105 protein-coding genes, 9 tRNA genes, 1 rRNA gene, 11 pseudogenes and 1 riboswitch (2 of these 127 only partly in view) are annotated in these 115,343 nt (G+C 39.3%); of the genes and pseudogenes, 86 read left to right on the forward strand and 40 right to left on the reverse strand.

All coding sequences use genetic code 11. The features are described 5' to 3' along the window. The 3 genes from AAHT65_RS09450 to AAHT65_RS09460 all read left to right on the forward strand — a co-directional run. Positions 1 to 397, forward strand: the 3' portion of a protein-coding gene (locus tag AAHT65_RS09450; RefSeq protein WP_061669614.1) for an ABC transporter permease. The gene continues 371 nt to the left of window position 1, outside the view; only the last 397 of its 768 coding nucleotides appear in the window; its start codon lies beyond the left edge, outside the window; the stop codon is at positions 395 to 397. Between the two features lie 98 nt (positions 398 to 495). After that, complete coding sequence (locus AAHT65_RS09455; protein ID WP_003328120.1) at positions 496 to 831, forward strand: hypothetical protein; 336 nt, start codon at positions 496 to 498, stop codon at positions 829 to 831. A 126-nt stretch (positions 832 to 957) separates the two neighbouring features. Then, the gene (locus tag AAHT65_RS09460; protein ID WP_343311409.1) at positions 958 to 2,106 is read left to right on the forward strand and encodes an acyl-CoA dehydrogenase family protein; all 1,149 of its coding nucleotides are present in this window, start codon (positions 958 to 960) and stop codon (positions 2,104 to 2,106) included. A 40-nt stretch (positions 2,107 to 2,146) separates the two neighbouring features. Here AAHT65_RS09460 and fbpB read toward each other — a convergent pair whose 3' ends face one another. Further along, positions 2,147 to 2,293, reverse strand: a complete 147-nt coding sequence (gene fbpB, locus AAHT65_RS09465) for a Fur-regulated basic protein FbpB (protein WP_088116546.1) — start codon at positions 2,291 to 2,293, stop codon at positions 2,147 to 2,149. Next, positions 2,275 to 2,454, reverse strand: a complete 180-nt coding sequence (locus tag AAHT65_RS09470; protein ID WP_061669616.1) for a Fur-regulated basic protein FbpA — start codon at positions 2,452 to 2,454, stop codon at positions 2,275 to 2,277. The genes fbpB and AAHT65_RS09470 overlap by 19 nt, the downstream gene beginning before the upstream one ends. A gap of 286 nt (positions 2,455 to 2,740) precedes the next feature. Here AAHT65_RS09470 and AAHT65_RS09475 point away from each other — a divergent pair, with 286 nt between their 5' ends. Continuing rightward, positions 2,741 to 3,613, forward strand: coding sequence for a cation diffusion facilitator family transporter (locus AAHT65_RS09475; protein ID WP_088116547.1), 873 nt, complete (start codon positions 2,741 to 2,743; stop codon positions 3,611 to 3,613). 14 nt (positions 3,614 to 3,627) lie between these two features. Here the strand turns inward: AAHT65_RS09475 and AAHT65_RS09480 are convergent, their stop codons facing one another. Next, positions 3,628 to 3,948, reverse strand: coding sequence for a thioredoxin family protein (locus tag AAHT65_RS09480; protein WP_003328128.1), 321 nt, complete (start codon positions 3,946 to 3,948; stop codon positions 3,628 to 3,630). Positions 3,949 to 4,101: 153 nt separating this feature from the next. Between AAHT65_RS09480 and AAHT65_RS09485 the strand changes: the two genes are divergently transcribed. The 6 genes from AAHT65_RS09485 to AAHT65_RS09510 all read left to right on the forward strand — a co-directional run bounded on the left by AAHT65_RS09485 (position 4,102) and on the right by AAHT65_RS09510 (position 10,887). Then, a complete protein-coding gene (locus tag AAHT65_RS09485; RefSeq protein WP_003328130.1) occupies positions 4,102 to 5,187 on the forward strand; it encodes a D-alanine--D-alanine ligase in 1,086 nt (361 codons plus the stop codon). An 81-nt stretch (positions 5,188 to 5,268) separates the two neighbouring features. After that, positions 5,269 to 6,636, forward strand: coding sequence for a UDP-N-acetylmuramoyl-tripeptide--D-alanyl-D-alanine ligase (locus AAHT65_RS09490; protein ID WP_088116548.1), 1,368 nt, complete (start codon positions 5,269 to 5,271; stop codon positions 6,634 to 6,636). A 180-nt stretch (positions 6,637 to 6,816) separates the two neighbouring features. After that, positions 6,817 to 7,167 (forward strand): n-acetylglutamate synthase, encoded by a 351-nt coding sequence (locus tag AAHT65_RS09495; protein WP_425524850.1) that lies wholly within the window; start codon positions 6,817 to 6,819, stop codon positions 7,165 to 7,167. 164 nt (positions 7,168 to 7,331) lie between these two features. Continuing rightward, entirely contained in the window at positions 7,332 to 8,825 is a 1,494-nt protein-coding gene (gene cshA, locus AAHT65_RS09500; RefSeq protein WP_010789634.1) for a degradosome RNA helicase CshA, read from the forward strand. A 117-nt stretch (positions 8,826 to 8,942) separates the two neighbouring features. Beyond that, on the forward strand, positions 8,943 to 9,422 hold the full coding sequence (locus AAHT65_RS09505) for a PH domain-containing protein (RefSeq protein ID WP_003328134.1): 480 nt from the start codon (positions 8,943 to 8,945) through the stop codon (positions 9,420 to 9,422). Further along, positions 9,412 to 10,887: a PH domain-containing protein gene (locus AAHT65_RS09510; RefSeq protein ID WP_327852469.1), complete on the forward strand. Its 1,476-nt coding sequence runs from the start codon at positions 9,412 to 9,414 to the stop codon at positions 10,885 to 10,887. Before AAHT65_RS09505 ends, AAHT65_RS09510 begins: the two co-directional genes overlap by 11 nt. On the opposite strand, the gene AAHT65_RS09515 is transcribed toward AAHT65_RS09510, so the two are convergent. Further along, positions 10,884 to 11,483, reverse strand: a complete 600-nt coding sequence (locus tag AAHT65_RS09515) for a rhomboid family intramembrane serine protease (RefSeq protein WP_106034462.1) — start codon at positions 11,481 to 11,483, stop codon at positions 10,884 to 10,886. The genes AAHT65_RS09510 and AAHT65_RS09515 overlap by 4 nt on opposite strands. A 98-nt stretch (positions 11,484 to 11,581) precedes the next feature. On the opposite strand from AAHT65_RS09515, the gene acpS reads away from it, so the two are divergent. From acpS to AAHT65_RS09585, 14 genes are all read left to right on the forward strand, one after another. Continuing rightward, entirely contained in the window at positions 11,582 to 11,947 is a 366-nt protein-coding gene (gene acpS, locus AAHT65_RS09520; RefSeq protein WP_088116552.1) for a holo-ACP synthase, read from the forward strand. Between the two features lie 167 nt (positions 11,948 to 12,114). Next, complete coding sequence (locus AAHT65_RS09525; RefSeq protein ID WP_094231401.1) at positions 12,115 to 13,131, forward strand: LolA family protein; 1,017 nt, start codon at positions 12,115 to 12,117, stop codon at positions 13,129 to 13,131. Between the two features lie 167 nt (positions 13,132 to 13,298). Continuing rightward, positions 13,299 to 14,468 carry an alanine racemase gene (gene alr, locus AAHT65_RS09530; protein ID WP_343311411.1) on the forward strand — a complete coding sequence of 390 codons (1,170 nt, stop codon included), beginning with the start codon at positions 13,299 to 13,301 and terminating at the stop codon, positions 14,466 to 14,468. Between the two features lie 118 nt (positions 14,469 to 14,586). Beyond that, positions 14,587 to 14,868, forward strand: coding sequence for a type II toxin-antitoxin system antitoxin EndoAI (gene endB / locus AAHT65_RS09535; RefSeq protein WP_214917186.1), 282 nt, complete (start codon positions 14,587 to 14,589; stop codon positions 14,866 to 14,868). A gap of 4 nt (positions 14,869 to 14,872) precedes the next feature. Beyond that, positions 14,873 to 15,223, forward strand: coding sequence for a type II toxin-antitoxin system endoribonuclease NdoA (gene ndoA / locus AAHT65_RS09540; RefSeq protein WP_003156187.1), 351 nt, complete (start codon positions 14,873 to 14,875; stop codon positions 15,221 to 15,223). Between the two features lie 115 nt (positions 15,224 to 15,338). Next, a complete protein-coding gene (locus AAHT65_RS09545; protein ID WP_106272957.1) occupies positions 15,339 to 16,157 on the forward strand; it encodes an RsbT co-antagonist protein RsbRA in 819 nt (272 codons plus the stop codon). 4 nt (positions 16,158 to 16,161) lie between these two features. Further along, entirely contained in the window at positions 16,162 to 16,527 is a 366-nt protein-coding gene (rsbS, locus tag AAHT65_RS09550; protein WP_010789626.1) for an RsbT antagonist protein RsbS, read from the forward strand. 2 nt (positions 16,528 to 16,529) lie between these two features. After that, positions 16,530 to 16,931: a serine/threonine-protein kinase RsbT gene (gene rsbT, locus AAHT65_RS09555; protein WP_003328144.1), complete on the forward strand. Its 402-nt coding sequence runs from the start codon at positions 16,530 to 16,532 to the stop codon at positions 16,929 to 16,931. Between the two features lie 11 nt (positions 16,932 to 16,942). Continuing rightward, positions 16,943 to 17,950 (forward strand): PP2C family protein-serine/threonine phosphatase, encoded by a 1,008-nt coding sequence (locus AAHT65_RS09560; RefSeq protein WP_088116555.1) that lies wholly within the window; start codon positions 16,943 to 16,945, stop codon positions 17,948 to 17,950. A 59-nt stretch (positions 17,951 to 18,009) separates the two neighbouring features. Continuing rightward, positions 18,010 to 18,339 carry an anti-sigma factor antagonist RsbV gene (rsbV, locus tag AAHT65_RS09565; protein ID WP_010789624.1) on the forward strand — a complete coding sequence of 110 codons (330 nt, stop codon included), beginning with the start codon at positions 18,010 to 18,012 and terminating at the stop codon, positions 18,337 to 18,339. Beyond that, positions 18,336 to 18,818, forward strand: a complete 483-nt coding sequence (gene rsbW, locus AAHT65_RS09570) for an anti-sigma B factor RsbW (RefSeq protein WP_003328147.1) — start codon at positions 18,336 to 18,338, stop codon at positions 18,816 to 18,818. The genes rsbV and rsbW overlap by 4 nt, the downstream gene beginning before the upstream one ends. Next, complete coding sequence (gene sigB / locus AAHT65_RS09575) at positions 18,784 to 19,572, forward strand: RNA polymerase sigma factor SigB (protein WP_003328149.1); 789 nt, start codon at positions 18,784 to 18,786, stop codon at positions 19,570 to 19,572. Before rsbW ends, sigB begins: the two co-directional genes overlap by 35 nt. Further along, positions 19,572 to 20,171: a PP2C family serine/threonine-protein phosphatase gene (locus AAHT65_RS09580; protein ID WP_003328150.1), complete on the forward strand. Its 600-nt coding sequence runs from the start codon at positions 19,572 to 19,574 to the stop codon at positions 20,169 to 20,171. Before sigB ends, AAHT65_RS09580 begins: the two co-directional genes overlap by 1 nt. Positions 20,172 to 20,248: 77 nt before the next feature. Then, positions 20,249 to 22,408, forward strand: a complete 2,160-nt coding sequence (locus AAHT65_RS09585) for a Tex family protein (RefSeq protein ID WP_343311412.1) — start codon at positions 20,249 to 20,251, stop codon at positions 22,406 to 22,408. Between the two features lie 9 nt (positions 22,409 to 22,417). On the opposite strand, the gene cmpA is transcribed toward AAHT65_RS09585, so the two are convergent. Continuing rightward, on the reverse strand, positions 22,418 to 22,531 hold the full coding sequence (gene cmpA, locus AAHT65_RS09590) for a cortex morphogenetic protein CmpA (protein ID WP_003225207.1): 114 nt from the start codon (positions 22,529 to 22,531) through the stop codon (positions 22,418 to 22,420). A 101-nt stretch (positions 22,532 to 22,632) separates the two neighbouring features. Between cmpA and AAHT65_RS09595 the strand changes: the two genes are divergently transcribed. The 12 genes and pseudogenes from AAHT65_RS09595 to AAHT65_RS09650 form a co-directional block, all read left to right on the forward strand. Further along, the gene (locus tag AAHT65_RS09595) at positions 22,633 to 23,091 is read left to right on the forward strand and encodes a SprT family protein (protein ID WP_343311413.1); all 459 of its coding nucleotides are present in this window, start codon (positions 22,633 to 22,635) and stop codon (positions 23,089 to 23,091) included. 121 nt (positions 23,092 to 23,212) lie between these two features. Further along, positions 23,213 to 23,287, forward strand: a tRNA-Asn gene (locus AAHT65_RS09600). 3 nt (positions 23,288 to 23,290) lie between these two features. Next, positions 23,291 to 23,381 (forward strand) — tRNA-Ser (locus AAHT65_RS09605). A 39-nt stretch (positions 23,382 to 23,420) separates the two neighbouring features. Further along, positions 23,421 to 23,492 (forward strand) — tRNA-Glu (locus tag AAHT65_RS09610). Positions 23,493 to 23,504: 12 nt separating this feature from the next. Next, positions 23,505 to 23,579, forward strand: a tRNA-Gln gene (locus tag AAHT65_RS09615). 21 nt (positions 23,580 to 23,600) lie between these two features. After that, positions 23,601 to 23,676 (forward strand) — tRNA-Lys (locus AAHT65_RS09620). A gap of 9 nt (positions 23,677 to 23,685) precedes the next feature. Then, positions 23,686 to 23,767, forward strand: a tRNA-Leu gene (locus AAHT65_RS09625). A gap of 23 nt (positions 23,768 to 23,790) precedes the next feature. Continuing rightward, positions 23,791 to 23,874, forward strand: a tRNA-Leu gene (locus tag AAHT65_RS09630). Positions 23,875 to 24,391: 517 nt separating this feature from the next. Next, the gene (locus tag AAHT65_RS09635) at positions 24,392 to 24,967 is read left to right on the forward strand and encodes a TetR/AcrR family transcriptional regulator (RefSeq protein WP_088116558.1); all 576 of its coding nucleotides are present in this window, start codon (positions 24,392 to 24,394) and stop codon (positions 24,965 to 24,967) included. 58 nt (positions 24,968 to 25,025) lie between these two features. Continuing rightward, a complete protein-coding gene (locus AAHT65_RS09640) occupies positions 25,026 to 25,775 on the forward strand; it encodes an SDR family NAD(P)-dependent oxidoreductase (protein WP_106034487.1) in 750 nt (249 codons plus the stop codon). Positions 25,776 to 26,029: 254 nt separating this feature from the next. Further along, positions 26,030 to 27,043, forward strand: a complete 1,014-nt coding sequence (locus AAHT65_RS09645) for an NADP-dependent oxidoreductase (protein WP_343311414.1) — start codon at positions 26,030 to 26,032, stop codon at positions 27,041 to 27,043. Positions 27,044 to 27,184: 141 nt separating this feature from the next. After that, a pseudogene (locus AAHT65_RS09650) lies at positions 27,185 to 27,340 on the forward strand (lipoprotein); the annotation flags it as partial. Positions 27,341 to 27,577: 237 nt separating this feature from the next. Here AAHT65_RS09650 and AAHT65_RS09655 read toward each other — a convergent pair. Next, a complete protein-coding gene (locus AAHT65_RS09655) occupies positions 27,578 to 28,123 on the reverse strand; it encodes a helix-turn-helix domain-containing protein (RefSeq protein WP_010787630.1) in 546 nt (181 codons plus the stop codon). 135 nt (positions 28,124 to 28,258) lie between these two features. On the opposite strand from AAHT65_RS09655, the gene AAHT65_RS09660 reads away from it, so the two are divergent. Further along, positions 28,259 to 29,599, forward strand: coding sequence for a D-serine ammonia-lyase (locus AAHT65_RS09660; RefSeq protein ID WP_343311415.1), 1,341 nt, complete (start codon positions 28,259 to 28,261; stop codon positions 29,597 to 29,599). A 566-nt stretch (positions 29,600 to 30,165) separates the two neighbouring features. On the opposite strand, the pseudogene AAHT65_RS09665 reads toward AAHT65_RS09660, so the two are convergent. The 6 genes and pseudogenes from AAHT65_RS09665 to AAHT65_RS09690 form a co-directional block, all read right to left on the reverse strand. Continuing rightward, positions 30,166 to 30,278: pseudogene (locus AAHT65_RS09665) on the reverse strand (tyrosine-type recombinase/integrase); the annotation flags it as partial. Positions 30,279 to 30,627: 349 nt separating this feature from the next. Then, positions 30,628 to 31,515 (reverse strand): LCP family protein, encoded by an 888-nt coding sequence (locus AAHT65_RS09670; protein WP_343311525.1) that lies wholly within the window; start codon positions 31,513 to 31,515, stop codon positions 30,628 to 30,630. 244 nt (positions 31,516 to 31,759) lie between these two features. After that, a complete protein-coding gene (locus AAHT65_RS09675) occupies positions 31,760 to 32,560 on the reverse strand; it encodes a polysaccharide deacetylase family protein (RefSeq protein ID WP_181279859.1) in 801 nt (266 codons plus the stop codon). Positions 32,561 to 32,929: 369 nt separating this feature from the next. Then, complete coding sequence (locus tag AAHT65_RS09680; protein WP_081250982.1) at positions 32,930 to 34,066, reverse strand: hypothetical protein; 1,137 nt, start codon at positions 34,064 to 34,066, stop codon at positions 32,930 to 32,932. Further along, positions 34,063 to 35,514 (reverse strand): HAMP domain-containing sensor histidine kinase, encoded by a 1,452-nt coding sequence (locus AAHT65_RS09685; RefSeq protein WP_094231437.1) that lies wholly within the window; start codon positions 35,512 to 35,514, stop codon positions 34,063 to 34,065. Before AAHT65_RS09685 ends, AAHT65_RS09680 begins: the two co-directional genes overlap by 4 nt. 3 nt (positions 35,515 to 35,517) lie before the next feature. After that, entirely contained in the window at positions 35,518 to 36,219 is a 702-nt protein-coding gene (locus AAHT65_RS09690) for a response regulator transcription factor (protein WP_063638866.1), read from the reverse strand. A gap of 648 nt (positions 36,220 to 36,867) precedes the next feature. Between AAHT65_RS09690 and AAHT65_RS09695 the strand changes: the two genes are divergently transcribed. After that, a complete protein-coding gene (locus tag AAHT65_RS09695) occupies positions 36,868 to 37,245 on the forward strand; it encodes a hypothetical protein (protein ID WP_343311416.1) in 378 nt (125 codons plus the stop codon). A gap of 62 nt (positions 37,246 to 37,307) precedes the next feature. Here AAHT65_RS09695 and AAHT65_RS09700 read toward each other — a convergent pair. Continuing rightward, positions 37,308 to 37,490: pseudogene (locus tag AAHT65_RS09700) on the reverse strand (LLM class flavin-dependent oxidoreductase); the annotation flags it as partial. Positions 37,491 to 37,736: 246 nt separating this feature from the next. Between AAHT65_RS09700 and lrpA the strand changes: the two are divergent. Then, on the forward strand, positions 37,737 to 38,147 hold the full coding sequence (gene lrpA, locus AAHT65_RS09705) for a transcriptional regulator LrpA (RefSeq protein ID WP_151291217.1): 411 nt from the start codon (positions 37,737 to 37,739) through the stop codon (positions 38,145 to 38,147). 135 nt (positions 38,148 to 38,282) lie between these two features. After that, positions 38,283 to 38,582 (forward strand): annotated as a pseudogene (locus AAHT65_RS09710) (isochorismatase family protein); the annotation flags it as partial. Between the two features lie 91 nt (positions 38,583 to 38,673). Here the strand turns inward: AAHT65_RS09710 and AAHT65_RS09715 are convergent. Then, positions 38,674 to 38,931, reverse strand: coding sequence for a hypothetical protein (locus AAHT65_RS09715; protein ID WP_155729123.1), 258 nt, complete (start codon positions 38,929 to 38,931; stop codon positions 38,674 to 38,676). A gap of 192 nt (positions 38,932 to 39,123) precedes the next feature. On the opposite strand from AAHT65_RS09715, the gene AAHT65_RS09720 reads away from it, so the two are divergent. Next, the gene (locus tag AAHT65_RS09720) at positions 39,124 to 39,888 is read left to right on the forward strand and encodes an MBL fold metallo-hydrolase (protein ID WP_151291215.1); all 765 of its coding nucleotides are present in this window, start codon (positions 39,124 to 39,126) and stop codon (positions 39,886 to 39,888) included. A 241-nt stretch (positions 39,889 to 40,129) separates the two neighbouring features. Further along, the gene (locus AAHT65_RS09725) at positions 40,130 to 41,440 is read left to right on the forward strand and encodes an MFS transporter (protein ID WP_343311417.1); all 1,311 of its coding nucleotides are present in this window, start codon (positions 40,130 to 40,132) and stop codon (positions 41,438 to 41,440) included. Positions 41,441 to 42,294: 854 nt separating this feature from the next. On the opposite strand, the gene AAHT65_RS09730 is transcribed toward AAHT65_RS09725, so the two are convergent. Next, positions 42,295 to 43,323 (reverse strand): fatty acid desaturase, encoded by a 1,029-nt coding sequence (locus AAHT65_RS09730; RefSeq protein WP_212064203.1) that lies wholly within the window; start codon positions 43,321 to 43,323, stop codon positions 42,295 to 42,297. 132 nt (positions 43,324 to 43,455) lie between these two features. Between AAHT65_RS09730 and AAHT65_RS09735 the strand changes: the two genes are divergently transcribed. Both AAHT65_RS09735 and cspC read left to right on the forward strand, forming a co-directional pair. Beyond that, positions 43,456 to 43,608, forward strand: a complete 153-nt coding sequence (locus AAHT65_RS09735) for a molecular chaperone TorD family protein (RefSeq protein WP_088116570.1) — start codon at positions 43,456 to 43,458, stop codon at positions 43,606 to 43,608. A 596-nt stretch (positions 43,609 to 44,204) separates the two neighbouring features. Beyond that, positions 44,205 to 44,408, forward strand: a complete 204-nt coding sequence (gene cspC / locus AAHT65_RS09740) for a cold shock protein CspC (RefSeq protein WP_003328189.1) — start codon at positions 44,205 to 44,207, stop codon at positions 44,406 to 44,408. Between the two features lie 873 nt (positions 44,409 to 45,281). Here cspC and AAHT65_RS09745 read toward each other — a convergent pair. Continuing rightward, on the reverse strand, positions 45,282 to 45,743 hold the full coding sequence (locus tag AAHT65_RS09745; protein ID WP_063638803.1) for a CarD family transcriptional regulator: 462 nt from the start codon (positions 45,741 to 45,743) through the stop codon (positions 45,282 to 45,284). A 270-nt stretch (positions 45,744 to 46,013) separates the two neighbouring features. Then, positions 46,014 to 46,343: an MmcQ/YjbR family DNA-binding protein gene (locus tag AAHT65_RS09750; protein ID WP_343311418.1), complete on the reverse strand. Its 330-nt coding sequence runs from the start codon at positions 46,341 to 46,343 to the stop codon at positions 46,014 to 46,016. Positions 46,344 to 46,449: 106 nt separating this feature from the next. On the opposite strand from AAHT65_RS09750, the pseudogene AAHT65_RS09755 reads away from it, so the two are divergent. Next, positions 46,450 to 46,699, forward strand: a pseudogene (locus tag AAHT65_RS09755) (tetratricopeptide repeat protein); the annotation flags it as partial. Between the two features lie 182 nt (positions 46,700 to 46,881). Next, positions 46,882 to 47,259 carry a hypothetical protein gene (locus AAHT65_RS09760; RefSeq protein WP_343311419.1) on the forward strand — a complete coding sequence of 126 codons (378 nt, stop codon included), beginning with the start codon at positions 46,882 to 46,884 and terminating at the stop codon, positions 47,257 to 47,259. A gap of 245 nt (positions 47,260 to 47,504) precedes the next feature. Here AAHT65_RS09760 and AAHT65_RS09765 read toward each other — a convergent pair whose 3' ends face one another. Next, positions 47,505 to 48,506 (reverse strand): zinc-dependent alcohol dehydrogenase family protein, encoded by a 1,002-nt coding sequence (locus AAHT65_RS09765; RefSeq protein WP_343311420.1) that lies wholly within the window; start codon positions 48,504 to 48,506, stop codon positions 47,505 to 47,507. A gap of 515 nt (positions 48,507 to 49,021) precedes the next feature. Further along, a complete protein-coding gene (locus AAHT65_RS09770) occupies positions 49,022 to 49,666 on the reverse strand; it encodes a YitT family protein (protein ID WP_343311421.1) in 645 nt (214 codons plus the stop codon). Positions 49,667 to 49,781: 115 nt separating this feature from the next. Here AAHT65_RS09770 and AAHT65_RS09775 point away from each other — a divergent pair, with 115 nt between their 5' ends. Next, positions 49,782 to 50,234, forward strand: coding sequence for a MarR family winged helix-turn-helix transcriptional regulator (locus tag AAHT65_RS09775; RefSeq protein WP_106034501.1), 453 nt, complete (start codon positions 49,782 to 49,784; stop codon positions 50,232 to 50,234). A 24-nt stretch (positions 50,235 to 50,258) separates the two neighbouring features. Beyond that, entirely contained in the window at positions 50,259 to 50,777 is a 519-nt protein-coding gene (locus AAHT65_RS09780; protein WP_343311422.1) for a GNAT family N-acetyltransferase, read from the forward strand. Between the two features lie 355 nt (positions 50,778 to 51,132). Here the strand turns inward: AAHT65_RS09780 and AAHT65_RS09785 are convergent, their stop codons facing one another. Continuing rightward, positions 51,133 to 52,023 carry a DMT family transporter gene (locus AAHT65_RS09785; RefSeq protein WP_343311423.1) on the reverse strand — a complete coding sequence of 297 codons (891 nt, stop codon included), beginning with the start codon at positions 52,021 to 52,023 and terminating at the stop codon, positions 51,133 to 51,135. Between the two features lie 373 nt (positions 52,024 to 52,396). Here AAHT65_RS09785 and AAHT65_RS09790 point away from each other — a divergent pair. Next, a pseudogene (locus AAHT65_RS09790) lies at positions 52,397 to 52,528 on the forward strand (lipoprotein); the annotation flags it as partial. Between the two features lie 119 nt (positions 52,529 to 52,647). Here AAHT65_RS09790 and AAHT65_RS09795 read toward each other — a convergent pair. Continuing rightward, on the reverse strand, positions 52,648 to 54,030 hold the full coding sequence (locus AAHT65_RS09795) for a PLP-dependent aminotransferase family protein (protein ID WP_094231448.1): 1,383 nt from the start codon (positions 54,028 to 54,030) through the stop codon (positions 52,648 to 52,650). Positions 54,031 to 54,146: 116 nt separating this feature from the next. Here AAHT65_RS09795 and AAHT65_RS09800 point away from each other — a divergent pair, with 116 nt between their 5' ends. Further along, on the forward strand, positions 54,147 to 54,923 hold the full coding sequence (locus tag AAHT65_RS09800; RefSeq protein WP_094231449.1) for a PhzF family phenazine biosynthesis protein: 777 nt from the start codon (positions 54,147 to 54,149) through the stop codon (positions 54,921 to 54,923). Positions 54,924 to 55,403: 480 nt separating this feature from the next. Here AAHT65_RS09800 and AAHT65_RS09805 read toward each other — a convergent pair whose 3' ends face one another. After that, the gene (locus tag AAHT65_RS09805) at positions 55,404 to 56,606 is read right to left on the reverse strand and encodes an MFS transporter (protein WP_094231450.1); all 1,203 of its coding nucleotides are present in this window, start codon (positions 56,604 to 56,606) and stop codon (positions 55,404 to 55,406) included. Positions 56,607 to 56,909: 303 nt separating this feature from the next. On the opposite strand from AAHT65_RS09805, the gene AAHT65_RS21625 reads away from it, so the two are divergent. Both AAHT65_RS21625 and AAHT65_RS09815 read left to right on the forward strand, forming a co-directional pair. Then, on the forward strand, positions 56,910 to 57,074 hold the full coding sequence (locus AAHT65_RS21625) for a hypothetical protein (protein ID WP_240515950.1): 165 nt from the start codon (positions 56,910 to 56,912) through the stop codon (positions 57,072 to 57,074). A gap of 334 nt (positions 57,075 to 57,408) precedes the next feature. Next, positions 57,409 to 57,637: pseudogene (locus AAHT65_RS09815) on the forward strand (EamA family transporter); the annotation flags it as partial. 326 nt (positions 57,638 to 57,963) lie between these two features. Here AAHT65_RS09815 and AAHT65_RS09820 read toward each other — a convergent pair. Further along, entirely contained in the window at positions 57,964 to 58,827 is an 864-nt protein-coding gene (locus tag AAHT65_RS09820; protein WP_088116577.1) for a DMT family transporter, read from the reverse strand. Positions 58,828 to 58,999: 172 nt separating this feature from the next. Here AAHT65_RS09820 and AAHT65_RS09825 point away from each other — a divergent pair, with 172 nt between their 5' ends. The 3 genes and pseudogenes from AAHT65_RS09825 to AAHT65_RS09835 all read left to right on the forward strand — a co-directional run. After that, a complete protein-coding gene (locus AAHT65_RS09825; RefSeq protein ID WP_088116578.1) occupies positions 59,000 to 60,391 on the forward strand; it encodes a PLP-dependent aminotransferase family protein in 1,392 nt (463 codons plus the stop codon). Positions 60,392 to 60,670: 279 nt separating this feature from the next. Beyond that, positions 60,671 to 61,543, forward strand: coding sequence for a YitT family protein (locus AAHT65_RS09830; RefSeq protein ID WP_003328210.1), 873 nt, complete (start codon positions 60,671 to 60,673; stop codon positions 61,541 to 61,543). 103 nt (positions 61,544 to 61,646) lie between these two features. After that, positions 61,647 to 61,718, forward strand: a pseudogene (locus AAHT65_RS09835) (NAD(P)H-dependent oxidoreductase); the annotation flags it as partial. A gap of 179 nt (positions 61,719 to 61,897) precedes the next feature. Here the strand turns inward: AAHT65_RS09835 and AAHT65_RS09840 are convergent. After that, the gene (locus AAHT65_RS09840) at positions 61,898 to 62,167 is read right to left on the reverse strand and encodes an ArsR/SmtB family transcription factor (RefSeq protein ID WP_151291208.1); all 270 of its coding nucleotides are present in this window, start codon (positions 62,165 to 62,167) and stop codon (positions 61,898 to 61,900) included. 149 nt (positions 62,168 to 62,316) lie between these two features. On the opposite strand from AAHT65_RS09840, the gene AAHT65_RS09845 reads away from it, so the two are divergent. The 4 genes from AAHT65_RS09845 to AAHT65_RS09860 all read left to right on the forward strand — a co-directional run bounded on the left by AAHT65_RS09845 (position 62,317) and on the right by AAHT65_RS09860 (position 65,528). Then, positions 62,317 to 62,664, forward strand: a complete 348-nt coding sequence (locus AAHT65_RS09845; protein WP_061669662.1) for an ArsR/SmtB family transcription factor — start codon at positions 62,317 to 62,319, stop codon at positions 62,662 to 62,664. An 11-nt stretch (positions 62,665 to 62,675) separates the two neighbouring features. After that, complete coding sequence (locus AAHT65_RS09850; protein WP_343311424.1) at positions 62,676 to 63,974, forward strand: arsenic transporter; 1,299 nt, start codon at positions 62,676 to 62,678, stop codon at positions 63,972 to 63,974. A 24-nt stretch (positions 63,975 to 63,998) separates the two neighbouring features. Then, complete coding sequence (gene arsC, locus AAHT65_RS09855) at positions 63,999 to 64,418, forward strand: arsenate reductase (thioredoxin) (RefSeq protein WP_343311425.1); 420 nt, start codon at positions 63,999 to 64,001, stop codon at positions 64,416 to 64,418. A gap of 468 nt (positions 64,419 to 64,886) precedes the next feature. Next, positions 64,887 to 65,528 (forward strand): hypothetical protein, encoded by a 642-nt coding sequence (locus AAHT65_RS09860; protein ID WP_343311426.1) that lies wholly within the window; start codon positions 64,887 to 64,889, stop codon positions 65,526 to 65,528. Positions 65,529 to 65,834: 306 nt separating this feature from the next. Here the strand turns inward: AAHT65_RS09860 and AAHT65_RS09865 are convergent, their stop codons facing one another. After that, positions 65,835 to 67,313, reverse strand: coding sequence for a sodium:solute symporter (locus tag AAHT65_RS09865; protein WP_343311427.1), 1,479 nt, complete (start codon positions 67,311 to 67,313; stop codon positions 65,835 to 65,837). Next, positions 67,310 to 67,510, reverse strand: a complete 201-nt coding sequence (locus AAHT65_RS09870) for a DUF3311 domain-containing protein (protein WP_035174964.1) — start codon at positions 67,508 to 67,510, stop codon at positions 67,310 to 67,312. The genes AAHT65_RS09865 and AAHT65_RS09870 overlap by 4 nt, the downstream gene beginning before the upstream one ends. A 668-nt stretch (positions 67,511 to 68,178) precedes the next feature. Between AAHT65_RS09870 and AAHT65_RS09875 the strand changes: the two genes are divergently transcribed. The 6 genes and pseudogenes from AAHT65_RS09875 to AAHT65_RS09900 all read left to right on the forward strand — a co-directional run. After that, positions 68,179 to 68,634 carry a MarR family transcriptional regulator gene (locus AAHT65_RS09875; RefSeq protein ID WP_010787656.1) on the forward strand — a complete coding sequence of 152 codons (456 nt, stop codon included), beginning with the start codon at positions 68,179 to 68,181 and terminating at the stop codon, positions 68,632 to 68,634. Further along, a complete protein-coding gene (locus AAHT65_RS09880; protein ID WP_343311428.1) occupies positions 68,631 to 71,288 on the forward strand; it encodes an MMPL family transporter in 2,658 nt (885 codons plus the stop codon). Before AAHT65_RS09875 ends, AAHT65_RS09880 begins: the two co-directional genes overlap by 4 nt. Positions 71,289 to 71,515: 227 nt before the next feature. Next, positions 71,516 to 73,468, forward strand: a complete 1,953-nt coding sequence (locus AAHT65_RS09885; protein ID WP_343311429.1) for a BglG family transcription antiterminator — start codon at positions 71,516 to 71,518, stop codon at positions 73,466 to 73,468. A gap of 148 nt (positions 73,469 to 73,616) precedes the next feature. Further along, positions 73,617 to 75,554, forward strand: a complete 1,938-nt coding sequence (locus AAHT65_RS09890; protein ID WP_088116588.1) for a PTS fructose transporter subunit IIABC — start codon at positions 73,617 to 73,619, stop codon at positions 75,552 to 75,554. Between the two features lie 14 nt (positions 75,555 to 75,568). After that, positions 75,569 to 76,516, forward strand: coding sequence for a mannose-6-phosphate isomerase, class I (manA, locus tag AAHT65_RS09895; protein WP_088116589.1), 948 nt, complete (start codon positions 75,569 to 75,571; stop codon positions 76,514 to 76,516). A 59-nt stretch (positions 76,517 to 76,575) separates the two neighbouring features. After that, positions 76,576 to 76,761: pseudogene (locus tag AAHT65_RS09900) on the forward strand (MaoC/PaaZ C-terminal domain-containing protein); the annotation flags it as partial. Positions 76,762 to 77,004: 243 nt separating this feature from the next. On the opposite strand, the gene AAHT65_RS09905 reads toward AAHT65_RS09900, so the two are convergent. Further along, positions 77,005 to 77,904, reverse strand: coding sequence for a DMT family transporter (locus AAHT65_RS09905; protein ID WP_343311430.1), 900 nt, complete (start codon positions 77,902 to 77,904; stop codon positions 77,005 to 77,007). 133 nt (positions 77,905 to 78,037) lie between these two features. Between AAHT65_RS09905 and AAHT65_RS09910 the strand changes: the two genes are divergently transcribed. Further along, the gene (locus AAHT65_RS09910; protein WP_343311431.1) at positions 78,038 to 79,486 is read left to right on the forward strand and encodes a PLP-dependent aminotransferase family protein; all 1,449 of its coding nucleotides are present in this window, start codon (positions 78,038 to 78,040) and stop codon (positions 79,484 to 79,486) included. Between the two features lie 218 nt (positions 79,487 to 79,704). Next, positions 79,705 to 80,478, forward strand: a complete 774-nt coding sequence (locus AAHT65_RS09915; RefSeq protein WP_315916486.1) for a GNAT family N-acetyltransferase — start codon at positions 79,705 to 79,707, stop codon at positions 80,476 to 80,478. 86 nt (positions 80,479 to 80,564) lie between these two features. Here the strand turns inward: AAHT65_RS09915 and AAHT65_RS09920 are convergent, their stop codons facing one another. After that, a complete protein-coding gene (locus AAHT65_RS09920; protein WP_343311432.1) occupies positions 80,565 to 81,326 on the reverse strand; it encodes an MBL fold metallo-hydrolase in 762 nt (253 codons plus the stop codon). Positions 81,327 to 81,621: 295 nt separating this feature from the next. On the opposite strand from AAHT65_RS09920, the gene AAHT65_RS09925 reads away from it, so the two are divergent. From AAHT65_RS09925 to AAHT65_RS09935, 3 genes and pseudogenes are all read left to right on the forward strand, one after another. Then, a complete protein-coding gene (locus AAHT65_RS09925; RefSeq protein WP_061572263.1) occupies positions 81,622 to 82,041 on the forward strand; it encodes an Lrp/AsnC family transcriptional regulator in 420 nt (139 codons plus the stop codon). Between the two features lie 76 nt (positions 82,042 to 82,117). Then, a pseudogene (locus AAHT65_RS09930) lies at positions 82,118 to 82,234 on the forward strand (methyltransferase); the annotation flags it as partial. A gap of 232 nt (positions 82,235 to 82,466) precedes the next feature. After that, a pseudogene (locus AAHT65_RS09935) lies at positions 82,467 to 82,550 on the forward strand (TetR/AcrR family transcriptional regulator); the annotation flags it as partial. Positions 82,551 to 82,590: 40 nt separating this feature from the next. Here the strand turns inward: AAHT65_RS09935 and abc-f are convergent. The 3 genes from abc-f to AAHT65_RS09950 form a co-directional block, all read right to left on the reverse strand. Continuing rightward, positions 82,591 to 84,225 (reverse strand): ribosomal protection-like ABC-F family protein, encoded by a 1,635-nt coding sequence (abc-f, locus tag AAHT65_RS09940; RefSeq protein WP_343311433.1) that lies wholly within the window; start codon positions 84,223 to 84,225, stop codon positions 82,591 to 82,593. A 1,078-nt stretch (positions 84,226 to 85,303) separates the two neighbouring features. Then, a complete protein-coding gene (locus AAHT65_RS09945; protein WP_088116596.1) occupies positions 85,304 to 85,735 on the reverse strand; it encodes a hypothetical protein in 432 nt (143 codons plus the stop codon). A gap of 252 nt (positions 85,736 to 85,987) precedes the next feature. Beyond that, positions 85,988 to 86,599: a DUF2306 domain-containing protein gene (locus tag AAHT65_RS09950; RefSeq protein WP_088118447.1), complete on the reverse strand. Its 612-nt coding sequence runs from the start codon at positions 86,597 to 86,599 to the stop codon at positions 85,988 to 85,990. 601 nt (positions 86,600 to 87,200) lie between these two features. On the opposite strand from AAHT65_RS09950, the gene blaOXA reads away from it, so the two are divergent. Then, on the forward strand, positions 87,201 to 88,016 hold the full coding sequence (gene blaOXA, locus AAHT65_RS09955) for a class D beta-lactamase (RefSeq protein ID WP_343311434.1): 816 nt from the start codon (positions 87,201 to 87,203) through the stop codon (positions 88,014 to 88,016). A gap of 68 nt (positions 88,017 to 88,084) precedes the next feature. On the opposite strand, the gene AAHT65_RS09960 is transcribed toward blaOXA, so the two are convergent. Beyond that, positions 88,085 to 88,555, reverse strand: a complete 471-nt coding sequence (locus tag AAHT65_RS09960; protein ID WP_088116598.1) for a DinB family protein — start codon at positions 88,553 to 88,555, stop codon at positions 88,085 to 88,087. A 171-nt stretch (positions 88,556 to 88,726) separates the two neighbouring features. On the opposite strand from AAHT65_RS09960, the gene AAHT65_RS09965 reads away from it, so the two are divergent. The 5 genes from AAHT65_RS09965 to AAHT65_RS09985 all read left to right on the forward strand — a co-directional run bounded on the left by AAHT65_RS09965 (position 88,727) and on the right by AAHT65_RS09985 (position 96,502). After that, positions 88,727 to 89,932 (forward strand): Bcr/CflA family efflux MFS transporter, encoded by a 1,206-nt coding sequence (locus AAHT65_RS09965; RefSeq protein ID WP_343311435.1) that lies wholly within the window; start codon positions 88,727 to 88,729, stop codon positions 89,930 to 89,932. Positions 89,933 to 90,822: 890 nt separating this feature from the next. After that, positions 90,823 to 91,938: a glycerol dehydrogenase gene (locus tag AAHT65_RS09970; RefSeq protein ID WP_253295120.1), complete on the forward strand. Its 1,116-nt coding sequence runs from the start codon at positions 90,823 to 90,825 to the stop codon at positions 91,936 to 91,938. A 206-nt stretch (positions 91,939 to 92,144) separates the two neighbouring features. After that, the gene (locus AAHT65_RS09975) at positions 92,145 to 93,410 is read left to right on the forward strand and encodes a glycoside hydrolase family 18 protein (RefSeq protein WP_094231470.1); all 1,266 of its coding nucleotides are present in this window, start codon (positions 92,145 to 92,147) and stop codon (positions 93,408 to 93,410) included. 275 nt (positions 93,411 to 93,685) lie between these two features. Continuing rightward, entirely contained in the window at positions 93,686 to 94,870 is a 1,185-nt protein-coding gene (locus AAHT65_RS09980; protein WP_343311436.1) for a macrolide family glycosyltransferase, read from the forward strand. Positions 94,871 to 95,254: 384 nt separating this feature from the next. Then, on the forward strand, positions 95,255 to 96,502 hold the full coding sequence (locus AAHT65_RS09985; RefSeq protein ID WP_343311437.1) for a BclA C-terminal domain-containing protein: 1,248 nt from the start codon (positions 95,255 to 95,257) through the stop codon (positions 96,500 to 96,502). Between the two features lie 421 nt (positions 96,503 to 96,923). On the opposite strand, the gene AAHT65_RS09990 is transcribed toward AAHT65_RS09985, so the two are convergent. Next, on the reverse strand, positions 96,924 to 97,631 hold the full coding sequence (locus tag AAHT65_RS09990) for a hypothetical protein (RefSeq protein ID WP_343311438.1): 708 nt from the start codon (positions 97,629 to 97,631) through the stop codon (positions 96,924 to 96,926). A 79-nt stretch (positions 97,632 to 97,710) separates the two neighbouring features. Further along, the gene (locus AAHT65_RS09995; protein ID WP_343311439.1) at positions 97,711 to 99,099 is read right to left on the reverse strand and encodes an alkaline phosphatase; all 1,389 of its coding nucleotides are present in this window, start codon (positions 99,097 to 99,099) and stop codon (positions 97,711 to 97,713) included. 302 nt (positions 99,100 to 99,401) lie between these two features. Here AAHT65_RS09995 and AAHT65_RS10000 point away from each other — a divergent pair, with 302 nt between their 5' ends. The 3 genes from AAHT65_RS10000 (at position 99,402) to opuFB (ending at position 103,233) form a co-directional block, all read left to right on the forward strand. Next, positions 99,402 to 99,917 carry a DUF3231 family protein gene (locus tag AAHT65_RS10000; protein ID WP_088116604.1) on the forward strand — a complete coding sequence of 172 codons (516 nt, stop codon included), beginning with the start codon at positions 99,402 to 99,404 and terminating at the stop codon, positions 99,915 to 99,917. 837 nt (positions 99,918 to 100,754) lie between these two features. Then, on the forward strand, positions 100,755 to 101,717 hold the full coding sequence (locus tag AAHT65_RS10005) for an ABC transporter ATP-binding protein (RefSeq protein ID WP_088116605.1): 963 nt from the start codon (positions 100,755 to 100,757) through the stop codon (positions 101,715 to 101,717). Next, complete coding sequence (opuFB, locus tag AAHT65_RS10010; protein WP_088116606.1) at positions 101,710 to 103,233, forward strand: osmoprotectant update ABC transporter permease/substrate-binding subunit OpuFB; 1,524 nt, start codon at positions 101,710 to 101,712, stop codon at positions 103,231 to 103,233. The genes AAHT65_RS10005 and opuFB overlap by 8 nt, the downstream gene beginning before the upstream one ends. Before the next feature lie 421 nt (positions 103,234 to 103,654). Here the strand turns inward: opuFB and AAHT65_RS10015 are convergent, their stop codons facing one another. Together AAHT65_RS10015 and AAHT65_RS10020 are read right to left on the reverse strand one after the other, a co-directional pair. Continuing rightward, positions 103,655 to 106,075 carry a peptidase G2 autoproteolytic cleavage domain-containing protein gene (locus AAHT65_RS10015; RefSeq protein WP_343311440.1) on the reverse strand — a complete coding sequence of 807 codons (2,421 nt, stop codon included), beginning with the start codon at positions 106,073 to 106,075 and terminating at the stop codon, positions 103,655 to 103,657. A 228-nt stretch (positions 106,076 to 106,303) separates the two neighbouring features. Continuing rightward, entirely contained in the window at positions 106,304 to 106,849 is a 546-nt protein-coding gene (locus AAHT65_RS10020) for a GNAT family N-acetyltransferase (protein ID WP_010787697.1), read from the reverse strand. Between the two features lie 166 nt (positions 106,850 to 107,015). On the opposite strand from AAHT65_RS10020, the gene AAHT65_RS10025 reads away from it, so the two are divergent. Continuing rightward, positions 107,016 to 107,471: a MarR family transcriptional regulator gene (locus AAHT65_RS10025; protein WP_004430706.1), complete on the forward strand. Its 456-nt coding sequence runs from the start codon at positions 107,016 to 107,018 to the stop codon at positions 107,469 to 107,471. A 19-nt stretch (positions 107,472 to 107,490) separates the two neighbouring features. Further along, positions 107,491 to 107,904: a nuclear transport factor 2 family protein gene (locus AAHT65_RS10030; protein WP_343311441.1), complete on the forward strand. Its 414-nt coding sequence runs from the start codon at positions 107,491 to 107,493 to the stop codon at positions 107,902 to 107,904. A gap of 62 nt (positions 107,905 to 107,966) precedes the next feature. Here the strand turns inward: AAHT65_RS10030 and AAHT65_RS10035 are convergent, their stop codons facing one another. Further along, positions 107,967 to 109,124, reverse strand: a complete 1,158-nt coding sequence (locus AAHT65_RS10035) for an MFS transporter (RefSeq protein WP_315916498.1) — start codon at positions 109,122 to 109,124, stop codon at positions 107,967 to 107,969. Positions 109,125 to 109,180: 56 nt separating this feature from the next. Beyond that, positions 109,181 to 109,280: riboswitch (purine riboswitch) on the reverse strand. 271 nt (positions 109,281 to 109,551) lie between these two features. On the opposite strand from AAHT65_RS10035, the gene AAHT65_RS10040 reads away from it, so the two are divergent. After that, the gene (locus tag AAHT65_RS10040) at positions 109,552 to 110,238 is read left to right on the forward strand and encodes a FadR/GntR family transcriptional regulator (RefSeq protein WP_088116612.1); all 687 of its coding nucleotides are present in this window, start codon (positions 109,552 to 109,554) and stop codon (positions 110,236 to 110,238) included. 2 nt (positions 110,239 to 110,240) lie between these two features. Continuing rightward, complete coding sequence (locus AAHT65_RS10045; RefSeq protein WP_088116613.1) at positions 110,241 to 111,470, forward strand: CynX/NimT family MFS transporter; 1,230 nt, start codon at positions 110,241 to 110,243, stop codon at positions 111,468 to 111,470. Positions 111,471 to 111,578: 108 nt separating this feature from the next. Here the strand turns inward: AAHT65_RS10045 and AAHT65_RS10050 are convergent, their stop codons facing one another. The 3 genes from AAHT65_RS10050 to AAHT65_RS10060 all read right to left on the reverse strand — a co-directional run bounded on the left by AAHT65_RS10050 (position 111,579) and on the right by AAHT65_RS10060 (position 113,518). Continuing rightward, positions 111,579 to 111,902 (reverse strand): AzlD domain-containing protein, encoded by a 324-nt coding sequence (locus AAHT65_RS10050; protein WP_063638852.1) that lies wholly within the window; start codon positions 111,900 to 111,902, stop codon positions 111,579 to 111,581. After that, positions 111,899 to 112,624, reverse strand: a complete 726-nt coding sequence (locus tag AAHT65_RS10055; protein WP_425524851.1) for an AzlC family ABC transporter permease — start codon at positions 112,622 to 112,624, stop codon at positions 111,899 to 111,901. Before AAHT65_RS10055 ends, AAHT65_RS10050 begins: the two co-directional genes overlap by 4 nt. An 84-nt stretch (positions 112,625 to 112,708) precedes the next feature. Further along, positions 112,709 to 113,518 carry a TrmB family transcriptional regulator gene (locus AAHT65_RS10060; RefSeq protein ID WP_010787704.1) on the reverse strand — a complete coding sequence of 270 codons (810 nt, stop codon included), beginning with the start codon at positions 113,516 to 113,518 and terminating at the stop codon, positions 112,709 to 112,711. An 857-nt stretch (positions 113,519 to 114,375) separates the two neighbouring features. On the opposite strand from AAHT65_RS10060, the gene AAHT65_RS10065 reads away from it, so the two are divergent. From AAHT65_RS10065 to AAHT65_RS10075, 3 genes are all read left to right on the forward strand, one after another. After that, positions 114,376 to 114,452, forward strand: a tRNA-Arg gene (locus AAHT65_RS10065). Between the two features lie 18 nt (positions 114,453 to 114,470). Next, a tRNA-Gly gene (locus AAHT65_RS10070) sits at positions 114,471 to 114,544 on the forward strand. A 165-nt stretch (positions 114,545 to 114,709) separates the two neighbouring features. Continuing rightward, a 16S ribosomal RNA gene (locus AAHT65_RS10075) occupies positions 114,710 to 115,343 on the forward strand; it runs 916 nt beyond the window's last position.

The raw sequence follows: 115,343 nt of genomic DNA on the forward strand, positions 1-115,343 counted from the left end.
CTTGGTCTTTTTTGGCACGTCGCTAAACTCAGAATCAGACACGCTCTTTTTCAATACATTAAAGCTGATCGGCACCAATTGGATTGAGGCTGTGGCGATGGCCTGCTTCGCCTTGTTATGCTCAGCCTTATTCCGCAACAGCTCCATGTCGGTTATTATTTCTTTTATCGTGTTATACGGAGCGAAATCGCTTGTCTCGATTATGGCTTTATTCGAGAACAGGTGGGGAAGCTTTTTGCTCTTTGCGAATACAGACTTCACCCAATACAGCAGCGGAGAAAAAACATGGTTTTCCGGAATGACGCCTTTATTTTCAATCGGAATTATTGTGATACATGTCGTATTCTTTTTAGCGGTCGCCTGGTGGAGCTTTTGCAAACGGGATGTTCGGGTCTAAAAAGTAAAGGAATGACATTTTTGTGAAAATGCTCACGATAATCAATATTATTTGTCGTTTTGATTTATAATAAAGGTATTGACGGAGGTGCTCTACTATTGAGAAACTTTATTACCGCTTTACCAATTGTATTATTGCTGGGCTTCTCATTTGTGTCATTTATGTTTCAGTTTGAACATCTGGTCTACTTCAGGCTTGCACTGGGATTGTTTTCACTCGTGGGTCTGTTCCTTATATACAAAATGAAGAAAGGTTTCCGTTACTTCATCATTTATCTGTATGCCAGCTGGATTGTGCTTGCTGCAGTTACCGCCTTCGAAGAACCGATATTCTCAAGCTTTTTCTTTGGCGGATTGGTGATGACGATGGGCTACCTGACCTATATGCTGATCTATCTCGGGATGAAACAGGACCGGGATGCACGGATCGTTTAACACGCTGTTCCTTTTGGAACGGCGTGTTTTTTTGTGCTGTCCGGAATGTTAACAGTTGCGGAATAACCGGTGAAAATCTATAATACTTATTAACTTTATCGGAATTGAATTTGGAGGGATTGCCTGATGTCATCTTTATTTATATACAATGAACAGCAGCGGCAATGGATAGAGAAAATAGGCCGGCTGGCAGATGAATTTCAAAAAACGGCAGCTTCTGATGACGAACACGGACGATTTCCTATCGAAAAAATCCAAGTCTTGCGTGATTCGGGATACACGGCCTTGACGGTGCCAAAATCACACGGCGGAACAGGAATATCGGTCTATGATATGCTGCTTTTCCAAGAACGTCTCGCCCGTGGGGATGCTCCTTGCGCCCTCAGCATCGGCTGGCATGTTAGCGTAATGGGAGAGCTTGGTGAGGGAAACAGCTGGGACGAAGACGTGTTTGCCTTTATCACAGAAGAAGTGAAACAGGGAGCAGTCATCAACAGAGCAGCGACAGAGGCAAAAACGGGCAGCCCGACTAGAGGCGGACGACCCGGCACAAATGCTGTGAAAAGAAATGGGAAATGGATTGTAAACGGAAGAAAGACCTTCACCACGATGTCTCAGGCTTTGGATTACTTCTTAGTCACGGCTTGGGTGGAAGAAAAAGAAACGGTCGGTGTCTTTCTGATTCATAAGGATGAAGCAGGCGTGTCTATTGAAGAGACATGGGATATGGCTGCGATGCGGGCGACAGGGAGCCATGACCTTGTCCTGAAACAAGTCACCCTTGATGAAAATAAGCTGGTGGAATCACTTTCGGGACCGCGAGGCAAAAAGCCGAACGGCTGGCTGCTCCATATCACGGCCGTCTATCTCGGAATCGCTCAGGCAGCGAGAGACTATGCGGTCCGCTTTGCCGCTGAGTATTCGCCGAACAGCCTGAATGGTCCGATTAAAGAGGTGCCCGCAGTGAAGAAACGCGTAGGTGAAATGGAGCTCGAATTGCTGAATGCCAGACACTTTCTGTTTCGGGCAGCCCAATTGTATGATGATCCGGAGCGCCGTCCTTATTTGAAAAGCGAACTTGGCGCGGCGAAACACATCGTGACAAACACAGCCATTTCTGTGGTAGATAAAGCCATGAGAATCGTCGGGGCAAAGAGCCTTGAACGAACGAATCCGCTGCAGCGCTATTACCGCGATGTTCGGGCCGGGCTGCATAACCCGCCGATGGACGATGCGGTCATACAAAAGTTAGCTTCAGAAGCATTTGACAAATAAAGAAAAGAGCCTGGGGTGCACTTCATCCCAGGCTCTTTTTTTATGTATTATTTTTCTCTTGAAGCTGTTTTTGATACTTACGGTCGATCCTGTCGTAAATGATGTTCATAAGCTCGGAACTGCGTATGATCGCTTCTTTATTTTCCTGAACGAGCTGCTCATAAGTCTTTACTTTGCGTTTTGGCATGATTCTGCACCCTTCTGGCATATTTTATATTCACTTTCTAATTCACCTAATGATAATTCATATAAATGACGCTCTGACTTTTTATATATACCGTTCTGAATCAGCATATGAATAAGCTGTTTTTTCCTTATTTCAATGGCATTTCTGATCTGAGGAGCCATAGTGTCATCAACCTCCAATCACACAAACGATATTGATAATCATTATCAATTAAGGTTAGTATACAATTTTTAAAAACATATGTAAAGGTGTCTGTCAACAAAATTTTGACAATTTGTTTACAGAGGGTATTTATTATGGCCGCTATTCGACAATCTCAAAGTTTCCCGGGCAATAATTTGACATATTTCTCTGCTTTAAAAATCCTGTCTAGACCGACAAGAATAGAAATTGCTTATTTTAAGCGTTTTTATCCATACTATGTTATAGAATGGAGGCTGATTTGCGGTGGATCGAACGGATAATTTAAAAAGAGGGGAAAAAGGGGCGATCATTAACATTGCGGCCTACATAATACTTGCTGTGATAAAGCTGGTCATCGGCACTCTATATCATTCCGAAGCGCTTCGTGCAGACGGATTAAACAACGGAACGGATATCGTTGCGTCGCTTGCGGTTTTGATCGGCCTGCGAATCTCCCAAAGGCCTGCCGACAGTGATCATCCATACGGCCATTATCGCGCTGAAACAATTTCCTCGCTTATTGCGTCTTTTATTATGATGGCTGTCGGAATTGAAGTCCTTATTGGGGGAGGAAAGTCAATTGTAAGCGGGACGACCGAAACACCGAGCATGATAGCCGCATGGACTGCTTTGGGAGGGGCTGCTGTGATGTACAGCATGTATATGTACAATAAACGGCTGGCCGCCAGTATTAAAAGCCAAGCGCTTTTGGCTGCGGCAAAAGACAGCAGATCAGACGCTTTCGTAAGTGCAGGAGCATTTGTAGGTGTCATATCCGCCCAGCTGCATCTGCCGTGGATTGATCCTGTGACGGCATTTATTATCGGGATCATCATCTGTAAGACCGCATGGGATATATTCAAAGAGGCATCCCACTCATTAACCGACGGATTTTATCTGAAGGATCTAGAGCCTTACAAACTGACCGTCAGCAAAGTGAAAACCGTGAACCGTTTAAAGGATGTAAGAGCGAGGTATCTCGGCAGCGCGGTCCATATTGAAATGGTGATTACAGTTGATCCGAAGTTGTCTGTGGAAGAAGGACATAACGTGGCTGATGAAGTAGAAAATGCAATAAAAAATGAACATGATGTCACTCATGTTCATGTTCATGTAGAGCCCGACGACATAAAATAAGCCTGTTTACCGAATTAGCTTATATGTTCAGATAAGAACTCAGTTACTTCCTCTGGTGATTTCGCATTTGCGCTGTGAAGGTGGCCTGTTTTTTCTCCGTTTTTGAAAACTAGCAGGCTTGGAATACCCATGACCTGATATGTTTCGGCAAGCTCCGGAAGCTCGTCTTTATTCAGTTCATACCAATCATTTTGATTATAGGCTTCCAAAATGTCGCCGATGAACATATTCATGCGTGTGCAATCAGGGCACCAGTCAGCGTAAAATTTGATAATGATTTCTTTATCAGATTGAATAAGTTCATTAAATTGTTCTTTTGTTGTGATTTTTTTCATATGTCACATCTCCTTTCAATGCCATTTTAATATAAAATAAAAAGGAATTACATACAAATGCTTTTACCTTCGTATCGGCCCAAAAATAATTAGATCATTTTCTTATGAAAATGATAAGATAGTAAAGATGAATTGTAGTGGGGGGAATATCCATTGAAAACAAGTCTAGGATTGGTGTACGGCGGCAAGTCAGCCGAGCATAACGTTTCGCTGCAGACAGCTTTGGCTGTAACAAAAGCGCTAAATACTGAGAAGTTTGATATACATCCGATTTATATTACTGAAGAAGGCGAGTGGCAAAGAGGGGCGCGTTTAACAGAGCCGGTCTCTAATGTGAAAATGCTCCAGCTCGAACAAAACGGGAGTTCTTTTTCCCCGGCAGCTTTGAATAAAGAAATGTTCCCGGGAGATTCTTCGAAAGAAAACGAAGCGATTGATGTCGTGTTTCCGCTATTGCACGGTCCAAATGGAGAAGACGGCACAATCCAAGGGCTGCTTGAACTATTAAATATTCCTTATGTCGGTAACGGAGTGCTTGCTTCTTCTGCGGGTATGGATAAAGTTGTGATGAAACACTTATTTGCCCAAGCAGGCCTTTCTCAGGCTAAGTATGCGGCTTTCCTTAAAAAAGATTGGAGCCGTTCTTCTGAGGAATGCTGTGAACAAGTTGAAAAGGAACTGGGCTATCCATGCTTTGTGAAACCGGCGAACCTGGGTTCAAGCGTCGGAATTAGCAAGTGCCGCAGCCGTGAAGAATTGGAAAAAGCGTTTGAGCTTGCGTTCCAATATGACCGCAAAGTAGTGGTGGAAGAAGGCGTCATCGGCCGGGAAATTGAAATCGGCGTTCTCGGAAATGATGAACCGAAATGCTCCGTTGTCGGAGAAATTGCACCTAAAACTGATTTCTATGATTATAAAGCGAAATACGAGGACGGGGACACTGACCTTATCATTCCGGCGGAAGTGACGGATGACCAATACGCTAAAATCAGTGACATGGCGATCAAAGCTTTCAAAGCAATTGACGGATCAGGCCTTGTCAGAGCGGACTTTTTCCTGACAGCTGACGGCGAAGTGCTGATCAATGAAGTCAACACGATGCCGGGCTTCACGCCATTCAGCATGTTCCCGCTTCTCTGGAAAGAAGCAGGCATTGAATACGCCGACTTAATTGAACAGCTTGTTGATCTGGCAAAGGAACGGCATGCAGAAAAACAATTGATTAAACATACATGTTAATGCACCAAGGACACTGCCAGTCATAAGGCAGTGTCTTTTCCCGTACTGAAGAAAAATTTAAAAGAAAGAGAGGTGCCTCAATTGATTAAGCGAACAGCAAAGAAAATCGCAGAAATGGTCAAAGGCACACTGACAGATCCCGCATATGAAAATATAGTGATTCAAGGAGTAGCAACTGACACGAGAAAGCTTGAAAAAAACCAGCTCTTCATTCCGCTGACAGGAGAGAATTTCAACGGGCATACATTTGTCGGGCAGGCATTTGAGAATGGCGTATCCGCTGTGCTTTGGAATAAATCTGAACCGAATCCGCCTCAAGATCAGGCTGTCATTCTTGTGGATGATACGCTGGCAGCGCTTCAGGAGCTCTCAAAAGCGTACTTACAAGAGCTCGGCACACGTGTCATCGGTGTAACAGGCAGCAACGGTAAAACAACGACAAAGGATATGCTCCACGCTGTGCTGCAAACGCAATTCCGTGTTCATAAAACAGAAGGAAACTTTAACAACCATATCGGCCTGCCGCTGACCGTTCTTTCTATGCCGGAAGATACTGAAGTCGCGGTCCTTGAAATGGGAATGAGCGGAAAAGGAGAAATCGACCTCCTTACTCGTCTTGCTAATCCGGAAGCTGCGGTAATAACCAACATCGGCGAATCGCATATGCAAGATTTAGGATCGAGGGAAGGCATTGCGGAAGCGAAGCTTGAAATTACCAATGGCCTTAAAAAAGAAGGCATCCTTATTTATATCGGGGATGAACCGCTCTTAAACAAGAGAAGCTACAGCTGCCGTACGAAAACCTTCGGAGCGGATGAAGGCAACGATTATCAGCTGGAGGACGTAAAACAAACGGAAGACGGCACACATTTCAGCATAAAAGGAATAGACAAGACATTCTTTATCCCGGTACTCGGAAAGCACAATGTGTTAAATGCAATCGCCGCCTTTGCCGCGGGTATTCACTTTGGAATCACGCCTGACAACGCTGCGAAAGGATTAAGCGGGCTGAAAGTAACCGGAATGAGACTGGAACTGCTGAAAAGCGAGAGCGGTGTTTCCATCATTAACGATGCTTATAACGCAAGTCCGACCTCTATGAAGGCTGCAATTGAGCTGATAGAAAGCATGGAAGGCTATGGCAAAAAAATGCTTGTGCTTGGAGATATGCTTGAACTCGGCGATCTTGAACAAGAATTCCATACAGAGTGTGGCGCCGTGATTAATCCGGCGGCGATTGACTATGTTTTTACGTACGGAAAGCTTGGCGCCTTCATCGCAGCGGGAGCGCACCGGCATTTTGACCAAGAGCGCGTCAGCCATTTCAATGATAAAACAGAATTGTTGCAAGCCGTTGCCGAAAAGGCTGAAAAAGGAGATTTAATCCTGTTTAAAGCATCCAGAGGTATGAAGCTTGAAGAAATCGTTAAAGATTTAATGAAGGGCTGAAAAAGGTTTAACCGTTCTCAACTTGGGTATTATAAAAACCAGAGAATTTCCTGAAGCTATAAAAGAAAAAACGCCGCACGCTTCATAAAATAAAATAAAAGTGCAGAAACTAATAATGGTTCACTTGAAATAAACCTGTCAGACCATCTGCGGCTGTGATACAATTTATGAAAAGGCGGGATGGAATTGATAAATTATGATGGGCGCATTTTTATTGGTGTTCATGTTTCTGAAGACGGTGAAGTGTCCGGCGAAACTGTCTTCCACTACAAGCAGGACGGCATTATTTTGTCGGGGACTTACGCCGGGGGCGGCATTATTTCAGGAGTTCTTGTAGGAACTGTGAAAAAAGATGACACGCTGTATTTCAGATACCATCATGTAAATGCTGGGGGCAAACTGGAAAGCGGTGAATGTGTTTCTTCTCCGCAGGTGGGTGAAGACGGCAGGGTCCGCCTTCATGAAGAATGGCAGATGATGGACGGACAAAAGAGCAAAGGAAGCTCCGTTGTCGAAGAAATCGAAAGCTGATCCATTTCTCCCCTTATTGAAAAACACATAGTGTAATGGTAAGATAAAACGTAAAGTAATTCGGGCTTTGTATACGTATGGATCCTGTCCTTTAGTATGAAGGGCAGTTTTTAGTGGTAAATCACGACATTACTGAAACAGCAATTAGAAGGAGTTTGAATAATTTGACTATAACGTTTCAAGATTTTCAATTAAGTTCTGATCTCATGAAAGCTATAAATCGCTTGGGATTCGAAGAAGCAACACCGATTCAGGCAGAAACGATTCCGCTCGGACTTCAGCATAAAGATGTCATTGGACAAGCGCAAACAGGTACAGGTAAGACAGCTGCGTTTGGTATACCCCTTGTTGAGAAAATTAACCCCGAGTCTCCTAATATCCAAGCAATTGTAATCGCGCCAACACGTGAATTAGCTATTCAAGTATCTGAAGAATTATATAAAATCGGACAAGATAAACGTGCGAAAGTTCTTCCTATTTACGGCGGACAGGATATTGGACGACAAATCCGTGCGTTAAAGAAAAACCCGCATATCATTGTCGGTACGCCGGGGCGTCTTCTTGACCACATCAACCGCCGCACACTGCGTCTGAACAACGTAAACACTGTTGTTATGGATGAAGCGGATGAAATGCTTAACATGGGATTCATCGAGGATATCGAATCTATTCTTTCCAATGTTCCTAGCGAGCATCAAACGCTGCTTTTCTCTGCTACAATGCCTGCGCCGATCAAACGGATCGCAGAACGCTTCATGACAAATCCGGAGCATGTAAAAGTAAAAGCAAAAGAAATGACGGTTTCAAACATCCAGCAGTTCTACTTGGAAGTGCATGAACGTAAAAAATTCGATACATTGACTCGTTTGCTTGACATCCAGTCTCCTGAACTTGCGATCGTTTTCGGCCGCACAAAACGCCGCGTTGACGAATTGACTGAAGCTTTGAACCTTCGCGGATACACGGCTGAAGGAATTCACGGCGACTTGACGCAAGCTAAACGTATGGTTGCGCTCCGTAAGTTTAAACAAGGTGCGATTGAAGTTCTTGTGGCGACTGACGTAGCTGCCCGCGGACTTGATATCTCAGGTGTAACTCACGTATATAACTTTGACGTGCCTCAAGATCCTGAAAGCTATGTTCACCGTATCGGAAGAACAGGCCGTGCAGGAAAAACAGGTATGGCGATGACATTTATCACACCGCGTGAAAAAGACATGCTTCGTGCAATTGAGCAAACAACGAAGCGTAAAATGGACCGCATGAAAGAGCCTACACTTGATGAAGCAATTGAAGGACAGCAGCAGGTTACTGTTGACCGCCTTCGCACGATCATCAGTGAAAACAACTTGAACTTCTACATGACTGCTGCAGCAGAGCTGTTAGAAGATCATGACGCAGTGACAGTTGTGGCAGCGGCAATTAAAATGTCCACGAAAGAGCCTGATGATACACCGGTTCGCCTTACAGACGAAGCACCGATGGTAGGCAAACGCCATAGAAACCACCGCTCTTCAAAAAGAAGAGATGGCGGCGGCGGACAAGGCGGCGGCTATCGCGGAAAATCAAAAAGCAACAGCCGTTCTTCCTATGATAAAAAACGTTCGTCTAACGACCGACGTCCTTCAGGGGAAAGACGCCAGAAAAAATCATATTAATAAAAAAAGAAGCGAATCCATTTAATGGATTCGCTTTTTTTGTATGCCGCAAAATGAAACTTTTCTTTGATAAAAACGTATTTGTATGTATGATAAAGAAAACGGGAGGTTGGTATTTTGAGAGGGCAGCCCAAAAATCAAATCAGTCCAAACGGATTAAAAGTTTGGAGATTTCAAGAAATCATTGTATCCGCTGTTTGTTTACTTATCGTTATAGCGGTTGCCGTACTAAGCTATTACTTTCACTGGCCATATTGGATAACCGGAGTGCTCGCTGTTTTGTTGGTTCTGGAATCAGTGCTCACCATTGTGTTTATTCCGAAAATCCGGCACAGAGTGTGGCGTTATGAAGTTCATGAAAATGAAATTGATATACAGTCAGGCATCTTTGTGGTTACGCGTGTCATTGTGCCGATGGTCAGGGTGCAGCATGTGGATACCTCACAAGGACCGCTTTTGAGGAAGTATAATCTGGCCACAGTCAAAATCTCCACAGCCGCCACCACTCATTCCATTCCTGCACTCGAAATGGAAGAAGCGGACCGGTTAAGAGATTCGATTTCGCGTTTGGCGAGGGTGACTGAAGATGATGTCTGAACCGAAACGCCTTCACCCGGCGGCGATGATCTTAAATTTATTCCATATCATCGTTCAAACGATAAAAAACATCATTCTTCCATTCTTTTTCGTGTTCGTCGTCAACTCTAACCATGCGATTCGTTTTTACGGGGGCATCGCGCTTGGTATTTTGTTTATTTGGCTCATAGCGGCCAGCATCATCAAATGGAGAAAATTCACCTACAGGATTGAAGCGGATGAAGTTAGAATAGAAGAAGGTTTGTTTTTTACGAAAAAGAGATACATATCCATGGAACGGATTCAATCTATGAATACGAGCGCCGGTCTGATACAGCAAATATTCAAATTGGTGAAGCTGCAAATTGAAACGGCCGGCGGAGGAAAAGACGCGGAAGCCGTATTATCGGCCATCTCTTTAGAAGAAGCAGAAAGAATCAAAAGAGCAGTCTTTACCCAAAAAGAAAAGATTAAGGACATGGGGGAAGAAGGCCCTGTAATGAAGGAAGACGAAGCGCCTGAAACCGAAAAAATCCATGCCCGCTACCAGATGGGTATAAAAGAGCTGCTCGCTGCAGCTTCGACTTCTGGCGGAATCGGTGTCATTATTTCAGCCGTCATTGCGCTTTTTTCGCAAATTGATGAATTTCTGCCGATGGATTGGTTTTATGATAAATTCTCTTTCCTGAAAAGTGCCAATATAGGCATGTATGCAGTTCTCATTTTTATCGGCTTATTTATCGCATGGCTCCTCAGTATTGCGGGGATGATGATAAAATACGCCAACTTCCAAATTGAAAAAAAAGAGCATGAGCTGGTCATTTCGCGGGGGATTATCGAAAAGCATCAAGTGACGATACCGCTCCGCAAAATCCAAGCGATTAAAATCAAAGAAAATATCATCAGAGAGCTTTTGGGCTTTGTGACCGTCACGATTGTCAGCGCGGGCGGCGGCGATAACGAAAAAGAAGGCGCTTCGACCATACTGTTTCCCGTCATCCAGAAAAAAAAGCTGGCGGGCATACTGAGAACGTTTACGCCGGAGTATACATTTGAAGCAAAAAGCCATCATCTGCCAAAGCGGGCATTAAGACGATATCTTTTCCGTTCAACGATATTTTCAATCGTGCTGATCATTCCGTTATGTATCTTTTTCCGGCCATGGGGATATTTTTCTCTTATCTTGCTGCCGATCGAATTAGTCTTTGGCTATTTAGCGTATAAGGACTCCTCTTGGCACATCAGCGGGGAAAAGCTTCAGCTCACCACAAGATTTGTCGGAAAAAACACGGCGATTATACTCAGAAGAAGAATGCAGATTTATAAAGTCAGCCAATCCTATTTCCAGACAAAAAAACAGCTCTCTACCATCTCAACTTCTGTTAAATCATCTAACAATATGGAAGAATTAACGGTAAAGGATATTGAAGCGGAGGACGCGCAGCACATTTTTCGATGGTATACGTACGAAAAAGCGGACGGTTAAAACCGCCGCTCTTTTTTTTGGACACATAAGAATGAAAGAACAAACCCGCCGACAAGCCCGAACAGGTGGGCCATAACATTAATATTTGAATTGATAAACGTCATGAGAACGGCCACAACGAGCAGTGTGATAATCATTTTCGAATTTTCCTGATCAATAAGTTCTTTTCGGTAAAGAACCATATACAGATAGACACCGAACAAGCCGAATATCGCGCCTGAAGCGCCCACATGCACGTAATCAAGCGATTCAGTGAAGTAGGTGCCGACATTTCCGATTATGCCTGATCCGACATATACAAGAAGAAAACGGGCTTTTCCAAGCAGCCGTTCTAAAGCGGGAGCAAATAAAAAGATGGACATCGAATTAAAAAGAAGGTGGGCAAATCCGGCATGCAGGAAAATAGGTGTAATCAGCCGCCACCATTCTCCGTTAGCCACCCCGAGGTTATAGCCTGTTACGGCATCTCCCCATAATATGACCGAATGAATGGGCAATTTGAAAAAAATCCACAAAACTGATTGAATGGCTAATATACAAGCAACGGCGGGATAAAGCCTGATAAATGTTTGGAAATTTTCAGTTCGTATAAACATCATGAGCCCCTTTGCCATCATTTTTGGTATTTATATAGTAACACGTTTATGAGATAAACCATTTAAATAGTACAGACTTTCAGGAGGGATCATCCCATATGATTCACGGTATTGGTATAGACATCGTTGAGCTTGATCGAATCGCTTCCTTGTGCCGCCGGCAGGAAAGATTCGCTGAACGGATTCTGACTGAATCAGAACAAGCCCAGTATGAATCGCTCTCAGCAAAGAGGAAAATTGAATTTCTCGCTGGCAGATTCGCCGCGAAAGAAGCATTCTCAAAAGCATTTGGAACAGGAATAGGCAAGCATCTCAGCTTTCAAGATATCGAAGTGAAAAAAGATACCCATGGCAAACCCTCTATCGTATGCGCGAAACTCAGTCAGGACAATGTTCACGTATCCATCACACATACGAAGGAATATGCGGCAGCGCAGGTTTTGATTGAAAGGTTGTCAAGCTAGTCTGCATATTCGTACGGTCCCTCTCATATATTTGATAATGCATTAAGGGAGACAAGTTGTTTGAGGCTTTTATGGTACGCAGCCGTTCTGTCTAAAAGAGTGTTCCAAGCGTACCGTTAAAGTCAAACAAGCGGTTTCTTCCTTTTACATCAATTGAGAAGAAGGGGTTGAAAAAGGTGAGAAAAAGCTTTGTTTTGCTTTTAACGGGACTGCTTGCTGTCCTTATTCTTTCTGCCTGCGGACAAAAGTCACAGGAAGATGTCGTAACTGGATTAGACAAAAAGGCGAAGGAATACACCTCATACAAAGCAAAAGCAAAAATGACCATCGAGACAGGAAGTGAACCGCAGGTATACAACGTGGAGATTTGGCACAAAAAACCTTCTTTATACCGGGTTTATTTAGAAAATCCGAAGAAAGATCAAAATCAGGTCATTTTACGAAATGACAACGGAGTATTTGTTCTCACGCCGTCTTTAAATAAGAGCTTCCGGTTCCAAAGCGACTGGCCGAACAACAGCAGCCAGGTTTACTTATTTGAATCACTTGTGAAGGATGTTCAAAATGATTCGGACGCTGTTTTCTCTTCAAAAGAATCAAAATACGTGTTTGAAACAAAAACAAACTATCAGCACAACAAAATGCTGCCGACACAAGAAATCACATTCAACAAAAAGGATATGAGCCCATCATCCGTAAAAGTGATGGACACAGACCGCAAAGTCATGGTGAAGGTTGAATTCAGCAACTTCGAATTCAATAAACAATTTGACAAAGAATCATTTGACGAAAAGAAAAATATGACCCTTTCCCAAATGGATGTTGCCACAAGCGCGAAGCCTTCAGACACATTTGCTGTAAAAACGCCGCTGGAACTGCCTCTGGGCGTGAAGAAGCTTGAAGAAAAAGATATTACAACTGAAGAAGGGCGCCGGATTGTCATGACCTACGGCGGAGAAAAATCATTCACCTTAATTCAGGAAAAAGCTCAAGTCGCTAAAGCTTCTACATCCGTTACATTGAACGGAGAGCCTGTTAATCTGGGGATGACAATCGGAGCTTTATCAGATACGTCCTTATCGTGGACACATGAAGGAGTCGATTACCTTCTGTCATCGAAAGACCTGACCCAGGAAGAGATGGTGACAGTTGCGAAAAGCATGCAAGGGCAATCATCAAAATAAACACCAAGAGGCCGATTCATCTTTGGCCTCTTTTTTCGTAAATACTAACAGCAAGCCGCTGAAATGGACGGATGCTCCTCAGTAAAAAAATTCCTTAAGTAGGGAGTTTCACTTTGTCCTTTGTTTTTAGTATGATATGAAGTGAATAAACACTAGGAAGTGTCCTGATGAACATAAAACCGTTTTACAGAGATACGTGGGCAGAAATTAACTTGTCTGCGATAGAAGAAAATGTAAGCAATATGAAAAAGCATATCGGTGACCGCGTTGAGCTAATGGCGGTAGTGAAGGCAAACGCCTACGGCCATGGTGATGCGGAAGTGGCCGAAGCGGCATTGTCCGCAGGTGCTTCATGCCTTGCTGTTGCCATTTTGGATGAAGCGATATCATTGCGAAAACGCGGCCTGGCCGCGCCTATTTTGGTGCTTGGAGCCGTTCCGCCGGAGTATGTGGAGATAGCGGCTGAATATGACGTTACGCTGACAGGCTACTCAGTCGAATGGATACAGGAAGCTGCCCGCCACATAAAAGAGACCCCCGTCCACTTTCATCTTAAAGTAGATACGGGAATGAACAGACTCGGCGTCAAAACAGAAGAAGAAGTCCAAAACGTGATGAAAATTCTGGAACGCAATCCCGGCTTACTATGCAAAGGCGTTTTTACTCATTTTGCAACAGCCGATGAAAAAGACAGAAGCTATTTCCTCATGCAGTTTGAACGATTTAAAGAGCTGATTGCTCCGCTTCCGTGGAAGCAGCTCATGGTTCACTGCGCAAATAGCGCCGCCGGTCTGCGTCTGAAAAAAGGCTTTTTTAACGCGGTCCGATTCGGAGTCGGCATGTACGGGCTTCGTCCGTCCGCTGAAATAACAAACGAGATTCCGTTCCGTCTGCACCAGGCATTCACCCTGAACTCCACTTTGACCCATGTGAAAAAAATACACAAAGGGGAGAGTGTCAGCTATGGCGCGACATATACGGCTGAGAAAGACCAATGGATCGGCACGGTGCCGGTCGGTTACGCGGACGGGTGGCTGCGAAAACTGCAAGGAACTGAGGTTCTCATAAACGGCAAAAGGCTCAAAATTGCAGGAAGAATCTGCATGGATCAATTTATGGTTGAACTGGATAAAGAGTATCCCCCGGGAACCAGAGTCACGTTGATCGGCAGACAAAAGGACGACTGCATAACCGTTGATGAAATCGCCAGCCGGCTGGAAACAATTAACTATGAAGTGACATGTACAATAAGTTCCCGCGTTCCCCGTATGTTTTTGGAAAATGGGAGTATAATGGAAGTAAGAAATCCTTTATTGCAGGAAAATGCAAGCAAATAGCCTCTGTTACAAAAAGAGAATCTATAAAACAGCTTTGCTTGATGTGTGAATAATGGTATGATTATCACTGGATGGATAAACGAGTCGTATCCGTAAGTTTGGTGGAGGTGTATGTTTTTTGTCTGAATCCAGCGCAACAACCGAATTGATGATTAGCTTGCCGGAAGCACTAGTAGCTGAATTGGATGGTGTAGCGATGCGGGAGAAACGAAGCAGAAACGAACTAATATCACAAGCAGTGAGAGCCTATGTCAGCGAACGCACAACTCGTCACAACCGTGATTTGATGAGACGCGGATATATGGAAATGGCGAAAATCAACCTGAATATTTCTTCTGAAGCTCATTTTGCTGAGTGCGAAGCAGAAACGACCGTTGAGCGCTTAGTCAGCGGAGGATAATCATTTGATTGTTAAACGCGGCGATGTTTATTTTGCTGATTTATCTCCTGTTGTTGGCTCAGAGCAAGGCGGAGTGCGCCCGGTTTTGGTGATTCAAAATGATATCGGAAATCGCTTTAGCCCAACTGCTATTGTTGCAGCCATAACAGCCCAAATACAGAAAGCGAAATTACCAACCCACGTCGAAATTGATGCGAAACGCTACGGTTTTGAAAGAGACTCCGTTATTTTGCTGGAACAAATTCGGACGATTGACAAGCAAAGATTAACGGATAAGATTACTCATCTGGATGATGAAATGATGGATAAGGTTGATGAAGCCTTACAAATTAGTTTGGCACTCATTGATTTTTAGTAATATTTTCTTGGTTGCTCATAAGGGGCAACTTTTTTTGTTTTCGAAAAAAATTAACGCTATAATAGATAAATAAAGATATAAAATGTTGCTTTTTGCCGGGAGGTACAATGAAATGCCGAATCAGACGATACATGGGTTCATTTCAGAGAATCAGAATGAACTGCTCGAACAGTGGACAAACACGTTAAAGAAACTAAGTGATCAAGAATCATATCAGCTGACTGATCAAGTGTACAAAAATATATGCAAAGATTATATAGAGATTCTTCTTTCTTCTTCAACAGCAACCATTGCTGAGGAACAAGTAAGCGAACTGGCGCTCAGAGCCGTTCAAATCGGTCTGTCCTTAAAGTTTTTAGCTACAGGCCTTTCGGAATTCTGGAAACATCTTTACAAGGAAATGAATGACGGCACTTTAACAGATCAAGAAAGTACGGAGTTAATCTGGCAGATTGAAAGTTTTTTCAATCCGATCAACACGGAAATCTTAAACCAATATTCAATCTCTTGGGAAAAAACCGTCTCCCTTCAAAAAATCGCGCTTCAAGAACTTTCTGCGCCGCTTATTCCGGTGTTTGAACATATCACGGTTATGCCGCTTGTCGGAACGATTGATACCGAACGCGCAAAAAGAATTATGGAAAACCTGCTGAATGGCGTGGTGAAACATCGCTCACAGGTTGTTTTAATCGACATTACGGGGGTTCCGGTTGTCGATACAATGGTTGCCCACCATATTATTCAGGCATCAGAAGCGGTAAGGCTTGTTGGAGCAAAATGCCTGCTGGCGGGAATTCGGCCGGAAATCGCTCAAACCATCGTCAATCTGGGAATAGATTTATCACAGATTATTACTAAGAATACCCTTCAAAAAGGAATTCAAACAGCATTGGAAATGACAAATCGAAAAATCGTTTCATTGGGGGAATAACATTTTGAGACATCCGAAAATCCCGATCCTGAAACTATACAATTGCTTATTAGTCTCCATTCAATGGGAGCTTGACGATCAAACCGCATTGCACTTTCAAGAGGATCTATTAAATAAAATCTATGAAACAGGCGCAAACGGAGTTGTTATTGATCTCACCTCAGTCGACATGATTGATTCGTTTATCGCGAAAGTACTGGGTGATGTGATTACAATGTCAAAATTAATGGGTGCCAAAGTTGTCTTAACAGGAATTCAGCCTGCTGTAGCCGTTACGCTGATTGAACTCGGCATAGCGCTTGAAGAAATTGAAACAGCGCTCGATTTAGAGCAAGGGCTTGAGACATTGAAGCGGGAATTGGGGGAATAGCTATGAACGACCAATCCTGTGTAAAGATCATGACAGAATGGGACATCGTGGCCGCGAGACAGCTTGGGCGAAACGTTGCGAAAGAATTAGGCTTCGGAACTGTTGACCAGGCAAGAATCACGACGGCTATTTCAGAGTTAGCAAGGAACATCTATTTATACGCCGGTAAAGGTCAAGTCTGCATCGAACAGGTAGCTGACAGAGGCAAAAAAGGACTTAAAATTATAGCGGAGGACACAGGACCCGGAATTGCCGATATCCGCAAAGTAATGGAAGACGGCTTTTCAACATCTGGCGGGCTTGGAGCGGGGCTTCCGGGCGTAAAGAGGCTGATGGATGATTTCAGCTTAAATTCCGTTGCGGGGCAAGGTACGGAGATACAAGCCATCAAATGGCTTCGGTAGGAGGTAAGAAAGTGGATTTCAAGGAGGTTATTGAGCAGCGGTATCATCAGCTGCTTAGTCGATATATAGCCGAATTAACAGAAACATCTTTATATCAAGCTCAAAAATTCAGCCGAAAAACAATCGAGCATCAAGTTCCTCCGGAAGAAATTATCAGTATTCACCGTAAAGTGTTAAAGGAACTGTATCCGGATCTGCCTGGAGATGTTTTTCATTCGCTGGATTTTTTAATAGAAGTCATGATAGGTTACGGGCTCGCATATCAGGAGCATCAAACCCTCAGAGGAATACAGCAGGAAATCAAATCGGAAATAGAAATCGCTGCGAACGTGCAGCAAACTCTTCTCGAAACAAAAATCCCGCAAGAAGAAGCTCTGGACATTGGCGCAATCAGTGTTCCTGCTAAACAAATGAGCGGAGATTATTATCATTTTGTCAGAGATAAGGAATCTATTAACATTGCAATTGCCGATGTCATCGGGAAAGGCATACCGGCCGCTTTATGTATGTCGATGATTAAGTATGCAATGGATTCTTTGCCTGAAACCGGAATCCACCCTTCACAAGTGCTTAAAAATCTCAATCGCGTAGTTGAGCAAAATGTTGATCCGAGTATGTTTATTACGATGTTTTACGCGAATTACAATATGAACAGCCATAAATTCACATATGCCTCGGCGGGGCATGAACCTGGTTTTTATTATTGTAAAAAAGAAAATAAATTCTATGATTTAACAGCCAAAGGTTTGGTTCTCGGCATCTCGCAGGATTTCGATTACGAAGAATATGAACAGCATCTGGATGAAGGAGATATGATCGTTTTATTTTCCGACGGCGTGACAGAATGCCGGTCAGAAGACGGTTTCTTGGAGCGTCTTGATATACAGAAGCTGATAGAGGAACATATGTATTGTCCTGCACAAGAGATGGTGCAAAATATTTACGAAAGCCTTCTTAAATTGCAGGATTTTCAGCTTCATGATGATTTTACGTTAATTGTTTTAACAAGAAAGGTTTAAAGAATAAAAAGCCCGGGTATTAGACCATTAGTAAAAAGGACACTTTTGAGGTGATAAAAATGAATTTAACGGTCAATGTTAAACAAAACGATAATGATATACAAGTACAAATCGCAGGAGAAATTGATGTGTATTCAGCTCCGTCACTTCGTGAAAAGCTGGTGCCTCTGGCAGAACAGGGAGCAGACATACACATCTGCCTGAAGGATGTCAGCTACATGGACAGCACGGGCCTTGGCGTATTTGTCGGCGTGTTTAAGACAGTCAAAAAAGAAGGCGGCTCGCTAAAGCTTGAAAACCTTTCTGAACGGCTGATCCGCCTGTTTGAGATCACGGGTCTGAAGGACATCATTGATATTTCTGCAAAGTCAGAAGGTGGGGTACAATGAAGAATACAGTAGATTATATAGAGATGAAAATACCGGCTGAACCGGAATACGTGGGAATTGTCAGACTTACGCTGTCGGGTGTGGCGAGCAGAATGGGCTATACGTACGATGACATCGAAGACCTTAAAATCGCAGTAAGCGAAGCCTGTACAAACGCGGTTCAGCATGCGTATAAAGAGGATAAAAACGGAGAAGTGTCAGTGAGATTCGGTGTATATGAAGACCGCTTAGAGGTCATTGTCGCAGATGAAGGAGACAGCTTTGATTTTGATCAGAAGCAGCAGGATCTAGGTCCTTACACACCTTCACACACCGTAGAACAACTATCAGAAGGAGGACTCGGCCTTTATTTAATGGAAACGCTGATGGATGAAGTCAGAGTGCAGAGTAACTCAGGCGTAACCGTGGCGATGACAAAGTATTTAAACGGGGAGCGAGTTGATCATGGCACAACCATCGAAAACTACGAAACTAACTAAGGATGAAGTTGATCGGCTTATAAACGAGTACCAAACCAATCAGGATGATTCGGCGCAGGAAACGCTTGTCCAAGTCTATACGAATCTTGTCGAAGTGCTGGCGAAGAAATATTCAAAAGGCAAAAGCTTTCATGAAGATCTTCGCCAAGTAGGCATGATCGGTCTTCTCGGTGCGATCAAAAGGTATGATCCGGTAGTCGGCAAATCATTTGAAGCTTTCGCGATTCCGACGATCATCGGAGAGATTAAACGTTTCCTCAGAGATAAGACGTGGAGTGTGCACGTTCCAAGGCGAATCAAGGAACTCGGACCCAGAATTAAAATGGCGGTAGACACACTGACCACAGAAACGCAAAGATCGCCAAAGGTCGAAGAGATTGCCGAATATCTCGATGTTTCCGAGGAAGAAGTACTGGAAACAATGGAAATGGGAAAAAGCTATCAGGCATTGTCTGTGGACCACAGCATTGAAGCGGATGCGGACGGAAGCACTGTAACCATTCTCGATATCGTCGGCTCACAGGAAGACGGATATGAACGCGTCAATCAGCAAATGATGCTGAAAAGTGTGCTCCATGTTCTTTCTGAACGTGAAAAACAGATTATCGATTTAACGTATATTCAAAATAAAAGCCAAAAAGAAACAGGGGACATTCTCGGTATATCTCAAATGCACGTCTCGCGTCTGCAGCGTAAAGCAGTAAAGAAACTCAGAGAGGCCTTGATTGAAGATCCCTCTATGGAGCTAATGTAATGATCCAGGTTGAAGAAAACCAACATATCCATACCCTTGTATATCAATTAAATAAAGAAGGCAAATCCATTTGCGGGGACAGTTTTTACATCAAAGCGGATGATCAGGAATTAGTGTGTGCGGTAGCTGACGGCCTTGGGAGCGGAACACTTGCGAATGAATCTTCATCAGCCATCAGAGATCTTGCTGAAAGCCATGCGGATGAAGATGTCGCAAGTATCATCGAACGCTGCAATCAAGCGATGAAGAACAAACGAGGAGCTACGGCCTCTATTTTAAAAGTTGATTTCGCAGCAAGGCAATTTACGTACTGCTCTGTCGGAAACGTGCGTTTTATTCTATACTCCCCATCAGGTGAATGCTTTTATCCTCTGCCTGTGTTAGGTTATTTATCAGGCAAGCCGCAGAAATACAAAACTCACACTTTTTCATATGAAAAGGGATCAAAATTTATCATTCATACAGATGGATTAAACGTTCCCGACATTCGCTCGTATTTAAAAAAAGGGCAGTCAATCGAAGAAATATCGAATTCTCTTAAAATATACACCACATCCAGAAATGACGACTTAACCTATATTTTAGGGCAGCTTTTATAATAAGCTGCTTTTTTTAGGTGTTTTTTTCTGATTTTGTTACACTAGAGTAAGAATGAATAAATGGAGGCTTTGGTTACATGGAAACGTTAGCCCTTTTAAAGAAACAAATTGCGAAAGAAACCGCACTGTCACAAAAGAATGTCGAAAGTGTCATTCAGCTCCTTGAGGATGGCAATACCGTTCCGTTTATCGCAAGGTACAGAAAAGAACAGACCGGTTCAATGGACGAGGTCCAAATCCAAACCATCTCAGAGCGCTGGCAGTATATACAAAATCTGAATCAGCGAAAAGAAGAAGTAATCAGACTGATAGCGGAGCAAGACAAGCTGACAGATGAACTGCGGCAAAAAATTGAACAATCGGTAAAGCTCCAGGAAGTAGAAGACCTTTACCGCCCCTATAAACAAAAACGGAAAACAAAGGCGACTGTCGCAAAAAGCAAAGGGCTTGAACCGCTTGCTGAATATATCCTTACCCTTCCGAAAGACGATCGTATCGCAGAAATCGCAGATCAATACATAAGTGAAGAAAAAGAAGTGCTTTCCAGAGAAGACGCGATTGAAGGCGCAAAACATATCATTGCTGAACAGCTGTCAGACGAACCGAGTTTCAGAAAATGGATTCGCCAGGAAACCTTCAAAAAAGGCACTCTGAAATCAACTGCCGGCAAATCGGTAGATGCGGATGAAAAAAATGTATACGAAATGTATTACGAATATGAGGAGCCAATTCCAAAAGTCGTTCCCCACAGAGTGCTGGCGGTCAACCGCGGTGAAAAAGAAGACATCTTGAAGGTATCCATCGAACCGCCGGCTGATGTGATTAAAGCCTATTTAGAAAAGCAAATCATCAAGCAGCGAACAACGCCTGTCAGAGACATTTTGCTTGATACGATCGAGGACAGCTACAAAAGACTGATTCAGCCTGCTATTGAACGTGAAATCAGAAAAGAGCTGTCAGAAAAAGCAGATGCGCAGGCCATTCATATTTTTTCAGAAAACCTTCGGAAGCTTCTTTTGCAGCCGCCGATGAAAGGGAAGATCGTGCTTGGGGTCGATCCGGCATTCCGAACAGGCTGTAAACTCGCAGTAGCAGACGAAACCGGAAAAGTATTGAAGATCGATGTCATTTATCCCCATGCTCCGGTTAAAAAGACAAAGGAAGCGCAGGACAAAGTGAAAGCGATCCTGGAGGACTATCAAGTTGAAGTCGTGGCAATAGGAAACGGAACAGCTTCCAGAGAAACAGAACAATTTATCGTTGATGTACTGAAGGATACGCCTAGAGACATTTATTATTTAATCGTTAACGAAGCTGGGGCAAGCGTCTATTCAGCATCTGAGCTGGCGAGAGAAGAATTCCCCGACCTTCAGGTGGAAGAACGCAGCGCGGTGTCAATCGCGCGCAGACTGCAGGACCCGCTTGCCGAACTTGTCAAAATCGACCCTAAATCAGTAGGGGTAGGCCAATATCAGCATGATGTCAGCCAGAAGAATCTAAATGACTCGCTGCGGTTTGTCGTCGAAACCGTCGTAAACCAAGTCGGAGTAAACGTTAATACAGCCTCGGCCGCACTTCTTCAATATGTAGCGGGATTATCTAAGTCTGTTGCCGGCAATGTTGTGAAAAAACGTGACGAACTCGGCAAATTCTCAACCCGCAAAGAATTAAAAGGCATCCCAAGGCTCGGCGCTAAAACCTACGAACAATGCATCGGATTTTTAAGAGTGCCGGATGGGACAGAACCTTTGGACAGAACCGGAATTCACCCGGAAAGCTATAAAGAAACAAAATCGCTTCTGAAAAAGCTTCAGCTGACGACAGACCAAATCGGGACGGCTGAATTAAAAGAAAAAATCAGCAAGCTGGACCTGACTGAAACTGCAAGAGAGCTTGAAATCGGAGAGATTACGCTGAAAGACATTTGTGAACAGCTGACCAGGCCGGAACGGGATCCTCGCGATGAGGTGCCTAAGCCTTTGCTTAAAACGGATGTACTTCAGCTTGAAGATCTAAAGGAAGGAATGGAATTGCAAGGCACTGTCCGCAACGTAGTAGACTTTGGAGCATTCGTTGATATCGGAGTGAAGCAGGACGGGCTTGTGCACATTTCAAAACTCAGCAATCAATTCGTCAAACACCCTCTCGACGTAGTATCAGTCGGAGATATTGTGACCGTGTGGGTGGATGGAGTAGACGCCCAAAAAGGCAGGGTATCACTGTCTATGGTAAAATAAAAGCACTGCTTACGAGCAGTGTTTTTTTCTATAAAAGTACCAGCATTGATTCAGCAGTTTGATTTGATAATTATCCTTTTCTAAAAATGCTTTTTGCATTTGTTTTTTCAGCCAATTGGGCATGGCTCATTCCTCCTCAGCTTTTTTTAAAAGAAGGGCGGGTTTTACACATTGTATGCGAGCGGAGAATTGTCCCGTTCAATGTTTTTAAGGAGAGGTGCACAATGGATAACAAAGAGCTCCAAAAGCTTACAGAGGACATATCTAAAACCTGTTTTGAAAAACCCTTCCGCCACCAGGCTGTTTTTAATGACAGGCTCAAAACAACCGGCGGAAGGTACCTTTTAACATCGCATAACATCGAAATCAACAGAAAATCGTTAATAGAACATGGGCGGGAGGAACTTGAGGGAATTATTAGGCACGAGCTCTGCCATTACCATCTTCATCTTGAAGGAAAAGGGTACAAGCACAGAGACAGAGATTTCAGAGAACTCCTTCAGAAAGTAGACGCGCCAAGGTTTTGCACTCCCTTACAAAAGAAAACTCAAACCAGAAAAACATATACGTATATATGTACGGCTTGCGGCCAACAGTATGTAAAGAAGCGTGCGATGAACCCTAAAAAATATGCCTGCGGAAAGTGCGGTGGGAAAATAAAAGAATTTATTAAAAAGGGTTGACTTACTTCATGATTCTATGTTAAATTATAAAAGCCGTCGCATTAGACGAAAGAGGGAATAAATGAAATGTTGCTTCTTGACACTTCATGTCGATCCTTTTATAATAAAGAAGTCTGATTATTCCACAGTAGCTCAGTGGTAGAGCTATCGGCTGTTAACCGATCGGTCGCAGGTTCGAGTCCTGCCTGTGGAGCCATACGGAGAAGTACTCAAGTGGCTGAAGAGGCGCCCCTGCTAAGGGTGTAGGTCGTGTAAGCGGCGCGAGGGTTCAAATCCCTCCTTCTCCGCCATTATATCTTTTGAAAAAGATGAAAAGTTCTCAACCAGACGGCCCGTTGGTCAAGCGGTTAAGACACCGCCCTTTCACGGCGGTAACACGGGTTCGAATCCCGTACGGGTCATTCACTTTCTGTTGGGCTATAGCCAAGCGGTAAGGCAACGGACTTTGACTCCGTCATGCGTTGGTTCGAATCCAGCTAGCCCAGCCATTTTTATTCATATCATACAGAGAGCCATTAGCTCAGTTGGTAGAGCATCTGACTTTTAATCAGAGGGTCGAAGGTTCGAGTCCTTCATGGCTCACCATTGTTTTTCGCGGGTGTGGCGGAATTGGCAGACGCGCTAGACTTAGGATCTAGTGTCTTATGACGTGGGGGTTCAAGTCCCTTCACCCGCATTTCTCTTTTAATTAAATAACGAGCGGTCGTGGCGGAATGGCAGACGCGCTAGGTTGAGGGCCTAGTGGGTGAATAACCCGTGGAGGTTCAAGTCCTCTCGGCCGCATCAATGATACCAAGGGTTTTGACGCCCTTGGTATTTTTTGTGTTTTAATTTTTATTGTTTACTGTCCATTTACCTAAAGCAAGTCATCTAAATTATCAGCTTTTGCCTTTTATTGATTTGAATATAGTGCCTAAAGAATCAATTATTGTCTTAAACAGAATTTCCTAGATGTTCTTTGTTATGTAATCATATGGCTTCGAGATCAGAGTTTTTACAGAGTACCTAATAATCTAATAGCAAACTTAGTTTATTTTAAAGTTCTTGCTGTTGAACATTAAAATAGAAACACATGAATAAGTTCTAAATTCTTTACTGTTCATTCTCAAATTGTTATACTAGGTGAACGTTAGATCTAACAGTTTTGTTTCTCTGTCCAAATGAGAATGATCATTCTTTAATTGGTATAGAATATATTGAGGGAGGGATGAATGATTTAAAGTTGTTGTGGCTATAGTGCATCAAACATTCACAATCCTTTCTCAGAAATAAGAGGCAATACATTCTAAGGAGGGATTACATGGCTAGAAATAAAGAATTTGATGAAAAAAAAGCATTAAGAAAAGCAATGGAGCTTTTCTGGGAACAGGGTTATGAAAAAACATCCATGCAAGACTTGGTGAACCATATGGGCGTTCACCGCAGAAGTATTTATGATACATTTGGCGACAAACATACTTTATTTATGCGAGCCTTAAGTCAGTATGTAGAAGTAATGGAAGTAAGAATGAAGAATGAAGTGAAAACAGAATTAACGGTTAAACAGGCTATACGAAAATTATTTGAAATGGTTATTTATCCAAAAGAAAACCAGCCAAAAGGGTGTTTAGCTGTTAATGCAGCTGTTGAATTATCCCTAATAGATGAAGAAGTTGCTAAGAAAATTACAGAGATTTTTATAAATGCGGAATCCTTATTATTTGATCTGCTCAAACATGGTCAAGAACAAGGAGAAATTCCTAAACACTATGACATCAAAGGGCTTTCTCAATTCATTCATAATTCACTCGTAGGAGTACGAGTATTAGCAAAAACGACAAATGATAAAGAAAAATTAGAAAACATTATTAATTTGACTTTGTCGGCACTAGACTGAATCTATTTTGTTATATGGATCAACTAATTAAAAAATATGTTTTCGAGGTGAGAATAATATGAAGTACACAGTTATTACAGGAGCAAGCTCAGGTATAGGATATGAGACAGCATTAGCGTTTGCTGCTCGCGGCAAAAACTTAATTATTGTAGCTAGAAGATTAGATAAATTAGAAGAGCTTAAATCAACAATTCAGAATATTAATCCTGATTTGGATGTTATTATTCGTACAAGTGACTTATCTGTCACAGCTCAGGCATACACACTGTATGACAATTTAAAGGAATATCAAATTGAGACTTGGATTAATAATGCCGGGCTTGGTGAATCTTCTTCTGTCACGGATCAGAATTTAGATAAAGTGGAAACCATGTTACGTGTCAACGTAGAATCCTTAACGATTCTTTCTACACTATTTGTACGTGATTATTCTGATGTAGAGGGAACTCAGTTAATTAACGTATCATCAGCACTCGGATATGCAATTGCTGTTGGCAGTATTACTTATTCTGCATCTAAATACTTTGTTAGTGCATTTACAGAAGGGCTTGCAAAAGAACTGGAACGCAAAGGTGCGAAAATGAAGGTGAAAGTTTTAGCACCAGCAATCACGGAAACAGAATTCATGAAGAATGCAACTGATACGAAAGAATTTGATTACAAAGCAAATATCCCGATGTACCACACAGTTGAGCAAATGGCGAGTTTTATGATGAAGATTTATGATAGTAATCAAGTAGTAGGAATTGTAGACGAAAACTATGAATTTCAATTAAGAGATCAAATCTATCCGATTCTAGAGATGTAATATTTCAAGTTATTAAACCTATATAACGATGCTCTATATCAATAACACTAGGAAGCTTAGAAACATTTATTTACAGTATCGGTTCTAAAAAATTTAATCATTTGAGAATGATTGTTCTAAAAAAACACTAATGTTTAGGTGGCGGGTTAATCATAAAATAGGAAGTCAGACTTCGCTTAAAGTAAGATTCCCCTCCACCTAAACAAAAGTAAAATCCTAATAAATGTAATATGATAGAGGGTGCTGATAAAAAAATGAAAACACTCATGAAAGCAGCTCAGATCACCAAGTACTCAAAAAATCTTTATGCCCAAATCAATGACATTCCAATTCCAGAAATCGCTGACAACGAAGTCTTGGTAAAGGTCAAAGCTGCGGCGGTCAATCCACTCGAAATGTTAATTATTACAGGCAGCGTGAAACTGATTCAAGATTATGAATTCCCATTAACGCTTGGTAATGAATTGACAGGAGTTATCGAAAAAGTCGGAAAAAATGTGACAGAATTTCACGTAGGAGATGCCATCTATACACGTCTCCCCCTCGAAAAAATTGGTGCTTTTGCGGAATATGCCGCAATTGACGCTGCCGCAATTGCACCCATGCCAAAAAATTTGTCTTACGTGGAAGCCGCTGCTGCACCACTGGCTGGACTCACAGCGTATCAAGGTCTGCATGAAGAACTTGAGGCGCAGTCAGGTAAATCTGTTTTCATTCCAGGTGGATCAGGCAGCTTTGGTCAAATGGCTGTACCAATCGCAAAGGCAATGGGCCTAAATGTCATTGTTAGTGGCAGCTCAGAAGCGCGCGAACGCACTTTGGAAATGGGCGCAGACCAATATTTGGATTATACAATAGAAAACTATGTTGACTTGTTGTCGAATGTGGATTACGTGATTGATACACTGGGACCTAAAGAATTTGACAGTGAATTGAGTATCATCAAACCGGGCGGAAGATTGCTCTCTCTCCGTACAGGACCAAATAAACGTTTCGGGAAAGACCGAAATTTCCCATTGTGGAAACAAATGTTATTTTCCCTTGCTGGTGCAAATTATGACCGCAAAGCTAAGAAACAAAACGTGGAATACCATTTTATTTTCGTTCGTTCTGACGGCGCACAACTTAAAGAGATTACAAAAATCATTGAAGAAAACAACATTGTTCCAGCAATTCATCCACCACTATTTACCATGGACAACGTAAATGAAGCGCTAGAACTAGTCGCAAATGGACGGCCAAAAGGGAAAGTGATCATTCATTTTTAAGGGGAAAATGATGAAAGCAATCAAAAAGGGAGATCGTTGATGTAAAGATTTTGAAAAGGCAATAAGTGTTCCAGACTGTGAGTTCTGTTGAATTAGAAATGGAAAAAAGTAAAAAACTAGATCAGATCATGTGCAAAATTTGAATTAACTACTTTTAAATACTATGAAAAACTTGGAGACGAGTATAAAGAAATGAGCGACATGCCTGGAAATGGTGAAAATGATCGTCTTGGCTTATTAAAGAAAACACTTGACTATGAAGAAGCCAAAGGTAAAGAAGCAAAGTTAGAGGAGTAAACCATGTTTTGCTCCTCTTTTTTTCTGTCTAAAAGGATTGCCATCATGATAGCGTCAAGTCAAAAAAAGTTTGCTGTAATTGCTTACTAGTTAATAAAAAAAGCCTTCATTGTAATGAAAGATTTAATAAGGTGATTCCATAATTGTTTTTCTTTTGTATATGGACTAAGCCATGTTGTTTTTTTTCTTGAATTTTTAGAAAATGATATTAAGGGAAAATTACCTTCCCCTGTTAGATTAAAAAATAGGTGGTGTAACCGAAAATAACACGACTGCAACTTGATCAAATGGATTTTCCCACATATGCCTAAAACTTGTTGGTATTTTCACGCTATCTCCAGCCTCTAGAGTATACTCATCTTCGTTTAAATACACTTTAATCTTCCCTTGTAATATATAAGCGATTTCCTCACTTTTATGTTCGAGAAGCTTCTCTGAAGAAGCAGAATTTGGTGGAACATTCATGATAACTGTTGCCAGATTTCCTTTAAAATCAGGTGATAATAGTTCATATGATAGATTATTGATAATCATTTTTTTCCTCTGATTTGGCTTTACTACTAAATTTGATGTCTCTGTGTCCTCAACAAAAAACATAAATGTGGGTATATTAAGGTTTTTAGCTAAAATTTTAAGAGTTTGAATAGAAGGATTTGCTAATCCTCTTTCGATTTGACTCAGCATAGAAGGCGTGATTTCAGATAGGTTTGCTAACTCTTTACTACTAAAACCTTTCGCTTTTCTGTACTTAGCTATTTTTTTACCAATATCTATGTTGTCCACAATTTTGCACTCCTCAAAAATTAAATTTAATTTAAGAAATTAAATGATAATTAACAATTTTAGTATTGTGTGTTAAACTATACTTAATTTATTTTAATTATAGTTTATATGAGGGTATTATCACAATGACATGAGGTGAAAAAAATGGACGAAAAATGTGTGTCTGATTTAAGAGATCAATTTCCTTTGCTACAGCAACTTACTGCTTTAGATGAAGTTTTTTGGGTTAATCCAAATATTGAAACATTTCAATCAGGAATTAAAAAGTGCACTATTTCCGAAAAAGATGTAAGAGATGCAGAAAAAAGATTAGAACGTTTCGCTCCTTATATTGTTAGTGCTTTTCCTGACACAAAATCAACAAATGGGATCATAGAATCTCCTTTAGTCAACATTCCTTCTATGAAAAAATCATTAGAGAGTGATTATCAAAAATCCTTAAGGGGAGAACTGCTGTTAAAATGCGATAGTCATCTGCCTATTTCAGGTTCTATCAAGGCTAGGGGAGGAATCTATGAAGTACTTAAGCATGCAGAAAAATTAGCTCTTCAACATAAATTGTTAACTCTAGAAGACGATTATTCTATTTTTGACAGCGATAGGTTTAGAGATTTTTTTTCGCGGTATTCAATTGTTGTAGGCTCCACTGGAAATTTAGGGCTTAGTATAGGCATCATGAGTGCAAAACTTGGATTCAATGTTACTGTACATATGTCCTCAGATGCAAAAGAGTGGAAAAAGGATTTGCTAAGAAGTAAAAATGTAAATGTAATAGAATATGAGGCTGACTACAGCAAGGCGGTAGAAGAAGGTCGAAAACAAGCAGCGGTTGATCCTAGTTGTTATTTTGTAGATGATGAAAATTCAAAAGATTTATTCCTAGGTTATTCAGTTGCTGCTTCTCGCTTGGACAAACAATTAAAAGAATTAAAGATAACTGTTGATGAAAATCATCCCTTATTTGTTTATCTTCCATGTGGGGTAGGTGGAGGTCCTGGGGGAGTAGCTTTTGGTTTAAAATTAATGTTCAGAGATCATGTTCATTGTTTCTTCGCTGAGCCAACGCATTCACCTAGTATGTTACTTGGTTTAATGACTGAACTGCATGATCAAATTTCTGTACAAGAAATCGGTATTGATAATAAAACTGATGCAGACGGACTTGCTGTAGGAAGACCTTCAAAATTTGCTGGGAAGATTATAGAGCCTTTTTTAAGTGGCAGTTACACTGTCAGCGATAAACATTTGTATAAATTACTAAAGCAACTGGCAGATACAGAGGATATTTATTTGGAACCTTCTGCATTGGCAGGTATGATAGGACCTATTAAATTGCATCAGAGTGGGATGGAATATTTACAAAAACATAATTTAAAAGAAAAATTAACTAATGGCACACATATAATATGGGCTACCGGTGGTAACATGGTGCCTTCAAACATAAAAGAAGAATACTATAAAAAAGGAGAACTTTAAAGAAATCCCCACAGTTTTTATGTTCTTCTTCAAGAAAAAAAGCGCCCTTCCATGTTGCTGATGACAGAGTAGGTGCTTAGTAAGTGAGAAAACTCAAACATGATCATAAGAGAAAAAACATACCAATGAATTTGGTATGTTTTTTTATTTATATAAATTTCTTTATTTGATATTAAGTTGTTAAGTTTTTCTTAATATAAATAATAAGCTTTCGAATAATAAATAAATTAAAGGAGCTATTAAAACAAAGAGAGAGTGAGATATAGCATATGGTAATAGCAAGTAAATTATTAGTTTGAATATTATTAAAGAGTATTTCTTGAATCTCCACATCTCACCTAATTTATCTGTGATGAAAGATAAGATAAGGCCAATCGTTAAATATCCAAGTAATATGTACAAGTAAATAGTGAAATAATACTGATAAGATATTAGAGGGATACTTTCCGGTGTATTTCTTAAAGCCAAATAAAAAATAAACAAAAATAAGACTGAAGAAATTAAAGTTAAAATGAGATGTTTATATAAGAACTTTTTCATTTTTTCACCTGCCTATTATATGATTCATCAATCGTTATTCTCACTGAGGCATGACCTAGGCGTTCCTTTATTGTAATATAGTCTCTTGGTTTATTAAAAGGGCGGCATGTGAATGTCGGAAATCATGCAATCTAATTGGGAAGATCATCAGGATTTTATTGACAATAATGGTGTTAAGTAGCACCTTAACGTTTAGTCACTTTGTAGGTGAGGACACTTTAAACGATGATTTTAAAATTGCTGAGATCGAGTTGTTGCATGATAACGGGGATTAAAACCTTTTTTAATTAAGTTGTTTACAACTCTTCATTAATGTTGAAAGAGTAGCTTCTTTAAGCTACTCTTTTGTTATGTTATTAAATTTTGATTCAGCAATTTCGTCTTCGAATAATTGGTAATTTCTCGATTTGCTATAAAAAATATTAATGTGTGAAATTTGGGAGCAGTATATCCTCTGGAACTACTATTTCAATCTTATACCGTCATTTTTAAGATTCTAGATTTAGTTGGTGGCGAAGTGTTTTCGATAAGTCTTTTCTAGTTTCATTTTTTACAACATGATACCATAAGTTATCTATTTTTTTATCATCACCTTTTACTTCTATCTGTTTAATATTATTAACGGCTTCTTTATAAGAACTTTGAATATCGATCATTTTATCCAGTGTTAAGTTCGTTTGAATATTTTTTTCTAATGAGGTTAAAATTCCTTGATAATTTTTTAATGATTTTAATTGTGCACCTTCATGAACAATTTGGTTAATGATTTCACGCTGCCGCTGCTGACGCCCAAAATCACCACGAGGATCTTCTTTTCTCATCCGTGCATATTTAAGAGCAACCTTTCCATCTATGTGCTGTTCCCCTTTAGGTATATGTACTCCTTCAAGGGTGAAAGGAAAATCATTATTCACTGTTATCCCGCCAATAGCATCCACAATATCTTTAAACCCCTCCATATTCAATTTGATATAATAATTGATTGGAATGTTTAAAAATTGTTCGACGGTCTGAACGGTGCCTTCAATTCCCTCATAAGTATATGCCGCGTTAATTTTAATATTGGTATTCTTCGATCGCATAAATACCCTGGTATCACGCGGGATACTTACCATTGTGGATTTTTTAGTCTCTGGATTAATAGTCAGTACAATCATGGAATCAGTGCGTCCCTTATCACTGGGGCGCTCATCTACTCCAAGCAAGAGAATTGATATGGGATCATGCCCAATAACAGCATCTTGCGACTTAGAATCCCTATGTAGAGGTTCATACATGTGATTGACTGATTTTGCTACGGTACGGTAAATACTGTAGTAACTCAGTCCTCCAATCGTTAACAATAGGGCTAGAATAAACAATATAATATTTTGCATTTTTAGTTTCCTTCTCCCGATTTTCACTGCATTATTCCTTCCTTATTAAGTTGAAAATTCAATTCAAATGTTTATACATTGTACCGTGATAATTAGTATATTCTCGTAGATTTAATGGAATTATGGTATACAGGTTCTTATAAACAAGCGTAACGGTTCTCTAATAAATATATCCCTTATCTTCCGCGATTTTTAAGCTAATAAAAGGTATCTTAATAATCGTTTTATAGATAAATCTTTATCTTCAATTGAATCTGAATTGTACCGGCTTTATTGAATCATCAATTGCTTTCATTTCGTAGCCGCTTTCTCGGAAATATTTTAATAATTCTCCTAAATATGCCGCAGTAGTCGGTTTTTCGTGCATTAACACAACAAGTGGTTCTTTCCCTACAAGATTGTTTACTTGCTGAATTGTATTTTTTATAAATTCTCCATGAGTGTACTTCCAGTCTTCTGAATCAACTGTCCAATCCCAGAGATTAAATTGGTTACGCTTAACAACTTCTCTAAATGGGCCAGTAATGTACGGCTTAGACCCGTAAGGTGCTCTTATCAAATGTGTGTTGACTTTGGTTGTTTCTTTGATAAAGTCAAGCGTATCGTTCATTTCTGTCGCAAAGCTATCAGGGGATTTATAGATTTCGGACACCTTATGCGTCACGCCGTGAGACCCAACAGAGTGACCGCTTTCTACCATTTTCTTAACGATATCTGGATTTTGCTCGATATTAGGTTTTAACATAAAAAATGTTCCTTTTGCATTGTATTTATGGAGTAAATTCATAATCTCCTCTGAAGCAGCAGGATGTGGTCCATCATCAAATGTTAAATAGACCACCTTTCCAATTTCAGGTGATGTTTTTTGTTCATCCTGTTTCTTTGCTGAATTTTTATTCTTTTCTTTTTGCATCTGCTCAGAAAGGGAGGCACTTTCTTTTATTGGTTCAAGCCTTGGACCAGCGAGTGTCTTCCAAGAAATACAAAATAAAGTAACACCCAGTATCATCAATATACCAAAAGCTATTTTCCCTATTTGTTTCATTTTACGGTATCTTCTTGGTGAATTTGACACCTTATTCAACTCCTTAATTTGTAGGTTATCAAACTAGTTTTTTCTTGAACTAGTAACATGGATAGTGAGTCAATTACTAACCAATTTTATGATCGAAGACAAAGTTCGATAAAAATGATGCTCTTTTAATATAAATTGAAGATATCGCAGAAGTTTGATCAACTTGTAAACAAAATGTCACAAAAAGAAGGGAAACTGTATCTTTTAAAGTGAAAACTAGCGGGGATTTTCATTTATAAGTGGAATAAGGAAATATTATCTTTTGCAGATACAATAAAAAACCTGATTTCTTATTTAATAGAAATCAGGTTTTAGTATAAAGCGGCTTTAAATCACGGATTATTTAAATGTTATGACATAAGAGTGATCGTCAAAAAATCGGGCTGATGAATTTTCCATGGAGAAATACTGGTTTTGTTCATAAACGAGCAGGTTGTTGCCATCTGGACTCCAATATATTCCTGATGGATTGGTGCCATGGTATATTGGTTCTGCGTACAGGATATTTTTTCCTTGCAGTTTTCCTGCATAAGTATTGTCCTTGTCATATAAAGAGTAAGCGATTTTCTTTCGATCATTTGATATCTTGAAAACAGCTACGTTTTCGAGTAGAACAGAAAGCTCACTGTTTCTGAGATCATATTCGTACAAGGTTTCTCCGGTACCTAAAAATACAAATTGGTCATTGTTTAACCACACAGGTTCGCCATAGCTATTCTGACGCTTGTTCCGAATAGTGATGCTATCACCACTAATGGTTCCCGTCATAATACGATATTGTTGCCCGTGTAACATGGTAAGCAGCAAACTACGTCCATCATCTGAAATTGAAACTGCTGTAAGCGACTCTTTCTCATCAGAATCCTTCAATGGATACGTTTTAAGCGTTCCGGATTCTATATCGAATATATTGACCGCAGTCTTGCCCTTTTTCGCAGCATCAATGGCAAGATAACAAATATATTTATTATTATTTGACCATGAAATATCCTGTACATAGACATCCTTGCTGGAAGCAAAGCTGGCTATTTTCTTTTTTTTATTATTCGTCAATGACAGCAGGTGTAATGATGTCTTATCCGATGACATCGTTAATCCGACGATACTCTTTCCGTCTGGAGACATCTTAAGGTTAGTAGTGTCGCTATCAAAGCTTTTCATAGTTTCAGGTTTTTCAAAGGGGAAGGAAAGACGCTGAAGATCATGGGCTTGATGTTCAGTTGTGTCATCTCCTTTGAAAAAACCAACTATGGAGTTCGATGAAGACCATCCGAGCAACTGGTCAGCTTTGGGGAGGCGATATATCTTCTTCACTTGAAAGGAGCCGGAATTCCGATCGTCATCAACATGACTCTCTTCCTTGTTTGGAATGATAATTGTTTCCGATTTCTTTCCCGCATTATAACTGAACACAAAAATGAGGAAAAGCAATAGTACCCCTGACAATATGATAAACTGTTTGTTCTTCATGATCATTTCTCAACCTTCATGTAAGCTAATTCAATAGTAATAATTGTATGGTTATCTTTGTAGAACATCTTAATTGTTCCCCCATGTTCGTCAACAATTGTTTTAACTATACTTAAACCCAATCCTACACTTCCTACTTCTGTAACCTTGTGGTTTATCGAATAAAAAGGCTGAAATACTTTTGTGTATTGGTTGTCATCGTATGGATCACTTGGATTTCTGAATATAAAAAAAACATGTTCTCCAACAACTTTAGCCTGAATAATAATATCTGAATTCGATAAACTGTATTTGATCGCGTTGTCAAGAAGATTAATAAAAAGTTGGCGCAGTCTATTCATTTGACCATAAACATAGAGGCCTTCTTCAATTTCACAGATGATCCTTTTTTTATATCGTTCTGCACGAAATTTGATAGATTCGCATACATCTTTCAAAATTGTTCCTGCATCAATTTTGTCGAAATTACGATCTTTAGATGTTTCTCGAGAAACTTCAAGAAGTTTTATGACCAAATTGTGCAGACGCCGGCTTTCTTCAACAATATGATTCATTCCTTTATCAAAAAACTTCTGATCCGATTCCCCTTTTTCTTTTATGATTTCTGCATATCCTTGAATAGAAGTCAAAGGTGTTTTCAGCTCATGGGTCATATTGTCAAAAAAACGTTTTTCCTGTTCGTTAAGTTCTTTTAACCTATCCCGGTCTTTTTCGATGGTTGAAATTTGATCTCTAATTCTGGTAATCATATCATTGAAATTAATAGTAAGCTGGCCAATTTCATCTTTTCTATGAAAGTGGAGATCCACATCCAACTTTCCTTTTTTGACTTCTGAGGTGACATCTGTCAGCTTGACGATTGGAATCGTGATGTGTCTGGAGAGTATATAAGAGAATAGGAACGCGCACACAAATATCGCGAGTGCGATATAAAATATAATGTTTAAAATCTCTCCACTTTGTTTGTAAAGCAGATTAAAATCTTTAGAAAAGCGTAATATCCCCACTTTTGACCCTTCAATGACAACTGGAAAAGAGAAAAACACCTGAGCTTTATTTCGATCATAGGTGATATGATAAGCATTCTTTCCGTTAATAGCTTTTCTAAGATCCTCATCATTTCCTTGGGAAAACACCATTTTATTAGAAGAAGACAACAAAGTGCCATCCACGGTATAAACACCTACATTGCTTCCTGTTGAATGAGTTAAACTATCAACTATTTCATCGGCCATATCGCCGAAATAAAGTTCATTGTTTTTATAATGATTGATTAAAAATGCTTGGTTTATATAAACTATACTGTTTTTTTTCAATTCTATTAAATCTGAGGTAACAATTTTTTCATTACTTGACCAAATGACACTTTTGACCGTTTGATTGAGCACGAGGAAAGAGAGAGAGAAAATCAGGAAAAAGCCAATGATGAATTTACCTTTTATGGTCCTTAACACTCTCTACTCCTCCTGCTTCTCAAATTTATATCCGATGCCAAACACTGTTTTAATCAAGTCACTAGCATCAAGCTTTTTACGGAGTCTCTGAATATGGGTATCTACCGTACGTGTATCCCCAGCAAAATCATATCCCCAGATGAATTCCAAAAGCTCTGAACGTGTAAAAATTTTCCCGCGATGGTCTATCAAAGTCTTAAGTAGATCAAATTCTTTAGGAGTCAAATCAACAGTTCTCCCGTCTTTTTTAACAATTCTTTCATCTGGAATGATCATAATATTTTTAAACTGAATATGCTCCTCTTCAGATGTTACTCGGTCATGTGCGTGGTTAGCTTGTTCAAGGCGCCTCAGTATCGTACGTATTCTAGCGATAACCTCGCGCAAATCAAATGGTTTTGTAATATAATCATCTGCCCCAAATTCCAATCCAAGTACTTTATCAGTGATATCTGACTTTGCGGTGATCATAAGTATAGGAATATTATAGCCATGGGTCACTTTTTTACAGATATCCAATCCGCTGCAATCGGGCAACATCCAATCGAGCAGCAGAAGATCAGGCTTGAATTGATCTAGTTTTTTCATCCCTAAAGCTCCGGTAGTCACAGTACACGTTTGAAAACCTTCTTGTGTAAGCCCGTATGAAAGTAGATCAGCTATTGCTTCATCATCTTCAATAATAAGTATTTTAGTTTCATCTATCATTTCATTCATTCCCTATTTCATGATTATATTTATCTACAATATCAATTTATTATAGCATCCCTTCAATAGAGTTTATTAATAACTTCAGATCATACAACAATTGTCAATGTGAATGAAAATTTTTCAAAAGGCTAAAGATAGCAAAACAGATATGGCAAGGCATTTACTTGGAGATTTTCGGGGAAGCATTGTGGGCAATAAAATGCTCATTTCCAAACCCAAAATGAGACTAAGCAAGCTGAGAAGTAGCTTGGTTTAAGCGTAGCAACAAAGGGGGGCAATTATTAACCATAATTCATACAAACGTATAGAAATGATGAAAAGTGAAGTTAGAAAGTGTAATGAAAATAAGCTTTCATTACAAGTGATATTGATTTTAAATGTTAAATTTATAGGGTAATTTCAACCAAAAAAGAGGCTACATTCTGTTTAAGCTGATAAGCCACTATTTATTTGGCATGCATTTAATCAGGTTATTTACTAACCTGTAAATTTATGTCTTAATAGTAAGTGATGATAAATATTACTTGATAGCTGCGATTTGACTGCATATTCTTTCAATGAATAATATAAAATGGTTATGGAAGCTGAAAAAAGGCAGGATACCCGTTTTTAGGTACATTTATAAAGAAAGGAGTCATAACGATGTTAAAAAGGTTTTTTCTGGTTTTACTTACACTGATTATGTCTATAGTTGTTATACTGGTGGCTGCTAAAGATTCCCCTGGAGATAATGTCATTTCATTTGATGAGCCTATGATCTTAATGATATCCATTGGGATAGTTGTATTTTTATTCATCCCTCCATTGGCCATGTCCTTTTTTGGTAACATGGTTGTAAGAATAATATCTGGAGTATATCAATGTTTTATCGTTTTAACTTTTCTGGGGATGATTCCAATTGGATTTCTTATTCCCAATGGCTTTTTGACAATTCTTGTTTCTGTTTTAGGAACTTTAGTCAGCATAATTAGTGTTGTAGTAACCTTATTAATTGATAGGAATAAAGAAGTTAAATCTTAATATAATAGTTGCTTTTATTGAAAAGCTTTATCCCTAATGTCGAGGAAAGAGGCCTTCCATTGAATTGATCCGGTTGCTGCACTTGCATAAGCGTCGTGATTATGATGCTCTGCAAACCAAATCCGTTTATAGCCCATATTATCTACAGCTTTAGCTAATAATACTGCAGAATCAATCCCTTGTTTCATTGTTTCTCCTTGTCTTAATGGAGCAACTGATAAAACAGATATATCAAATTTTTTCATAATTTCACCTCTAAAAAATAATGAACTTATAAAAAATCAATGGAAAAACCATTTTAAATGGTGTACATTCCTCTTTTGATTTGTATGCAAATAAATATATACTCTCTCAATCGATCAATACATAGGGAAAATAAAGTTATTTCACAATTTCACTTTATTTTTAAAGTTTTAAGCAAACATAAAAAAATTGTACAGCGAACAAACTATGTAAAATACATCTTATTTTTTCAGAAAGGATACAAGAAAATGATTGATGAAACAGATAAAAAAATACTCGATGAGCTGTCTAAAAATAGTCGCCTTACAATGAAAAAATTAGGGGAAAAAGTACATCTCACTGCACCAGCAACCGCATCAAGAGTAGTAAAGTTATTAGACAATGGCATAATAAAAGGATGTAGTATTGAAGTGAATCAAGTGAAATTAGGCTTCTCTATACATGCTTTTCTTAATATTTATATCGAAAAAATCCATCATCAACCTTATTTAGCTTTTATAGAAACACAAGATCACTATGTAATAAACAATTATAAAGTTAGTGGAGACGGTTGCTATTTGCTTGAATGTAAATTTCCCTCAAACGAGGTATTAGATCAATTTTTAAATGACTTAAACAAACATGCAAATTATAAAGTGTCGATTGTTATTGGAAAATAGTTAACTTTATAAAACGGAGATGTGTGGTCATATAATATGATATATATAAGCTCTAAAAAAGCCCTAGTTTGGATATGAGAAAATTACCAATCTAGGGCTTTTTTATACATAATTTCACATTTATACATTATGATAACAAGGATTGTAAAACATATGCCGAATAGCTTTTTCAATACAGATTTACATGAAAACCTACAAGAACAAGGGGTTAAAGAATTAATTGTTTGCGGTATGATGTCCCATATGTGTATTGATGCAACAGTTCGTTCTGTAGTTGAACATGGTTATGTATGCCAAGTGGTAGAAGATGCTTGTGCAACAACATTGCAAATTGAAGATAAAATCGTTCCTGCTGAGCATGTCCATTACGCATTTATGGCCGCATTAAATGGTGTCTATGCAACAGTGAAAACCACAGAGGCATTTTTAAAATAAAAGAATTTCCTTTGCGAACATAACGTCTTTCCTTCCACAAGAAAGATGATTCAACAACTTAAAAAAGGATGTTAGAAAAACCCTTTATTCATTATACTTTATTTTGTTTTTCGATATCATTATTCCCATCTGATAAAAGATCAAGATGTCCTGTTTTTGATCCATAGTAAGACCATGTACAGGAATTGTTTTTGCCATAAATATAGATATTGATGAAGGTATACATAAAGCACCTAATTGCTCGATTTACTTTAATGTTAGATCCCTCAATAACTTCATTCTCTTCTAATTTCTCTCCTCTAGCTGAAGCTGCTGACCATGTTAAATGTAGCTCTCCCAGATCTTTCATTGTAATTCGGCTATTATTACATAATTTCTCTATAATTTTTTATCGGTTTGATCTATTTGAATGTTAATTCCTTTCTAAAATAAAGTCAAAGAGTTAAAACACTTTATTTTATCTATGTATTTGAACACTGCTGATATTATACACTTAACTCTGTCGAACTAAAGACAAATAAAAAGAAAGTGAGTTGTAAATATGAATATTACACAAATTCGAAATGCAACAATTGTTGTAAAATATGCAAATAAAAAATTTTTAATAGATCCTATGTTAGCGGAGAAAGGTACGTACGCTACTTTCCCTGAAACGATCAGACAAGATCTATTTAATCCTTTGGTGAGTTTGCCAACATCAATTGATAACATTCTGGATGGCGTAGATGCAGTAATTGTTACTCATCTACACCTAGATCACTTTGATGATGTGGCAAAAAACGTATTGCCAAAAAACATCAAAATGTTTGTTCAAAATGAAGCAGATGCAAAAGAAGTAAAATCAAGTGGTTTCAAAAATGTAGAAGTACTACAACAAGACACTGTTTTTGAAGGGATCCAATTAGTAAAAACAAAAGGTGAACATGGTAGAGGAGAAGAGTTATTAAACTTAATGGGTGAAGTTTGTGGATTAGTATTCAAGCACCCAAGTGAAAAAGTTTTATATGTAGCTGGTGATACAGTTTGGTATGATGCTATCGAAGATGAGATTCATACACATCAACCAGAAATCATTGTGGTTAATGGTGGAGACAATCAAATATTAGAATTAGGTTCACTCATCATGGGAAAAGAAGACATCTATGAAGTTCACAAGGCTGCTCCTAATGCTAAGATTATATCTGTTCATATGGAAGCTGTTAACCATTGGACACTATCTAGAGAAGAATTAAAAAACTTTAGTAAAGAAAAAGGATTCTCAAGTAATATTTTAGTACCAGAAGATGGCGAGTCTTACACATTTTAATATGAACACCGACAAACAATATTGTCTTGTTCATATTTAAAAATAAGAAATAGAAGAAGCTCATAATTATAAAAACTAATCATGAGCTTCTTCTAATGACGAATATAAATAAATTTTAAATATATCGAAAATCCTAAATATATCAAAAATCCTAAATATATGGAATAACAAAAATGGAATTTCCAATGATGACAAAAAAACTTGAACAGCAACAGAGATATGTCGTTAGGAGGTAGAAATCATGATAATGACAAAAAAAGATACAAATATATCAACACAGCAGCCTGTTTGGTTACAAGGTTATATTGATTCACCAGAAAAACAAAACCAACTTTATAAAAAAACATTAAAAATCTTGATTTTTTCACAAATTTTTGGGGGAGCAGGACTTGGTGCTGGGATAACAGTTGGGGCGCTTCTTGCACAAGATATGATAGGATCGGAAAATGTAGCAGGAATTCCAACTGCCCTCTTTACTTTTGGATCTGCCGTAGCTGCCTTACTTATAGGAGCATCCTCACAGCATTTTGGTCGAAGAGCCGGACTTGCAGGTGGTTTCCTTATAGGTGGATTAGGTGCTATAGGTGTTATAATTGCGGCTTTAATCAACAGCGTTGCCCTATTATTTGTTTCCCTTCTTATTTATGGAGCAGGTATGGCTTCTAATCTTCAAGTTCGGTATGCTGGGACAGACCTTGCAAATGAGAAACAACGGGCAACTGCTGCAAGTATGGCCTTAGTTTCTACTACTTTAGGAGCTGTAGTAGGTCCTAACTTAGTTAATACAATGGGGGAATTTGCAAATTCAATTGGTGTTCCCAATTTAGCTGGTCCGTTTATCATGTCAGGAGCAGCCTTTATAATTGCTGGATTTATTCTCTTAATTTTTCTTCGTCCAGATCCGCTGTTTGTATCAACAGCTATTGCGAATGCTGAGAAAAAAGACGATAAAGTACAGATAGGGGGAAGTCTAAAAAATCCTGCTATAAACAAAAAAGGAATAATGGTAGGAGCTGTAATTATGATTTTAGCTCAACTAATTATGACAGCTATTATGACAATGACACCAGTTCACATGGGACATCACGGTCATGGTTTGAGCGAAGTGGGATTAGTTATAGGGCTCCATATTGCAGCGATGTATCTTCCTTCACCATTGACTGGTTTATTAGTAGATAAGTTTGGTCGCACTACTATGGCTATTGCTTCAGGTGCTACACTTCTTGCCGCTGGATTGGTGGCAGCTATTGCACCGGCAGACTCATTATCATTACTAATCCTAGCACTAGTATTACTAGGGGTAGGTTGGAACTTTGGTTTACTAACGGGAACTGCCCTCATTATAGATTCAACACATCCATCTCTACGTGCAAAAACACAAGGAACATTCGATGTCTTAGTAGCACTATCAGGAGCAGCGGGTGGAGCCTTGTCAGGAATGGTTGTTGCACATTCTAGCTATACAATACTATCAATTTCTGGAGCCGTTTTATCATTGTTACTTGTTCCTGTAGTTATTTGGTATTTTAGAGGAAATCAGATAAAAGCATAAGCTTATATAACTTTCCTATATATTTGAAGAACCTAAGTAGACATTACTTTAAGGTGGCAACGGAACCTCCTTTTTTTATTTATTATAGTAAGGAGTTGACATGGCATTAGTGGCATGTGTATAACTACACAATTATTTAGTTGTTCGTTTACAGTCTAAAAATAGTGCCCATTTTGTGCCCAAAAACGATGAAAATGAGTGTAATGAATGAATAATACTTGAAATAACAGGCTTTTTTTGTAACTGATGATAAGCATCCGCTTTATTGAGGGATTCGAACTAATAAAGAAGATACCAAACCATATTGGTATCTTTTTTGTTTTTGCTTTAGAGTTATTAAATTCCCTCTTAGGAGTACCGTGACGTGTCATCAGTGGCACGTGCAATACCATAAAAATATTCAGTGGTTTAATAACCTAAAAACAGTGCCCATTTTATTGAGGTACTTGAAGAATAAGGATACTAAATGAACAGGCAGGTATCTTTATCGTTTTAGCTCACCATTTTTTAACCATATTTCATACAAACGTATAGAAATGATGTAAATTGAAGTTAGAAAGTGTAATGAAAATAAGCTTTCATAACCAGTGATATGGTTTTACAATGTTGAGAACCTAGTGGGTGAATAACCCGTGGAGGTTCAAGTCCTCTCGGCCGCATCCCAATAATACCAAGGGTTTAATCACCTTTGGTATTTTTTTGCGGAAAATACGGCAACAAATGTACCGCATTGTGGAGTCTGCAAGTGTATTGGGCACTAAAAAGTGCTGACCTCTGCACAAAACCGTTGCGCGAGTCTGCACTTTTATTCTGCAAGATACACTGCCCCTTATCATCGATTAAGGGGGGGTTATTTAATCCGTTCTTAGCCCCGCTGATATTTGGCTTTTAGAAGCTTTTTTTATGTGGCTAAAACCAACAAATTTTTTGCCTTCTTCATCCCATAGGCGGAACTTTAACGACTTAAGACTTGCTGCCAGTGTGATGGTCGGAACGTTTTGCAATGGTTCAGTGTTGTTATGCACTTTTTCAAGCTTATAGTTTGGGACTCTCGGGCTTAAATGATGAACATGATGGAAACCGATATTGCCTGTTAGCCATTGCATGACTTTTGGAAGCTTATAAAAAGAGCTTCCTTCAACTGCTGCTTTTACATATTCCCAATGCTCATTTTCTTCAAAATAAGAATCCTCAAACGTATGCTGAATATAAAACATCCAAATTCCGAGGGATCCCGATATCATAAAAGTTGGCACCTGAACCAGCAGGAAGTTTTGCCAGCCAATAGCCCAACATAAAAGTGCTGCCAAAGCGACGATCCCCAGGTTCGTTACATACGTATTCATCCGTTCTTTGCGTTTTGCGCCTTTACGATTAAAACGATTGGTAATCCCGAAGACGTAAATCGGCCCAATAATAAACATAACAAACGGATTTCTGTACAAACGGTACATTATTTTTGTCTTAGTTGAGGCTTCCTTATATTCCTCAACGGTCAGTACCCAAATATCGCCTGTACCGCGTTTGTCCAGGTTGCTGCTTGTTGCATGATGGACAGAGTGGTCGTGTGCCCAATGATCAAAAGGATGCAGAGTCAGAATTCCTGTTATTGTTCCAAGGATTCGATTCGCCTTTCTGTTCTTAAAAAAGGAATAGTGGCAGCAATCATGAAAGATGATGAAGGTTCTCACTAAAAAGCCTGCCGCAGCGACAGAAATTGCTAATGTAAGAAAATAAGAAATCGACAAGCTCTTATATGCCAAACACCATAATAGGAAAAATGGTGCCAATGTGTTAATGATTTGACAAATACTTTTTTGTGAATCGGACTTTTCATAAGGTGTAACCAATTTTCTCAAAGTCCTTAGGTTTTGTTCCTTCATTTTTTGAAGTTTCCCCTTCCCTGATGATCTTAATCTAAGTATAGAAAACGTTTTATTGCCTTTGAAGTCGCAGCTGTCATACTCCATATATGATAAGTATCTTCCCTATCCGTATGTAAAATTATCGGAAATATGAAACTGGTTTCCAGCTCAATTAAATCTTTATTAGCAGAGCCAGCCGGGATACAAAAGGCTTATGAAGATTATACCCAGCTCTTTATCGGGCCAAACTCTCTCCCTGCTCCCCTATGGGAATCGGTTTATTTAGACCGTGAAATTGATTGATTGAGGAACAAACATTGTTTCTTAATTAAAAAGGCTTTGGAAAGTGGTAATGAAGAAAAGGAAGATGATTTGTGGTCAAGTATTATTTTTTTATGAGCATCTTGGCAAATGGGGGTATACCATGAGTGACCGTTTGGAAACATCCGCAGAAACAAAGCTTTACCAGTGAACAGCCCTGCTTTTAAAAGAATATCTTGCACTTGAACATGAAACAGCTGAGCTTTTTAAAGAAATCTTTAACAATCAATAATGAAGTAAGCAAAGAAAAAGGTTTGAAGACACTCGTGATTCATTTTCACGGGGTTTTCAACCATAGTTATTAACAGGCCTCTTAGACCCTGTTATAAATTCAGTGCAGGATTATTAACATTTTCTAGTTTGCTTAGCGCTTCTGTACTGGTACCCACACGTTTAACAAATAACTTCATGGCTGAAACAATAATATTAATTTGCAATTATTTCCGTTTCATGCTATGATAAAGAAGAATTATTTTTGTTCGGTGTAAAGCATAGTATGAATATCGACTTTCGTCTTGATGATACTTTGGGCAAGGATAGTAATACAATGTGTGGTAACGCACTAGGAGGCAACAAAAATGGAACAAGGTACAGTTAAATGGTTTAATGCAGAAAAAGGTTTTGGCTTTATCGAACGTGAAAATGGAGACGATGTATTCGTACACTTCTCTGCAATCCAAAGTGACGGATTCAAATCTTTAGACGAAGGTCAAAAAGTAACGTTTGACGTTGAGCAAGGTGCTCGTGGAGCTCAAGCTGCTAACGTTCAAAAAGCTGCTTAATCTTAAATCGTTTATACAAACAGGCTCTTTATATAGGGCCTGTTTTTTTTATGTTCTCTGTATAATACTTAATAAAAAACCCTACTCAACGTTCGAGTAGGGAGATGGTACAAGGTAATAGAAAAAGATTTAAAGCTTCAAAGGTTTGTTTACAGTATAACATACTGGATTTACAATATGCGGAATATATATTATTTATTTTTCTTTTCCTGTTCTAAATGCTTGGTAGCCGTAGTTCGGGACCAATACTATTTAGCGAGGAAGCAAAAAACATTTACGAAAAATAGCCAACGTACATGTGGCGTGTGCCATCCGCCAAAAGCGTCATGCTAAACGAAGTACCGATTTCTATTAAATAAAGTTGGCGTTATTTTTATTTTATAGAAGTGATCCGTAATAATATTCTAAAAATTTGATCATTTTTTCGTTGACCATATATTATATGTTACCATCTCGCCGTTTCTCTTTTATGAAAAGAAGATAAACAATTACTATTCACTGTCGCAGTGGATATAAGAAATTCTTAAAGATAGAGGGGAGATTGATTGATTTTTTATCTAGAAATAATCACTTAGATATACCTAAAACAATGAAAGCCCTGCCTCTCTTCCATCCTTACAGCTCCTTGTCCGTGCCAGTGTGAATCAGGATTACAAAAATCAAGTGACTATTTCATCGAGTTTTTTGATAAAACTTGAAATGTTCGTAGAAGAAATTTAAATAATAAAAATGGATTAGATTGCAGGAATAACAAAAGAGGTTAATGTTCTGAAAGTAAGTTGAAGAAGTTGAACATCTTTGAAATGATTTACTTTTTAATCACAATATTAACTAAAAATTCGGAATATTTTCGGAATACAATACGTTCTCTGCTTAACAGAAACTTTTTATTTGATTTTCAGTGATTCCTTTAATTACTTCCAGTTCACTAATCAAAAACTCATATGCATTATCCAACATTTTTTTTTCGCTTGTATTAAGTGCTTTTTCTTTCTTCATACGCATTAAATCACGTACAACTTCAGCGCCTTCTTGTATTTCACCCGTTTTTATTTTGTTCGTGTTTACTTTATACCTTTGTTTCCACGGCAGTAACCTATCTGATTCTCCATGCTGAAAAATGTGTATAATGTGTTTTAATGCAAGTATATCAGTAACTGGTCGTATACTTGAACTCAATATTTTACGCGTTGGAATCATAACTTGCATATTACTGATTGACATTTTTATGACATAATACTGTTGTTTTTCCTCTGAGAATTCTTTTTCTTCTATAGCTTCAATTATACCTGCTCCGTGCATTGGATAAATAATGTTATCGCCAATTTGAAACATATAATCCACCTCCATATAATGTAACCTTCTTAAGATTACCATATATACATTTTTTAATCAAATATTCAATAATAACATGATCATATTTTTTGTGTCAATAACTTTTTAAAAAAATCAGATCCAGCAAAAACGACATCAAAACAATAGGGAACATGTCGGATTCACAATAAAGGAAAGGTCAATTGGTCCGTGTATATCCTGAAACCTCGACTAATTAACATAGATCAGTTTTTCATTAATATCTTTAGTATATCGTTTTTAAATAGATGTTTAGCTATGAGACTTCTTCGGCTTTGTCAATTCGAAACTATGTTGCACCATATCACCAAGAGTTTCTTTCGAGAAGGCACCATCTAAAATAATTGTATTCCAGTGGTCTTTATTCATATGATAACCGGGTTTCACTTCCTTATAGATGCTACGTAGAAAATTGGCGCGCTCAGGTTCGCATTTAAGATTGATGCATAGATGACCATCTAGATTAAAAATAAGCGCAAACAACTTTTTATTACCTTTGTGACGCATCACAGTCCACCCTTCACCAAAAGGATAGTCTTTATAGGTGTACAGGCAGTATTCAATTATTTCATTCATAGTCATAATAAGCCACCACCATTATAATTTATGATATAGACAAATGAGCCAATGATTTATAGATCATTATATCAAAATAAAATCTATTTTAATCGTTTTGACTGGTTAGGTGATAAAAGAATATAAAAAAGCATCACAACAATTAATCTTAGCGTTAGAAATTTTTGAAAAATCAAAATTCAGCTTCCTAACAAAAACTTTATTTACTTTAACCTATGTTGAAGCAAAACCACAAAATTATGATGTTGCTTTGACATACTTTAGGAAAGGGAATTTTATTGCCGATAAAGTAATGATAAGGGATACTCAGCGAAATTTTAGAGGGGTTATTTTTTTCTGATGGTGAGACTCAACTTATACGCATTTAATGTGGTTATTTACTAATATGTAAATTTATGTCTTAATAGTAAGTGATGATAAATATTACTTGATAGCTGTGATTTGACTGCATATTCTTTCAATGAATAATATAAAATGGTTATGAAGCTGAAAAAAGGCAGGATACCCGTTTTTAGGTACATTTATAAAGAAAGGAGTCATAACGATGTTAAAAAGGTTTTTTCTGGTTTTACTTACACTGATTATGTCTATAGTTGCTATACTGGTGGCTGCTAAAGATTCCCCTGGAGATAATGTCATTTCATTTGATGAGCCTATGATCTTAATGATATCCATTGGGATAGTTGTATTTTTATTCATCCCTCCATTAGCCATGTCCTTTTTTGGTAACATGGTTGTAAGAATAATATCTGGAGTATATCAATGTTTTATCGTTTTAACTTTTCTGGGGATGATTCCAATTGGATTTCTTATTCCCAATGGCTTTTTGACAATTCTTGTTTCTGTTTTAGGAACTTTAGTCAGCATAATTAGTGTTGTAGTAACCTTATTAATTGATAGGAATAAAGAAGTTAAATCATAATAAAATAGTTACTTTTATTGAACTACTCCTTTCAACTAGAAAAATAATTACTAAAGCAGAAACTGTTATTACCAGCAGCTATTTGCCTGCTTAAGCAATCTTTGCACTAGGTACGAGAAAACGCGAGGAAACGTTTCCTCCTCATCATACTGTGACGCATATGGACGGATGTGCTCCTATGCAAACGACTTTGCCATATGTTGAATGTGTTTCTGTTCCTCTGTTAATGAAAAATCAATCAAATGTTACATCTCCTTATTCATTGCAAAGTTCAGCAGTATTTTCCCATTCAAACCCGGCTGCTCATAATGTTTCAATGCATCATGAAAATCTTCAAAATCATATATCTTTTCTGGAGCATTCATTACCATTCTTCCGCTCTCAAAAAGCTTAATGACCTCCGAAAAACGGTTGCGATATTCAGAAACGGAATGTCTCTCATTCCAAAGTCTTAAGGCGAATAATTGTGGTGATACACGGTATAAATCATGAAACTTTCTCCAATCATTTGGTATACCTGACAACAGACCAAAACTGATAAATGTTCCTTGAGGTTTTAACGCCCTAGCTAACAGTTCGCCGCTTTCCCCTCCAACAGAGTCAATTGCATGGTCAACAGATCTTCCGCAACAATCTGAAATCTGTTCAGATATAGAACCTTTGGAAGCATCGATAACTCTCCATGCCCCAAGTTTTTGAAGTTTGCTTACTTTGCGGCTGTTTCGTGTAATGACAATTAAACGGAATCCCAGTATAGAAGAAATCTGAGCAAACAGCCCTGCGATAGATGTGCCTCCGCCATTCATTAAAACCATTTCGTTTGGCTGAACACGTAATGATTCCGTACAAATGAACCAAGCTGTTAATGGATTAATATACAGCTGACTAGCATCTTCATCACTTATTGATGGAGGCACCTCTATTGCATAATAAGATTTTGTGGTTACATATTGTTGCCATGTTCCTTCTCCTCGTACAGAAAGGACCCTTTTTCCAATTATCGATCCTGAGACATCTTTACCAAGATCTACGACAATTCCTACACCATCATAACCTGCAACTGAAGGCAGCTTAATTCTATGAGAATAGGCCCCTCTAATTGGAATCAAATCAGATGGATTAATTGGACTGGCAATCATTTTGACAAGAATTTCATTTGGCTGAAGAGGAAATTTCTCTCCCGTATAAAGCTGTAATCTTTGCAGTGGGTCACCAAATTCCCTATATATCAACGAAACATTATCCATGATTTTCTATTCACCTCCTTAATAAGGTTTATAGAGTTAATACCTCTATAGATAAGGTTGCACTTTTTTTGAAATTGTGTCAATATTATCTTTTATTTTAAAGTTATTTCAGGAAATCACTAAACTGATTAAAAAATCGAAACTGCTATAAAGGAATTTTTATAACGTGATTCACTTAGGGGAAACAGAAACTTAAAGGGCAATCGAACTGGAATAAAACAGAAAAAAAGAAAGTTTACGTACGTAAAGCTAATTAATTTTATGAAAGAATGCTTGTTACTGACCACTAACTTACAGTAAGAAGAAGCTAAAGACGGGGAATAATATTGGAAGAGTAGACACGATGTCTACTAAGGCTGTCGAAAAAATCTCGGGCAGCTTTTCATACAATACACGGGTTATTTCACTGAAGGAAACCCCTTATATGTTATATCTTGGGACTGCGAAAATAAAAAACGAGGATTTTTTTGACCTGCGTCTTCAAAAACCCCCACTTTCTCTTTAAACTGAGCATTCTATATTGAATGCTTTTTATCTTGACCATCATTTGGTAATGTACTGGAATTTGTTAATATGCGGTCTAATATTTTTTCAGTAAATGGCATAAAGGAATTAAGTATCAGCCCCCCTAAACAAACGGTTAATAAAGTCCCGACGCCAATTGGTCCATTTAAAATGATTGCAACTATCAAGAATACGAGGTAAATGAATGTTCTCGAAAAAAAGAGATTTGTTCTAGTTAAGTCTTTTATGATTAATGTTAATCGGTCAACTGGAATTGGTGCAAAATTTGTGTGTAAATATATTGCAGTTCCTAATCCTATAACAACTAAGCCGATTCCAAAACAAATAACTTTGCTGTACCATAGGTCAGGTGTTAACAAATTGTGCAATAAAAAAAGCCACATATCAATCCCAATACCCGTTATAAATGCTGTTAACAGCCCCAAAACTTCCGGTCTTTGTCTATTTAAAAACGAATTACAACATATCAATATGAAGGCTATTATGATTTCCCAACTTCCCACTGTAAGCCCCACATTTTTAGACAGTCCTACCACAACTGCATCAAAGGGTGAAGTTCCAAGGCCTGATTGGATAGTGAAAGAAATACCAAGGGTTAAAATTAAAATTCCTAATACATAAAAAGTATATTTCACTTTGCTCGACCTCTTTTTCAATATTTTTTATTGCAAATACAACAAAATTAGGATATATTCAATATATGTTATTATTATTGTATTTGCAACAAAAATATGTACTAAGGAGGTCATTATGAAGGAAATTCTTCGCGAAGTCGGAATGATTGCCAGAGCATTGGATTCTATAAGCAATATAGAATTTAAAGAATATAACCTCACAAAAGGGCAGTATTTGTACCTTGTCCGAATATGTGAAAATCCAGGAATCATTCAAGAAAAGTTAGCTGAGATGATTAAAGTAGACCGAACAACCGCAGCTCGTGCAATTAAAAAGCTTGAAATGAATGGTTTTATTGAAAAGATGGATGATGAACATAACAAAAAGATAAAAAAACTCTTTCCAACAGAAAAAGGGGAAAATGTCTTTCCTGTTATAAAAAGAGAAAATGATCATTCGAATAGTGTCGCATTAGCGGGGTTTTCTGAAGGAGAAGCAGAAACCATTTTGCACCTTCTTCAAAGAATTAGAAAAAATATAGAAGTTGACTGGGAATATGTAAAAAAGGGGAACAAGAGAGATTATTAATTTATAAAAGGAGAATATATGAGCATGAGTGTAAGACTAAAAAAGTGCAGCCATAAAGATTTAAAAATACTCCAAGAAATAAGTATTGAAACATTCAATGATACATTCAAAGATCAGAATTCACCTGAAAATATGAAAGCTTATTTGGAAAGTGCATTTCATTCTAATCAGTTGGAAAAAGAATTATCCAATATCTCTTCGCAATTCTTTTTTATTTATTTTAATCATGAAGTCGCTGGATATTTAAAGGTCAATACCAATGAGGCTCAGTCTGAAAAAATGGGTGATGAATCACTTGAAATCGAGAGGATTTATATAAAGAACAAATTTCAAAAACATGGTCTTGGCAAACATCTGTTCAATAAAGCTGTGGAAATTGCGCTGGATTGTAATTTAAAGAAAATCTGGCTAGGCGTATGGGAAAAAAATAAAAATGCGATTGCTTTTTATGAGAAAATGGGGTTTATCCAAACTGGAGCCCACTCTTTTTATATGGGTGATGAAGAACAAATAGACTTTATCATGACCAAAACACTCGTATAACTTTTTATGAAAGGCGGGTTAATATGTATATTCCAAATGATGCAAATGATTGTAATGAATAACTTCAAATTCTTGAAATAACAGGCTTTTGTAATTGATGATAAGCTTCCACTTTATTTAGGACCTAGTGGGTGAATAACTCAAGTCCTCTCGGCCGCATCCCAATAACCAAGGGTTTAACCACCTTTGTTATTATTTTTATGCACTTCAAGTATAGTGCTTCTATTAATATTTCGTCAGGTTAAAAACAAGTGACAATAGTAATGGTAGTAATCGTCAGCTGGTTTGCCGAAAAGTTGCAAACAAAAGAACAAAACAGCGGGAAATGAATGCTTCCCGCTGTTTTGTACGTTACTTAGCTGATATTTTCTTTAATCGTTTTGGAAAATGTGATTAATTTATTCTCGCTAACAAATGTTGAGCCTAAAAGGAGTGCGCCACCTAGCATTTGAACAATGGTCATTTGTTCTTGCAGGATAATGGCAGAAATTAATATAGCTACAAATGGATCGACATAGCTTAGCATAGCAATACTCTGTCCTTTTAATTTTTGCATACCCGAGAAAAATAACCAAAATCCGATACCGGTGTTTACAATCCCTAAAATGATGATAAAAGGAACGGAGGCTCTAGATACTCCAAAGATACCGAATCCTTCTGTGAAAAACACATATGGCAAGAGCAGTAATGCTGTTAATCCAAGTTGGATGATTGTAATCTCCAACCTGCCCATGTGGTGTATAAATTTATTTAGTAACATCAATGCAGCGTAAAATGCAGCCGCAACTAACCCAAAAAAGATCCCAAGCAGATCATCTGTTCCAGATGCACTTATGCCATTTCCAACAATCAATAACATGCCTATGATCGCTACACCAATACAAACCATTTTTTTGACAGATAATTGTTCCTTAAGGACAAATGGTGAGAGAATCATGACAAACACAGGTGCAAAGTAATACCCTAGTGTTGCATTAGTAAGTGTTGTATGATCGTACGATTGATAAAGAAAGATCCAATTTCCTCCTAGTGCAATACCAGAAAGAAATAAGATGTAAGCATTAGCTTTGACTAATTTCCATGGAATGGTTTTCTTCATTATAATAAACACGAATATTAAAAATAGACATCCAATTGAACTACTTAGTAAAGCTGTTTCACTCGAAGATAAATCAATGTATCTTACAACTAAACCCATTGTGCCGAAAATGATCATTGATAATATAAACTGAATCTTAGATTTCATTGTCTACTCCTTCGAATCTGCGAAACAGCTTATATTTCGCAGATTCTTAATCTGTTTTAAATATAAGCTTATTCACTGCTGATTCAACAGCTGGAGTAAACGGCGGTGGCGGTGATGTTGAAAATGGCTTCCAAGTGTATAGATTTGTAATTGAGAGTAGCATGTTAATCCCCCTATTTATATTAATATTTTTAAAAGCTGAATTTTACGAAAAAGATAGTTCTAGATAGATTATACATGAAATCTTTTCTTGAAGAATATGAATGTTTCAATTAATTATAACTTCCTGGAGATTCATAAAATAACAGATTTATGGAGCATTAATGAAAGATGAAATTTATATGTATACGTTATTCATTTTCAGTTTACTTAATACTTCCAAAAGCTCGGAGACAAGTATAAAGAAATGACTGGAATGCCAGGAAACGGCGAAAATGATCGTCTGGGGTTATCAAAAAAAACAAGACAATGAAGAAGTAAAGAAAAAGAAACAAAGTTAGAGGAGCAGACCATGTGTTTACTCCTCTTTTTTTCTAATGAAAGTTTGGCTGTAATGCTGGCGTCAAGCCGCAAAAGTATTGCTATGACTGCAAAAAAAAACCGCTCTTGAAATTTAGAAATGTTTTATTTTTCAAAGAGGAAATTTTTAAGCGTTCTTAGTCCTTTATCTAATTCCTCGTATGTCTTTGCAGAGGTAAGAGAAATCCGTATAAACTGATTAGTTTCATCTTTTTTGGCTAAGAATCGATCAGAATGATAAATACGAATACCTTGAGCCAAAGCATCTTGTTCAAATTCTTCCATCTGATATTTCTTGTCTAATGGAATCCAGCGGAAAAAGGTTAACGGATTTTCATTTAGGTTATTCATTTGAAAATACTTCTGATAAAGAAGATTACGTTCTTTTGAAATGTTTTTCTTTTGAGAGATTATTTTTTCTGCGCAGCCTGTATTAATCAGCTCAGTTATGACTTCTGCATTAAACGCAGGGGTTTTGACATTAATATTAAATATACCGTGCGTCATTTTTTCGATGAACTGATTTGCAAAGGCTAAAAACCCTACTCTCATACCGGAGCTGAGCGATTTAGAGACACTTAGACTATAAACAAACTGATCTGGTACAAAATACGAAATTGGCACAAATCCTTCCGGCGCAAGGAAAGAAAAAATATCATCTTCAAGCAGCGTTAAATTGTATTTGCGGATCATCTTAGCTATTTCTTTTCTTCGATTCATATCCATTGTGACAGCAGTAGGGTTATTACAAGAAGGGATTAAATAAATTCCATTCAAGCGGTTTTTCCTGCACGCCTCTTCTAACCGTTCTGGCATCATTCCAAAAGAATCCCCGTCTATTGGGACTAAATGAATGTTGAGCATATTGGCTAATTCAATAAAGTTAGGATAAGTATAGGTATCTACCGCAATTTTATCCCCAGCATTAAACAGAGACATTAACATTAAGGTTAAGGAATTTTGTCCCCCAGAGGTAATCACAATATTTTCAATAGGCACTTCCAAATTAAAACGTTCCATCCACTTCTTTGCTGCCATTTTATGATAAGGCATACCTAATGGGTTTCGGTAATCCAATAATTTCTCTAAATAGTTCTTCTCAGCAATGTTTTGAATGACTTCTGCAACTAATGAATTCGAATGATCAAGCGGTTCAATCAAGCCCATTTCTATAACATTCTTATTATCGTTGTCTTCTGAGAATAGAGCATTGCTTACATGAGGAGCAATATAAGTTCCACTCCCAGTAATTCCATAAATCAACCCTTTTACTTCACATAATTTAAAAGCTCTCGTTACAGTACTTAAATTAATATCAAGATAATCAGCCAATTCTCTTTGTGGAGGCAGTTTAGTATGAGGTGCGAGAAAACCATTTAAAATATCGTACTCCAATTGAGTGGCAATTGACTGATAAATAGGTGGAGCCAATTGTGTTCTATCCGGCTTCCATGTCATGGGGTAGTGTTCAAATGAGTTAACAGGCATACGTAATCCTCCAAAAAAGAATTGTTTTGCATACAATTATATCATTGTAGGCATACAATCTCGATGGTAAAGTAATTTGTGAATAAAAAGTGTTTAAACCAGGGAGGCTTTTTAAAATGAAATATTACGTAGTAGATGCATTCGCTGAAAATTTATTCGAAGGTAACCCTGCTGGCGTTTGTATTATGAAGGAATGGATTCCGGATGAACTTATGCAACAAATTGCAGCTGAAAATAATCTATCTGAAACTGCATTTGCAGTAAAAGAGGGGGAGAGCTACCGACTAAGGTGGTTTACTCCAGCAGATGAGATTGACCTTTGTGGTCATGCAACTTTGGCAACTGCTTATGTTATTGCGAACTTTTATGAAAGTAATGTGGAGGAAATTAAATTTCAAACAATTAGTGGTGAACTAGTGGTAGTGAAAAAAGGTGAACTATATGAAATGGACTTTCCGAGCAGAATGCCTAAAGAGATTTCTTTAACAGAAGAGATGGTAGAGGCTCTAGGTGTAAACCCTGTTGAAGTGCATCTTGGTAGAGACTTGATGTTTGTTCTTGAGAAAGAAGAGGATGTTCTTAATGCGTCACCCGATTTTTCTAAACTGAAAGAATTACCGGACGGGCTGGGAGTTTCAATAACAGCTAGAAGTGAAAAGTACGATTTTGTGTCCAGAGCATTTTTTCCAAAATTAAATGTAAATGAAGATCCTGTCTGCGGATCTGCACATTGTAACTTTATTCCTTATTGGGCAAAAAATCTAAGCAAGAATGAAATGGTAGCTAGACAACTTTCTAAAAGAGGCGGCAAGTTATACTGTAAGTTTGAAGGTGACAGAGTGAAAATCAGTGGTTCTGCAGTTTTATATTCTATTGCTGATCTTCAAATATAAAAGAGGTCGACATATGATGGATATAGAGCGGAAGCTGTAAGAGCTAGGTATTTACTTGGCTGAAGATCAAAATCAATACCCTGCGTTTTTATGGGGGGACGCGTTCACTTTTTTGAGGGAGACTGATCAATAGTTCAGGAGCAGTCATGACAAGTGTAGAGAACGTTAATGTGAAAAAACAAAGAAGTTAAAATGAGTCTTTTTATGTGCTGAAATGATGGAGAGATTTGGATGAACTTTAAAAGTCACTATGCGTAGTGGTTTATTTTAGTCTAAAACAGTGCCCATTTTGTGCCCGAAAATGCTGAAAACTGGGTGCGAAATGACTACAAATGCTTGAAATGACGGGCTTACCTTTAAATACTGAAAAAAAACATACCAACATTATTTGGTATGTTTTCTTTATAAGGCCCTTCTCTCGCTCGCAACTGAGTTTACCTGTATAATCCAGATTTTTAAGCTTGATTATTTAGTGAACAGTTAATTCAGGGGTGAAACATCATTTGATTTTTCTTTCCATAGCATTGTCAGACTTAGACCGATAATCATAACTACTCCAGCAAAAAGGAAAGGATAATGAATGTTAAGGTCAAATAGAATGCCACCTAGAGCTGGACCAAATATAGTCCCTAAGCTAGTGTAAGTGGAGTTCATGCCTGCTACGAAACCCTGCTGGTTACCGGCAACTTTAGATAAAAAAGTAGTTAAGGCTGGGCGCAGCAAATCAAACGCTAGAAAAATAAAACAAGTTACAAGCAAAACAGCTAAAAATCCTGACATAACAGTAGACACGAAAGCTAAGACCGCACCGATGATTAAGCAAAGCTGAATCACCCTTTTCTCTCCAAGTTTATTGACCAATTTCCCGAATAATAGAACTTGAATAATCACGGCAACTATTGAACTAATCGTAATAATGATTGCGATATCCTTTGGTGTGAAGCCAAATTTATGATCAGAAAACAAGCTGAATACCGTTTCATAGGCTGATAAGCCGAAAGCTAGTACAAAGACTATAATAAATGCAATTAAATAGACAGGGTGAATTGATTTTTTTAAATCTTTAAAGAAATTGGATTCCTTTGCATTAGCCAAGAGTTGTTCGCGCTCTTTTTTCGGCAATGACTCTTTTAATATAAAAACGGAAGAGATAGCTGCTAAGCATGCTATAGCGGCAGCGAAGAAAAATGGCATGCGAATGCCATAGTCGGCAATAAACCCTCCAGCCCCAGGTCCAATAATAAAGCCAGTGCTAATAGCTGCAGAAACATACCCCATAGCCTTTGACCTTTCCTGCATGGTTGTAATATCAGCGACATATGCTGTTACAGCAGGCATGATAAAGGCGGCGCTTATTCCGCCCAATATCCTCGATAAATAAAAAAATGAAACATGGGTTCCTAAGCCGAAAATCAACTCTGATATACTGAAGACAAGTAATCCGATGACAATCATTTTTTTTCTCCCAAAACGGTCAACCCATCTTCCTGCAAAAGGTGAAGTAATTAACTGGGAAACAGCGAAAACCGCAACAAGATAACCCATGGTGCTGCCGGATAAATTCATAATATTCATAAAAGAAGGCATAACGGGAATAATTAGACCAATACCAAGAAAGACTATGAAAATGTTGCTTAATAGTATAATTAATACCGTTTTTTGTTCTTTAATTGATTTTTTCATCTAAAAACTCCTCTAAAAATTAATCAGTTTCCTGCAGAAAACAGACCAAAGAGCATCTATTTTTTTGTTTTGAAGCACTTTATCGTTTCCAATTAAGTTCAGCTATTAAAGAATCAACAACTTAAAAAACGCACCCATTTACAGGCGTGAGAATTATTCAAGACAAGCGAAGATCAAATAAGAAAGAAATGATCTGAATGGGTTAGAATTTTCCGCCTTAACCTTTTCTTTGTTAATCGAAGCTTCTTTCAGGTCCAATAAAATCATAAAGTATATGGTTGCCGTATAGTCAAGGAGATTTTCATGAACGATGCCGAATTAAAAAAAGAGAATGGTTATAGATATTATTGCTCTAATCAGTTGGAGCTTTTTCAAGTTAGCAATTTATTTAAAGAGGCTGGTCTTCCTCTTAAAAGGCAAACACCAGGCAGGATCGTACCGCTTCTGTTGAAGCTTTCACTTTATTGAGGGCCTAGTGGGTGAATAACCCGTGGAGGTTCAAGTCCTCTCGGCCGCATCTCGATAATACCAAGGGTTTAACCACCTTTGGTCGCAGAAAATACGGATCTATGTATATGGGCAGAGGATTTTTACTTAACTGACCAAGCAGACTAGGTGAGTAATCAGTCTGTGATACTCATTTACTTCTACAAATCATTCTTTTATCCTGACTATACCTTAATTTGTGACAGAGTTGAATAAACATGCTTTGGACTCCATTATTTGAAAATGATGCACCAGTAGCAATTCTCTGCCCTTAGTGGCATTTATTTGACCTAAACTAAAGACGGAGGGTGCAAAAGTGAAAAACACTTTGTTAGGTTCCATATATTCGGCATTAGCCGCCAGTATTTGGGGTGGTATTAAAGATTGTAGTATCGTTTATACCCCCATTAGAGCTGGTGTGGATGCGATATTTAGTCGCATTACTCATTATGGTTTTGTGAAAAAAACAAACATGGCGAATTCATAGACGTGACATTTTATTAATTATAACCATTGGGATAATTGGTAATACCATTTCGATTATTGTGTAAGAAATTGGCACTAACAATTCATAAAAAAAGAAACCTGCGGAGTCACAAAGTCCAAAGGTTTCTTTTTTCATATGGTATTTAATGATTTTATTGTAACCTACATAAGAACGGGTGCTTATTCAATTAACAGGTCAATCTCATATGAATTAACGAGGGATGAAAAAATCTTAGCGAAGAAGAAGCAGACTATTTATGATTTTTTCCTTCGTGTATTTTTTGCAATTCTAGAAGTTTAAAATCAATTTGCAACGCTTTAAGAGTGCTGGAAAACAATAAATAGTAAGTATTAATCTTGTTCGACCTTTTTTAAATGGTCTGCCTTACTTTGCGAATCGCCGAGCGGCTGCCACGCACGCTATAACGGCGACATTCACTGCTACGAGTGCCCAACCCACTTTCTCGTGCAGAATCACTGAGGCAAGCAGCAGTCCAAAGAAAGGCTGGAGAAGCTGCAGCTGTCCAACCGCCGCAATACCGCCTTGGGCGAGACCCCGATACCAGAACACGAAGCCGATCAGCATGCTGAATAAGGATACATATGCAAGACTGAGCAGTGCAGGGACGCCGATGCCCGACCATGAGTCCGGCGTAAAATAGAATGAAAATGGCAGCATAACAGGAAGCGACAAAACGAGAGCCCAAGAGATCACTTGCCAGTTCCCTAGCCGACGCGAGAGCTGGGCTCCTTCTGCATAACCGAGCCCGCATACGACAATAGAAGCCAGCATATATGCGTCGCCGAGCGGGGATGATCCTCCCCCCTGAATCAGGGCGAATCCTGCTACCAGTAAACTGCCTGCAACTGAGAAAATCCAGAAGACTGGCCGTGGGCGTTCACCTCCGCGCAGTACGCCGAAGATCGCCGTCGCGAGCGGAAGAAGCCCAATAAAAACAATGGCATGTGCGGATGTGACATACTGAAGCGCCAAGGCTGTCAGCAAGGGGAAACCGATCACCACACCGAACGCTACCACCAATAGCGGAATTATGTCACTTTTGGCAGGACGCTGCTGCCGGAAGGTGAGAAGGAGCGCTCCTGCCAATACACCAGCTATCGCAGCGCGGCATACGGTGAGAAACAATGGATCGAAGTCCGCCACAGCCAAGCGTGTTGCGGGGAGCGAGCCGCTGAAAATGAGTACCCCTAGAAAACCATTCATCCAGCCTCTTGTTGCTTTGTTCATTACCATCACTCCAACATATGTTTCTTCTTGATTCTTCACTAGATCCTTTTTGAATTTGGGATCTTTCAAAACCAGTTATTTAAGGATTACAATGACTATAAACTGGAATTGACCTTGAATAAATAGCCAGTTTTCACGAAAAAAAACATACCAGTTTGGAGGAAACATGCAAATGGATATCACGCCTTTTTTAAATAGAAGTCTAAATATTCCGCTTTATCAGCAGCTTTATCAGTTTTTTAAAACAAACATGCACCATGGACGCATTCAAAAAGGAATGAAACTCCCTTCAAAAAGGCTGCTTGCGAGTCAGCTTTCCATCAGTCAAACGACTGTAGAACGGGCCTATGAACAGCTTGCCGCTGAAGGCTATATCGTGAGCAAGCCAAGAAGCGGATGGTTTGCTGATTATAATGGTTCTGATTTTGTCCATAGTAAAATGCCAAGCACATCATCAATTAAACGAAAAGCACAAGAAGATAAACGTTGGATTGATTTTCACTATGGAAATGTAGATTCTTCTCACTTCCCTTTTTCCGCTTGGCGAAAAAGCATGGTCAATAGTTTAGATCAGTATGGTTACGAGCTTTATCGACCAGGAAATGCTTTAGGGGAGCTTGAGCTGAGGACACTCATTGCAGAGTACCTGTATCAATCGCGCGGCGTTAATTGCCTCCCTGAACAAGTCATCATAGGTGCCGGGAACCCTGTTCTTCTGCAAATCTTGTGCCAAGTTTTTGAACCGAATATTTCCATAGGATATGAGGATCCGGGTTATCCAAGAGCTCGGAAGATTTTTGAAGCCAATCGTATGAATATCGTTCCTATACCAGTCGATGATGAAGGAATCTGTATACAGAAGATCCAAGAACAGCAGCCAAACCTTGTTTATGTTACGCCTTCTCATCAATTTACGCTGGGAACAATTATGACGATTAACAGAAGAATTCAGCTGCTTAAATGGGCGGCAGAAAATCAATCATTCATCATAGAGGACGATTATGACGGGGAATTTAGATACACAGGACAGCCGATCCCATCCTTGCAAGGGCTGGACCAGCATAACCGTGTCATTTATATGGGCACTTTTTCTAAGTCTCTTCTTCCTTCGCTGCGTATCAGCTATATGATTCTCCCTTCGCCTCTTTTAAAAAAAGGCCATGAAATCACTTCCTTATATAAGCAAACTGTGTCCTGTCACAGTCAACTGACGCTAGCTGAATTTATAAAAAATGGAGAATGGCAAAAACACATTAACAGAATGAGAAAGCTGTACCGAAAAAAAAGAGCAACTTTATTAGAGGCTGTGCAAAGTGAATTGGGAGAATACGTTAGGATTCGCGGAGAAAACTCCGGACTTCGTATCTTACTTGACGTTTACGTACCCTATAGTGAAAAAGAGCTAATTGAGAAAGCGAAGGAACATGGGGTGAAAATCTATCCTGTTTCTCTTTCTTATAAAAAACAACCTCCTACAAAAACTGTCTCACTTGGATTCGCTGGGGTTTCTGAAGTCAATATACAAGAAGGCATAAAAAAACTGAAAGCTGCCTGGAAGATATAAGAGAGATTTAAGTTTAGATTATCATGCAAAAATCTTTGATATTCATCAGGTATAACCACTCACATTCATTCACCATGTTTTAACCACAATTCACATATTGAATGTTTTAATCCATAAACGGTTAACTTATCTTTAAGTTCTGTCATGGTATCAGTAGCAGTCTGCCTACAGAAATACCCGGATGACAAACACTTTTCTACATAAAAGCATGATTTTAACCGAATAAATCTATTATGGTATAGTTAAATATAACGAAATATTTGAGAAATGAGGAATGGTATGAATACAATCAAAAAGCATAAGAAATTTAAAGCAAAAATGATTCTGCAAGTCATAATGGTTATGATCGGAGGAATCATAGCGGCATATGGATTAGAAACAGTGCTAATTCCAAACAGTGTATCTGATGGAGGGGTGACAGGCCTCAGCATTGTTGGTTCACAGCTATTCAATTTGCCGCTGGGGATTCTTATTGCTGTTATTAACATCCCGTTTGTCTGGTTAGGGTATAAGCAAATTGGGAAAAGCTTTGCATTATTATCAATTATCGGAATTGCATCACTTGCCGCTGGTACAAGTTTTATGCATCATACCCCAGCTATCATAGAGGGGGATACGTTGTTAATAACCGTTGTTGGCGGGATTATTCTTGGATTTGGAATGGGATTAGCGTTACGTAATGGCGGCGCATTAGATGGAATTGATATGCTTGCTGTGCTGCTATCCCGAAAATTGCCATTTGGGACGAGCGATCTCATTCTATTTTTAAACCTTTTTGTATTCATTTTTGTTTCCACTGTATTTGGCTTACAAGGGGCATTACTTTCAGTCATTGCTTACTACATTGCGTCTAAAGTCATTCATGTTGTTGAGGAAGGTTTAAGCGGTTCTAAAACCTTTCAAATTATTACAACCCAGCCTGAATTAATGGTAGAGACAATACGTGATCAATTAGGCCGAAGCGCCACATATAAAGAGGCTTATGGGGGTTTTTCCTACGAGAAATTTAAAGAAATCACATGTGTCATCAACCGCTTAGAAGAAACCAAACTAAAGGAAATTATTAATGAAATTGATAAAAGTGCCTTTGTTACCGTATATGACGTAGCTGAAGTGAAGGGCAGCAATTTTAGAAAACTTAATAATCATTAGAAAAAAACAATCACCTTTCTAACGATAATAGCTAGGCTGGTTTTTGCCATCATATGTTTAGACATGCCGCCAGTGATATAATCAAAAACGCTTTATTGAGGGTGCTCATGGTCCTGGCGGAACGAAATTGAATGGTAAAGAGTGGGTGATAGCCATGTCCGTCGGTTCACCCGAACCTAGAATTAAATCCTAAGGTTCGCCTGCAAAGTTATTTAAAACAACTGGTGATTAAAAATAATAATTTAATGAAATTGTCAAAATCCTGTTCTCATCAAGCAGGATTTTTTGTTGTTCAGCTAACCGCTCTATTGTGGAATAACAATGATGGGAAAATTTATGCCCAGGGATTTTAACTTACCGAGAAAATAAGCATGAATAATAACTCCAAGTACCTTTTGTTTCTTTTGTAATTAAACCTGCATCTAATAAGATTTTTAAATGATAAGATAACTTAGATTGCGGCATCTGGATTTCATCAATTAAATCACATACACAGGTAGAGCCACGTTCACAAAGAATATGTAACAAATGCAACCTTTTTTTATCAGATAATGCTTTGAACTTTTTTCCGTAAAGTTCAAATGTATGATGCAGCTGCTTGTTTTCCAACGGTATTTGTAACATGATAAGTCCTCCGGTTTTTTAATCAAATAATTTTGATGTAATAATCATAAATCAATCTTTTTTGATTTTTAAATTGTGGTTGACTTATATAAGCATTTACTTATATTCTTGTCTTATTATACAATGTGCGATAAGGAGGGAGGAGAAAAATGACTGCTCAATCTAGCCTTGAAGCTGTTAAAGTGGTACAGTGCTTAAAAATTTTAAGTGATCAAACGAGACTCACCATAATGAAGCTTCTTCAAAAAAAAGAATATTGTGTTTGTCAGTTCGTTGATATGTTTCAAATGAGTCAACCTGCAATTAGCCAGCATCTCAGTAAATTAAAAAAAGCGGGATTTGTTCATGAAACGAAAAAAGGGCAATGGCGTTTTTATTCTATAAATCAATCTTGTCCAGAGTATGATTTGATACTGTCTATTCTTAATAAAATTGATTGTCACGATAAGTTGTTACAGTCAATTACACAAAAAGAAACTCAGGTTTCCTGTCGTTAGGAGGTTTTAAGTTGTTATCGACAATCTTAGCCGCATGTATTTTTGTGCTGACTCTTGTATTTGTCATCTGGCAGCCAAGAAATTTATCTATTGGGTGGTCAGCTTGCGGAGGTGCTGCATTAGCCTTAATCGCAGGAGTTGTTAACTTTCAAGATGTTATAGATGTAACGGGAATTGTTTGGAATGCAACGTTAGCATTTATTGCGATTATCATCATTTCGCTGATCCTCGACAATATTGGATTTTTTGAATGGGCAGCCTTACATATGGCCAAAGCGGCCAAAGGTAATGGTGTGCTGATGTTTGTTTATGTGACGATATTAGGGGCGATTGTTGCAGCATTTTTTGCGAATGATGGCGCTGCTCTAATCTTAACTCCAATTGTTTTGGCCATGGTGCGTGCGTTGAATTTTCAAGGGAAATTGGTTTTTCCCTTTATTATGGCGAGTGGGTTTATAGCGGATACAACGTCTTTGCCATTAGTCGTCAGCAACCTTGTCAATATTGTATCAGCAGATTACTTTCACATTGGGTTCATTGAATATGCATCCAGAATGATTGTTCCAAATCTGTTCTCGCTTATTGCGAGCATCATTGTTTTATGCCTTTTCTTTAGAAAAAGCATTCCAAGACATTATGATCTTTCTGAAGTCAAAAAGCCTGTTGAAGCTATAAAAGACCAGAAGATGTTTCGTATTTCTTGGTTTGTTTTAGGAATCTTGTTAGTTGGCTACTTAGTAAGTGAACTGTTCTCGATACCTGTTTCCTTTATAGCCGGTGTCATTGCGATTTTGTTTCTCGCGATGGCGCAAAAGAGTTCAGCCGTTCAGACGAAGGAAGTTCTTAAAGGTGCACCATGGGCAATCGTTTTTTTCTCAATAGGTATGTATGTTGTTGTATACGGTTTACGAAACGCAGGTTTAACAGATGTTCTATCTGAACTTATTCAAACAGCGTCTAACCAAGGACTGTTTGCCGGCACTATAGGAATGGGCTTTCTATCTGCTATACTGTCTTCTATTATGAATAATATGCCTACGGTTATGATTGATGCACTAGCCATTGCTGGTACAGATACACATGGAATGATGAGAGAAGCGTTAATATATGCAAATGTCATTGGTTCAGATTTAGGGCCGAAAATCACACCGATCGGTTCCTTGGCTACACTTTTATGGCTGCATGTCCTTTCACAAAAAGGTGTGAAGATTTCTTGGGGCACGTATTTTAAAACAGGAATTATCTTAACCATACCAACCCTATTTATTACACTTGCAGGCCTGTATGTTTGGCTGCTGATTATTCATTAACAGTTCTAAAAGGAGAAGATGAACATGTCAAAGAAAACAATTTACTTTTTATGCACCGGGAACTCGTGCCGCAGCCAAATGGCTGAAGGATGGGCTAAAAAACATCTTGGAGATAAGTGGAATGTGTATAGCGCAGGAATCGAGGCACATGGATTAAATCCGAATGCTGTAAAAGCGATGAAAGAAGTAGGCATTGATATTTCAGATCAAACCTCAGATATCATTGATCCTGATATTTTAAACAACGCTGATTTAGTTGTGACTCTCTGCGGTGATGCAGTAGATAAATGTCCAATGACGCCTCCGCATGTAACACGTGTGCACTGGGGCTTTGACGATCCGGCAAAAGCACAAGGCACAGAGGAAGAGAAATGGGCGTTTTTCCAAAGAGTTCGTGATGAAATTGGAGACCGATTAAAACAGTTTGCTGAAACTGGGGAATAAAAAAACAAAATGAGCTGAGAAAGACTCAGCTTTTCCTTCAGTTTATATATAAGTGTGCTGCGGACCACTTCTTAAAAAGAAACATACCAAACAATGTTGGTATGTTTTTTTATTTCAATTCCTTTGTTAGAGTACCCATAACGTTGAACCAGTGACATGTTTTTACTTAGTAGCTCGCTGTTCATTATCCTAGTGACATTATTGACGGAGCGCTTATTGGGCTGATGGTTATTTAAACTCCGGAAATAAAGATACATTAGACAAAAAGTTTTACCCTTCAAAAAGAAAATGGAGTATAACATGCAATCAAAAATGGTATTTGTTTATTTCAACATAGTGCTCCAACACTTGGCTCAAATCCCCTTTTTTTAAAAAGTTATTCTTATTTTCATTTCATTTTTCTAGTTTAATCTTTTGTTTTGGAAGGAAAATAAGTAACAGCTAAATAAAAGGAGGAATAATCTCTATATGAAAAATAAGATGAAAAGTTTATGTATCGCTTTAATAGGCTTATTTATGGTTGGAAATTTGATTGGCTGTACTAATCAACAAGGTTCACAAGAAAATACAACTGAAAATCACAAAAGTACTCATCAAAACACATCGAATTTAAAAAAGTATTCTAAAGATCCCGACAAAAATAGTGATGATGAAGACTTTGACTTAATAGGAACATTGGATACTGAAACCAGCGATCAGTTAACTCTGGTTATTGATCAAAAGAAGGTCAAAGTCCCAAAAAGCAGTTCATTTAAAAAAGAGAAGATAGGGAATGAAAATGTTAAAGGGAAACTAGTTAAGGTCGAAATTGATTCAAAAAGACAAGAAGCTGAAACGTTAGAATTAACACCTCAGGCGAAGGCTGATTCTAATGGAGTGTATGAGAAAGATGATGATGGCGATTTTAAATTGATTGGAAAATTGATTAAAGAAACTGACACTAATGTGACAGTCCAAGTATCTAATGGAAAAAAAACATATAAAAAAGCTGCTGATTATAAGAAAGATACAGAGGGTATCTCCGGAGACATTCAAGGCAAAACAGTACGGCTAGAAGTGAAGGAGAATAATGAAGTAGAAAGTTTAGACATTGATCCTGATGATCAATGAGATAACTAAGGGAGTGGCTAAATGGTTACTCCTTTTTTGTGCTGGGAAAGACTAAGTCCTTTTGTTAGCCTGTTAACATGATTTTCCTTGCCTATCATAGCCAATATGGTTTATCACGTCTGTTTTTTTGCTATATATTGAGCCGCAATTGCAGCTTCCGTAAGTCCATTTTCCCGTTTGTCTGTAGCGCTGCTGCATCCAGAGAGTATATAAAAAGGACTGCCAATAAAAAGCAGTCCAACTGAGACCTTAAATAATGTAATAAATGGAGCGGTAATTATTCATTTAGTGAAACCAAAAAATACTTTATTTTGCCGACTTTATTGTTTCAGATGCGCCATGTTTGTATTTTCGAGTAACCATACTGACCATCACCATCACCGTGCAGTTAATGACCAAAGCAATAATACCGTTATTTACATCTTTCAATGATTGCGGGAAAGTCGGGAATACATCAGCAATCGTTGTGTGACTAACAGTAATATATGCTACTGTGGCCAGTCCGCAAATGATACCGGCACCTGCTCCGTATTTCGTAATAAAATTATTCTTCATTAAACTAAAGAATAGTGACGGAGCTAGTTGTGTCATTAAGCTATAGCCCATCAGAATAATATTTGATAGAGTAGCTCCCCCATTCAGGGTAAAATAGACAGCTATAAGAGAGACGACAGGAACAAGAAGCTTAGCCAGTCTGCCAATTGTCTGATCAGTCGCGGAAGGTACGAACACTTTATATATATTTTTCGATAATAAAGTTGCCGTATTCATAATGAGCAATGAACCAGGTACCAACGCTGTCAATAATCCAGCTCCTCCTATTACACCAATAACCCAGGGATCAAAAGTGTCGATAGAGAGACGCAGTAAAGAAAGATCCACTTCTTCGCCTTCTAATCCCGGAACCTTCAGAATTGCTGCTGTTCCAACGAAAAATACAAATAATAACATAAGGGTATATAACGGACTAATAATAGCGTTCTTACGAAATACCTTTTCGTTTTGTGCTGTATATGTAGAACTGAACACTTGCGGCCACATATAGAAACCCAACACAAGCAGCAATACAGTGGAGATTAGCCAAGAAACACTAAGGCCCTGGTCAGGGAACTTCAGAAATTCAGGGTTCGCTGTATGTACTGCTTCGAACATAAGTTGAAACCCGCCATAATAATGTATAGGCAAATAAATTCCCAGGAAGCCTATCACTCCGACCATCACAATATCTTTGATTATAGCTATCCAAGCTGATCCATGGACTCCTGATATCATGACGTATACGGTTAGACTTATGGCACCCAGCCAAACAGCTGTATGCATCGGGATCGCCCCATACGATGCTTGCGAAACGATGATTCCCATGCCTTTCAGTTGAACGACAATAACAGGTATCATTCCTATCACACCAACCAGTGCTACAAGCACACCTAAAAACGGACTTCTATACTTACTCACAAAGAAATCCGATTGCGACAGTAAGTTATTCTCTTTTGCATACTTCCATATGACAGGCAATAGCCAATAGGATAAAACATATGATAAGGCAATATACATAAGAACGTATAAAGCCGGCGCTCCTTTGCCGTAAGCCCAGCCGCTGCCACCAAGGAAAGAGAAGGTTGTATAGATTTCCCCAGCCATCAAAAGAAAGACCAAGATTGCACCGAATCCCCTGCCTCCGACTGTCCATTGTTCCAAGTCCATCTTTTTTCCTTTTGTGGATCGAATGCCTAAGAAAACTGCCAGAAGTAAAAATCCTAATATAATCAAAAGAGCAATATTCATTTTTTATCATCCTCTTTGTTTCGGGGATCCAATTTATACATGATACCTAGAATAACAGAGGTAAGAACTGTCCAAATAGCCACCCAAAACATAATAAACGGCATAGAAAACACAAAAGGCTCGACTCTGTTAACGAAAGGAAGAAAGCACAACATACCTATGAAAGGTAGTATTGAAAGAAGATAAACAACTTTCATTTTGAAATCACCATCCAAATATTAGTTGCAACCTTGCGATTAGTGAGTTGCTTCATGAAGACATCTTATGCTTTATTTCATCTTTATGCAAAATTGTTTACCATGTAGCGATGTTCACAATATGATTTATTGTAACACCTGGTTTGAATCTTAAGAGGTAGAACTTTTTTTGCATGAGATGATAGAAGTTAAAATTTCACAAAGAAAATATGTGTTGAACCCCTATTTCGGAACACTGAAGTCTGTGGCTAAAGATATTCCTGTTCACCTAACCGCTCATTAAAAAATGTAAAAAGTGAAAATTACTTTTGTACTAAAGCTTCAACAAATAGGGATTATTATTAATTTTGGAAGTATCGTGTTCACAATACGTATTCCTTTATTGAGGCCTATCTATCTTAAAATAAAACATACCAAACAATGTTGGTATGTTTTTTGTTGTAGGGAATAATCATAAATTCTTAGTTTATATATCAATATAACTGATGACCTCTAAATGAGATTGTTCTTTTATTTTCTTTGCCTTTGTTTAGGTAAACCATTGTTTGATTTTAGACATTCCTTGTTTGAAAATAACCTGTTGACAGGACATAGTTTAGCGGGATAAACTAATTCACATCAATCATAAAGTTTATAGGGATAAACTATAATGCAGGGAGGGAATACGATTGGATGAAAAAAAGCTATGTCAGGCAATAGAACTCTTTGCAGAAGTATTATTTGAAGGCACAGAGTTTGTGCATCGTGAAGTAAATCAGGATGTATTCGAACATATTTCAAGAGAACAGGCTGACCTGTTAATGATTTTAAAAATTAAAGGCCCATCCTCTCCGGGCAGTTTGGCTATAATACAAAATGTCCATAAGAGTGCTGTTTCTAACAGATTAAAGAAGCTGCTGGAAAAGGGATTGGTTGAATGGGATGACTGTCAAATCAAGAGTGATAAACGCTCAAAGCTTATTAAAATCACAGAAAAGGGAGAAAAAATAAAGGAAGAATTAGACTCAGCTGTATTTAACGCTCTCGAAGCGCTTATCGACGATATAGATGATGAGCATTTAGATTCCTTCATTGAAATCTTCACCATCATAAAAAGAAAATTTAAAGGAGAACTTGCAGAATGAGGTTCATAATCAAATTCAAATGGGCAATAGCTGCGGTCATCTTAGCGCTGACAGTCGTATTGAGTTTATTTTCTCCGAACTTAACGGAGCTGGCCAATCAAAAGGGGCAGTCACAGCTTCCTGCTGATTCGGTTTCGGAAAGAGCAAATGCCATTCTAAAACAAGCCGGAGAAAATAATAACTCGATAAGCGTTGTCTTTACATTAGACCATGCTCTAAAGAAAGATACAGAAGATCAGCTCCGTAAAATGATCGGTAAAATCAAAAAGATCGACGGTGTTGAAGAGGTAACGTCTCCTTTGACAGATGAAAAAGAAGTCAAAGACCAATTGATTTCTAAAGATAAGAAAACAGTTCTTATTCCTGTAACCATTAAGGGATCTGATAAAAAGGCGGAAAAAATCGCCGACGATATTTATAAAATCGTTCCCGATGATTTGACGGCATACATTACGGGAGCTTCTCTTATCAATCAGGATTTCGGACACAGCTCAGAGGACGGGCTAAAGAAAACGGAAGTGATCACAGTCTGTTTGATTATCGGTTTACTGCTGATTGTTTTCCGATCTATCGTGACACCTTTTATCCCTATTATTATTGTTGGTTTCACCTATTTAATCAGTCAATCCATACTGGGGATCTTAGTGTATAATGCTGATTTTCCTATTTCAACGTTCACCCAAACATTTTTAGTCGCAATACTGTTCGGCATTGGAACAGATTACTGTATTCTTCTTCTCACCCGTTTCCGTGAAGAATTAGCAAACGGACATGACAAGAAAGAGGCTGCGCTTATCGCTTACCGTACAGGCGGGAAAACAATATTTATCAGCGGTTTTGCGGTATTGATCGGGTTTTCTGCTTTAGGCTTTGCGAAATTTGCCATATTCCAATCGGCTGTGGGAGTCGCGGTTGGGGTTGGAATATTAATGATCGTCCTATTTACCCTGCTGCCACTATTTATGGTGACACTAGGTGGAAAATTGTTCTGGCCGTCTAAGAAAGTTTTATCTCATAGTGACAATAAATTGTGGACTTTTCTTGGCAAACATTCGGTTGCGCGTCCGTTCCTATTTATCGTTATTACAGTCATTATTACGCTGCCTTTCATTTTGACATATGATGATCAGATTTCATTCGATTCTACTGCGGAAATAAGCAGCAATTACAAATCCATAAAAGGCCTGCAAACAATCAAAGATGGATTTGGTGAAGGAAAAGCGTTTCCTGTGAATGTGGTGATTAAAGGAGAAAAAGATATAGCGACTGCTGAAACCATCCCATATCTCGGGAATATAAGTAAAGCCATCGAGAAAGTGGATCATGTCGATTCTGTCATGACAATCACACAGCCAACCGGAGAGAAAATCAAAGATTTATATATTGATAATCAACTAGGCTCGGTATCAGACGGATTGGATAAGACAGTCAAAGGACTAGGCGATGTCCAAACCGGTTTAACAGATGCAGAAGAAGGACTAAATCAAATGGCCGGACAAACCGGAACGGCTGCAAATAGTGATTCTGGCGGTTCACTGGCGGACACAGCAGACGGGTTGGGGAAAATCAATAAACAGTTACAGCTTGTCAGCAATCAGCTTTCCCAAACCGGCAATACCGCGCAGGCTGTACCTCAGCTTACAGCAATCAGCGGTCAGTTGGGGCAGATTCAAAGCGGGCTTGAACAAGCCGATCAACAGCTTTCAGGCCAGCAAAAGCAAGCAGGCTCTCTGACAGAAAGTCTGAATCAGCTTGCCAAAGGTGTAAGGAGTGCAAATGACGGCCTTACCAAAATTTCGGACGGCATAACCGCATCTTCTGATATGTTAGAGAAAATGAGTAAAAGCTCAACAATTCGTGATACGGGTATCTTCATTCCTGACAGTGTTATGAAAAATAAAGATTTTAAGACGTCAATTGATCGTTACTCCTTTGCAGACGGTAAAGGTGTGCAATTAAGTGTCGTCTTGGATTCAAACCCTTACTCAGAACAAGCAATCACTACAGTAAATAAGATCAAAAAAGCCGTAGCAAACGAAGTCGCCGGCACACCATTAGAGGATGCGGTCATTGTATACGGCGGGGTGTCCAGCACAAATGCGGATTTAAAAGAATTATCCACAACAGACTTTTCAAGAACAATGGTCATTATGATTATTGGTTTGTTTGTAGTGTTAACCATTTTGTTCCGATCAATGGTCATGCCGATTTATATGATGGCATCACTATTGCTTACGTATTACGCTTCGATATCGATTACGGAATTAATTTTTGTTAACTTCTTGGGCAATGATGGGGTCAGCTGGGCAGTTCCATTCTTTAGTTTCGTCATATTGATCGCTTTAGGTATAGATTATTCGATCTTTTTACTCGATCGTTTTAAAGAAGAGGTACACCTTGGAATTCATCAAGGTGTAGTCAGATCAATGAGCAAAATGGGATCTGTTATCATTACAGCGGCCATCATTTTGGCAGGCACATTCGCGGCGATGATGCCTTCAGGAGTAAATACGCTTATGCAAGTGGCAAGTGTCGTCATTATTGGTCTGCTGCTATACGGACTTGTCATCCTCCCGCTGCTGTTTCCGGCAATTATCGTTACGTTTGGAGAAGGTAACTGGTGGCCGTTTGTGAGGAAGAAAATGAAGGAATAATCAAATGAGAGTGATGGACAGCGCTTCTGTTCATCACTCTTTTTTATTTTGATGAATGAACAGGTACGTTTTCTGAGCAAAAATCCAATTTTTCCGGAAGTTTCGGTAAAAAACGAAACTTTTAGCGCTTTTATTTCACTTTATAATGTAAGCGGTTTCGCATGTAGTATGTTTATACTATTAGTACATCATTTGAGTGAAACACACAGGAAGGATAGAAAAAACAGATGAGATACATGAATACTAGACAAAAAGACATTTTGTATCTGTTGTTATCTGAACCTGATGACTATTTAGTCGTGCAAGATTTCGCCGACAGGGTAAAGTGTTCTGAAAAAACGATCAGAAATGATCTGAAAACGATTGAAAGTTATCTGCATGAACATTCTCCTGCTCAGCTCATTCGCAAACCAGGGTTAGGTGTCTATTTAAATATAGAAAAACATGAAAGGGCCCGGTTAACTCAACAATTAGGTACTGAACATTTTGCTTCAAAGCAGCAGTCCGATGAAGAAAGAATTTTGCAAATCGCTTACAAATTATTAATGCATCCAAAACATGTTTCGGCAAAAGAAATTGCCGCTCAGCTTTTTTTAAATAAATCTTCCATTAAAAGGGATTTGCATGAAATTGAAGAATGGCTGAAGCGATTTGATCTCAAATTGGTTTCAAAGCAGCGGCTCGGTTTAAAGATCGAGGGAAATGAAAGAAATAAAAGAAAAGCCTTAGCCAGAATATCTGATTTGATTGATAATCCTGAGTTTACAAGTCAATTTATCAAAAGCAAGTTCTTAAGTCATGAAGTGGAATTTGTGTCGAATGAATTCAAAACATTGCAAAAGCACCATTCTATCTATTTCACAGATGAAACATTCGAGAATTTATTATTGCATACATTGCTGATGATACGCCGAATCAAAATGAAGCAGTCAATCTCGATTTCGCCAACAGAAATGGCAGCAGTAGAAAAGAAGAAAGAATATCAATGGGCAATTGCATGTTTAAAACGGCTGGAAGCGGTTTTTGCCATCCGCTTCCCTAAAGAAGAAGCCGTGTATTTAACGCTGCATATACTCGGCGGGAAAGTTCGTTTTCGGTCTGGGGAAGAAGAGAAAAAGGTTCTGGAAAATCCCTTGCTTCCCATGGTTGTGCGGCATTTAATCGATCGTGTATCAGAGCTGAAAATGCTTGATTTTCATAGTGATCAGGATTTGATCAACGGATTGAACATCCATCTCAATACAGTGCTGAACCGGCTGAATTACGATCTTTCTGTATCAAATCCAATGCTAAATGACATAAAAAAAATGTACCCTTATCTGTTTCATATGATCATTGACGTTCTGGAAGACATCAATCAAACGTTCGCTCTTTCTATTCCTGAGGAAGAGGCTGCTTATCTGACATTGCATTTTCAAGCTGCGGTCGAACGTTTGCACCACAGCAGCGAGAAGCATAAAAAGGCAATCATTCTCTGCCACATGGGCATTGGAATGTCACAATTGCTGCGAACAAAAATTGAACGGAAATTTCATCAAATCGCTGTGAAGGCCTGTATTGCAAAAGCTGATTTAGCAGATTACACAACAAAGCATGGGGACATAGATCTTGTCATTTCCACGGTAGCGCTGGAACATGTACCGATTCCTCATGTTGTTGTATCACCGCTGTTGGAGCCTTCTGATGAGAAGAAGCTAAGTGCATTTATGGATCAGGTTGAAGAATCGCAACGCCAAACACAAAAAACGTTTAAGATGTTGAACAATACGACTCCTTTCTTAGTTTTTTTACAGCAAGAGTCAGTTCATCGCTATAAGCTGATTGAACAAATGGCAATGGCTTTATACGAGAAAGGCTATGTAGAAAAGGAGTATGCCATTCATGCTGTGATGAGAGAAAAAATGTCGGCGACAAACATTGGAGCTGGCATTGCGATTCCTCATGCAAACTCTAAATTTATTAAACAATCAGCCATTGCGATTGCCACATTAAAAGAGCCGCTTGATTGGGGTGCTGAAAAAGTGTCGCTCGTCTTTATGCTGGCTGTCAAACACGAGGATCAAAACATGACAAAGCAATTGTTCCATGAACTGTCGCATCTTAGTGAGCAGCCGGCATTTATTCATAAGCTGACGAAAGAAACAAATGTTATGACATTTTTATCTTATTTGGATTATTAAAAGCGGGGCTTCGATGCCCTGCTTTTTTTGTATATGGAAAAATGCTAGTTTTTCCGGAATTAACGGTAAAAAACAGCGCTTTTACCAGCATGATTTTGATATACAGTTGTTACAGGCCTTATGAATCATACTTTAAAGGAGGACTCGTATGAAACTGTTAGCGATTACATCATGTCCGAATGGAATTGCCCACACATATATGGCGGCGGAAAATCTGCAAAAAGCTGCCGACAGATTAGGCGTCCAAATGAAAGTCGAGACCCAAGGCGGAATCGGGGTGGAAAATGAGCTGACCGGAGAGGAGATTCGTGAAGCAGACGCGATCATTATCGCTGCAGACCGCTCGGTAAACAAAGACCGGTTTATAGGAAAAAAGCTGTTGTCTGTCGGGGTTCAGGATGGTATCCGCAAACCGGAAGAATTGATTCAAAAAGCACTTAGCGGCGATGTGCCGGTCTACCGTTCAGCTTCAAAATCGGAAGCCGGCAATCAACAGGAGAAAAAACAAAATCCGATTTACCGTCATTTAATGAACGGTGTTTCTTTTATGGTTCCATTCATCGTCGTCGGTGGGTTATTGATAGCGGTTGCATTGACGCTTGGAGGTGAGAAAACACCGAAAGGCTTAGTCATTCCGGATGATTCTTTTTGGAAAACGATTGAACAGATCGGAAGTGCCTCATTCTCATTCATGATCCCGATTTTGGCCGGATATATCGCGTACAGCATCGCTGATAAGCCTGGGCTTGTACCAGGAATGATCGGCGGATATATTGCAGCGACGGGAAGCTTTTACGGCAGTGCAAGCGGAGCCGGTTTTCTCGGCGGCATCATCGCCGGGTTTTTGGCGGGGTATGCTGCCCTTTGGATCAAAAAATTAAAGGTTCCAAAAGCGATTCAGCCGATTATGCCGATTATTATTATTCCAGTGTTCGCTTCACTTATTGTAGGTTTGGCGTTTGTGTTTTTGATCGGTGCACCTGTAGCCCAAATTTTCGAATCTTTAACGGTATGGCTGGCAGGTATGAAAGGTTCGAGCTCCATCCTGCTGGCATTGATTTTAGGCGCAATGATTTCATTTGATATGGGAGGTCCCGTAAACAAGGTGGCATTCCTGTTTGGATCGGCCATGATCGGAGAAGGAAACTATGAAATTATGGGACCGATTGCCGTCGCCATTTGTATACCGCCGATCGGCCTTGGGATTGCAACGTTTTTTGGAAAAAGAAAATTTCAGGAGTCGGAAAGAGAAATGGGAAAAGCATCATTTACCATGGGGCTCTTCGGCATCACTGAAGGAGCCATTCCATTCGCGGCACAGGATCCACTTCGCGTCATTCCGGGGATTATGGCAGGTTCTATGACTGGTTCTGTGATCGCTATGATCGGCAATGTCGGAGACAGAGTAGCACACGGCGGGCCCATAGTTGCAGTACTAGGCGCCGTTGATCATGTATTGATGTTTTTTATTGCAGTGATTGCCGGATCTCTTACCACAGCTCTTTTAGTTAATGTACTAAAAAAAGATATTACGGTTTCACCCGCCGGGCTGAGTGAAGCTGCAGCAGCGAATGACTTTCCGCAACAGCACAATGAAGCGGAAAGCAGACAGGTGGAAAAGACGGATATTAACAAGCTGACAGACATTATGAGTATAGATCTTATTGAACCAACATTATCAGGCGAAACCAGAGATGACATTATTGATGAAATGATTCAAAAATTGTCCCGCACAGGTATGCTGCATTCAGAGAGCGGTTTTAAACAAGCGATCATGAATCGTGAACAAGAGGGGACAACGGCGATTGGCATGAATATCGCGATTCCGCACGGGAAGTCTGATGCCGTCAAGAAGCCGAGTGTAGCGTTTGGAATCAAACGATCAGGCATTGACTGGAACAGTCTTGATGGATCAGAAGCAAAGTTAATCTTTATGATCGCTGTTCCGAAAGATAGCGGAGGGAACCAGCATCTGAAACTGCTGCAAATGCTATCTCGAAAACTGATGGATGACAGCTATAGGGAAAGGCTGCTCTCTGTGCACACAAAAGAAGAAGCATACCAACTCCTAGATGAAATCATATAAAGCGGGGGATTTTCGTGATGACTGAACCGTTATTTTTCAAGCCTGTTTTCAAAGAAAAGATTTGGGGCGGCACCGCTTTGGCTGCTTTCGGCTATGATATTCCGTCAGAACGAACGGCGGAATGCTGGGCTTTTGCAGCTCATCAAAATGGACAAAGCATTGTTCAAAACGGGATATACAAGGGGCTCACGCTCAGCGAATTATGGGAACATCACCGGCATTTATTCGGACATCTGAAGGGGGACCGCTTCCCTCTTCTCACGAAAATTTTGGATGCCAATCAAGACTTATCCGTTCAGGTGCATCCGAAAGATGAGTATGCAAAAACGCGTGAAAAAGGGGAGCTCGGAAAAACAGAATGCTGGTATATCATAGACTGCCAAGAAGATGCAGAAATCATTTATGGCCACAACGCAAAAACAAAGGAAGAACTGATCTCGATGATAGAAGTTGGAAAATGGGACGAGCTCCTGCGCCGCGTAAAGGTAAAACCGGGGGATTTCTTCTATGTGCCAAGCGGCACCGTTCATGCGATTGGGAAAGGCACTCTCATTTTAGAGACACAGCAGAATTCCGATACAACCTACAGATTATATGATTATGGGCGAAAGGATACAGAAGGCAATTTGCGCGAGCTCCATTTGGAAAAGAGCATAGAAGTGATAGACGTACCATTTGCGCCAGATCAGCAAACGGTTCAATATGAACAAATAGATGATTTGCGCATAGCCGTATTGATTGAGTGCCCTTATTTTTCAGTGGAAAAGTGGGATTTAACAGGATCAGCAAGTTTAAAACAGCAAAAATCATTCCTTCTTGTCAGTGTCATCGAAGGAGAAGGCCTGATGATCTCCGGCGAGCGTACATATGACTTTAAAAAAGGAGATCATATGTTGCTGCCTTACGGGTTTGGGGAATTCAAACTCGCGGGGGATGCGGAGTGTATCGTATCTAATCTGTAAATAAAACATTAGGATGAGTTTCACTTTTTAAGTCGATATAGAGAACGAACCTAAGGTAAGAGGGTTTCTATGGCGACGGTATTATTGCTGGAACAGAGATGAATCGTATTAAATTCATAAAACCCGTGTATCCAGATGATGAACTGCATACGGTTGTTGAGGTACTAGATAAGAAACCAAAGAATATAATCCCTAAAGAAGAAAAAGTATTTGAAGGTGAGTTATCGGTATTGGTTAAGCAATAAATAATGTAACATTAAAGGTTTTTATTCACCAATTGATAAAAACGATGAGAGTATAATTAAGATATGCTTTCTTAACCATGGATATGGATTTAGAAAGAAACATACCAAATAATATTGGTATGTTTTTTTATTCATGCATATTTTTATGAACCCGTCATTCCTGCAATGACATGAAGTAGAGTACCGATAACGTGAATCAAGGCGGTAAAGCAAAGAGAATTGGCGGTTTGACAGAAAAGGAAATTAGAACTTTCTAATCTCCTTTAACATCTTCATTTTGCTTCCTTTTATATAGGTGAAACACACTCCGCCGACAGTAACCATTCCGCCTAGCAGTGAAATAAATGCAGGCATTTCGCCTATCCACACCCAGGAAATCACCAACGTCAAAGCCGGTGTTACATAAAGTGAAATCGTTGCTTCAGAAGCACCGACGATTGAAGTTACATATGCAAGTGCAAAGTACGGGATGACCGTCGGGAATAAACCTAAGTAAACGATAGACAATGTGGAGTTCATTGAGGCATTTACAAACTCCTCCCCTAAGCCTGGCAGAAAAACAAGCATTGGTAAGGCTGCACCCCAAATCGTGAACGTTACAAATGGAATAAAACCATACTTTTTTATATAACGGGCTTGAAAAACAAAATAAATACTCTCTGCAAAAGCTGCCAGCAGGATGAACAGAATACCTTTCATTGAATACGTATGGTCTCCTGTGCCAAATGAAATAAATGACACACCTAATAAACTAATGATAGAGCCAATCCATTTAGAAAAACCAAAATGTTCACCAAAAAACAGTCGAGACAACACCGCAGAAAAGATCGGTGCTGTGGTTACGAGTAAGCTTGCAATCCCGGCACTAACTGTTTTTTCACCGATATTAAGCAAAATGTGATATAGTGCAAAACCTAAAAACCCTAATAATAAGATGACAGGGATATCTTTCATGTCAGGTAAGCGCATTTTAGTCAGCACAGCAAAAAGTAACAATGCCATCGATCCGATTAACAAACGAAATAAAGCAAGGTGTTCTGGTGTGTAACATTCCAGACCTACACGAATTCCCGGAAAAGCTGATGCCCACAAACCAATCATAAGACTGTAAGATATGATGAGTTGAACAGTTTTCTTTTTCATGATCTTCACTCCTTCTCTACAAAAACCAACCAGTTATTTAGTGTGTTTTATACTAATAGAGATTTGATAAAATGGCTTCAACCAGTTACATAATTTTTGACCCAACCACTTTAGTTGAAGGAGACTGCTTTTGATGAGCTTTACAGAAGAAAAAACAGTTAGAAAGCTTCCTAAGTACTTACAAATCATTGATTATATAAAAGAGAAAATAGGAAATGGAGAGTGGCCGATTGGAAGTAAGATTCCAAGCCAGCGCACGCTTGCAAAAGACTTTCATGTAAATCGAAGCACAGTTATCACAGCGTTAGAGGAATTGATGGCAGATGGGTTAATTGAAGGCAGAATGGGTAAAGGAACAGTTGTCATCAACAATACTTGGACACTGTTGGCTAAGAATTCTGCACCCAATTGGGAGAAATACGTAACTTCGGGAATCCAGCAGCCAAGCCGAAGAATTGTTCAAGAGATCAATAAATCAGAATCAAATTCTGATCTTATACAGCTCAGCAAAGGAGAACTTTCAAATGAGATTTTTCCTTTGTCTGCTATGAAAGAAATTATGGGCAAGGTATCTCAAAACATAGAGGCGTTCGGATATGAGGAACCAAAAGGATACTTACCTTTAAGAGAGGCATTGAGTGATTATTTAAAAACAATCGGGATTCATGCTTCACCTTCATCCATTCTTATTGTTTCAGGAGCACTGCAAGCCTTACAGCTTATATCAATGGGGCTTTTGAAAAGAGGATCAACTGTTTTTCTTGATCAGCCGTCTTATCTTTATTCATTACATGTATTTCAATCAGCCGGAATGAATCTGACCGGACTTCCTATGGATAAAGAGGGGCTTTTGCCAAACCGTATTCATATGACAAAGGGAGAACGGGGAAGAGCCATATTATATACAAACCCTTGTTTTCATAATCCGACCGGTATCTTAATGTCAGAAGAGCGGCGGAAAGAAATCCTTGCAGCAAGCGAGAAAACACAGCTTCCCATTATTGAAGATGACATATATCGTGAGCTGTGGATAGATGAAATCCCGCCATATCCTATTAAAACAATAGATAAAAACGGTCATGTGCTATATGTAGGAAGTTTATCGAAAACGCTAAGCCCAGGCTTAAGGATTGGATGGATAGTCGGGCCGGAGCCAGTGATTGAACGTTTATCTGACATTAAAATGCAGACAGATTACGGATCCAGTTCGTTATCTCAAAGAGTTGCGGCGGAATGGTTTACATCTGGCCAATATCAGCGGCATTTAGAACGGGTGAGACATCAATTAAAGATAAGAAGGCAATTTGTTACGAGTGCTTTAGAAACCAATATGAAGAATGCAGCTGTCTGGACTATTCCAAAGGGGGGATTCTTTATCTGGTTAAAAATATTGCCTTCGATATCTATGAAATTACTTTATAAAAAAGCCTTAACAAAAGGGATTCTTCTCAATCTTGGCAGTATCTATGCTCAGGAAAAAGGCAATTATATTCGCTTGTCATACGCTTATGCATCCCTTGAAGATCTCCAAAAGGGAATTTATGAATTAAGTTTGATCATTAAGGAACTGGCAAGTAAATAAATATGCATTCAATGTTGAGAACCTATCCATCAAAAAACATACCAAACAATGTTGGTATGTTTTTATTTTTATACGTTCTTAGAAATTATAAAATGAATATGCAGAGGAGTAGGTATCTCCTCATCTTACTGGCTGTTCTTAAAAACAGAAGTGTCTCTTAAAAGAGGGGAATTCTTTTACGGATAGAATAAAGAGAGAAAGTGATAGGAGGGAACAGTTTGCAGGAGGTAAAAAAAGAACAATATAGTGATGCCAAAACATTGATACATAATAAAGAAACATGTTGCCCGACATTTGTCTATTCAATATTAGAACAAACAGTTCCGGGAGTTGTTTATGCAGATGATCAATCGTTTCTGATAGGAACCAGCTCAGGAATTTATTATGTTGCAGGGGATGAAAGGAATCAAAATGTTAATGAATTTATCGTTGAATTATACAAAAAGAGAGCTAAATCCAAAAAAAGATTTACTCTGTTTTCTCCCAATTGTTCATGGGACAGCGTAGTAAAAACTGTACTGCATGATGAATTGAACCAAATGATGCGATATGCGTTTTCTCAACAAATTTCTGCCAAAAAGGCTTTTCAGCTTCCAAAGGGATTTACATTAAAAAGAATAAATGAAGATATCATTTCAAGCAGCACTGAATTTCAAAAAGCTTATTATGAGGAATATTGGGGTTCAGTCTCGAATTTTTTAAAAAACGGATTTGGATTTGCTGTTTTGTATGACAATCATGTTGTCAGTGAGTGCACTTCCATATTTCTAGGCGGCAATCGTGCGGAAATGGATATCTATACACGTGAAGAATATAGAGGGATGGGGTTCGCTTATATAGCTGGAAGTAAGTTTATAAATGATTGTCTCGAAAACGGCGTCAGCCCTAGCTGGGATTGTGATGTCAGCAACAAATCATCTATTCATTTAGCCAAAAAACTAGGATTTGAGATATCAACCAAATACTCCATCTTTTTTAAAAAATCAGGTTAAAAAAGACCCTTCTAAGGAAGGGTCTTTTCTTGAGCACCAAGCTGACGGAGAATATCATGCTTATCCACAAGAACTCTTTTCTCCATTTAAAATGAATATGATTCGCCATCATCCGGCACTAGTACATGAGATGACATGCCTTTTTCATGAATAAAGCTTTTTAATTCTTCTCTGGATAATGCCCAATGGTTGACCGCTTCCATATGGCTCACGATTATTTTTGCATAAGGGGCAGCTTGATGCGTCTCATAGATATCTTCTTTCCCCATGACGAGAGAGCCGCCCTCAAAGAATTGATTGTTTCCTCCATTCACTACAATGATTTCTGGCTGGTGTGTATCGATCTCTTCTTGGATCGCATCATACCAAACCGTATCTCCGGCTACATATAACGTTTTCTCGCTTTGGTGTTTGAACACGACACCGCATACAAGACCGGCAAGTTTTAAAATGTCTCCTCTGCCGTGCTCGCCTTTGGTTTTGATCAATTGAATACCTTCAAAGTCTGTATCGGTTGTGAGAATCTCGACATTTTGAAAACCGGCGCTTCTTACTTCTTTCGCATCTTCTTCATTTTGTACAAACATTTTCATGTCTTTTGGCAACATGTCTTTGGCTGCATCATCAAAGTGGTCTAAATGCAAATGAGTGACAATGACTGCATCAAGATTGTTGATCATATGATCCACTGATGTCGGCAAGCTGACTAAAGGATTTTTTTGGTCTTGTCTTGGTGAATTTGGGAATGGAGGGTAAGTGCCCTTTTCTGCTAACATAGGATCTATTAAAAACGTTTTGCCTGCATATTCGACAACAAGTGTGGCATTACGAATTTGTTGAATGTTCATGTTAAAACTCCTTTTCTTTGATATACGTATAGCTTATACTATGACCAATCACCAAATACATGGATGAAATCAAGTCTTTTTGCCGTTTCACTTGAATTTTGAAAGACCCTATTACATGAACATCGAACGGGCTAGAGCGCATCCTGATTGGAGAGTATACAGGAGTCAATTAAAATAGTGCCCGGGGTTTAAAAGTGAATGTGTTCTCGGAAATCGGACATGGGTGCCAATTTACTGCTGCCAAATTACTTTGCGCATACGATGTTTTCATATGCTTTTGAAAGGATAGGATATGATGTTGGATCACACGGATATGCGAATCATAGAAGAGTTATCTAAAAACAGCCGTATTACAATGAAAGAATTAGGAGAGAAAGTTCATTTGACGGGGCAAGCCGCTGCATCCAGAGTTGCCAAATTAGAAGATAACGGAGTGATTGAGGGTTATACCATTAAAGTGAATCAAGACAAATTAGGATATTCTATCCATGCTTTGATTAATATCTATACAAAAAGCACGCATCATCAGCCTTATCTTTCTTTTATAAAAACGCAAGAGACATACGTTATCAATAATTATAAAATCAGCGGGGATGGCTGTTATCTTCTGGAATGCAGATTTCCTTCTAACGAATTGTTAGATGAATTTTTGGTAGGCTTAAATAAGCATGTAAACTATAAATTGTCTATTATTATTAATAACATGCAACAATAAACATGCATAAAGTAAGAATATATAAATGCTAAAAAAACCAAGGGTGTCAGCTTTTGGTTTTTGTTATAAGGCGGAACATACTGAAGTGATGAAGACATTTAATCAGACTGTAGCGAATCATCCGCAATTGGAATCCATTCTTATTCCAATTGGTGACGGGGTGACTGTAGCAAAGGTAAAGAGCGGTGATTAACAAATTACGAATATCATCTGGATCTGTGGAGTTCTTTGAATGGGAACAGGGAGGCGCGCGCTGCATTAGCTGTTCAACTGAATGGCCGACAATTGATGAAAAAAGGCACACAAAGACGTCCATTCACAGGCGTCTTTTTTAATGCAGCTTTTTAGGACTTGGATTTACATTCTCATGATCAATTTCATCAAATAAATTTCGGTTCTTTGAATGGTATGGCTGAACATTCACGGTTTACGAGAATAAACAATCATTTGAGCGGTCTTTAGATATTTTCTTCGATAATTTTTGGCGAGGGTTGGAGGCGAAAGCTTGAAAAATACCAAGGGCAAACAGCCCTTGGTATTCTTTAAACGTTATTGATCCAGTTCATTGATTCGTTTCGTTAGCTCATTGAAAGCCTGATCAAGCTCCTTGTACGCTTTATCATTTGGCGTCATAAAACTGAGCTTGCCTAACACCTCTTGTCTTTCTGTCTCAAGCTGTAAGCGGAGCTCCTCCTGGTCATTTCTTTTGGCAGGAGCTTTGTTTAGTTGCTTTTGAATATGATTGTTCGAGATAACGAGTTTACTGTCCGTTGTTTTCTCGAGAAAATAACGGTCGTGTGATACCACAATCAGTGTGCCGCTGTATTGTGACAGTGTTTCTTCCAGCTGTTCGCGTGACGGCAGGTCGAGGTGATTGGTCGGTTCATCTAATATCAGCACGTCTTTTTCCTCTAAGATATATGCCATCAGCTTACACTTTACACGCTCACCCATACTCATATGTTGAATTGGTTCTGTCCATTGAGAAGCTGTAAATCCCAATCGCTTCATGATATTCTGCACGTTTCCTCTCGCCTCGAACGTGTCTTGATAAAATAACTCCTCCGGTGTTTGTTCTAAAGGCAAATCAAATACTTCCTGTGTTAAATAACCGATTTTTGCAGATGGTGATATCCACACCTTTCCCTCTGCCGTTTCCTGTCCAAGAATGACTTTCAATAAGGTTGTTTTTCCGCTGCCGTTTGGGCCTGTAATGGCAACCTTTTCTCCGTGCTGAATCGTAAAGCGGGCGTTTTGAAACAGTGTCTTTTCGCCAAATGACTTCGTCAGGTTTTGAACCTCCAAAAACCGTTTTCCTGTTTTATGAGTTGTATCAATTGAAAAACGAACAGTATATTCCGGATCGACAGGTTCAGTCTTTGTTTTTTCGAGTTCTTTTTCAAGCCGCTTTTGTTTCGATTTGATCTGGGCATCTGTGCGCTTTGCTTTTACACGATGGTATTCTTTAAACCCTTCCTTTTTCGTCGATTGTGCGTGGGCTTTTTTCGACCATGAAGTGAGTTCTGTCATTTGTGATTCAATCCGTTCAATCATTTTCTGCTGCTTTTCATATTCGCGCTGCTGGGTCAGTCTTTTCTCTTTCCGGAACTTCATGTAACCAGAGTAATTCCCTTTGTATTCAGTCAGCGTGTGGCCCTCAATTGACCATATTTTCGTGGCAGCTTCATCTAAGAAATACCGATCGTGCGAAACGAGAATGACAGTGCCGGTAACATTTTTCAGCTGTTGAATGAGAAATTGCAAGCTTATGTCATCAAGATGGTTTGTCGGTTCATCTAATAGGAAAAGGTCTGCATCCTCTGATAGCCCTTTTGCCAGCCGTGCTTTCAGTTTTTCTCCGCCGCTTAACTGACGAAAATCACGGGCTGGCACGTTCCATTTCTCCAGCAGTTTCACTTCGGCAGGTGTCTGATTTTCAAAGGAATACGATTCAGTTTCCTGTTCAACCAGCACCGTTTTTAAGCCGTGCTGCATCCATTGGATTTGTCCCTGTGACGGAGTTAAGTCCTTGTTGATCAGGTGAAGCAGCGTCGATTTTCCAGCTCCATTTTTACCGATAATCCCAATGATATCTCCTTGCTGAACGCTGGCATTTATGTTTTTAAAAACGGTAAGATCCTTCACTTCATAGCTGACGTTTGTAAGTTTTAATCGTTCTTTCATCTATATCCCTCGCTTTAAGGGAGAACAAAAAAATCCTCCCAAATGTTTTGGAAGGATTAGCCGTGCCTTTGCCATAATTAAATAAGCTATTCTTCAGAAATAGCGCTTACGTATATAGAAAATGGGCAGACTAATCCTATTTTGTATGATTTGAAATATCAATTTCAAACGTTAAAAATAAGATTAGTTAATCATCGTCCACCCATCATCCCTTCTCATGTTATTAACATAAATATAGCATAAACTCATTTGTTAAAGCAAAAGTAAATTGGGAATTCATTTCAAATTCCCATAAGGCACTTCGATATAAAATATGAATGGCAAGACGTGAGGGTGACGCGGATATCAATAAAAACGGATTTGCATACACCTGAAAGGCCTCTCATTTTCTTTTCTTGCCATGCTAAACAAAAATCAAAGGACAACGTTAAAGCTGCCCTCTTACGTATTACATCATGTTCCCTGCAATGCTCGCTCTGCTTGCTCCTTTACACGTCTTCCTGAATAGAAATAGGTGCATGGAATGCTTCCGACCATTCAACTTGGGCAGGGGAATGGTTTCTTACATAGTTTGACCATTGTCTGCTCTAATGATTTGTCCTGTTAGTGACTTTTGAAGAAGTGTATAACAAATGGTTTCAGCAATGTCCTCAGCAATTCATGGAAAATCTAAAAAAGGATCTTCGCCTTGAGAACATAAAATTGTCGTCAAGTTTAGGCAGAGAATCTGATGATCAATCTCATCCGATAAATGACGAGCATACAAAGCGAATGATCGGTAATCTTAAGTACTTTATCACGTATGAAATACCAGGTATTTGCAGCTGTACGTTCGATTTAGATATATTAAAATCTTCCTCAGTACTTCACGGGACTTCTTCCCTTATCATTGTGCCCGGGCATTAGGAGAACAATTAGAAGCAGAAATTGTAGAATTTCCCGGAATCATAACGGCTATAGAATCCATCCTAAAGAGTTTGCTGACAGGTTGCACGACGTTTTGGTGAATTATTAGAAGAGGGTTAAAATAAAGGAGTAGACATTTGTCTACTCCGTTTTTGATAAAATCGGGACCCCATCACTCCGCTTTTTTCAAGACATCTCTATTAATCTTTAAGGTTGCATTTGATGGGGTAAGTGCGTCATCCGGAGTTGAAACATCTCCATTTTCACGACTTATTTCTGCATAATGAACGACCTTATCATGATTAACAAATACAATTAAATAAATATCATCTCTATAATCTATGCTGCTTGGATCCTTGAAATTTATACCGAGTTGCTCATTTATACTTTCTTGCGGGGTGTAAGGCGGAAATATATAAGCTTTATCCCAATCAAAGTCTGTTAAGGAGTTTAAGTCAATTTTCTCCACACTGTTTTCCTTGAAAGCCGAATTAATAGATTCTTCTAGTTCTTTATTATGTTTTCCATTATATAGTGAAAAACTCACTATAATACTTACTAGAATAATTATTAGAAAAAAAGACACCAAAACTAGTTTCCTCACAAAAAATCACTCCTAACATACACTTGGAAAAATATTGTTAATAGAAGCTTATCATAATTTTCGTTTTTCAGAACAACAATTTGATATTGCTCAACTTTGCTTAGTTGGAATATGTATTGCCGTAAAGGAGTAGATATCCAATCTATCCGGCATTTCCTTTTGGTTGTTAGGATATAAGTGCGTCCACATGCATCAATGGTTATTTTGACTATATATCAAAAGTGTTATTATGGCGCTCACCTTGTTTGGATATCACAGGGTGTTTAGTCTCTTTTTAAAAATAAATCGAATGATACATTCAGCTATGACAACGTTAAGCGTAATTGCTCCATAAACTCCAATCGTGTAACTGATTTCATAAATGAAGCCCAATCCGTTAGTACATATAAAAGTAATGATATGAATGAACAAATTGGTAAAGCAGAATAAATAGCTTCGAATCATCCACTTCCGATGTTTGTTGAACTGCTTTCGTTTAATTTGATATATAGCGATTATTATCATCGCCGGCCAGATGATATTCACCATATTAAAAGCTATACTTACGATTCTTCCTCCGGTCGAGTGAGGTGCCATATAGCCCGACGACAGCGTCACAATAAGTACAGAAATGAAATAGAAATAACCGTTCAATCGGTGGAACTTACGGCTGCTTGTTAATATTTTTCCGGAGAAATTAATTGCTCCAGTTAACATGGCGAAACATGCAAAAATCACGTGTACATACATGACATTTAACCAAAACGGAAGATTAAACGAATCACGCAGTACAGTTTTATGGCTTAGAAAATCTGCAGATTGCGAGTCTGTAACCAAATTCTCAAGCAGAGTGTAAGAAATATAGATTATGATAAAAATCAGCATTGTCGAATACATGTATGTCATTTTTGGACCTTGAAACTTTCTCTGACTCAGTTTATGTTCCTCCTTCAATGGATGCTGTTAAGTGTGTTGCTTTGCTTTTTTTATCATAGAAGAAGGGGCCTTCAATGGCAAACCGCAATGGAATGGAGGCCCCGGAGCATATTTTGTTGAGAGTCGGACCATTCGCATAATCGTCTCCACATTCCCAATCGACGAAAGTAAATCAGCTAAACTTATAGGTGAATAAAAATGTAAGATATGGAAAAAACAACAGGGTTTGTTTATACTAAAAATTGAAAAAGGAAGGAGTTGTTGTTTGTAGAAACTTTCATTGGTTCCTTAGTCTAAAAATGGCTTTTTATGCTGGCCAACAAATTGGTGGGGGCTCAAAAGTAAAGGCGGAAAAACTGTTGGTACAGGTATGCCCCGGAAAGTTATCCAGATTGCCTTTCATACAAATAATGGGTTGGTTATCGTTTGTTAAAACATCTGCTCTGTTTGCAGAAAAAATATGTCTTCTATATTTCTGACCTAAACTCTAAGTTCTGAAAGAAAAAGTCTCTCTTCTTAGTATTGAGCGGAGAATTTGAGGTGAATAAATATGAAAAAACGCAAGATGTCAGCAGTTTTCTTAGCTTTTATTGGTGCAGCCGGTCTATTATTTACGACAAGTGTACAGCCAATAAGCGAAGCTAGTGCTGCCGAAAAGAATCTGAATATCAAAAAGCTCGATGTCGATGAATTTTTTGCCGATCATGACGGAACGTTTATATTACGTGATATGAAAAAAGACAAAACATTTATCTATAATCAGGAACGCGCCAACCAAAGATTTGCACCGCAATCGACTTTCAAAGTTCCTAATGCACTTATTGGATTACAGGTAGGAGCTGTAGAAGATGAATACTCCATTAAATATTGGGATGGTGTGAAGCGGGAAATTGACATCTGGAATCAAGATCACACGCTTGGGTCTGGGATGAGGCATTCAGTTGTTTGGTATTATCAAGCGATGGCCCGTGACATGGGAGAAAGTCGAATGAAGGAATGGATCGAAAAAATTTCCTATGGCAACCAAGATATAAGCGGTGGAATTGACCAGTTTTGGTTAAGCAGCACACTCAAAATTTCTCCGATAGAACAAGCAGACTTTATGGAAAGATTGTATAAAGAGAACCTGCCTTTTGATAAGGATGTCATGAAAACAGTAAAACGGATGATGATTCAGGCGGAAGAGGATCACTCTACTCTTTACGGAAAAACAGGTTCAGGGACAGGCATAGGGTGGTTTGTCGGTTTTGTGAAAATAGACAATCGAGCGTATAGTTTTGTTACGAATATTGATGGAACAGGTGCAGAAGCTAAAAACATCACAATGGATATTTTAAAGAAATATAAATTAAATACTGAAGAGTAGACTATGCGTCTACTCTTTTTTTGTATTTCGGGAGATTGCTTGAAAGGTATTGTGACGCGTCAATAAGCTCAATCCCAAATCCGGACCCTTGGAACGTCTGCACTTCTTAAATAATCCAATAACTGACCGGCATGAACAGATTCATGATAGGCAACCCGCAGCAGCATGTCACCTAAATCTCTTATGTACCCCGCATCAGTTCGGTCAATTTTTATATCTTCTAAGTCTTTCTCGGAAAATGTTTTGATCGTATCGATGAACTGATTGCGATATGGCTCCGCAAATGCCAATTCATCAGTTACAGTGGTGAAAGGTCTATGTTCGAAAGGGGAATTGAAGACGGATAAACTCCCTCTATTTTTAATTGCTAAATGGTAATAATGTTCACTTTCCAATACGTGCCGAATCATTTCTAAACAACTCATTGCTTCATGATCTGGCTTCCAATGGAGCTTTTCTTCAGGAATAGACGTCCATACTTTTATGCTTCTTCTCCTGACTTCATGAAAGTTCAAAACAATTACATCAATTGAGTTCATAAAATATCCCCCTTTAATAGACATAACTTCATTATACAGGAATAAATGTTCTTGGGTAATCAGCTTTAACTGTTAAAAAGATATGGTACAATATACAAATGTTTTGCAGCCTTTCATCAGTAGCAGAACACAAAATGAAACCAGAACATAAAGGAAAGGTCTTGATATGATATGCTGCACAATCCAACTGGAAAAGAGCGTTTGGCATTAGCTTTTCTTCTCGGTATGCTTGCCATACTGGGACCGCTTAATATAGATATGTATTTGCCCAGCTTTCCTGAAATTGCTGATGACTTATCTGCCCGTGCATCGCTTGTCCAGCTAAGCTTAACAGCCTGTCTGATCGGGCTTACCATTGGCCAGATTATTGTCGGACCGGTCAGTGATGCGAAGGGGAGACGGAAACCTTTATTAATATGCATTTTTTTATTTGCGTTATCTTCTCTGTTTTGTGCGCTTTCGCCGAACATTACCACATTAGTGACTGCACGATTCTTACAGGGATTTACTGCCTCAGCAGGGCTTGTGCTCTCGCGTGCCATCGTGCGGGATGTCTTTACCGGAAGAGAGCTTTCGAAATTCTTCTCGCTTTTAATGGTTATTACTGCGGTCGCGCCGATGGTTGCGCCAATGACAGGCGGCGCGATTTTACTTTTACCATTTGCAACATGGCATACTATTTTTCACTTTTTAACATTAATCGGATTTATACTCGTTCTGATTATTGCTTTAAGACTAAAAGAAACTTTACCGCCAGAGAAGCGGATTCCAAGCTCAATCGGAACATCTGTAAGAACCATGGGCAGTTTGATGAAGGATCGGTCTTTTATTGGCTACGCACTGACCGTCGGTTTTATTCACGGTGGAAGTTTTGCTTATGTATCTGGAACGCCTTTTGTATATCAGGATATTTACGGGGTATCGCCTCAAGTGTTTAGTATTCTATTCGGCATTAACGGCTTGGCCATTATTACAGGGAGTTTTATTATAGGGCGCTTTGGCGGAATCATTCATGAAAAAAGTTTGCTTCGAATTGCAGTTATTACTGCTTTCATTGCAACCGCCGTTCTGCTGACCATGACAATAGTTCACGGTCCGCTGATAACACTGGTCATATCGATCTTTATTTATATGATCACGATAGGCATGGTTCTGACAAGCACTTTTACGCTCGCAATGGAAAACCAAGGGCACCGCGCAGGGAGTGCAAGTGCGATGTTAGGGATGCTTCCGTTACTGCTGGGCTCCATTGTCTCACCTCTTGTGGGAATTAACGAAACGACAGCAATTCCGATGGGAGCCATCATGTTTATAACTTCTGTTATTGGTTCTCTGGCCTTTTTTAAACTAACAAAGCAAAAGGCAGAGCAACAATAAGGAAAGATATAAACACCATTGTGCTCTTGTTTATTAGGTTTATCATATCGGTTTTTCACTGATGCCAGGGTTCTATCACCCTGGTCTTTTTTTATTTGCTAGTTTTAACTAAATCGCCACGAGAGGCTGTAAAACGATTGTCAGGTAAAGGACATTCAATGTATTTAACAATACGAAAAAGAGGGGAGAAACATGTTTTTTAAAACTGGATGATTTTTCAAATTATGACGCGGACGCTGCCCGGAAAATTCTTTATCAGAGTTTATCTCAGATAGTTATCGGCAAACGGGCAGTGCTTTGTTCAAGCTGTAAAAAATCAAGGGACTGACAAGGATTTTAGAGCATACAAGATATTTTCGGCAGAAGATGCCGAAGGGGACTTTTTATTATTTTTCATTCAGCATCAAATTCCATCAACAACGAGGCCGATATGATCCTTCAAAAGAGGAATAGTCTGAGACAGGTATGGAAGCTACCGAGATGTGACCAATCGCAAGTATTGACGGACCTTTTAACAAGGTTCTTTTTTATTGCGTCGAGTAACTTCTGATGATATACGCTATGTTATTTTTCCACTATTATTAAATTTTTTTAAGCAAGTTCTTTGCGGAATCATTAAATGATATGTTATATTTCTTATCGTTTTAAATGATGGATTTCTTATTCATATACGGGTCAGCTGCCCGAGACGCCTAGTGGCTTTTGATGAAAGGGTTCCCCAAAGTGGAATATTACAGCTCATAGATACGATAAAACTTATTAAAATAAGCAGTGAGTTGATTTAATTGCAACAAGTGAATGTTTTATTAAGGCGAGATTGAGGAATCATATGAAAAGAAATTCATTTTCTATCAACAGAGAGAAATTTTATTTCAAACAACAGAAAAGGGATGATTATATTGGAAAGAATCTTTATCAGTCCAGCTAAGTATGTACAAGGAAAAAACGCGATCGAAAAAATTGGTGACCACCTAAAAGGCATTGGTGAACAAACCGTCGTCATCGCAGACAAAATTGTGTGGGACATCGCAGGGCACAAAGTTGTAAACGAGTTAAAGAAAGAGAACATCTCCTCTGAACAGGTTGTGTTTAACGGAGAAGCTTCTAAGGAAGAAATCAAAAGAATTACTGAGATTGCTAATAACGCAGGTGCAACGATTGTGATAGGTGTCGGAGGCGGTAAAACGCTTGATACGGCAAAAGCGGTGTCAGATGAAGTGAACGCTTATACTGTTATTGTTCCAACGGCAGCTTCGACGGATGCTCCGACAAGCGGACTTTCTGTTGTTTATTCCGAAAATGGAACCTTTGAAAATTATCGGTTCTACAACAAAAATCCGGACTTGGTTCTTGTCGATACGAAAATCGTAGCAGAAGCGCCGCCGCGTTTCTTGGCATCAGGAATTGCTGATGCAATGGCCACATGGGTAGAAGCGCGCAGTGTTATTGCCTTTGGCGGTAAAACGATGGCAGGCGGGATCACAACTATAGCCGGTGAAGCGATTGCGGAAAAATGCGAACAAGTATTATTCCAATATGGCCACCTTGCTTATGAATCCGTAAAAGCAAAAGTCGTTACTCCTGCATTGGAAGCCGTTGTCGAAGCCAATACACTTCTAAGCGGTTTAGGATTTGAAAGCGGCGGTTTGGCTGCAGCACATGCCATTCATAACGGTTTCACCGCGCTTGAAGGTGAGATTCACCACTTAACACATGGGGAAAAAGTGGCATTTGGAACGCTGGTTCAATTAGCTTTAGAAGAACACTCATTAGAAGAGATTGAACGTTATATTGAATTCTACATCAGCCTGGGACTGCCTGTTACACTAGAGGACATTAAATTAAAAGATGCATCCAAAGAAGATATTATGAAAGTTGCTAAGGCTGCAACGATTGAAGAAGAAACAATTCATGCCGGCTTTAATGTGACAGCTGAAGACGTGGCAGATGCGATCATTGCCGCTGATCAGTACGCAAAAGCATACAAAGAAAAACACCAATTGTAAAATCGAATTTTCTCGGCCGTATCAGAAAACACCAAGGGACTTAAAGCCCCTGGTGTTTTTTGTGTTTTGATATCAAATGGATTCTGCCTGATATCCCTTCATGAAATGAAAACATCTTGAGAATGGCATATAGAGGAAAGCGATTTAATATGATTTTATGATGCAGCCTTAAATGGATTAACTAACGAATAAATGGAGGCTTGAAAATGTTTATTCATACAGTTCAGCCTGGGGACTCTTTGTTTTCAATAAGCAGAAGATATGGTTCTCCGATTGATCAGATACGCGGTGTTAATGGCTTAGAAGAAATGAATATTGTGCCGGGCCAAGCTTTGCTTATTCCGCTATATGTATATACTGTTCAGATGGGTGACACGCTTACCAGCATTGCAGCAAGAGCGTTTGTCCCCTTAATACAACTAAGAGCAGCAAATCCCTCCGTTAACCCTAATACTTTACAACCAGGCATGAAAATAACAATTCCTCAAATATCAAAAAACTATCTTGCGGGAAATTTGAGTTTTTATGTGATTCGAAATCCAGATCTCGATCGTGCGTTGATTTATGATTTTGCCCCTTATTCATCTTACATTTCTATATTTGAATATCATTTTGCTCCAAATGGAGATATTGCCAACGAATTAAATGATATAGCTGCTATTGAAGCTACTTGGGGAAAAAGAGTCACACCGCTGGCGACCATTACAAATCTGACTCCGGGAGGTTTCAGTACCGAACTTGTTCATCAAGTGGTAAACAATCCAACAGCAAGAACAAATCTCGTCAATAATATTTTTTATTTAGTATCTAGAAAGGGATACGGCGGAGTAAATATTGATTTTGAGCAAGTAAGTGCAGGAGATAGGGATCTTTTTACCGGCTTTTTACGTCAATTAAGAGATCGGCTGAAGCCTGCAGGTTACGCTTTGACAATAGCTGTTCCGGCAAAAACGAGTGATCATATCCCTTGGTTGAGAGGGTACGATTATGGCGGGATTGGAGCTGTTGTCGATTTTATGTTTATTATGGCATATGACTGGCATCATGCAGGAAGTGAGCCAGGGCCTGTAGCGCCGATTACTGAGGTGAGAAGAACAATTGAATTTGCCATCGGAAGGGTGCCGCGGAGAAAATTGATATTGGGAGTCCCTCTATATGGTTATGACTGGATCTTACCTTACAGCCCGGGAACAGTCGCCACAGCCATATCAAATCAAAACTCAATTGAAACAGCCATGAGGTACCAATCACCGATTCAATATTCAGCCGAATATCAATCACCATTTTTTCGGTATAGAGATCAACAGGGGCGATCACATGAAGTGTGGTTTGAAGATGTCAGAAGTATGAGCGAAAAAATGATAACCATTCGAGAGTATGGGTTACAAGGAATAGGTGCCTGGCAATTAACACTCGGATTTAAGCCGGGACCCTGGCTTTTAAGAAAGTTTTTCACCATCAAAAAGGTGTAACGTTAACCTCCATATTATGAAATATGGAGGTTTTAAGCGTTCTGTTACTCCATCCCCGCATTATGTCTCAGTGTTTACTTTCACGTTCTTGAGCAGCAATTAGATGTATCTCACACGATTTCATTGTCAAACAAAAATTTGGTCGAGGTCGTTTCTTGCACGATCTAACCGCCCTATTTTATGATTGAAATGGTAACTAACATCAGATGATACAGGTCAGTTTGTATGTAAAGCTGTTCAAAAAGCTTACATCACTATGAAAGGGAGTTTGCGTAATGAAAAATGTATTATTTATAAATTTTCCTGCAGAAGGCCACGTAAATCCTACTTTAGGTATGACAAAAGCTTTTGCTGACAGGGGAGACCATGTCCATTATATTTCCACAGAAAAATATAAAGACAGATTGGAAGGAGTAGGTGCGACTGTCCATCTTCATCAGGATTGGCTGAGGACAGTTCCCGTTCGTACAGGTTCCCCTGATGGTATTCTCTCCTTTTTAAAGATTCATATAAAGACATCTCTGGACATATTAAGTATCGTGAAAGAACTGTCAAAAAGCATTCAGTTTGACTTTGTTTATTATGATAAATTCGGTGCGGGAGAGTTAGTCAGAGATTACCTCAACATCCCGGGCATCTCTTCATCTGCTTCCTTCTTATTCGATGAAGACCATTTAAAGATATTGCCTCTGCATCCGGATTCAGACGTGCCTTTACAATTGGATAAAGAATGTGAAGATCTATTATTAGAGATGAAACAAAATTATGGTGTATCACCTGAAAATATGGTTCAATTCATGAATAATAAAGGTGAATTAAATGTAGTGTACACAAGCCGTTATTTTCAGCCGGAAAGCCATCGTTTCGGCAATGAATTTCTGTTTATCGGTCCAAGCTTTCCAAAGAGAGCGGAAAAAACTGATTTCCCGATTGAGAAATTAAAAGATGAGAAAGTCATCTATATTTCAATGGGGACGGTATTAGACGAAACTGAAGAGTTTTTCAACCTATGTATAGATGCTTTTTCTGATTTCAAGGGCAAGGTCGTGATAGCTTCGGGAGAAAAAGCTGATCTGACAAGATTAAAGCAAGCGCCGGAGAACTTTATCATTGCTTCGTATGTGCCTCAATTGGAAGTGCTGGAACAATCAGATGTTTTCATCACTCACGGGGGAATGAACAGTGTAAATGAAGCCATTCATTTTAACGTTCCTTTAGTTGTAATGCCGCACGATAAGGACCAGCCAATGGTGGCCCAGCGGCTGACTGAATTACAAGCCGGTTATACAGTATCTAAAGACCATGTAACTGCGCAGTCTTTAAAGCATGCAGTGGAAGAAGTGTTGAATAACGACCGATATAAGGAAGGAATTAAAAAAATCAATGAAAGCTTTCAGGAGTGCATGAATATGAAAGAGGTAATGGAGCGGATTGATCAATTTATAGATCAGAGAAAATAAACAGCAAAAATACCACCACATGATATAAGAAAAAAGAGTGAGATTAAAATGGTCTCACTCTTTTTTACTGATAGAGTCTTACAGGCATTGTGGAAATAACCGGAGCCATTTTGCGGATCAACGGTTTTGGCAAAAGGATGATACATTTGTAAGGGCTCTTTTATTGGGAGCGCCGGCAGCAGGAGGAATACTTTCGCATTCATTCACACTCAAAATCATTTTTCATATTATGAATAAGTGTATGGAAAATTCAGTTATAAAAGGATGTGAATAGAAATTATGTCTCGAAAACCATCACATAGGTGCCCTTACTGTGGATCTAACTCTCCAAGCCCCAGTTGTAGAGTAGGCCCTAAAAAAAATCCTGAGCCTAAACATTCATGTATGTGCTGCTGCTGCGTAAGGGGAGCAAGAGGGCCGCAGGGACCACGCGGATTACGCGGTATCCCAGGCAGTATTGGAGCCACAGGACCACCAGGACCACCAGGGCCACAAGGACCACAAGGACTGCCCGGAGCCACAGGAGCTACCGGGGACGCCGGACCAGCCGGAGCCACCGGAGCAACTGGAGCAACCGGAGCCACGGGAGCCGTCGGAGCAACCGGAGCCACAGGGGAAGCCGGAGCGACGGGAGCCACAGGAGACGCCGGACCAGCCGGAGCCACCGGAGCGACGGGAGCCACAGGAGACGCCGGACCAGCCGGAGCCACCGGAGCTACAGGGGACGTCGGACCAGCCGGAGCCACCGGAGCTACAGGGGACGTCGGACCAGCCGGAGCCACGGGAGCTACAGGGGACGTCGGACCAGCCGGAGCCACGGGAGCTACAGGGGACGTCGGACCAGCCGGAGCCACGGGAGCCACAGGAGACGCCGGAGCCACCGGAGCAACGGGAGCTACAGGGGACGTCGGACCAGCCGGAGCCACCGGAGCAACGGGAGCAACAGGGGACGTCGGACCAGCCGGAGCCACGGGAGCCACAGGAGACGCCGGAGCCACCGGAGCAACGGGAGCAACGGGAGCAACAGGGGACGTCGGACCAGCCGGAGCCACCGGAGCAACGGGAGCAACAGGGGACATCGGACCAGCCGGAGCAACCGGAGCAACGGGAGCAACAGGGGACGCCGGACCAGCCGGAGCAACGGGAGCCACGGGAGCAACAGGGGACGTCGGACCAGCCGGAGCAACGGGAGCCACGGGAGCCACAGGCACAGGAGCAGCTGGGTTATCCGAATACGGGTATATTTATAACTTAAGTGCTCAAACGGTAGCTATAGAGGCTGATGTCATTTTTGATTCAACTGGGATAACGACCCCTGGAATTACACATGCCCCAGGAACTTCTCAAATTGCAATTACCACTCCGGGAGACTATGAGGTCACTTTTTCTGTTTCGGGAGTAGAACCTAACCAATTCACACTATTTTTAAATGGTGCGCCGATTACAAACACAGTCTACGGTTCAGGTGCCGGCACTCAGCAAAACAACGGTCAGGCTATCATAGCCATAGCAGCCGGCGATGTTCTAACTCTTCGAAATCATACGTCCGCTGCCGCAGTGACTCTTCAGACTTTGGCAGGAGGGACACAAACTAACGTCAACGCTTCAATTGTAATTAAAAAATTAGATTAACAATCAGCACTGTGTCATGGACAAACAAAAAGTAATCAATTCATCTTTATTACAAGTACTTAATATTTCACTTGTTTTTTCGTTAAATCGAAAATGAACAGTGCTTTTTTTGACCTTTAACTTTTATGGGTGGATCAGCAGGTTAAACTTGTAAAGGTTCAAGTTTTCTTGGCAGCAGAGATACTGCGGATTGTGTACAGGAGATGTGTATACGACCAATAGTAACTTGAAATGATTGAGGAACAAGTGTGGATTCAAACGATTTTCTGAAACGAAATAAAGAGAAAAGAGAATGGTCAGTCAAGCCTAAAAGAATGTTAAAAGGGTGACTCATTTGCGCCTAAAAAAAATAAATGATCAAATTGACATACAAGGTGACTGTTTCCAATATACAAAAACCTTCCTTTTTGGAAGGTAAGCATTAAAACTCAATTTTAATCTTTTGTGAATCACTGATTTTCTTATGGTTTTTATCAAATACGTCACTTGTTGTCATTTCAATCCACTTGATGTCTTTTTCGTTTTTGTGATTCGTTTGTTCATTATGCCCATGACCGCCTGCTGCATTTACAATAAAACCAAGGTTTCCAGACTTTGTGGCGCCGCCTTCCATTTCACCATTTAACTCCTCAAGGTAAATATCTTTTTTCCAATCAAAAGTTTCGCCTGTATTTGTTTTCAGTAATGCAATTGGAGCAAAGTGTACTTTCTCTGAAGACTTGTTTTGGATTTCAACGAACACTTTAACAAAATCAAATTCTTCATCATGTGTTAACACGTGAAAATAATCAATCATGCTGTAATCCGGCCGTAAGTGAACCAGCTTTATTTCTCTTACTGTTAATTCAATTGATCCAATATCATAGGTCTTGTTGACGTTTTTAATATCTTTTAAAACAGCTTCACCTTTGTCATCTGCAAACGTTTGATCTATCTTTTGTAATGATCGGTCATCCGTTACTTGTGAATTAGGCTGATACTCATTCATTTTACTGTCAGTTTGCGCTGAAGCCTTTTTCTGTTTCGCTTCAACCGTGTTTTCACTTTCTATATTTTTTTCGCTGTTGGCATTTGATGAGCAGCCGACAAGCATCATGATCAAAAGTAAGATTGAAAGAGTCTGTTTCATAATGATTCCCCCATATGGTGTCTGCATTCAAATAGAGGTCCCGCTACTTCATACAAGCAACGGGACACCTTGTATTCTCTTACTTATCGTTTATCTTAATTTTGTATTGCAGGACATCGAAAACATTTTTTGCGATTTTAGTATTATCGATTTGGCCGGCAAATTTCTCACTTGACGGTCCGTATGCATATACAGGGACGTCTTCACCTGTGTGGCCGCCCGTTGTCCAGCCGGTGTGAGAGCGTTTGTTGAAAATGTTCTCAATTGCATTGTCGATATCAAGCACTTTCTTTGATTTAGCTGCTTGTTCAACAGACTTTATTTCTGCTTCAGTTAAAGCCAACTTTTTTTGATCAATATATTTCTTTAATGTTTTTTTCACATCTGCGCCGTCGGCAATTTTTTCTGCCATAAAGTCAGGTGTGCGCTTTGCTGCTTTGATCGGTTCACTGAACCAGTTGTAAATGCCGTCTGCACCAATGGAATATCCGCCGGTTGAGTGGTCAGCCGTTGCGACTACTAATGTGTGCTTGTCCTTTTTCGCAAATTCAATGGCTGCTTTATATGCTTGTTCAAAGTCATCCATTTCACTCATCGCACCGACAATATCATTGTCATGCCCAGCCCAGTCAATCTGGCTTCCCTCCACCATAAGGAAGAACCCGTCTTTGTCTTTGCTTAATTTTGAAAGAGCCGTATTGGTCATTTCTTTTAATGAAGGAATTTCTTTTGTGCGGTCAATTTTCTTTGGGAGGCCGCCTTCAGCGAATAAGCCGAGAACTTTGCCGTTTTTGTTTTTTAACATGTCCTCGCGGTTCTCCACATAGCTGTATCCCGCTTTTTTGAATTCTTTTACTAAATTGCGGTCTTTACGATCAAAATTGCTCTTACCTCCGCCAAGCAGAACATCGATTTTATGCTGGCCGTTTACCATTTCATCAAAATAGTCATTCGCAATGGAGTTCATGTTTTTCCGGCTGTGATCATGTGAGCCGAATGAAGCGGGTGTTGCGTGTGTAATTTCTGATGTTGCAACAAGTCCGGTCGATTTCCCTTTCTCTTTAGCCGCTTCAAGAACCGTTTTTGCTTCTGATCCGTCATTGTCCACTGCAATTGCATTATTGTATGTTTTAATGCCCGCAGACATGGCCGTTGCTGCAGAAGCCGAATCCGTTACATTATGTTCAGGGTCTTCCGGGTAAGTGGTTTGCTGGCCGACAAGGTATTGATCAAAAGCTGTAGGCTCCACAACCTTTGTTGCTGAATTATCCTTCAAATAACGATGAGCGGAAGTATAAGATACGCCCATTCCATCACCAATCAAAACAATGACGTTTTTAATTTCTTCTTTATTTCTCTTTTTCTTTTCCTGCGCATTTGCTTCAGGTAAACTGCCGCTGGCTAAGCTGCTAAAAGCGATAGATGATAAAACAGCGATTGGCAGTAACTTCTTCGGGAATATTTTCAACTGCATAACCTCCTAAAATATAAATGAATCTCAATGACATCCTCATTATATTTATAAAGTGTTAAGCCAGTATTAATCGTTTTTAAAGATCGAATTTACATGGGTGAATGTCCCGTTAAGCTTTTAGTCATCTTGATCACACAATGATGCCAATGGTTGAAAGTTCCTTGGTATTTCTTAATGCGGTTTTTTTCTGCCGCTTACCTAAAAGAAATTTACATATATATTCCACAAGTTGGGCACTTTATGAAGTGTGCAAAATGAAAGGTGGCACTACCATGAATATGATTAGGAGGATGACGATGGGTATTTTAAGCGGGAATCCGCAAGATGAACCAATGCATTATGGTGAAGTATTTAGTTTGTGGAATTTTGTGATGGCAGGCAATAAAATGGTTGCGGATCATCAGATGTTATTAAATCACGTAGGCGATGATGATTTAAAGAAACTTCTTCAAGAATCTATTGATAAGAGCAAAGATGAAGTAAAACAAGTAGAAACCATACTTAAAGAAAACGGGGTGGCTCTTCCTCCAGCTCTTCCTGAGCCTCCGACTGCTAACCTTAATGATATTCCGGCCGGAGCGCGTTTTCAGGATGCCGATGTGGCAGCTTCAGTTTCTGCAAAAATTGCCGCCGGGCTTGTTGTATGCAGTCAGATTATGGGGCAATCTATTCGCGAAGATATTGCGATGATGTTTGGACAATTTCATATGAGTAAAGCAGTCTTAGGCGGAAAATTACTGAAACTAACGAAAAATAAAGGATGGCTCATTCCGCCGCCGCTTCATCATCATAAACCTCAAGAAGGTGAATAATTCTGAGAGGCATGTACAGGGAAAAACTGTACATGCCTTATTTAGTTAAGACGTGTTACCTCAACCACTGCCTTCATTATTGAAGTCCAAAATGGATTAAATCACTGTAAACCGTAAAAGCATTTTTAGTCGGTGAATAATCATCCGAGATTCAAGTCATCTTGGCTGACCTATGATACCAAGGGTTTAATATCTCTTGGTTTTTTTATTGCCGATTTTTAAATTTTTCATTTCAATCAAACTATACCAGTGAAAAGGGCTTTTAAAACACACAAAAAATATCTCTTACAATTCTTGTAACCTAAATAGTGTAAAAACCGTATAAACAAATGGGGTTAAAAACCGAAAGCGGGCTCTGCCTGCTGTTTAGGAGGTATGTTAATGTATAAGAGCAAAAAACGGAATATTGAAAATTTATTATTTTATTCAATCTTTGCCAGTGGAAGTTGAATTTATTTTGGGTAAAGAACAAAAAGCTAATCGTTTCATTGTTTATCAAAATGGGGGAGAAGAAGAAGCTATTCGCATAAAATAAGCAATTTCGTAATAGAAAGAGCAGCATCTATTGAGATAGGCCGCAGAAGTTTTAAAATAAAATTGTGACTTACACCGCAAACTCTCCGAGCAGTCCTAACGTCTGCTCTTTTTTTGTTTGTATGTCAGTCACAAACATTTTAACTTTGTCAAAGCAAATTCATCTGACATAATACAATTAAAGTAAATGTTCGCGATGATTTATGTTAGCATAGAGAAATTTGTTAACATGTACGCAGATGCTGAGAAAGTAATGCGCAGGGTCTCGAATCACAAGTTTTAATTAAATAAGGAAGTGATGATATGATTCAATTCGACAATGTATCAAAACAATTTCCAGATGGTACTTATGCTGTGAAATCATTTGATGCAGTTATAAAAAAAGGCGAATTTTTTGTTATTATCGGACCTAGCGGCAGTGGGAAAACCACCACGCTTAAAATGATAAATCGTTTAATAGAATTGTCCGATGGTACGATTTCTATCAACGATCAAAAAATAAGTGAGTATGATATTCATGAATTGCGGTGGAACATAGGATATGTGCTTCAGCAAATCGCTCTTTTTCCGAATATGAATATTGAAGAAAATATATCAGTTGTGCCGGAATTAAAAAAGTGGAGCCGCGATAAAATTAAACAACGTGTTGATGAGCTATTAGAAATGGTTGGATTAGAGCCTGAAACATATCGTGAAAGAAAGCCTCATGAACTTTCAGGAGGTCAGCAGCAAAGAATCGGCGTGATTCGGGCCTTAGCAGCAGATCCTGAAATGATCTTAATGGATGAACCATTTAGCGCTCTCGATCCGATTACGAAAGAGAAATTGCAGGATGATATGCTGAATTTACAACGGAGAATTAAAAAAACGATTGTATTTGTCACCCATGATATACAAGAGGCATTAAAGCTTGGAGACCGGATATGCATTATGAATAATGGCGAAATTGTTCAAATCGGAACACCTGATGACATTTTGCATCGTCCTGCTAACGATTTTGTAAAAGAGTTCGTCGGAGCACAAGAAGGTATCATGAATGAGAAAATGAATCTGGAAGACATCGTACAACAAACAGAATGTGTACAGGTGAATTCGTCTGAAACTGTGCCTGTATCAACTTCGTTACATGACATTCTACATAAATTAAAACAACATGACCAAATTTTCGCAGAGCGTGATGGCGAGATTATAGGTGTGATAACCAGACAAGGATTTATACAGTATTTAGCTAATCATGTTCAAAAGAGAGGTCGGGAGAATGAATAACTTTTTAAATGATGTGATAGAAAGGAAAGGGCAGTTGGTAAACGCTTTGCTGGAACACATTCAAATTTCCCTTATTGCACTCTTTTTTGCAGTCATCATATCCATTCCCCTTGGTATTTACTTAACAAGGAAGCCCAACATATCGGAGGGTATAATAGGTGTAACGGCTGTTTTACAGACCATTCCCTCGCTTGCTCTTCTCGGGCTTTTAATTCCTATCGTCGGTATAGGCAAAGTACCTGCGATTATAGCTCTTATTGTATATGCTCTGCTTCCTATTTTAAGAAACACCTATACAGGTATTAAAGAGATTGATCCTTCGCTGATTGAGGCTGCCAGGGCTATGGGAATGAACAATCGAAAAAGGTTTTTAAAGGTAGAGCTTCCTTTGGCGATGCCGGTTATCATGGCAGGAATACGAACAGCCATGGTTTTAATCGTCGGTACTGCAACATTAGCAGCTCTTATCGGAGCGGGAGGTTTAGGCGACTTAATTCTGCTCGGAATTGATAGAAACAATACTGCTCTCATTGTTCTTGGAGCTATTCCCGCCGCAATTCTAGCTATCCTTTTTGACGTTCTGCTTCGGAGGTTAGAAAAAATGTCGTTTAAGAAAATAATAACCGGCATTGGAATAGTTGCAGCTGCAGCTTTGCTTATCATGGCTTTCTCACTTTCTTCCGGACAAGGAAACAAAAATATTGTCATCGCGGGTAAACTTGGTTCAGAGCCTGAAATATTAATTAATATGTATAAGCTCCTTATTGAACAAGAGACCGATTTACATGTCGAATTGAAACCGGGTTTGGGGAAAACTTCATTTGTGTTTAATGCATTAAGGTCTGGTGATGTAGATATTTACCCGGAATTTACCGGAACGGCTATCTCTGAATTCTTAAAAGAAACCCCTGTAAGCACGGATGAAAAACAGGTGTATGAACAAGCGAGAAAAGGGATGCATGAAAAATTCGATATGGAATTGCTGAAGCCAATGGAATATAACAATACATATGCCTTAGCAGTACCGCAGGAATTCGCAAAGAAACACAATTTGAAAACAATATCAGAATTAAAAAGTCTTCAGGAAAACATAAAGGCCGGTTTTACTTTAGAGTTTGTCGACCGGGAAGATGGATATCGCGGCATTCAGAAAACATATGGAATCACATTTTCAAATGTAGTAACGATGGAACCAAAGCTGCGGTACAATGCAATCAAAACCGGCGATATTGCTTTAGTTGATGCTTACTCAACAGACAGTGAATTAAAACAATATAAATTGTCTGTTCTTAAAGATGATAAACATGTATTTCCGCCATACCAAGGTGCACCGCTGTTAAGAAAAGAAACGGTAGAAAAATATCCGGAATTAGAAGCTGCGTTAAATAAACTTTCAGGTGAAATAACGGATAACAAGATGCGCGAAATGAATTATGAAGTGAATGTAGAAGGCAAAAGCGCAGAAGAAGCGGCTAAAGGATTTTTAAAAGAAAAAGGACTTCTTAATAGAACTTGACGACATTCGATTTTTAAAAAAGAAATAGAAAGAGTGGAGCCCTTTCAAGAAGCATTCATTTAACAAAGGAAGAGTACGGGAGTGTTCCCGGTGTATATATTAATGATACCAAGGGTTTTAGTCCTTGGTATTTTTTATGCTCTCTAGTTTTTTAATAACATTCCCTCTAAGTTAAATTCAAAGCGCATAAACATTAGGCTCATATCAGCCCTGGATTTATAGGGAGTATGAGCCTGAAAACAGTTTTCAAAATATGTTTACAAGTCTTTATCTAAATAGTTCAATTTGCAGCCAGCAAGAAAAGTTGACGCCGTATCATTCGAATTTTTAGCCGAATAGAAAAGCGCCGGTAACGGAAGATCCCATTCACGGGAAACATTGTGTTTCTAAATCAAACGGTTCAGGACATTTCCCATGCCCGCTATCTGATCACGGCGAGAGCGATGCCATATCCTTTTTCAGGAATGTAAGAGGCGGTTATTTTCATGGCCTTCCAATCTCCTTCAGATGCTCTTGTCCCGATCCCATTATGGGCCGTAAGATAATCTCCTTGACTGACCGTTTCATCAATACGCACATAATGCTGGCCCACAAGTCCGACAACATGCCATTCATCTCTTGCTGACCGTGAAAGATAATCAGCTTCCAATGCGGCATCATAGTCCGGATTTTTTTTCGGCATGCGAATCAGTTCTCCGGTTTCCTCATCAGTCACATCCTCATAAATCAAGCCGCCAAATTCGTTAGTCAAATAGCGGCCCTGCCAGATGAAGCTTGATGCTCCTGATACGAGACCTGCCGTTTCCGAAATCACTCCAAGCATATAATCTCCCACATGGGCCGGCGCGATTTTATCGCCTCTTAAAGTCACGATGGTGCCTGTATTGATTAACTGCCCGGTTGAACTCTCAAAATACTCTCCGTATCCTCTTAGGGAAGAACTGATCGCTCCCGCAAATGTTCCGTTTCCTCCTACAGAGTCAAGAAGCCATTTCATTGATTGGTGGCCTCCCGCTACGGTGTAGGGTTCTTCCAGTGTAATACTTTCAGAAGACAATATCGTTCTGGACACATTGTTTCCTTTAATATGGGCGTTGTTTGAAGCTGCGATTAATGCGCGGGAGCCTTCTGTACTGGAGCCTCCTGAAGCGCCGATGACCGCATTTCTTTCTCCTTTTGCCGTAATTTCACCGGTACCCGCGATAACGGCGCTTGTTTGATTAAACGCAAAGCCGGAGGTCGTTGCAAGCTGTGCGCCCCCCTTTAAATTGACCGGTACATGCTGGTATGTTTGGCCTTTGATGGAGACCGCCGCACTATATCCTTCTGCCTGCACGCCGAGAATGACCGCCTGATTATTGGGCGACTGGATTCCGACCGTCCCGCTATCTGCAATCATCGTTCCGTTCATGATGTTCACATTATAGAGTCCGCCGCCGATCGAGATTCCTTTTGGAGCGGAATGATAAATATCGAAGTTTGAAATTTTAATATAATCGGTTTTATTCGTTCCGCCTGATAAATTAATATCAACGCCGGCTTTTTTAAATCCCCGAATTTTAATGCCGTTAATTGCAATATTTTGACTGCGGTATTGCAAGGCCACAACAGGATTTCCGCCATAGTCATAGTCGGGATCGCCAACAGCTGTGAATCCGCTTACATTTACGTTTTTATATGCTGAAACAACCAGTGCTCTTGGGGTCACTCCTTCATATAGCGAATTGAAAACCGGTTCAATTGCTGAGCAGTCGATGAGTGTGACATCGTAAGCTGTGGTGCTTTCCGGATCTGTTGCTTGGTGATGGCCGATATGGCGAAGATCAAAAGCGCGGACATCACGATAAGAAACATGGCCGATGATATGGACATTTTGAGAGGCCGGCCACAACGCATGCGCCTTGACCTCTACTCCGCGGATGTTTCCGCTTGTAAAGTTATTCAAAAGCCACACATGCTTGGAGCCGTCGTCGATCTCTATTCCGTTTGAGTTTGATACACCCTCCGCAAACTCTGTACCGCGCGGATTTCCGGAATGGCAGTTTGAAATAAAGATGTATTCGCTGTAATGGGTGGTAATGCCGTCATCTCCTGCGCCATAAGCCACACAGTTATCGATCCAAATATATTTTGAGCCGTCTTTTGTCCAGTCGGTATCAGGCGAATGATCGTATGTCGGCGATGTAATATCAATGCCATGAAGTCCCGCATTAATGGCTTCAACATCTTTGATCCAGCCGTATTCAACTTTGGCAAATGTTAAACAGCTGGAAAACTGTCCCCCAGGGTTTCTCACTCCGCATTGTCTATCCGGATTCCAGTCTAATGACATTCCTTGGACAAAAATATTACGGTTTCCATTTTGATAATCATCATTAGTGATCACCCATTCATGTGCGGGGGTGTCTTCATGCAATTTAATCACGGTGATGCCTTTGCCTTGCCCGACAATAGTTGTCCAGGATGGAAGCTTAATCCCCTGAACCAGAAATTCTCCGGCAGGAACGTTTACTTTGACGCGCCCATTGCCGATGGCTTTGCGAAAAGCTTCCGTATTGTCCCTTCCATCTGGGACAGCGCCGAAATCTTCGACATTTACTTCCCGGGTGATTTTACACAAAAGTTTATGGTATTCTTTGTCGAGCCGTTCTTTTAAAAGTGAGGTGACCTCTCCTTCCGCCGTCACCCTTGCATCCGTAACCTCAATGTTTTGTTCAGTAACGGAATGCTTAATGAAATTTTGCATCCTTGCTTTGAGATGTTCTATTTCAGATGAATGCTCAGGGTGAGACTGCAATTTGGCGTTTAGAGACGGATCAGGATAGTTTTGATAATGAACCATTCTAAAGACACCTCTTTCTTTTGATATAAGCGCTGATTTGAAGGCAAAGCAGGCCGCCTGCCTCCTTTTGCGCTTACCCTTCAAATTCTTTATCAATCATTGAAATTCCTTTTAAATCCATATTGATTTTTAGAAATGATAATCAAAAGAAAGAAATACAGATTCCTTCCAATATCAGTTGTCTGAGTTTAGTGCCTGACTGCCCATCAGCCTAACAAGGATAACTTATTATTTTGATGTCCATTCATCAGCCAGCATCCCATAAACGATATGGTCCGCGTAACGGTCATACAGCCATTCCGCTTGTCTTATTCGCCCTTCACATACAAAACCTAATCTTTCTGGAATAGCCCTGCTTTTACTATTTCCCTCAGCAGCACGAATATCGACACGATTAAGCTTCAGTTCCTGAAAAGCATAATCGGTCAAAGCTTTCGCCGCTTTTGTCATGATTCCGTAACCTTGATATTCCTTTCCTAACCAATAACCAATGTAAGCTGTTTTATCAGTCCAATTGATTTGGTTATACCCAGCCGTACCCACAATGGAACCTTTATAAAGGATAAACGTTGTAAGGCCCTTATTTTCTGCATAACTCTTCAGGCAAGATTGAATAAAACCTTTTGTATCTTCCACACTTGTTGTCTCATCCAGCCAAGGAAGCCATTGCCGCAGATATTCTCTTGAATGATCAGTCAGTTCAAAGACTCTTTCTGCATCTTTCAACTCAGGTAATTTCAGCGAAACGTCATCATCAATTTTATACAAGAACATGATGTCTCCTCCTTATTCTTTCTCCATAAAAACACTTCTTCATTCTTGTTACCTGAACCTGCTTGGTTAGTGAAATGTTGTAAAAGATGTACTTGACATTTGTTTTTGTTAACTGGTAAACTAAAAATAATTAACCGGTTAACAAAAAGGTGAGAGGAATGATGAAATGGAGTCTCAAAAAAGACAAGAGGCCTTTAAAGCGATTGAACATTTTATGCTGCAAAGAGAGAAAAAAGCGAAGGCCCGTGATGTTATATCAAATTTGACAAATCGTGAGGAAGGGTGGAATATCACACAATTGCACATCGTCTCATTGATAAACGAATTCCCGTCGGATTCTAATAATAGTTTTCTGTCAGAACAATTGGGCCTATCTAAACCCGCTATTACGAAGTCGATTAAAAAATTAATTGACAGGGGAGTAGTGAAAGCTGAAAAGAAAGAGGACAATCTAAAAACGATTTATTACACATTGACAAATGATGGCGAAAGATTAGCAAAGGTCCATGATGAACTGCATGAGAAGGTGAAAGGCCAGTATAACGAATTGTTACATCAGTTCACCGAAAATGAACTTGACGTCATTATCAGATTTATGAACGAATGGGCAAAACGAATATAAAACAGATGAGGTGTTTCTTATGAATAAAGATCAGGTCCGTGATTTTTTAACAGAGGTTTACCAAGAAATCATTGTTAACTTACATGTTGAAAAAATTCCTCATTACTTTAGTAATCAATATATCCAAGTTACAGACGGGAAGAAGACGGATATTAATGAATTCAGAGATCACATCATCACCTTAAAAGAGATAGTGAGATCTATTGAATTATCACCTTTTTATGATTTTCTTTTTGATCAAGATAACCAAACCGCTGTACTAAGGTATACGGTAACTGTGACGAAGAAAGACGGAGCCGTCGGAGAAGTAGAGGTCATTGCGATTTTTGAATTAAATGACTTTAAAATTGTACGTTGTAACGAATTAAGCTGCCCATTACACTATAATGATCAGTTCAAAGATATAGCCACAATGAATAAAATGAATTCTTGAGTAAAGAAAGAGGTTTATCAAAAAAATCATCCTGACATAAAAAATTCAGGATGATTTCTTTTTTACTGTTCTTTTAATGTGACAGGTCTTGTTAAAGAAAGGAGTGCAAATAGTACAGCAATAACCACTATAAATCCTCCGAACCAAGCAGTGGATATAACGGATCCTGTATGTCCTAAGACAACACCGCCGATAGCAGACCCTAGGGCAATTCCAACTTGCAAAGCTGAAGTATTGAAGCTCTGCTGAATATCAGAAGAATCTGGGGCAATGCGAATCAAATAACTTTGCTGGGCGGGCGCCAGGCTCCAGCTCAGCAATCCCCAAATAACCATAACAGGCAGGAATAGAACCATTGAAAATGTGGATAAAGGAATCAAAAATAGGATAACCGCAAAAGAAACGGTTACAAGCAAAATACTTTTAAAGGACCCCAATTTATCCGCTAGTGCGCCGCCAAAAGGACCGCCGCAAACCGCTGATATTCCGAATAGGAAATAACAAATGCTGACCCAAAAAGAGTCAAGGTGCAGAGTGGCTTCTAAAAACGGCGCAAAATACGCATAAAGGGTATAGTGCCCTGCTAACGTAAACATCGTAACAAGATGCGCGCTTGCAATCTTTACGTTGGCAATCGTCTTGATCTGTTCACGGAAGGGAATCATTTGCTCTGCCGGTATTTTTTCAAAAAAGATAGAAATAATCAGCATGGAAACAAGAGATAGTACCCCAATCCCAAGAAACAGAACACGCCAGCCGAAGGAATCACTAATCAATATTCCCAGCGGCACACCAAGCGCGATGGCGGAGCTGAAGCCCATAAAAATGATACCAATCGCACGGGCTCTATATTCAGGCGCGACGATTTTAGGCGCAATTGTTAGGGAAAGAACTACAATTAACGCTGTGCTCATGGAAGCCAAAACCCTTGAAACCATAAGCAAGGAGAAATTCGGGCTGAAATAAGCTACCAAATTACTAAGGAAGAAAACAAATAGTGCAATTAAATACAAGCGCTTCCGTTCAATCTTCGCTGTGACGGCCAAAAGCAACGGTCCGGAGATGGCATAACCAAGAGCAAACACGCTGATCAACTGACCGGCGCTGACGATGGAAATGTGTAAATCTTTTGCGATCTGCGGGAGTATCCCTCCAACAATTAATTCAACTAACCCTACAGCAATAGTAGAAGCTGCAAGAAGAAAAACTTTAAAATTCATAACCGAAACTCCTTCATATCAAATTTTTAACAAATAAAAAAATCCTGATTACAAAAAAAGTGATGAACAATTTTTGTAATCAGGATTTTACGGTTCCTGGTAGACACCCTCAATCCATATTATTGAGGTTATACAATAGTAAATATAATTGTTTCTTTGCGTTCTGCAAAAGATAATAACATATATTGAAGGCATTTTCCATATGAAATGATAATTATTAGGTGAAAGGTAAAATCGGTATGAAGTTCATGAAAAGAGAAAACCGATCGATAACGACAAAAATGATTTTACAGGTGAATAAAATGATGAATTTGAAGCAGGGTTGATTATTCGCAACTCTGCTTTTTTGTTAAAGGATTTACATTATCATTTTCTTGTGTTAAATTAACCAATGACCAAATCATCCTACAAATTAGAGGTGGCGTTTATGGATATATCAAAAACAAGCCGTTTATCACTTGTCGAACAAGTCGTATCGCAAATTGAATCATTAATTCAGTCCGATACTTGGCCGGTGGGTACTCGCATCCCGCCTGAATTAGACTTAATGAAACAATTTGATGTGAGCCGCAATACATTGAGGGAGGCGATACGGGCCTTGGTTCATGCAGGACTTTTGCAAACAAAACAAGGAAGCGGAACTTTTGTCTGTTCATCCAGCATCCTCGGGGCAGCATTTTACAGACGTATCAAAAAGGCAGATCTGCTTGAGACATTAGAAGTCCGGCATGCTCTTGAACGGGAAGCTGCACAGCTAGCAGCAATAAGACGCAGTGAAGAAGATGTAGAAAAGCTGCGAAATTGTTTAGGTTCCTGCCAGGCTGCTGTTCAGAATAAAGATCGTCAACAATATGCCGAAGCAGATATTCAGCTGCATAAAGCAATCGTGCAAGCTGCACATAACAGTATTCTGAGCGATCTGTACGAGCACATGACAGAAGCTTTGCAGATATCGGTTCAAAACTTGGTTGATCTCACATCAGATGCAGGTTTTCATGAAGATATTCACAGTCAGCTTGTAACCTCAATCATTGACAAAAGAGCAGATCAGGCAATGGATGCTGTAAATCACTACATTAGCGAATTTAAAGAAACATTGCACATGGAGGAATAAAAATGAGTTTAGGTCAGGTAGAACTTAAACAAGGTAAACATGAAATAAAAACAAATCAAAGAAAAAAGATATTATTGCTTACTATAGGTATCATCTTGATAGGAGCGAATCTCAGAGCGCCTTTAACATCAGTAGGGCCTTTGATAGCATCGATTCGCGATAACTTAGGGATGTCAAATGCACTTGCCGGAACATTAACAACGGTGCCCTTGCTTGCTTTTGCATTTCTTTCGCCTTTTGTTCCTATGCTGTCACGACGGTTTGGGACCGAACTTGTATTAATGTCATCATTATTCTTATTAACTGTAGGAATCTTGTTGCGGTCACTTGCCGGGATTGGCTCTCTATTTGCCGGGACAATTTTGCTGGGGTTAGCTATTGCGGTATGCAATGTATTACTGCCAAGCTTTATTAAGCATAGGTTTTCCCGGAATTTAGGAATGATGACAGGAGTTTATTCTGTGTCTATGAATTTATGCGGGGCAATCGCTTCCGGTATCAGTATTCCGGTTGCCTCTTTATCAGGATTAGGGTGGAAGGGGGCACTGGGCTGTTGGTCCGTTCTGTCCCTCATTGCCGTTTTAATTTGGATTCCGCTATTAAAGGGCCGTGAAAAACCAATGAAAGCAGCAGGAGCAGAACCGCATCATAAATCTAACTTGTGGCGTTCTCAGATAGCTTGGAATGTCACTTTGTTTATGGGGCTGCAATCTCTTATTTTTTATACTGTCATCGCGTGGCTTCCTGAGATTCTTCAACAAAAAGGACTCAGCTCAAGTTCGGCTGGATGGATGCTTTCATTAATGCAGTTTTCTATTCTGCCTATTACTTTTATTGTTCCTATTTTAGCAGGTCGTATGAAAAATCAGCGCATATTAGTCACTATAACCGGTTTTTTATTTGTTACCGGAATAGCTGGCGTTCTCTATGGAAGTGCTGTACTCATCCCATTATGGGTTATGATGATTGGTATAGCAGGGGGATGTGCATTCAGTTTAGCTATGATGTTCTTTAGTCTGCGCACACAAAACGCACATCAAGCCGCTGCCCTTTCGGGGATGGCTCAGTCATTTGGATATCTTCTAGCAGCAATCGGTCCTTTAGTGTTCGGACTGTTACATGATGTCACACATAGTTGGACCATTCCCTTATTCATGCTGATTGTCGTATCTTTGCTTATTTTTCTATTCGGCATGGGGGCAGCAAAAGCTGAGCATATAAAAACAAAATAAGTGTCTGGCGGAGAATACGCAGATACGGTATTCGTAGATAAAAGGGATAAGCTTAGCGCTTATCCCTTTTATACTGAGCATATTGAATATCAGAAGCGAGCCGATATACTACAAGAATAACCTGATGAAAGCCATGGATATAACTCCTATAATGACTGTGGCAGATAAGCTTTTCGTCCAAAGCGCTATAAGCAAAGTGGGAAGCATAGCGAGAAGCACAGTCCAATCTAATGCAACTGCGTTTTCAGTTTCAATCAGCATGTTCTCTGCCACCAAAGCCGTAAGAATACAAATGGGGATATAGGAAAGCCATTTTAATACAACTTCAGGCAGCTGAACACTTCGCACGAAAATAAATGGGACGATACGCGGGATAACGGTTACAATCGCACAGCCAAGAATAAGCCAAAGCATTGGTAAACTCATACTCATTTATCCGTCACCACCCCAATCGTTGCTACAATAACCGTCGCCGTAATGACAGCCACATGTGAAGGAACAAAAAAGGATAATGAAACCATAGCGATGATCATATACACGACCAGTGATAAGCTGTGCTTCAGTTTTTCAGATGCGGTACTTTGCAATTGTAAGACCATCAATGCCACGAACATAGCAGTTAAAGCAAAATCTAAACCGAGCGCTTCAGGGTCAGAAATCCATTGACCCAAAAAACCGCCGAGAGTACATGAAATAATCCAGCATATATACGCTGTAATATTTAACCCATTCATCCACCTGTCGCTGAGCTTTCCGTGTGTTGCAAGTTTGTTTATGGCCACGCCAAATGACTCGTCTGTGACAAGTGATCCAATTCCGATATTTTTCATTAACGAATATCTCGTGAAATGCGGGGCTAAAGTCAGGCACAATAACAAGTGGCGCAAGTTTACGATAAACGTTGTCAGGATGATAGCTGACGAAGGACTGTTCGAAGCCAGTAAAGCACAGAAAATAAATTGAGCGGCTCCGGCATAAACCAGCAAAGATAAAAGCGTGATCTCCAGTATGCTCAGATTTGAGGAAATACCAACGATGCCAAAAGCAAATCCAATACTCATGTATCCTAACAACGTAGGGATACAGTCTTTCACTCCCTGCAAAAAGGTGTCTTCCCTTTGTACAGATTCGACTTTTTTCAATTGAGCCTCCACGATCCTTACTCTCCTTTTTACATAAATTTTTAGAGGTTATAAATATAACTACTATAAAAAAGATGAAAGAAAAGACGGCTCAATTCAATTGAACCGTTTTCCTGTAACCACATGAAACAGGTTGGAATTATGCTGCCACAATGCTGCCGCTCTTTCAGAACCAACTTCTTTGACAAGCTCTGAAAACATAAGGTCGTGTCTCATATATTCCATGGCAACAATAACAAGCGCAGGATCTTGCGTTTTTATGGCCCATGCATTTGTATTAGGTGAAAAATTAGCGATTAATACCTCTTGATTGTCTCTGGCAACAATCGTTAATCGGCCGCCGATTCGTTCTTCAGCCACTTCTGGCGACATATAATTATGATGGGTGGTTGAGCCTATTTCGATTTCCTGAGATCCAAAAAGAATCGAGAAGACAGGCAGGTTTTCATTTAAACGCCTGTCAATGTCCTTCTTAACAGCAGCGACTTGCGGCTCCCAAAGAGACAGCCACAGCTCATCTTCCGCCTTGTCTATCATATCAATCATTTCAGCAATCACATGTTCATTGCTATTGATTCTTCGAATGACATCGACGTCCTGCTCACTTTCTAAAGCAACTAATTTTTTTTCTAAATAATCAAAGGAGTTTTCGAAGTTATGCCGCAGACGGTCAATTAACTCCTTAGCTGGCAACGGTGCGTATGTTACAGGATCAGAAGGTACGGTGTGAACGGCGCCTTTATCGACTAGCTTTCCCACTACCTCATAAATCATCGACCGCGGCACACCTGACCTTTTGCTAATCTCATAGCCGGTTATCGGTGAGGTTTTTAAAAGCCCTATGTATGCTTTGCATTCATATTGAGAAAACCCCAGCTTCTGAAGTTCTTTATAAACGTCATCCATGGTATTCTCCTTTAGTGGTTAGGTATGCAACCACTATAGTAGAAGGGCAGATTATTTGTCAACAGTCCAATACCAAATAAAGTTATTTTTTGGCCATGGAAATTAAATATACCGTTCAGGCATACTAACGGTGTATTTTTATGAAACACATTTAGACGTTTAACAACTAGATACCTGCACGTTCCAGCAGGCGTCCTGAAGATTTGTATTCATGTTTAGATGTAATAAATATTTCATTAAAGGCTTTAAACAAGTTTATCGATTGACCTAAGCTAACTGATTCACTTGGTTCTCCTATATTTAACAGTAGAGCAAGCTCGTGCTTCGTTTCCTCCGGGAGGCTCCGAAAGACTCCAACGAATTGAAGGGAAAACAATATTGCATTCTTTCCTTAATGAATCGTCTTGGACATTTTTTCTGCTTATCTAAAATGCAAGATAGGGGGTGCAAGCTTTAACGAAGGTTCTGTACAGGCTTAGCGAGCCAATCATAAACAGGAGACTATTAAATAAGAAGAAAGTGAGTAATGAAAATCTTATAGCATTCTTTCTTAAAAAAATCAGAAGAAAGTGTTGACCAAATAAAATAAGCATGGTATATTATTAAACGTCGCTGATACACAGCGTAACAACAAAAATCGAAATGTTCGTCAGCATTGGGGAAGCGAAAAAGAATTTTCTCCAAAGGGTGTACAAATGTTTCAAAACGTGTATAATAAGAAAGTCGAAATGCGAAGAGATTTGCCGGATGGACAATCCGCAAAACTTCAGTTGAATCGACTGCGTTACGAAAAAAACTTCAAAAAAGTTATTGACTTTAACATCAAATGATAGTATGATAGTTAAGTCGCTTGATAAGCGCCCGTAGCTCAATTGGATAGAGCGTTTGACTACGGATCAAAAGGTTAGGGGTTCGACTCCTCTCGGGCGCGCCATTTTAATTCATGTTATATGCGGGTGTAGTTTAGTGGTAAAACCTCAGCCTTCCAAGCTGATGTCGTGAGTTCGATTCTCATCACCCGCTCCATTACAAATGATCTTTGAAAACTAAACAAGACAAAACGTACCTGTTAATTCAAAGTTTTAACATAAAAATCGCACAGCGATGTGCGTAGTCAGTCAAACTAAGGTCTGCACGATGCAGGTCACGCAGATGTTACCACAGGATGTGGCGAACTTAATCTGCGATCCATTATCGGAGAGTTTGATCCTGGCTCAGGACGAACGCTGGCGGCGTGCCTAATACATGCAAGTCGAGCGGACAGATGGGAGCTTGCTCCCTGATGTTAGCGGCGGACGGGTGAGTAACACGTGGGTAACCTGCCTGTAAGACTGGGATAACTCCGGGAAACCGGGGCTAATACCGGATGCTTGTTTGAACCGCATGGTTCAAACATAAAAGGTGGCTTCGGCTACCACTTACAGATGGACCCGCGGCGCATTAGCTAGTTGGTGAGGTAATGGCTCACCAAGGCAACGATGCGTAGCCGACCTGAGAGGGTGATCGGCCACACTGGGACTGAGACACGGCCCAGACTCCTACGGGAGGCAGCAGTAGGGAATCTTCCGCAATGGACGAAAGTCTGACGGAGCAACGCCGCGTGAGTGATGAAGGTTTTCGGATCGTAAAGCTCTGTTGTTAGGGAAGAACAAGTGCCGTTCAAATAGGGCGGCACCTTGACGGTACCTAACCAGAAAGCCACGGCTAACTACGTGCCAGCAGCCGCGGTAATACGTAGGTGGCAAGCGTTGTCCGGAATTATTGGGCGTAAAGGGCTCGCAGGCGGTTTCTTAAGTCTGATGTGAAAGCCCCCGGCTCAACCGGG

Source organism: Bacillus atrophaeus (assembly GCF_039519175.1).
GTDB lineage: Bacteria > Bacillota > Bacilli > Bacillales > Bacillaceae > Bacillus > Bacillus atrophaeus.

Bases quoted from the DNA above. Each gene is read 5' to 3' on its own strand.
- AAHT65_RS09695 (WP_343311416.1), top strand. From the start codon at position 36,868: ATGTTAAAAAGGTTTTTTCTGGTTTTACTTACACTGATTATGTCTATA.
- AAHT65_RS09985 (WP_343311437.1), top strand. From the start codon at position 95,255: ATGTGCTGCTGCTGCGTAAGGGGAGCAAGAGGGCCGCAGGGACCACGC.
- sigB (WP_003328149.1), top strand. From the start codon at position 18,784: ATGGCACAACCATCGAAAACTACGAAACTAACTAAGGATGAAGTTGAT.
- AAHT65_RS10025 (WP_004430706.1), top strand. From the start codon at position 107,016: ATGGAGTCTCAAAAAAGACAAGAGGCCTTTAAAGCGATTGAACATTTT.
- AAHT65_RS09950 (WP_088118447.1), bottom strand. From the start codon at position 86,599: ATGCTGATTTTTATCATAATCTATATTTCTTACACTCTGCTTGAGAAT.
- alr (WP_343311411.1), top strand. From the start codon at position 13,299: ATGAACATAAAACCGTTTTACAGAGATACGTGGGCAGAAATTAACTTG.
- AAHT65_RS09640 (WP_106034487.1), top strand. From the start codon at position 25,026: ATGAAGTACACAGTTATTACAGGAGCAAGCTCAGGTATAGGATATGAG.
- AAHT65_RS09970 (WP_253295120.1), top strand. From the start codon at position 90,823: ATGATTATATTGGAAAGAATCTTTATCAGTCCAGCTAAGTATGTACAA.
- AAHT65_RS09865 (WP_343311427.1), bottom strand. From the start codon at position 67,313: ATGAATATTGCTCTTTTGATTATATTAGGATTTTTACTTCTGGCAGTT.
- AAHT65_RS10035 (WP_315916498.1), bottom strand. From the start codon at position 109,124: ATGAATTTTAAAGTTTTTCTTCTTGCAGCTTCTACTATTGCTGTAGGG.
- AAHT65_RS09830 (WP_003328210.1), top strand. From the start codon at position 60,671: ATGAATACAATCAAAAAGCATAAGAAATTTAAAGCAAAAATGATTCTG.
- AAHT65_RS10030 (WP_343311441.1), top strand. From the start codon at position 107,491: ATGAATAAAGATCAGGTCCGTGATTTTTTAACAGAGGTTTACCAAGAA.
- AAHT65_RS09745 (WP_063638803.1), bottom strand. From the start codon at position 45,743: ATGTTTCAAATTGGCGATAACATTATTTATCCAATGCACGGAGCAGGT.
- AAHT65_RS10005 (WP_088116605.1), top strand. From the start codon at position 100,755: ATGATTCAATTCGACAATGTATCAAAACAATTTCCAGATGGTACTTAT.
- AAHT65_RS09905 (WP_343311430.1), bottom strand. From the start codon at position 77,904: ATGAAAAAGAAAACTGTTCAACTCATCATATCTTACAGTCTTATGATT.
- arsC (WP_343311425.1), top strand. From the start codon at position 63,999: ATGTCAAAGAAAACAATTTACTTTTTATGCACCGGGAACTCGTGCCGC.
- acpS (WP_088116552.1), top strand. From the start codon at position 11,582: ATGATTCACGGTATTGGTATAGACATCGTTGAGCTTGATCGAATCGCT.
- AAHT65_RS09480 (WP_003328128.1), bottom strand. From the start codon at position 3,948: ATGAAAAAAATCACAACAAAAGAACAATTTAATGAACTTATTCAATCT.
- AAHT65_RS10015 (WP_343311440.1), bottom strand. From the start codon at position 106,075: ATGGTTCATTATCAAAACTATCCTGATCCGTCTCTAAACGCCAAATTG.
- blaOXA (WP_343311434.1), top strand. From the start codon at position 87,201: ATGAAAAAACGCAAGATGTCAGCAGTTTTCTTAGCTTTTATTGGTGCA.
- AAHT65_RS09990 (WP_343311438.1), bottom strand. From the start codon at position 97,631: ATGAAACAGACTCTTTCAATCTTACTTTTGATCATGATGCTTGTCGGC.
- AAHT65_RS09845 (WP_061669662.1), top strand. From the start codon at position 62,317: ATGACTGCTCAATCTAGCCTTGAAGCTGTTAAAGTGGTACAGTGCTTA.
- AAHT65_RS09760 (WP_343311419.1), top strand. From the start codon at position 46,882: ATGTTAAAAAGGTTTTTTCTGGTTTTACTTACACTGATTATGTCTATA.
- rsbV (WP_010789624.1), top strand. From the start codon at position 18,010: ATGAATTTAACGGTCAATGTTAAACAAAACGATAATGATATACAAGTA.
- AAHT65_RS09750 (WP_343311418.1), bottom strand. From the start codon at position 46,343: ATGACTATGAATGAAATAATTGAATACTGCCTGTACACCTATAAAGAC.
- AAHT65_RS09925 (WP_061572263.1), top strand. From the start codon at position 81,622: ATGTTGGATCACACGGATATGCGAATCATAGAAGAGTTATCTAAAAAC.
- AAHT65_RS09800 (WP_094231449.1), top strand. From the start codon at position 54,147: ATGAAATATTACGTAGTAGATGCATTCGCTGAAAATTTATTCGAAGGT.
- AAHT65_RS09675 (WP_181279859.1), bottom strand. From the start codon at position 32,560: ATGAAACAAATAGGGAAAATAGCTTTTGGTATATTGATGATACTGGGT.
- AAHT65_RS09965 (WP_343311435.1), top strand. From the start codon at position 88,727: ATGCTGCACAATCCAACTGGAAAAGAGCGTTTGGCATTAGCTTTTCTT.
- AAHT65_RS09515 (WP_106034462.1), bottom strand. From the start codon at position 11,483: ATGTTTATACGAACTGAAAATTTCCAAACATTTATCAGGCTTTATCCC.
- AAHT65_RS09735 (WP_088116570.1), top strand. From the start codon at position 43,456: ATGAAACTGGTTTCCAGCTCAATTAAATCTTTATTAGCAGAGCCAGCC.
- cspC (WP_003328189.1), top strand. From the start codon at position 44,205: ATGGAACAAGGTACAGTTAAATGGTTTAATGCAGAAAAAGGTTTTGGC.
- AAHT65_RS09645 (WP_343311414.1), top strand. From the start codon at position 26,030: ATGAAAACACTCATGAAAGCAGCTCAGATCACCAAGTACTCAAAAAAT.
- AAHT65_RS09775 (WP_106034501.1), top strand. From the start codon at position 49,782: ATGAAGGAAATTCTTCGCGAAGTCGGAATGATTGCCAGAGCATTGGAT.
- lrpA (WP_151291217.1), top strand. From the start codon at position 37,737: ATGATTGATGAAACAGATAAAAAAATACTCGATGAGCTGTCTAAAAAT.
- AAHT65_RS09545 (WP_106272957.1), top strand. From the start codon at position 15,339: ATGCCGAATCAGACGATACATGGGTTCATTTCAGAGAATCAGAATGAA.
- AAHT65_RS09510 (WP_327852469.1), top strand. From the start codon at position 9,412: ATGATGTCTGAACCGAAACGCCTTCACCCGGCGGCGATGATCTTAAAT.
- AAHT65_RS09495 (WP_425524850.1), top strand. From the start codon at position 6,817: ATGGAATTGATAAATTATGATGGGCGCATTTTTATTGGTGTTCATGTT.
- AAHT65_RS09785 (WP_343311423.1), bottom strand. From the start codon at position 52,023: ATGAAATCTAAGATTCAGTTTATATTATCAATGATCATTTTCGGCACA.
- AAHT65_RS09975 (WP_094231470.1), top strand. From the start codon at position 92,145: ATGTTTATTCATACAGTTCAGCCTGGGGACTCTTTGTTTTCAATAAGC.
- AAHT65_RS09580 (WP_003328150.1), top strand. From the start codon at position 19,572: ATGATCCAGGTTGAAGAAAACCAACATATCCATACCCTTGTATATCAA.
- AAHT65_RS09890 (WP_088116588.1), top strand. From the start codon at position 73,617: ATGAAACTGTTAGCGATTACATCATGTCCGAATGGAATTGCCCACACA.
- AAHT65_RS09840 (WP_151291208.1), bottom strand. From the start codon at position 62,167: ATGTTACAAATACCGTTGGAAAACAAGCAGCTGCATCATACATTTGAA.
- rsbW (WP_003328147.1), top strand. From the start codon at position 18,336: ATGAAGAATACAGTAGATTATATAGAGATGAAAATACCGGCTGAACCG.
- AAHT65_RS09470 (WP_061669616.1), bottom strand. From the start codon at position 2,454: ATGGCTCCTCAGATCAGAAATGCCATTGAAATAAGGAAAAAACAGCTT.
- AAHT65_RS09585 (WP_343311412.1), top strand. From the start codon at position 20,249: ATGGAAACGTTAGCCCTTTTAAAGAAACAAATTGCGAAAGAAACCGCA.
- AAHT65_RS09680 (WP_081250982.1), bottom strand. From the start codon at position 34,066: ATGATCATGAAGAACAAACAGTTTATCATATTGTCAGGGGTACTATTG.
- AAHT65_RS09980 (WP_343311436.1), top strand. From the start codon at position 93,686: ATGAAAAATGTATTATTTATAAATTTTCCTGCAGAAGGCCACGTAAAT.
- AAHT65_RS09595 (WP_343311413.1), top strand. From the start codon at position 22,633: ATGGATAACAAAGAGCTCCAAAAGCTTACAGAGGACATATCTAAAACC.
- AAHT65_RS09920 (WP_343311432.1), bottom strand. From the start codon at position 81,326: ATGAACATTCAACAAATTCGTAATGCCACACTTGTTGTCGAATATGCA.
- AAHT65_RS09885 (WP_343311429.1), top strand. From the start codon at position 71,516: ATGAGATACATGAATACTAGACAAAAAGACATTTTGTATCTGTTGTTA.
- AAHT65_RS09860 (WP_343311426.1), top strand. From the start codon at position 64,887: ATGAAAAATAAGATGAAAAGTTTATGTATCGCTTTAATAGGCTTATTT.
- AAHT65_RS09870 (WP_035174964.1), bottom strand. From the start codon at position 67,510: ATGAAAGTTGTTTATCTTCTTTCAATACTACCTTTCATAGGTATGTTG.
- AAHT65_RS10040 (WP_088116612.1), top strand. From the start codon at position 109,552: ATGGATATATCAAAAACAAGCCGTTTATCACTTGTCGAACAAGTCGTA.
- AAHT65_RS10020 (WP_010787697.1), bottom strand. From the start codon at position 106,849: ATGTTCTTGTATAAAATTGATGATGACGTTTCGCTGAAATTACCTGAG.
- rsbT (WP_003328144.1), top strand. From the start codon at position 16,530: ATGAACGACCAATCCTGTGTAAAGATCATGACAGAATGGGACATCGTG.
- AAHT65_RS09730 (WP_212064203.1), bottom strand. From the start codon at position 43,323: ATGAAGGAACAAAACCTAAGGACTTTGAGAAAATTGGTTACACCTTAT.
- AAHT65_RS09910 (WP_343311431.1), top strand. From the start codon at position 78,038: ATGAGCTTTACAGAAGAAAAAACAGTTAGAAAGCTTCCTAAGTACTTA.
- AAHT65_RS10060 (WP_010787704.1), bottom strand. From the start codon at position 113,518: ATGGATGACGTTTATAAAGAACTTCAGAAGCTGGGGTTTTCTCAATAT.
- AAHT65_RS09780 (WP_343311422.1), top strand. From the start codon at position 50,259: ATGAGTGTAAGACTAAAAAAGTGCAGCCATAAAGATTTAAAAATACTC.
- cmpA (WP_003225207.1), bottom strand. From the start codon at position 22,531: ATGCCCAATTGGCTGAAAAAACAAATGCAAAAAGCATTTTTAGAAAAG.
- AAHT65_RS09670 (WP_343311525.1), bottom strand. From the start codon at position 31,515: ATGCAAAATATTATATTGTTTATTCTAGCCCTATTGTTAACGATTGGA.
- AAHT65_RS09715 (WP_155729123.1), bottom strand. From the start codon at position 38,931: ATGAAAGATCTGGGAGAGCTACATTTAACATGGTCAGCAGCTTCAGCT.
- AAHT65_RS09460 (WP_343311409.1), top strand. From the start codon at position 958: ATGTCATCTTTATTTATATACAATGAACAGCAGCGGCAATGGATAGAG.
- AAHT65_RS10045 (WP_088116613.1), top strand. From the start codon at position 110,241: ATGAGTTTAGGTCAGGTAGAACTTAAACAAGGTAAACATGAAATAAAA.
- AAHT65_RS09720 (WP_151291215.1), top strand. From the start codon at position 39,124: ATGAATATTACACAAATTCGAAATGCAACAATTGTTGTAAAATATGCA.
- AAHT65_RS09635 (WP_088116558.1), top strand. From the start codon at position 24,392: ATGGCTAGAAATAAAGAATTTGATGAAAAAAAAGCATTAAGAAAAGCA.
- AAHT65_RS09795 (WP_094231448.1), bottom strand. From the start codon at position 54,030: ATGCCTGTTAACTCATTTGAACACTACCCCATGACATGGAAGCCGGAT.
- abc-f (WP_343311433.1), bottom strand. From the start codon at position 84,225: ATGAAAGAACGATTAAAACTTACAAACGTCAGCTATGAAGTGAAGGAT.
- AAHT65_RS09805 (WP_094231450.1), bottom strand. From the start codon at position 56,606: ATGAAAAAATCAATTAAAGAACAAAAAACGGTATTAATTATACTATTA.
- AAHT65_RS09880 (WP_343311428.1), top strand. From the start codon at position 68,631: ATGAGGTTCATAATCAAATTCAAATGGGCAATAGCTGCGGTCATCTTA.
- AAHT65_RS21625 (WP_240515950.1), top strand. From the start codon at position 56,910: ATGAACGATGCCGAATTAAAAAAAGAGAATGGTTATAGATATTATTGC.
- AAHT65_RS10050 (WP_063638852.1), bottom strand. From the start codon at position 111,902: ATGAGTATGAGTTTACCAATGCTTTGGCTTATTCTTGGCTGTGCGATT.
- AAHT65_RS09765 (WP_343311420.1), bottom strand. From the start codon at position 48,506: ATGGATAATGTTTCGTTGATATATAGGGAATTTGGTGACCCACTGCAA.
- AAHT65_RS09960 (WP_088116598.1), bottom strand. From the start codon at position 88,555: ATGAACTCAATTGATGTAATTGTTTTGAACTTTCATGAAGTCAGGAGA.
- AAHT65_RS09825 (WP_088116578.1), top strand. From the start codon at position 59,000: ATGGATATCACGCCTTTTTTAAATAGAAGTCTAAATATTCCGCTTTAT.
- fbpB (WP_088116546.1), bottom strand. From the start codon at position 2,293: ATGCCAAAACGCAAAGTAAAGACTTATGAGCAGCTCGTTCAGGAAAAT.
- AAHT65_RS09820 (WP_088116577.1), bottom strand. From the start codon at position 58,827: ATGAACAAAGCAACAAGAGGCTGGATGAATGGTTTTCTAGGGGTACTC.
- AAHT65_RS10000 (WP_088116604.1), top strand. From the start codon at position 99,402: ATGGGTATTTTAAGCGGGAATCCGCAAGATGAACCAATGCATTATGGT.
- opuFB (WP_088116606.1), top strand. From the start codon at position 101,710: ATGAATAACTTTTTAAATGATGTGATAGAAAGGAAAGGGCAGTTGGTA.
- AAHT65_RS09725 (WP_343311417.1), top strand. From the start codon at position 40,130: ATGATAATGACAAAAAAAGATACAAATATATCAACACAGCAGCCTGTT.